This window comes from Bradyrhizobium zhengyangense (genome assembly GCF_022012555.1).
GTDB lineage: Bacteria > Pseudomonadota > Alphaproteobacteria > Rhizobiales > Xanthobacteraceae > Bradyrhizobium > Bradyrhizobium zhengyangense.
Window position 1 is genome coordinate 452305 of record NZ_JAKLTZ010000005.1, and the last position, 115343, is coordinate 567647.

A 115343-nucleotide genomic window follows, 5' to 3' on the forward strand; every position below is an offset into this window, starting at 1 on the left:
TGGGAGCTCTAGAAAAAGGAGCGAGCCATGTCCCTCCAGACCGTACCATCCGACGCTGCCGATCTTCGCCCGAATCGGCCTGAGGACGTCCAGGCTCTGGAGGCGGATGCCCGGCTGCGCGACGACATTCGCTTGCTCGGGCGCATCCTGGGCGACACGGTGCGCGACCAGGAGGGCGCTGATGTGTTCGACCTGGTCGAGCGCATCAGGCAGACCTCGATCCGGTTCCACCGCGACGAGGACCGGATTGCCCGCCGCGAGCTCGAGCAGATCCTCGACAGCATGTCGACCTCGGAGACGGTTCGGATCGTTCGCGCCTTCAGCTATTTCTCCCACCTTGCCAACATCGCCGAGGATCAGAACAACATCCGCCAGATGCGCACCCGCAGCGCCGCCAACGGCTCCGGGGTGCTGGCGCAAACATTGGCCAACGCCAAGGCCGCCGGCATTGGCGCCGACGCGCTGCGCAGCTTCTTCAAGACCGCGCTCGTCAGCCCGGTGCTGACCGCGCATCCGACCGAAGTCCGCCGCAAGAGCACCATGGACCGCGAGATGGAGGTCGCTGCCTTGCTCGACCGCCGCGAGCGGGTTGCGCTGACCGCGGACGAGGCCGCCGCCAGCGACGAGCAGCTTCGCCGCGAGGTGCTGACGTTGTGGCAGACCAATCTGCTGCGCCGGACCAAGCTGACCGTGCTCGACGAGGTCGCCAACGGCCTGTCATTTTACGACTATACCTTCCTTCGCGAGGTGCCGCGGCTGGTGAACGCCCTGGAGGACCGGCTGGAGGAGGGTGGCGAGCAGGCTGCCAGCGAGCTCGCTTCGTTCCTGAGGATGGGAAGCTGGATCGGCGGCGACCGCGACGGCAATCCCTTCGTCACCGCCGACGTGATGCGCGGCACGCTGCGGCTGCAGTCGAGCCGGGTGATGCAGTTCTATTTGAACGAGCTCCACGTGCTCGGCTCGGAATTGTCGATCGCGGCCCATCTCGCCGATGTCTCCGAGGAGCTGCGCACGCTCGCGGAGCGCTCGCCCGATACCTCGCCGCACCGGAGCGGCGAGCCCTATCGCCTCGCGGTATCAGGCATCTATGCGCGCCTGACCGCGACGGCCGAAAAGCTCGAGGTCGAAATCACCCGCCGGCCGGTCGGCAAGGGCGCGCCTTATCAGAGTGTCAAGGAGCTGCAGGTCGATCTCGACGTGCTGCATCGCTCGCTGATCTCCAACAACGCCCGCGTCATCGCGCGGGGCCGGCTGCGGGTGCTGCGGCGCGCGGTGGATTGCTTCGGCTTCCACCTGGCGCGGCTCGACATCCGCCAGAACTCGGCGGTGCACGAACGTACCATCGCCGAGCTGATGGACGCAGCCAACCCCGGCATGTCCTATCTCGCGCTCGGCGAGGAGGCTCGCATCTCGCTCCTCACCAACGAATTGCGCTCGACGCGCGCGCTGGTGTCGCCCTTCGTCAAGTACAGCGACGAGACCATGGGCGAGCTCAACGTCTTCCATGCGGCCGCAGAAGCGCATGCGAAGTTCGGATCGGACGCCATTCCCCAATGCATCATTTCGATGTGCAAGGGCATGTCTGATATGCTCGAGGTCGCGGTGCTGCTCAAGGAGGTCGGCCTCGTCCATCCCTCCGGGCGCAGCGCCATCAACATCGTGCCCTTGTTCGAGACCATCGAGGATTTGCAGGCCTCTTCCGGCATCATGGATCGCATGTTGTCGCTGCACGATTACCGCCGCCTCGTCGACAGCCGCGGCAGCGTGCAGGAGGTCATGCTCGGCTATTCCGACAGCAACAAGGATGGCGGCTTCGTCACCTCGGGCTGGGAGCTCTACAAGGCCGAGATCGGACTCGTCGACGTGTTCGAGCGTCATCATGTGCGGCTGCGCCTTTTCCACGGCCGCGGCGGCTCGGTCGGCCGCGGCGGCGGACCGAGCTATGACGCCATCGTCGCTCAGCCGGGCGGCGCCGTGAACGGCCAGATTCGTATCACCGAACAGGGCGAGATCATCTCGTCGAAATATTCCAACGCCGAAGTCGGCCGCAACAATCTCGAGGTCCTGGCTGCGGCGACGCTGGACGCGAGCTTGTTGCGGCCGCGCGAGAGCGCGCCGCGCCGCGAATATCTGATCGCGATGGACGAGCTTTCAAATCTCGCCTTCAAGGCCTATCGCGGCCTCGTCTACGAGACCGAGGGCTTCGTCGATTACTTCTGGTCCTCTACCGTGATCAACGAGATCGCGACACTGAACATCGGCAGCCGTCCGGCCTCGCGCAAAAAGACCCGCGCGATCGAGGATTTGCGCGCGATCCCCTGGGTGTTCTCGTGGGCGCAGTGCCGCCTGATGCTGCCCGGCTGGTACGGCTTCGGCAGTGCGGTCGAGCAGTGGATTGCCGAGCATCCCGACAAGGGCATGCCGTTCCTGAAAGAGCTCTACAAGGAATGGCCGTTCTTCCGCATGCTGCTGTCGAACATGGACATGGTGCTGGCAAAAAGCTCGATCGCGATCGCCTCGCGCTATGCCGAGCTCGTGCCTGATGAGGCGTTGCGCGAAAAAATCTTCGGCCGTATCCGTCGCGAATGGCATTCCTGCATCGAGACGCTTTTGGACATCATGGGACAGGATCGCCTGCTGCAGGGCAACCCGCTGCTCGAACGCTCGGTGCGCCACCGCTTCCCCTATCTCGATCCCCTCAACCACGTGCAGGTCGAGCTCTTGCGGGAGCACCGTGCCCAGAATCCGGACGAGCAGGTGCTGCGCGGGATTCAGCTGACGATCAACGGCATCTCCGCGGGGTTGCGGAATACGGGCTAAGACGACGTCGCGACTGCACACTCAGTCGTCATGCCCGGGCTTGTCCCGGGCATCCACATTCTTGGTGCAGCATCGAAGATCGTGGACGGCCGGGACAAGCCCGGCCGTGACGCGTGGTGAGGGCGCGGCATATCTCTCAACAGAAATGCGCCCCCTGCGTCTCCACATAGACCGAATACAGCGACTGGCTCGCGGTCATGAACAGGCGATTGCGCTTTTTGCCTCCGAAGCAGAGATTGGCGCAGGTCTCGGGCAGGAGGATCTGACCGATGCGCGCGCCGTCGGTCGGCGCGAACACTTGCACGCCATCATAGCCCGGTCCGACCCAGCCGGCCCCGACCCAGATATTGCCTTCGGTGTCGACGCGCATCCCGTCGGGAAAGCCTGACTTGCCGTCGAGCTTCATGTCGATCAGCCGCTTCGGGTTCGATAGCTTCTGGCCGTCGAGGTCGTAGGACCACACCACGTTTTCCGCCTGCGGATAATGCGTGATGCCGGTGTCGCAGACATAGACTTTCTTGTAGTCGTGCGAGAAGGCGATGCCGTTCGGCTTGAACGGCTCGTCCGCAACCTTCGTCAACTGCCCGGACTGCGCGTCGAGGCGATAGACCGCCTCTTTCTGATAGGGCTGCAGCGAGCCGGTATTGGCGAGCTTGCCCTCGTAGATGCTGATCGCGCCGTAGCCGGGATCGGTGAACCAGATCGACTTGTCGTTGGGATGCACGACCATATCGTTCGGCCCGTTGAGCGGCTTGCCATTGGCCTGCTCGGCCAGCGCCGTCACCGAACCGTCATGCTCGTAGCGGACGAGGCGGGTGCGCTCGGCGCTGATCTGGCGTCCCTCGGTGTCGAACGAATTGCCGTTGGCCTCGTTCGACGGCTTGTGGAACTGCTCGGAGATGTGGCCGTCGTCGTCGAGATAACGGAGCTGCCGGTTGGCCGGGATATCGCTCCAGACGAGATATTGTCCGTGCGCGTTCCACGCCGGTCCTTCCGCCCACAGGCAGCCGGTGTAAAGCCGCTTGATCGAGGTGTTGCCGACCTTGGCCTTGAAACGCTTGGGATCGATGACGATGATGTCTGGGTCGGGGTAGCGCTGCGGCTCGGCATTGGCGCCGTAGTCGCGGGCGTCGGCGTTCGAAGCGAGGAGGGCGGATGCGGCGACGGTCGCGGCGCCCTTGAGAAGCGTGCGGCGGCCGAGGCCGCTGCGCTCGCCTGCAGTGGTGTCGTCGAAGTTGGTCAATATTCTTGTCATGGTTTCCTCCCAAGTTTTTTGTTGGGAGGACATCATTCGCCTTCATTCAGGCTGAAGCCGGGCGATCTCTGGACAAGACAACCAGAGATCGCAGCACCGTGACGCCGGAATTGTGGCTACATGATCCCTAAACCGGATCCCACGGGAAGATGTCAGCCGAGCGATCCAGCTTGTAGAACGAGCCCTTTAGCGCCGGCATGCCGTGTTCCGCGATCGACTGCGGCGTCCAGCCCTCGCTGCGATGGACCGAACGCAACGGGCGGTTCTGGCTGAACAGGAACAGCTCGTTCATGCGTGCGCCGAAAATCTGTCCGGTGACGTCCTTGGCGGCATCGGAGAGCAGATAGGCGCAGATCGGCGCGATCTTCTCGGGGCCCATCTGCTTGATCTTCTCGACGCGCGCCTTCTCGGCTTCGGTCTCGGTCGGGATGGTGCCGATCATGCGGGTCCAGGCGAACGGCGACACGCAGTTGGAGCGCACGTTGAAGCGGCTCATGTCGAGCGCGATCGACTTGGAAAGCCCGATGACGCCGAGCTTGGCGGCAGCATAATTGGCCTGGCCGAAATTGCCGATCAGGCCGGAGGTCGAGGTGAAGTGCACGAAGGAGCCGCTCTCCTGCTCGCGGAAGATGCGCGCGGCGGCGTGGCTGACATAGAACGAGCCCATCAGATGCACCTTGATGACCGCCTCGAACGCTTCCACGCTCATCTTGTGGAAGATCATGTCGCGCAGGATGCCGGCATTGTTGACGACACCATCCAGCCTGCCGAAGGCATCGGTCGCGGTCTTCACGATCTTGCTGGCGGGGATCGCTTCCGCGACCGACTCGAAATTGGCGACCGCCGTGCCGCCACGCTTTTTGATCTCCTCGACCACTTCCTCGGCGGGCGAAGCGCTCGAGCCGGCGCCGTCAGCGGCCCCGCCGGGATCGTTGACGACGACCTTGGCGCCCTCAGCCGCACAGAGCAGCGCGATCTCGCGCCCGATGCCGCGCCCAGCGCCGGTGACGATGATGACCTTGTCCTGCAGTGATTTGCTCATGTGGGTTACCTCTCGTTCGTAAACACGATCGTGCCTGACGCGGCGAACATGCCGCCGACGCCGTGGCACACTGAAATCTTCGCATTCGGTACCTGCGCCGGCGCGATGCCTCGCATCTGGCGCACGCTCTCCTGGAGCGCGTACATGCCGTACATGCCCGAATGCATGTAGGAGAGGCCGCCGCCATTGGTGTTGAGCGGCAGCCTGGCCCCGGGGCGTGTGTTGCCGTCCGCAATGAATTTGCCGGTTTCCTCATGCGGCATGAACCCGAGATCGCCGAGGCCGAACAGCGGCAGATGCGCAAAGGCATCGTAGATCATGAGGTGATCGACGTCCTTGTGGGCGATGCCGGCTTCCTTGAACGCGAGCGGCCCCGCGGTCTTGAACGCGCGCGAGGAGTTGAACGTTTCCATCTGGCTGACCATTGGCGTTTCCACGCTCTCGCCGGTGCCCATAATATAAACCGGCTTGCGCGGAAAATCCCTGGCGCGGTCGGCCGAGGTGAGGATCAGCGCGCCGCCGCCGTCAGTGACGAGGCAGCACTGCAGAAGGCGGAACGGATAGGCGATCATGCGTGAATTGAGCACGTCGGCGACCGTGATCGGATCCTTCATCATCGCACGCGGATTCTTGGCCGCCCATTCGCGCTGCACGACGGCGACCGACGCAAGCTGTTCATGCGTGATGCCGTAGGTCTTCATGAAACGCAGCACGGGAATCGGGAACATGCTGGGCGGGCCGTAGACGCCATAGGGTGCCTCGAACTGGCCCTGCAGACTGTCGGCGGGGATCGAGCGCGGCGCCTTGCCGATCATCGATTTGCCGCTCTCGGCATGCGTGATCAGCACCGTCTTGCAAAGACCAGCCTCGATCGCCGCGGCCGCATGGCGGACGTGCAGCATGAACGAGCAGCCGCCGACGGACGTGCCGTCCACCCAGGTCGGCTTGATGCCGAGATAGTGGCAGACCTGCTGCGGCGTTTCGACTGCGGTGGCAAAGCCGTCGATGTCGGAGAGCTTCAGACCGGCATCGGCGATCGCATTGAGCGCTGCATCCGCGTGGAGCTGGAGCTGCGACATGTTGGGAATAACGCCGAGCTCGGTGGTCTCGGCCGCGCCGACGACGGCAACGTGGTTCTTGCGCATGGCTTACCCCTTCGCCGGGCGGAACACGGGAAGCGTGATCTTGTCGTCCAGTTGCTGGAACGCGACTTGGAGCTTCATGTCGAGTTCGAGCGCTTCCGGCGTCTGCGGGCAGTCGATGATGTTGCTCATCATCCGCGGTCCCTCATCGAGCTCGACCACGGCGATCGCGTAAGGCGGCGTGAAGCCAGGCGCGGCAGGGCGGTGATTGATCACGTAGCTGTAAAGGAAACCCTTGCCGCTCGCCGCGAAGACAGTGACCTTGCGCGAGGCGCAGGACGGGCAGAACGGGCGCGGCGGAAAGTAGACATGCGCACAGGCATCACAGCGTTGCAGGCGCAGCTCGCCCGCTTTGGTGCCATCCCAGAAATGCTGGGTTTCCGGCGTCGGTTTCGGTCGTGCGCGCTGCGGTTCGGCCATGTCGGCAGCTCCTCCCAAAGGCGAGAACTTGATGCTCGTCCGTTTCAATCTTGATGCGCCAATTGACTATCGCGCGTCAACGGTCCAGCACTGAGCTCTGCACGCCATGTATTCCACCATGCGCACAATTGCGGTTGGCGTGCTTGTGTGCAACTAAGTCCGCACGGTACATAAGTGCCGAGACAAGAAGAGATCGGGAGGATTCCATGTTGAGAACCGTAGGCGTTGCGCTGGTTGCAGGTCTGACCTTCGCTGCGCCGGCCCTGGCTGCGGACGCGCCGGCCGAGATCAAGATCGGCACGCTCTATGCGTCCAGCGGGCGCTATGCCTCGATCTCGATGCCGGTTCACTATGGACTGAAGCTGTGGGTCGAACAGAAGAACGCCGAAGGCGGCGTCTATGTGAAGGCGTTCGACAAGAAGATCCCGATCAAGCTCGTTGCCTATGACGACCAGAGCAACACGGCGACCGCGGCGACTTTGTACAATCAGCTCATCACCCAGGATAAGGTCGATCTTCTGGTGGCCGATTCCGGCTCGGTACTGACCGCGCCTGCGGTCGCGATTGCCCGCGACCACAAGATGTTCCTGTTCGACCAGACCGGCACGGGCGCCAGCTTCTTCTCCAAGGACAATCCCTACATCGCCCTGATGGCCGACCCGGTGTCGACCATCTGGCCGAAGCCGGTCGCCGATTTCGTCTCGCATGATGGACCCGGCCTCGGCATCAAGAAGGTCGCGATTCTCTATGCGACCAACGAGTTCACGGGCACGCAGGCCAACGCGTTCCGCAAGTTCGTCAAGGAATCGGGCGCGCCGATCGAGATCGTCTACGATCAGGGCGTTCCCACCGAGACGACCAACTACACCGTCATCATCAACAACATCGCCAACACCAACCCGGATGCGGTGATTCACTTCGGCTATGCGCCGAACGACATCGCCTTCCTCCGCAACGTCCAGGACGTCGGTGCCAATTTCAAGATGCTGTTCTCGATCTATGCGGGTCTGGAGACCGAGCTGCTCGAGAAGAACGTTGGCGAGAAGGGGCTGGAGCACGTCTTCACCTACGTCCCGCCGCAAGAGCTGAAATATCCGGTGAATTTCGGGATGAACATCAACGAGTACAAGGCGGCCTGGGACAAGAAATATCCCGACGGCAAGGTCGAGTTCGGCTTCAACTCGGTCGCCGGCTACACCACGGCTCTGGTGATCGAAAAGACCCTGTCGGTCGCGACCAGCCTCGATCAGCTCGAGCTGCGCAAGGCGACCTTCAGCCTGTCCAATCAGCTGCAAACGCTGGATGGCACCTTCGCGCTCGACGAGATGGGTGGCCAGATCGGTGAGTTGACGCCGCTTGGCCAGCTCGAGCTTGGCGATCACGGGCATCTCAAGTTCATCTCGATCTATCCCCATGAGACGGCGACCGGAAAGCCGGTCTATCCGCGTCCATGACAGCAAACCCTGCTGGGCAAGTTGTGGGTCAAGTCTTGGGACAGGTCCTGGGAGTCGGCTGCTGATGTTGACCTACGCCTTGGTCGCCGGTGTCCTGTTCGGGCTGTATTTCAGCCTGGTCGGTATGGGGCTTAATCTCGTCTTCGGCGTCATGCGCATTGTCAATCTTGCGCATGGCGACGTGTTGATGCTCGGCGCCTTCGTGGCGCTGGGCGTCGTCGCGCTGGCCGGAATCGACCCACTGTTTGCGGTGCCGCTGGCATTCATGGTGTTTCTGCTGGTCGGTATGCTGCTTTATTGGGTGCTGGTGCCGCGTCTGCAGGGATCCGCAAATCCCGAGATGCTGTCGATCATCCTGTTCTTCGGCCTGTCGCAGGTGGTCGAAGCCATCACCACGATCTTCGCCGGCACCAGCGAGCGCTCGATCCAGAGCCGGCTGCTTGGCACGGTTTTCTCGACCATCAAGGTCCAGCTGTTCGGCGGCAAGCCGGAGACCGGTCCGATCCGCATCCTCGGCCAGGGATTTCCCGCGCCCTGGGTGATTGCTGCCGGAACCAGCCTCGTCGCGATCGGTCTCGTGTACGTCTATCTCTATCGCACGCGGCTCGGCACCTTGACGCGGGCCGTGATGTCGCGACGCGACGAGGCGCTGGCGTCGGGTATCGATGTTGATCGCGTCTCGGCCGCGGCCTTCGGAATCGGACTCGGACTTGCTGCGGTTGCGGGCGTGTTTGCGCCGTTCATGTTCGGCTCGATCACGCCGGCCTTCGGCGCGGACGCGACGGTCACGTCGTTTGCGATCGTCGTGCTGGGTTCGCTCGGCAATCCGCTCGGCACGGCGCTCGGCGGTGTCGTCTACGGTGTCTGCTACATGCTGGTGCAGACCTATCTCAGCTCATGGGCGGATCTTCTGCCCTATGTGCTGCTGATCCTGATCCTCTTGCTACGTCCGAGCGGCCTGCTTGGAAGGCGGGTGCGCGTTGCCTAATGCCGTCAAGCATGTGCTGTTCATTCTGGTGCCGCTGATCGCAGTGTTTGCGGTGCTGCCGGGCCTCTACCAGAACCATCTGCTGCTGTTCAATTTCGTCACGTTCCTGATCCTCGCGCAGGGCGTCAACATCATCTACGGCTTCACCGGCTATTTGCCGTTCGGCTATGTCGGCTTCTTCGGGGCCGGTGCCTATGGATTTGCGGTGCTGGTGATGCACTATCAGTCGCCGGCGCTGGTGGCCGTGCTGGCGGCGGGATTGGTCGGCGTGCTGCTCGGCCTCTTGCTGACGCCGTTGTTGCGGCTCTCCGGCGCCTATTTTGCCATTGCCAATCTCGCCGCGTCACTGGCCGTGCTGCACCTGGTCGCCAATCCCGCATTGGAGGGTATCACCAAGGGGCCGTATGGCGTGTCGCTGACGGGTACGTTCAATCCCTCGCACGCCTATTATGCGGCGCTGGTGGTGCTGACGTTGACGGTGGGCGGTGTCGTCTTCCTGAAGAACTCGAGTTTCGGGCTGGCGCTGCAGGCCGTTCGCGAGGATTCCGTGAGCGCGTCGATGGCGGGGGTCAACGTCGTCAAGATGCGCATTGCGGCCTGGCTGGCGTCAGCGCTGGTGGCGGGGCTCGCCGGCGGCATCTATGCCTGGTACGTGTCCGTGTTCTATCCCGACAACGTCTTTAGCGGCGAGTTCAGCATCTTCGCGATCGTCTTCGCGCTGTTTGGAGGTGTTGCAACGATCTCCGGTCCGATCATCGGCGTCCTGATCCTGTACGGCGTCTACAATCTGATCGGGTTCACGACCCCGCAATATTTCCAGCTCATCTACGGTCTCCTCATCATGGGGTTGGTGTTGTTCCTGCCGGCCGGGCTGGTCTCGCTGGCGACGCGGAGGGGCTGGCATGTCCCCTGACACAAAACCCATTCTCAGCGTCCACAAGCTGGTGAAGCGCTTTGGCGGCTTCGTTGCACTCGACGGCCTCAGCTTTCATGCCGCGCCCGGCGAGGTGTTGGGGCTGGTCGGCCCGAACGGCTCGGGCAAGACCACGGCTATCAACGTGATCTCCGGTCTCTACGCGCCCGACGGCGGCGAGGTCGCGTTCGATGGCGCGTCCATCGGCGGCGTTGCGTCCCACAAGCTGGTCCATCGCGGCATCAACAGGACTTTCCAGGTGCCGAAGCCGTTCATGTCGCTGACCGTGCGGGAGAACGTCAGGGTCGCCCTGGCCTACGGCCACATCGGCGGAGCGCCGCCGGCGCTCGACGCGCTGCTCGACGAATATCGTTTGGCCAGTGTGGCCGATCGGCCGGCGGCCGATCTCAACAGTGCGCAGCAGAAGATGCTGGATCTGGTCCGCGCCCTGGCGACGCGACCGCGCCTGCTGCTGCTCGACGAACTCGCCGCCGGGCTCAATCCCGCCGAGCTCGACTGGATTGCCGAGCGGATCAAGCAGCTCGCGGCCGGCGGCATGTCGATCATCGTCGTCGAGCATCTGATGGGTTTCATCGAGCACATCACCGACCGCGTCATCGTTCTCAATGCGGGGCGGGAAATCTTCGAGGGCAAGCTCGCTGCGGCCGTGAAGGAACCGCAGGTGATCGAGGTGTTCTTGGGAGGCGAGCATGCCGCTTGAAGCAACGCCTCTTCTTCAGGCGCAAGGCGTCGATGCGGGCTACGGCACGATGCAGGTGCTGTGGGGCGTCGATCTGGACGTCAAACCAGGCGAGACGGTCCTGCTGCTCGGCGCCAACGGTGCCGGCAAGACCACGTTCCTGAAGTCGCTGGTCGGCCTGGTCGAGGCTCGTCACGGCAGCATCGCGCTCGGCGGGCAGGACATCGCTCATATGCGCTCCAGCGACCGCATGAAGCTCGGCATGACCTACATGTCGGAGCTCGCGGTGTTTCCTGACCTGTCGATCGAGGAGAACATCCTGGTGGGGGCTCAGGCGCTGGGTCATGCCAATCCCCGCCGGCGCCTCGACGAGCTCTATGGTCTCTTTCCCGTCCTGCGCGACAAGCGCCGCGACGCCGCCTCCAGCCTGTCGGGCGGGCAGCGCAAGATGCTCGGGATCGCCAAGGCGCTCGCGGCCGAGCCGAAGCTTCTCGTCATGGACGAGCCTTCGGCCGGCCTGTCGCCGCTCTTCGTCAAGGAGGTCATCCGGATCCTGAACGGCCTGCAGGGGCGCGGCATCGCGCTTTTGATCGCCGAGCAGAATATCGGTTTCCTTGAAGTGGCAACCCGCGTATTTGTTCTGGAAGGCGGGCGCATTCGCTTTTCCGGCACGGTTGCCGAGATGACCGACAACGAGGCGCTGCGGCGCGCCTATTTTGGATTGAAATAGCGCGGCAGTGTTTTGGCCGCGCCCGACGCAGGCGAACCAGACATGCCGAACGCCCCAACCCTCGCCACATTGGCCGACGATCTCGAAAGCGGCCGCACCACCTCCCGAAAACTGGTCGAGGCGTGCATCGCCAGGATCGCCGATCCCGCCGGCGAGGGGCAGCGCACCTTCATCCTTGTCGACAAGGACGCCGCGCTGACCACCGCCGACGCCATGGATTCCCTGCGCAAGGCCAACGCGGCGCCCTCGCGCTATGCCGGTATTCCCATCTCGATCAAGGATCTGTTCGACATCAAGGGACAGACCACGCGCGCCGGCTCCCGTGCGCTCGACGATTCCGATCCAGCCGAGCACGACGCGGCGGCGGTCGCGCGGCTGCGCAAGGCCGGTTTCGTCGTGATCGGGCGCACCAACATGACCGAGTTCGCCTATTCCGGCATCGGCATCAATCCGCACTATGGAACGCCTAAAGGCGCCTGGAACCGGGCCGAGGGACATGTGCCTGGCGGCTCGTCGTCGGGCGCGGCGGTCTCCGTGCTCGACGGCATGGCGCATGGCGCGCTCGGCACCGACACCGGCGGCTCCTGCCGCATTCCTGCGGCCTATAACGGCATCGTCGGCTACAAGCCGACGCAGCGCCGCGTACCGCTCGACGGCTCGGTGCCGCTGTCGTTCTCGCTCGACAGCATCGGCCCCCTGGCGCGCTCGGTCAGCTGCTGTGCCATTCTCGATGCGGTGCTCGCCAACGAGCCGATCACGGCGCTCAAGCCGCGCCCCGTGAAGGGCATGCGGCTCGCCGTGCCGACCACGATCGCGCTCGACGATCTCGATGCGCCCGTGGCCGAAACCTTCGAGCGCGCGCTGAAATCGCTCGCCGATCACGGCGCCATCATCGAGCGCATCGAGATGATCGAATTCCACGACATCGGCCCGATGAACGCCAAGGGCGGCTTTGCGGCGTCCGAGAGCTATGCCTGGCATCGTTATCTCATCACCGCCAAGGGCGATGTCTACGACCCCCGCGTCTCCGTCCGCATCATGCGCGGCGAGGCGCAGAGCGCGGCCGACTACATCGATCTCCTCAACGAGCGCCGGTCGCTGATCGCCCGCGTCAACGCCCGCATCGCGCCCTATGACGCCTTGGTGCTGCCAACCACCGCCAACACGCCGCCGAAGATCGCCGATCTCGCCGACGACAAGGCGTTCACCACGCAAAACCTGCGGGCACTGCGCAATTGCACCCTGATCAACATGATCGACGGCTGCGCCATCTCGCTGCCGGCGCATCGCGAGGGCGAGGTTCCCGTCGGCCTGATGCTTGCAGGGGCGGGCGGCTCGGACCGCCGTATCTTTGAACTTGCTGCCGGCATGGAGGCCGTCATTCGTGTTTGACCTCACTTTCACCGTCGACGCCCAGGGCACCACCACGCCGCTGACCTTGGCGATCGACCAGATGGTCATCGCCGGCTGGACCGGCCGCGATCCGGTCGCGCGCGACAAGCACATCGCCGAGCTGCAGGAGATGGGCATCGCGCCGCCGGCCTCGACGCCGATCTACTATCGCGCCTCGGCGCGACGGCTCACTCAGGAAGACGGCATCGAATGCACCGGCGGCGATTCCTCAGGCGAAGTCGAGTTCGTGCTGATCGGCTGGCAGGGCCGCATCTTCGTCGGTTGCGGCTCCGACCACACCGACCGCAAGGTCGAGGCCTACAACGTCACCGTCTCCAAGCAGATGTGCGACAAACCGGTCGCCTCGACGCTGTGGGAGCTCGAGGACGTCATCGGCCATTGGGACAAGATGATCCTGCGCTCCTACGCCACCATCAATGGCGAGCGCGTGCTCTACCAGGAGGGCACGCTGGATGCGATGCTGCCGGTCGATGACCTCATCGCGCGCGGTTTTGCGGGCGGCAAGTTCCCGGACGGCTGCGCCATGTTCGGCGGCACGTTTGCCGCCAAGGGCGGCATCCGCCCGGCCGAGCGTTTCGACTTCGAGCTGGAGGATCCGGTGCTGAAGCGCACGATCAAGCACGGGTATGACGTAACGACGCTGCCGGTGAGAGGCTGAGGTCGGTCCCCACCGTCATTGCGAGGAGCTCTTGCGACGAAGCAATCCAGACTGGTTCCGCGGAGGTAGTCTGGATTGCTTCGCTGCACTCGCAATGACGGGGAGAGAGTCATCGGAAATCGGGTGGTAGAGGGTGAGCTAGCTTTGCGAAAGTGTTGGCCATGACAGCAACAGCACGCAAATCGCCCCAAAAGCCATCCGCTGACCTCGCCGCTCACGTCGCAACCCTCGACTGGCCCCACATCACCACCGAACTCGACACCCAGGGCTGCGCTGTCCTGAGGAACCTGCTCACGCCCGGCCAATGCCGCAGCATCGCCGCGCTCTATGCCGACGATGCGCACTTCCGCAGTCGCATCGTCATGGGCCGCCACGGTTTTGGCCGCGGCGAGTACAAATATTTCTCCTATCCGCTGCCAGATCTGATCGCGGAGCTGCGCCCGGCGCTCTACGGGCAGCTGCAAGGCGTCGCCAACAGATGGAACGAGGCGATGGGGATCGACATCCGTTATCCCGCAAGCCACGCCGCGTTCCTGAAGCGCTGCCACGAGGCAGGGCAGGCGCGGCCGACGCCGCTGCTGCTGCAATACGAGGCTGGCGATTTCAACTGCCTGCATCAGGACCTCTACGGCGAGCACGTGTTCCCGCTCCAGGTCGCGATCCTGCTGTCCGAACCGGGGCGCGATTTCACCGGCGGCGAATTCGTGCTGACCGAGCAGCGGCCGCGCATGCAGTCGCGGGCCGAGGTGGTTCCACTGATGCAAGGCGACGCCGTTGCCTTTGCTGTGCACCATCGCCCGGTGCAGGGGACACGCGGCACCTACCGCGTTAATCTCCGCCATGGCGTCAGCCGGATCAGGTCCGGCCAGCGCCACACGGTGGGTGTGATCTTTCACGATGCGAAATGAGCGGAGCCGTTGACGGCTGATTTGTTCGACAGCGTTGCCGAGGCGCAGCCGTCGCGCGAGGAGATCGCGGACGGCGCCGTGCTGTTGCGCGGCTTCGTCAGGCCGATCGAAAGCGAGCTGATCGAGGCGGTGCGCGGCATCGTGGCGCAGTCGCCGTTCCGGCGGATGACGACGCCCGGCGGCCATTTGATGTCGGTGGCGATGACCAATTGCGGCGAGCGTGGCTGGATCACCGATCATACCGGCTATCGCTATGATCCCATTGATCCCAAAACCGGCGCGCAATGGCCGGCGATGCCGCAAGTGCTCCGCGATCTCGCCCGTCGCGCCGCGGAGCAGGGCGGCTTCAAAGGCTTCGCGCCCGATGCCTGCCTGGTCAACCGCTACGAGCCCGGCACGCGGCTGTCGCTGCATCAGGACAAGGACGAGCTGGATTTCTCTGCGCCGATCGTTTCGGTTTCGCTCGGCCTGCCCGCGACCTTCCTGTTTGGCGGCCTGGCGCGCGCCGACAAGCCGCGCCGCTTTCGCCTCGTGCATGGCGACGTCGTGGTGTGGGGTGGGCCGTCCAGGCTCGCCTATCACGGCGTCGCACCGCTCGCCGAGGGCGAGCACGCGCTGCTGGGGCGCATCAGGATCAATCTGACGTATCGCCGGACGCGGTGAAGCCGCGGTCCTTCCGGGGCGATGCGGGCATCGAACCCGGAACCTCAAGATTCCGGGGTTCGCGCTTTCGCGCGCCCCGGAATGACAAAACTACGGCTTCGGCGGGTGAATGAACGCCCACGGGCTGACTTCCGAATCCCGCGCTACTTCCACCGAGATCAAATAGGGCCCGCCATGCGCGAGTGCCTTCTCCATCGCCGCCTTGAACTGGTCCGGCGCTGTGACGCGCGCAGAAGCCACCCCGAAGGACTCCGCGAGCTTGACGAAGTCAGGATTGACCAGGTCGGATGCGACCACGCGGCCGTCAAAGCGTTCGCGCTGGTCGCGGCGGACATTGCCATAGGCGTTGTTGTTGAACACCAGCGTCACCACGCCGATGTTGAACTGCACGGCGGTGGCGAGCTCCTGCACGCTGAACATGAAGCCGCCATCACCGGTGATCGCGACCACCGGCTTGTCGGGGTTGGCGACCTTCGCCCCGAGCGCGGTCGGAAAGCCCGAGCCGAGCGTGCCCTGATAGCCTGACGTGATGAAGGTGCGCGGCTGGTAGATCGGAAAGCCGTACCAGGAGGCGAAGCCGAACTGGGACAATTCATCCGTGACGATCGCGTTCGCCGGCAGCACCTCGCGCAAAATGTTGAGATACGCCATCTGCGGCTGGACGCGCTGGATCTCTGCCTGAGCGCTCGCACTCGCCTCGCGGATCGCGCCGCGGCGTCCGGCGGTCTTGCTGTAACCGACCTTGCTGACGGCGGCGACGAGATCTGCGGTCGCAGTCTTGGCATCGGCGACGATTGCCGCGGTGGACGGATAGCGCCGCATCTCAACGGGATCGATGTCGATGCGGATGCTCTTGAGCCCGTCGGGCTGGTACGGCCAGCGCGACATCGTCGGCAATTCCAGCCGTGTGCCGATGCCGATCATCAGGTCGGTCTTGGCCCACAGCTTGTAGGCGGCGGCCATGGTGAGGCCGAGCTCATGCGCGTTCGAGACGATGCCGCGGCCGCTGCGGAAGGCAACCACGGGCGCGTCGATCATCTCCGCGAGCTCGAGGATCTCGTCGCGTGCCTCGATCGCACCGCTGCCGACAAAGATCATCGGCGCCTTGCTGGCCTTGACGAGCGCTGCGGCCTGCTTGATCGCATCGGGATCCGGGAGCGGCGCAGGCAGTGGCTCCAGCACCTGCGCTGCAGCGGTGTCGGCGCGCTGCGTAAAGACGTCCCAGGGCATTTCCACCGAGGCGGGACCGCGCCGTCCCGATGTCATCTCCTGAAAGGCGCGCGCGACTGTCGTCGGCGCATTGCCGGGATGTTCGATGCGGTCGGCCCATTTCACATAGCTGCGCAAGGTCGCGAGCTGGTCCGGCATCTCGTGCAGATGGCCGCGGCCCTTGCCGAGAAACTGCGTCGGTACCTGGCCGGTGACGCACAGCACCGGCTCGTTGCAGCCGTAGGCGGTGAGCAGCGCCGCGCTGGCGTTGAGCACGCCGGGGCCGGGCACCACGCTGAACACGCCCGGCCTGCCGCTGGCGCGGGCATAGCCGAACGCCATATAGCCGCAGGCCTGCTCGTGCCGCGCGCCGATCACCTTGAGCTGGGCCTGATGGAAGGCGTCGAACAGGCCGTAGACCTGCGCGCCGGGCAGGCCGAACACGGTGTCGACGCCATGGGCGACGAGCCCGCTTACGATCGCTTCGCCGCCGGTGAGGGTGGTCATTGCATCATTCCATTCGTGTTGTTGTCTCAGGCTTCGTCGACGACGCCGTTGCGCAAAGTGCCGATGCCCTCGGCCGCGACCTCGATGACATCGCCGGGCTTCAGGTATCGCGGCGGATCGAATCGCGCTCCCGCGCCGGTCGGCGTGCCCGTGACGATGATGTCGCCGGGCACGAGCGTCGCGAAGGTCGAGATATAGCTGATGAGGTAGCGGAACGGGAACATCAGCCGGCTGGTGCGGTCGTCTTGCCGCAGCTCGCCATTGACGTGCGTGGTCAGCCTGATGTCGGCGATCTGCGCTTCTTTCGTGTACGGCACGAGCCACGGTCCGAGGCTGCCGCTGGAATCAAAGTTCTTGCCTTGCGTAACGTTGAATTTGGCGTGGCGCAGCCAATCACGCACCGAGCCTTCATTGCAGAGCGTCAGCGCGGCGACGTGATCGAGCGCAGCGCTCTCCTTGATGTGCCGGCCGGGCTTGCCGATCACCAGCACGATCTCGCCCTCGTAGTCGAGCTGCGCGGAGGCGCGCGGACGCACCAGCGGCGTGTCATGGCCGACGAAGGAGCGGGGCGACCGCATGAACATGCTCGGATATTTCGGCGCCTCCTGGCCGTCCTTGTACTCCGCGTTGCGATCAGGATAGTTGACGCCGATGCAGATGATCTTCTCCGGCGCAGGCACTGGCGGTAGCCATGTGATCTCGCCGAGCGCGTGAACCGGCGTGCGGCCTGCGGCCTCTTCGGCAAGGCTCACGAGCTTTCCGGCCGCGATTACCTCGCGCAGCGTCGGATAATCCTTGGCATAGCGCGCGGAGAGATCGACGATGCCGCCCTCGAGGACGGCGCCGTAGCGGGTCTCACCCTTAAGGGAGTAAGTGGCGAGGCGAGGCAGCTTCATGGGTTGCTCATTGTCTTGCGTCGTCCCGACGAGGAATATTAATCCGCCACCAGCACATCGGCCACGAATTTCGGCTCGCGCACGGTCTGGCCCGTGAAGGGCGAGCCCTGCTCGAACCAGGAGCGCGGGGCGGGTGCGCCCCACAGCGTCTGGCGGCGCGGATCGCGCAACGACCAGCGCAGCGGCTCGTGGTCGTGATCGCCCGTAAAGTAGTCGCTGGTGTAGAGCTCGAGGCGGTGTCCGTCTGGATCCCGGACATAAAGGAAGAATGCGTTCGAGATGCCGTGGCGCCCGGGGCCGCGCTCGATGTTCTTCACAAAGCCCTGGGAAGCCATCACGTCGCAGAGATGGATGATGTTCATCGCCGTCGGCGTCCAGTAGGCGAAGTGATGCAGCCGCGGGCCCTTGCCGTTGGTGATGGCAAAATCGTGGACATTGCCCTTGCGATGCATCCAGGCCGCGGCGATGCGCCCGTTCGGCCCGTCCTCCTCGGCATATTCGGTGAGACGGAAGCCGAGCCGCGCATAGAAGTCGACGGTGTCCTGCACCTCGGCCGCGAAGACGTTGAAATGGTCGAGCCGCTGCGGGTGGCAGCCCCGATAGAGATCATAGCGGCGCAAGAGATGCGGCCGGCGGTCCATCGACGCATAGAGCTCGATCTGGAAGCCGAAAGGATCAGTGAATTGCAGCGTGCGGCCCTGGAACGGCTGGTCGACAAAGGCATGGGCGAGGCCGTTCTCGGAGAGAAATCTTGCGGCCTTGTCGAGATCGCCGTCATTGCCGACCTTGAAGCCCAGCCTGTTGCAGGCGGGCACGGCCGCTTTGCGCAGCACCAGCGAGTGATGCTGATGTTCCTCGGCGGCGCGCAGGTACACCACGTTGTCGTCGGCATCCTCGACATGCAGGCCGACCGTGGTCTCGTAGAACTCGCGGCTCAGCTTCAGATCGGTCACGTCGAGCACGACGTGGCTGGAGCGGATGATGTTGAACGGCGGCTCGAAGATGTGTTGCGGTACGGGCATTGCGTTTCCCCTCGGTCTCCTGTCATTCCGGGGCGGCTCGCAGAGCCGAGCCCGGAATCCATCGTGCAGCAGAGTTGGTCGATGAATGGACTCCGGGCTCGCGCTTCGCGCGCCCCGGAATGACCGTTTCCCTAAATTCCCAGTTTCTGAATCTTGTGCGTGCCCCGCGCCAGCGAGACGTGCTTGGTTTCCATGTAGAAGTCGAACGAGTAATCGCCGCCGTCGCGGCCGATGCCCGAGGCCTTCATGCCGCCGAACGGCGTCGGCAGATGGCGGACGTTCTCCGAGTTCAGCCAGATCATGCCGGCCTCCAGGGCATCGGCGACGCGCAGAGCGCGGCCGACGTCGTTGGTCCAGACATAGCCGGTGAGGCCATAACGGATGTCGTTGGCGACCTCGATCGCGTCCTTCTCGTCCTTGAACGGCAGCACGGTAAGGAAGGGGCCGAACACCTCTTCCTGCGCCACGCGCATCTTGCCGTGCGCGCCTGTGACCAGCGTCGGCTCGACATAATGTCCGCCGCCCGGTCCGTCATAGGCCTTGCCGCCGACCGCGATCGTCGCGCCGTCCTGCCGCGCGACGTCGAAATAGGAACAGACTTTTGCGAGGTGCCGCTCGTGGATCAGCGGCCCGATCTCGGTGGCGGGATCGAGGGGATGGCCGACCTTCAGCGCTTTCACCCGCGCGGTCAGCTTCTCCACGAATTTGTCCGCAATGCTCGCCTGGACAAGCAGGCGGCTCGATGAGGTGCAGCGCTCGCCATTGAGCGAGTAGATCATGAACACGACGGCATCGAGCGCGCGATCGAGATCGGCATCGTCGAACACGATGACAGGGTTCTTGCCGCCGAGCTCGAAATGCACGCGCTTCAGGGTCGGCGCGCCCTGAACCATGATCGCCGATCCCGTCGCACTCTCGCCGACGAAGCCGATCGCCTTGATGGCGGGATGCTCGGTCAGCGCCTTGCCGGCCTCTTCGCCAAAGCCATTGACGGTGTTGAGCACGCCATCGGGCACGCCGGCTTCCTTGACTAGTCGCGCCAGAATGGCTGCTGTCACCGGCGACCACTCCGCCGGCTTGTGCACGACGGTGCAGCCCGCGGCGAGGGCAGGGGCGATCTTCCAGGTCGAGAGCATGAACGGCGTGTTCCACGGCGTGATCACGCCGACCGGGCCGATCGGCACACGGGTCGAGATATTCCAGTGCTCGTCGCTCGGCGTGTTGAGGCCGTCGCGCGCCTCGGCGCATTTGTCGGCGAAGAAGCGGAAATTCTCGGCGGCGCGGATCGCGGCCTTGGCCATGAATCGATAGGCCTGGCCGGTGTCGATGCATTCGAGCACCGCGATATCTTCGGCATTGTCCTCGATCGCATCCGCCACCCGATGCAGCAGCTTGCGCCGCATCGCGGGCCCCATGTCGCGCCAGGACTTGAAGGCGAGGGAAGCGGCGGTCGCCGCGGCATCGATATCCTCGGCATTGCCACGCGCTACGCTGGCGAGCACAGCGCCATCGACCGGCGACTTGGTCTCGAACGTCTCGCCTGAGATGGACGGCACGATCTTGCCGTCGATCATGTGGCCGACGCCGTCGGCGCGCAGCTTTTTCAGCAGCGGTGCGACGCGATCGCGGTTGGCCTGAAACACATCGGCTTTCGGCGTGGGCTTATCCATGGGCGGCCTCCACTTTCAGGGCGTCGTGGATGTTGTTGCGCTTCCAGCTGGTGTCCTTGTCGTTGATCTGCATGTCGAACGACAGAGCGAACTTGCTGGCGGCGAATACGGGATCGAGATGTTTTGAGAGCGCCTGAAACACATGCTCGCCGGCTTTCTTGCGGGTCGGCAGGTCGCGGCCCTCGCCGATGCGCAGCACCATGTCGAGGAAACCGTAATCGTGCCTGCTATCTGCGATCGCATAGTGTTCGCACCTGACAGCGCGAACGCGGATGCCGCCGAGCGGGAAGATCCCGGTCTCGACGGCTGCCTTGCGCACGACTTCGCACACCGCCGCGATGTCGAGGCGGCTGTCGAGATTGGCCGAATATTCGATCGTGAAATGCGGCATGGCAGTTTCACTCCCTGTGTCGTCTCATTGCTTTCTAAGCGAAGTAGCAGCTGACCGAGCCGTAGGCGCCATAATCGGCTTGAATTGTGTCGCCCTTGCGGGTCTCGATCGGACGGATGAAGGAGCCGGCCAGCACGACCTGGCCGGGCTCCAGCGCAAGGCCGAGCAGCGCGATCTTGTTCGCAAGCCACGCAACGGCGGTTGCGGGATGATTGAGCACGCCGGCGGCAAGGCCGGTCTCCTCGAGCTGGCCGTTCCTGAAGCAGAGCGCGCCGATCCAGCGCAGGTCGGCATCGAGCGGGCGGATCGGCCGCCCGCCGAGCACGATGCCGGCATTTGCGGCATTGTCCGCAATTGTATCGTAGATCTTGCGCGTCGCCTTGGTCGTGGGATCGACCCGCTGGATGCGCGTATCCAGGATCTCCAGCGCCGGCACCACGAAGTCGGTGGCGTTGAGCACGTCGAACATCGTGCAGTCGGGCCCCGACAGGCGCTTGCTCATGACGAAGGCAAGCTCGGCCTCGACGCGCGTCGCAATGAAGCGCTCGGTCGGAATGGTCCCGCCATCGGCAAAGAACATGTCGTCCAGCAGCACGCCGGAATCAGGCTCGTCGATGTTGAGCGCGCTCTGCATCGCCTTCGAGGTCAGGCCGATCTTGTGGCCTTTGACGAGGCGTCCCTCGGCGATCTTGATGTCGACCCATGCCTTCTGAATCGCGTAGGCATCGGCGATGGTGATCCCGGGGAAATCCTGCGACAGTTGCCGGATCTGCACGCGGGTCTTCTCCGCCCGGTGCAGACGGTCAGCGCAAGCTTGGATATCGTCGTTGGAAAGCGCCATGGGTGATCTGTGAAATCGTGGTGCCTCGAGATACTTAACATGTTAAGTGACTGCGTCAAACAGAAATTGGGTTTGTTGCACTGCAAACGTTTTGCGGTCTGAAAAGGGCGACTTTGAAAGGGCGATATGGCGAAGAGACCCCCTGATCCCGCGAACGGAAATGCACCCGTCGCCCGCCAGGTGCCGATGCGCGATTTCTCGCGCTCGCTGCCGATGTCGCTGCTGCGGGCACGCGAGGCGGTGATGCGGCAATTTCGCCCCAAGCTGCGCGAGCACGGTCTGACCGAGCAGCAATGGCGAATCCTGCGCGCGCTCGCCGCCATCGAGGCCGCCGAGGTCACGGAACTCGCGCGCACCGCGTTCCTCCTGGGGCCAAGCCTGTCGCGTATCCTGCGCGATCTCGAGGCACGCAATCTGATCGAGCGCAGGACGGCGAAGTCGGACCAGCGCCGCAGCATGGTCTCGATCTCGAAAGACGGTGTGAAGCTGATGGCCTCCGTCGCGCCTTCATCGGAAGCGATCTATGCCGAGATCACGCAGCGCTTCGGCGCGCGAAAGCTTGCCGAGTTGCAGGAGATGCTCGGAGAGTTGGAACAGAGTCTCGCAGGACTCGGCGCCGCCGACGGGGCAAGTGCCGAGGAGTGAACAGCAGATATGCGCGAGAGCGCAGCGTCTGTCGTGGACATCAGCGCTTTTTTTCGCTCAAAGTGCCGCGCGAGCCGGTCACCCCAATCCGGGGCCGTGGCGGATGACGCCAGCCTTGCTGGATGATATCCGGGCGGCGATAATGAACACCGCCCGCAGGGTCGAAGCGTCCCAACAACAAAGAAGGAAGGCAACGTGGCGAACAAGGTCAAGGAAATCTGGAAGTCGGGCAAGGCCGTGGTCAACGCGTGGCTGGCTATTCCTTCCGGCTTCTCGGCTGAGATGATCGCGCAATGCGGCTTCGACAGCGTCACCGTCGACATCCAGCATGGCGTGCAGGACTACCAGTCGATGGTGCAGTGCTTCCAGGCCATGGACAAGCACCCGGTCGTCCCGATGGTCCGCGTGCCCTGGAACGAGCCCGGCATCATCGGCAAGGTGCTCGACGGCGGCGCCTATGGCGTGATCTGCCCGATGGTCAACACGGCGCAGGAAGCCAGGAACCTCGTTTCCTATTCGAAATATCCGCCACAGGGCGTCCGCTCCAACGGCCCGATCCGCGCTGGCATGTACGGCACCGCGGGCTCCTACCAGAAGACCGCAAATGCCGACACCATCCTGCTGCCGATGATGGAGACGAAGACCGCGGTCGAGAACATGGAAGCGATCCTCGACGTCGAAGGCATCGACGGCGTCTATATCGGCCCGTCCGACCTCGGCTTCTCCTACGGCCTCGAGCCGAAGCTCGATCGCTCCGAGCCCGAGATCCTCGCAATCTACGACAAGATCATCAAGGAGTGCGGCAAGCGCGGCCTCAATCCCGGCATCCATTGCAGCGGCGCCGAAGGTGCTGCGCGCGCCATCAACATGGGCTTCAAGCTGGTGACGCTCTCGAACGAGGTCGGCTTGATGACGACCTACGCCAAGATGCAGGTCAACGCTACCCGCAAGGAGTCGGGCGGCAAAGCTTGAGCTCTCTCCTTTCCCTCTCCCCGTTTTTACGGGGCGAGGGTTAGGGGGAGGGGCCTCTCTCAATACGTGACCAAACTAACAAATCGAGCGCGCGGCTTGCCCCTCACCCGGATCGCTGTGCCGATCCGACCTCTCCCCGTAAGAACGGGGAGAGGTGGAGTAAGAGACCTGAGGAGACTTCCATGACCATCAGCCCCGTCATCCGCCTGCATCCCGATGATGGCGTGCTGATCGCGCGCGCCAGCCTGCCGCCGGGAACGGTGGTGGCCGATGGCGTCACCACGGTCGAGCGCATCCCCTCCGGCCACAAGGTTGCGATCAAGCCGATCGCCGTGGGCGAACCTGTCATCCGCTATGGCCAGATCATCGGCTTTGCGACCCAGGCCATCGCGCCGGGCCAGCACGTGCATGTGCAGAACATCGGCATGGGCGACTTCGCCAAGGACTACGCCTATTGCGCCGACGTCAAGCCGACGCCGAATTTCGATCTGCCGGCGACCTTCGAAGGCATCCGCCGTCCGGACGGTCGCGTCGCCACGCGCAATTATATCGGCATCCTCACCTCGGTGAATTGCAGCGCCCATGTCGCGGGCCTTGTCGCCGACGTCTTCAAGAAGAATCCTTTCACCGGCGACAATCCGCTGGCCGAGTTTCCCAATGTCGACGGCGTCGTCGCGCTGACGCACAAGACCGGCTGCGGCATGACGCAGAACGAGCCGCTGGCGCTGCTCCGCCGCACGCTCGGCGGTTATGCGCGGCACGTCAATTTCTCCCACGTCATCGTGCTCGGCCTCGGCTGCGAGGTGAACCAGATCGGCGGCCTGATGGAAGAGCAGAAGCTCGCCGGCCGCCTGCGCGCGATGGACATCCAGGAGGTCGGCGGCACCCGCAAGACGGTCGAGGCGGGCATCGCTTTCGTGCGCGAGGCGCTCGCTGACGCCAACAAGGTCAAGCGCGAGACGGTGCCGGCGAGCGAACTGACCGTGGCGCTGCAATGTGGCGGCTCGGACGGCTATTCCGGCGTCTCGGCCAATCCTGCGCTGGGCGCGGCCAGCGATCTCGTCGTCCGCCATGGTGGCACCGTGATCCTCTCGGAGACGCCGGAGACCTACGGTGCCGAGCATCTGCTGACCCGCCGCGCGGTCAGCCGCGAGGTCGGTGAGAAGCTGGTCGACCTCATGCGCTGGTGGGACGAATACACGACGCGCGAAGGCGCCGAGATGAACGCCAATCCGAGCCCCGGCAACAAGGCCGGCGGTCTCACCACCATCCTGGAGAAGTCGCTCGGCGCGATGGCCAAGGCCGGCACCACCAACCTCGTCGAGGTGCTGCGCTACGCGGAGCCGGTGACCAAGCGCGGCTTCGTGTTCATGGACACGCCCGGCTACGACCCCGTCGCAGCCACCGGGCAGGTGGCCGGCGGCGCCAACCTCGTCTGCTTCACCACCGGCCGCGGCAGCGTGTTCGGCTGCAAGCCGGCACCCTCGATCAAGCTCGCCACCAACACGCCGATGTACAAGCGCATGGAAGAGGACATGGACGTCAATTGCGGCACCATCCTCGAAGGCGAGGAGAGCGTCGAGCAGTGTGGCAAGCGCATCTTCGATCTCATCCTCAAGACCGCGTCGGGTCAGCCGACCAAGAGCGAAAGCTTCGATTTCGGCGGCGCCGAGTTCGCGCCCTGGGTGCTGGGCGCGACGATGTGACGGTGCTGATGCACCTCGCTGCAGAATGCCGACACCTACGTAATCATACGTAGGTGCCATATGACCGCGGGAATTCCTGCGGTCACCCGAGATTAACGTTTCGCACCGTATTCGTTGGGTCATGCGGGCGACTCCTTCGAGGGCGCTGCCCTTCGACAGGATTCGTCAACGATGACGCGTGCGATACGGCCGACTGGTGTGGAGAGCTTCCTCGGCGAGGAAGAGCTGATCGTATCGAAGACCGATCTGAAAGGCCGCATCACTTACGCCAACGACGTCTTCGTTCGCATGGCCAAATATTCCTACGCGGAGCTGATGGGCGCGCCCCACAGCCTGATCCGTCATCCCGACATGCCGCGCGCCGTCTTCAAGCTGCTGTGGGACACGCTGCAATCCAAGCAGGAGATATTCGCCTACGTCGTCAATCTGGCGAAGGATGGCAGCCATTACTGGGTGTTTGCGCACGTCACGCCGACGTTCGACGAGCGCGGCAATATCGTCGGCTATCACTCCAACCGTCGTAAGCCCGATCCCGTCCAGATCGAGCGCATCAAGCCGATCTATAAGACGTTGTGCGCCGAAGAGGCGCGTCACGCCAATGCCAAGGACGGCATGCATGCGAGCTTCGATGCGATGGTCGGACTCCTAAAGCAACAGGGTGTCGGTTACGATGAATTTGTGCTCTCTCTCTAAGGCGCAGGGAGCGACCGCGCTCGCATGCATTCTTGCCGTCGTTGCGTTCGCACTTGCGCTGCTTGGCGTGACCGGACTTTCCGCTGCGGCATTGCTCGGCGCGACCATTGTGCTGCTCGGCTACGCGGTCTGGTGCCAGCGTCGCACGGCGGTGGCCGTCGATGAGGTGGCCGACGTCTGCCGCAAGGCTTCGCAGGGCGATCTCGAAGCGCGTATCCTCAGCGATCGTCAAGCCGGCCGGATCGGATTGATCCAGAAATCGGTCAACGATATGCTCGACATCACCGATGCCTTCGTCCGCGAGGCTTCGGCGTCGATGGACTATGCCAGCCGCGGCAAGTATTTCCGCAAGATCCTCGCGCGAGGTTTGCCCGGCTCCTTTCGCCGCTCGGCCACCGTCATCAATTCGGGCACTGACAGCCTCGGCCGCCGCGTGGTCGAGATCGGCGATCTCGCAAGACAGTTTGGCACCCATCTCGACGGCGTCGCCGGCACGCTGATGGGCGCGGCGACGGATCTCGAATCCGACGCCGGCCAGATGGCGACCGCGGCCGAGAAGACCAGCCGCCAGACCTCCGGCGTGCTCAGCGCCTCCGACCAGGCCTCGCGCAACGTCGCGACCGTCGCCAGCGCCGCCGAGCAGCTCGCATCCTCGATCGCCGAGATCGGCCGCCAGGTCACCGGCTCGACCGCAAGCACCGGCCGTGCCGTGACCGAGGCCAACCGCGCCGGCAGCGAGATCCGAAACCTGGCGGACGCGGCGCTGCGGATCGGCGACGTCGTCAAGCTGATCAGCGAGATCGCCTCGCAGACCAATCTCCTCGCGCTTAACGCCACCATCGAGGCGGCACGCGCCGGCGAGGCCGGCCGCGGCTTTGCGGTCGTCGCGTCCGAGGTCAAGAGCCTGGCCAACCAGACCGCCAAGGCGACCGAGGAGATCAGCGCCAAGGTCGGCGAGATGCAGCAATCCACCACCAATTCGGTCGCCGCCGTCGAGGCGATCGCGCAGACCATCGCCGAGATTAACAACATCACCGCCTCGATCGCGACCTCGATCGAGCAGCAGGGCTTTGCCACCCGCGAGATCGCCCGCAACGTCCAGGAGGCCTCGGCCGGTACCGCGCAGATGTCCTCCAACGTCACAGGCATCAGCGAGGCCGCCGCCGACACCGGCCGCGTCGCTGCCCGCGTCAACAGCGCCTCCGAGCGCGTCCACGGCGAGGTCGGAACGCTCCGGCGCGAGGTGACGCAGTTTCTGCGGCGGCTGACCTCGGCGGCGTAAGGCTTTAGAATCGTCGGGTGGGCACGCTTCGCTTTGCCCACCCTACGGATCCTGCTTGTCCGGGACGACGGCGGATACTTCCTAGGCACGGTCTGCCCGTTGTTAGTGCTTGATCGCATTGACATCAGGTGTTCTGCTCAAAAAAGCTGCTGGAGCACCGTACCCCGTGTCGATCTACGTCGCATTACACCACGTCACGCACTACAAATACGACCGCCCGATCGATCTGGGACCGCAGACCATCCGCCTGCGGCCGGCGCCGCATACGCGGACGCCGATCCTGAGCTATTCGCTCAAGGTCACGCCATCCAATCACTTCGTGAACTGGCAGCAGGACCCGCAGGGCAACTGGCTGGCACGCTACGTCTTTCCGGAGAAGACCACCGAGCTGAAATTCGAGGTCGACTTCACGGCACAGATGACGACGGTCAATCCGTTCGACTTCTTTGTCGAGCCCTATGCCGACAGTTTTCCGTTCGAATATCCCAAGGATCTCAAGACTGAGCTGGCGCCTTATCTCGAGACCATCAAGCCCGATCCGGCCTTCGCAAAATATCTGGCCTCGATCCCACGCGAGGCGCCGAACACGGTCAACTTCCTGGTCGACCTCAATCGAGAGCTGCAGAAGAAGATCAGTTACATCATCCGCATGGAGCCCGGCGTGCAGACGCCGGAGGAAACGCTCACCTCCTGCGCCGGCTCATGCCGCGACTCGGCCTGGCTATTGATCCAGACCTTCCGTCATCTCGGTCTCGCCGCCCGCTTCGTCTCCGGCTACCTGGTCCAGATCCGCCCTGACATCGATCCGATCGAAGGACCGCCTGAGGTCGAGAACGACTTCACCGATCTGCATGCCTGGGCCGAGGTCTATCTGCCGGGCGCGGGCTGGATCGGCTTCGACGCGACGTCGGGCATGCTGGCGGGCGAGGGGCACATCCCCGTTGCCGCCACGCCGCATTATCGCTCGGCCGCGCCGATCTCGGGCGGCGCCGGCTTTGCCGAGGTCGAGTTCGCCTTCGATATGAGCGTGAAGCGCATCCGCGAAGCGCCGCGCATCACAAAGCCGTTCTCGGACGATTCCTGGGCGCGGCTCAACGATCTCGGCGAGCAGGTCGACGGCGACCTCGCCGTACAGGATGTGCGCCTCACCATGGGCGGCGAACCGACCTTCGTGTCCGTGGATGATCTCGAAGCGGCGGAGTGGAATACGGAAGCGGTCGGTCCGACCAAGCGCGCGCTCGGCGACGATTTGATCCGGCGGCTGCGCAATCGCTTCGCGCCGGGCGGCCTGCTGCATTACGGCCAGGGCAAATGGTATCCGGGCGAGAGCCTGCCGCGCTGGGCCTTCGGCCTGTACTGGCGCAAGGACGGCCTGCCGATCTGGAAGAACGCGGATCGCATCGCCAAGATCGAGAATCCCAAGCGCGCCCAGACCGAGGACGCCGAGGATTTCATGGAGGGCACGGCGGTGCGGCTCGGGCTCGATCCCGGCTACATTATTCCGGCCTATGAGGACACCGTCTATTGGCTCCAGAAGGAAGCCGAGCTTCCGATCAACGTCGATCCCTCGAACTCCCAGCTGTCCGATCCCGAAGCGCGTGCGCGCATGGCGCGGGTGTTCAATCAGGGCCTGCGGGCGCCGCGCGGCTTCGTGCTGCCGGTGCAGCGCTGGAACGCTCCGCCGCGCTGGCGCAGCGAGCGTTGGCAACTGCGTCGCGGTCATCTGTTCCTGTCGCCGGGCGATTCACCGCTCGGCCTGCGCCTGCCGCTCGGCTCTCTCGGCTATGTCCCGCCCAATCAATATCCCTACATCGTCGAGCAGGACCCGATGGAGGCGCGCGGCAAGCTGCCGGTGTTCACGCTCCCGGAGCGGCCGAAATCGCCGCAGCGGGTTGCGCCCGAGCAGCTCAACACATCTGTTCCCGTGCGCACCGCGCTGTCGATCGAAGTGCGCGACGGCGTGATCTGCGCCTTCATGCCGCCGGTTGAGCGCATCGAGGATTATCTCGAGCTGGTCGCGGCACTCGAAGCCACGGCCGAGGAGATGCAGCTTCAGGTCCATGTCGAGGGCTATGCGCCGCCGTTCGATCCGCGCATCGAGGTCATCAAGGTGACCCCGGATCCCGGTGTCATCGAGGTCAACATCCAGCCGGCGCAAAGCTGGCGCGATGCGGTCGAGATCACCTCGGGCCTCTATGAGGACGCCGGCAAGGTTCGTCTCGGCGCCAATCGTTTTCTGCTCGATGGCCGCCACACCGGTACCGGCGGCGGCAATCACGTCGTGATCGGCGGCTTGAGCCCGCAGGACTCGCCGTTCCTGCGCCGGCCTGATCTCCTCAAGAGCCTCGTGCTCTATTGGCAGCGGCATCCGTCGCTGTCCTACTTCTTCTCCGGGCTTTTCATCGGCCCGACCAGCCAGGCGCCGCGCATCGACGAAGCCCGCCACGACAGCATCTATGAGCTCGAGATCGCACTCTCGCACGTGCCGCCGCCGGGCTACCAGGTGCCGCTGTGGCTGGTGGACCGGCTGTTTCGGCATTTGCTGGTCGACATCACCGGCAACACCCATCGCTCCGAGATCTGCATCGACAAGCTCTATTCGCCTGATGGTCCGGCGGGACGTCTCGGTCTCGTCGAATTCCGCGCGCTCGAAATGCCGCCGGATCCGCGGATGTCATTGGCGCAGCAGCTCCTGATCCGCGCGCTGATCGCAAAATTCTGGCGTGAGCCGCAACAAGGCAAGTTCGTGCGCTGGGGCACGGCGCTGCATGACCGCTTCATGCTGCCGCATTTCATCTGGGAAGATTTTCAGGACGTGCTCTCCGAGCTGAAAAACTTCGGCTATGCATTCGAGCCGGAATGGTATCTGGCCCAGCTTGAATTCCGTTTCCCCGCCTTCGGCCGCGTCCACCACGGCGGCGTGACGATGGAGCTGCGGCAGGCGCTGGAGCCCTGGCATGTCCTGGGCGAAGAAGGCTCGGCCGGCGGCACCGTGCGCTATGTCGATTCGTCCGTCGAACGGCTCCAGGTCAAGGCCGAGGGCTTCGTCGAAGGCCGCCACATCATCGCCTGCAACGGCCGCCGCCTGCCGATGACCTCGACCGGCCGCTCGGCCGAGGCCGTGGCCGGGGTCCGCTTCAAGGCCTGGCAGCCGGCCTCCGGCCTGCACCCGACCATCCCGGTCCATGCGCCGCTGACGTTTGACCTGATCGACAGCTGGAACGGCCGCTCGCTCGGCGGCTGCGTTTATCACGTCGCCCATCCCGGCGGTCGCAACTACGAGACCAAGCCCGTCAACACCTACGAGGCCGAGGCGCGGCGGCTGGCGCGCTTCCAGGACCACGGCCATACGCCGGGGCCGATGCAGCCGCCGCCCGAGGAACGCACAAATGAATTCCCGCTGACCCTCGACTTGCGGACCCCGCTCCTGCAATGAGTATGATGGTGGGGCAGGGAGAGGCGCATGGGCGAGGGCGCAGCCGAAGGCGACAGAGGGACAGGTAAGGCGCAAAGCCAGCGCCGGCTCGCGCAGTGGGTCCGCGATTACAGCCGCCTGCCGGGCATCCCCGACGAGTTCCTGGGGCCCGACGGTGCCCCCCGCGCGGTCTGGAGCCGGTTCTTCGACGCTTTCGGTGCGTTGGCGCCTGACGAGGTCGAGCGGCGCTTCGGCATGGCCGACCGTCACCTTCGCGAGGCCGGCGTCACCTATCGCGCCCCCGGCGACAGCGCCGACCGGCCCTGGATGCTCAGTCATCTGCCGCTGCTGATCGACGAAGCCGACTGGAAGCAGCTCTGCGCCGGCATCACCCAGCGCGCCGAACTTCTCGAGCTCGTGCTGCGCGACATCTATGGCGAGGGCCGGCTGATCGCGGACGGCGCGCTGCCTGCCGGTGCGATCGCCGGCAGCCCCGAATATCTCCGTCCCGTCTGCGGCGTGCCGCCGCCGGGCGGCCGCTATCTCTCGCTGTATGCCGCCGATGTCGGCCGCGGGCCCGACGGCCGCTGGTGGGTGCTCGGCGACCGCACGCAGGCGCCGTCGGGCGCAGGCTATGCGCTGGAGAATCGCCTCGTGCTCTCGCGCGCCTTCTCCGATCTCTACAAGTCGATGAACGTGCCGCGCGTCGCGCCGTTCTTCGAGGCGTTTCGCGATTCGCTTCGCGCGCGCGCCGACCGCGACGAGCCGCGCATCGGCGTGCTCACGCCCGGCAGTTTCAGCGAGACCTATTTCGAGCATGCGACGCTGGCGCGCTATCTTGGCTTCCTGCTGGTCGAGGGTGACGATCTCGCCGTCAGCGACAACCGCATCCACATCCGCACCGTCGCGGGCCTGAAGCGGCTCGACGTGCTGCTCCGCCGTGTTGATTCCAATTCGCTCGATCCGCTCGAGCTCGATGCCTCCTCGCATCTCGGCGTGCCCGGCCTGATCGACGTGCTGCGCAAGGACGGCGTCGTCGTCGCCAACATGCCCGGCTCGGGCGTGTTGGAGGCGAGGGCGCTGCTCGGCTTCCTGCCGGCGCTCAGCCGTCGACTGCTCGGCGAAGAGCTGAAGATGCCGCATATCGCGACCTGGTGGTGCGGTCAGAAATCGGCGCGTGACGAGGTGCTGTCGCGGCTCAACGAGGTCGCGATCGAAGGCGCCTACCAGCGCGGTGTTCCCGGCTTCGATAGCAACGGTCCGGTGCTCGCAAGCGGGCTCGATGTAGCAGGACGTCAGCGCCTGGTGGATGCCATCGGCGCGCGCGGCATGGATTATGTCGGCCAGGAGGTGGTGCGTCTCTCCACCATGCCGGTGTGGGAGCAGGGCCAGTTGACGCCGCGGCCGTTCGTGCTGCGTGTGTTTGCGGCCGCAACGCCCGATGGCTGGGCCATCATGCCCGGCGGCTTCTGCCGCATCGCCGAGCAGGCGGACGCGCGCGCGGTGTCGATGGGCGATGGTGCGCGTGCCGCTGATGTCTGGGTTGTCTCCGAGAAGAAGGTCTCGACCGCATCTCTGCTGCCGGCAACCGACAAGGTGCGGATCCGCCGTATCGCTGGTGTGCTGCCGAGCCGCGCCGCCGACAATCTGTTCTGGCTTGGCCGCTATCTCGAACGTGCCGAAGCAACGCTGCGGCTGGTACGCGCGCTGGGCTCGCCAAGTGGACCCAACAAGGGCACCGCGGCTTCGCTGCAATCGGCCGAACGGATCCAGCGCCTGCTGGTGACCTGGGGGGCGATCTCACAGACCTCGCGCGCGGCCCCGAGCCGTATCGTCGCTGAAGCGTTGCAGAGCGAGGCGCGTTTCGGCTCGGCGTTGTCGCTGGTGCGCTCGGCGCTGCGCACGGCCACCTCCTTGCGCGAGCGGCTGTCGCCGGATGCCTGGCAGGTCATCACCGAGATGGCCGAGCGTCTCTCCTACGAGGTCGAGGACGACGACAGTGTGCTGAGCGCGGCCGAGCTGACCCTGCAGGAGCTCGCCAGCTTCGCAGGTCTTGCGCAGGAGAACATGAACCGCGCCGCCGGCTGGCGCTTCCTCGATATCGGACGCCGTACCGAGCGCGCCATCAACACCACGCGCTTTGCACGGCAGTTCGCCTATGACGAGGCGGGCGATGAGGATCTCGACATCCTGCTGACGCTGGTGGATTCCCAGATCACCTATCGCTCGCGCTATCTGCTCGCGCCGATCCTGGCGCCGGTGCGCGATCTCGCGGTGCTCGACAGCTACAATCCGCGCTCGGTCGCGTTCCAGGTCGCGACCCTGAACGAGCATATCGCGGCGCTGCCGAGCCTGAAGGAGCACGGCCTGATCGAAAAGCCGCAGCGGCTTGCGGTGGCGGTGCAGGCGATGCTGGCGACCGCGGAGGCGGAGAAGCTCGAGGTCAAGGCGCTGTTTGCGCTGGAGCAGGATCTGCTCGGCCTCGCCGAGGCGATCGGGCTGCATTATTTCCCGCACGGCCCGAATGCGAGCCGGCCGGAAAAATTGACGGGGCTGGCGTGATCTACGACATCCGGCACGTCACCACCTACGAATATGAGAGCCCGGTCAGCTTCGCCCGCTGCACGCTGCGGCTCGAGCCGAACAGCGGTCACGGTCAGGAGTTGATCTCGCACAAGGTCGAAATCCGCCCGCGCCCGTCGGAGCGCAACGTCCGGCGCGACTTCTTTGGCACGCTGACCGAGAGCATCGTGATCGAGGCCGCGCATCGCAATTTGCGCATCGACTCGCGCTCGCGTGTTTCAGTCGATCGCAAGCCGCCGGCGCGCGATGCCGCGAACCCGTCCTGGGAGAGCATCCGCGATATTGCCTTCGAAGCCACGAGTCTCGGGCCATCCTCGCCGGTCGGCTATGTCTTTGCGAGCCCGCTGGTGCCTGTTTTGCGCCCCGTCAGCGCCTATGCCGTGGAGAGCTTCAAGCCCGATACCGGCATCATCGCCGGCGCGGTTGATCTCATGCACCGCATACGCGCCGAGTTTCGCTACGATCCCAAGGCCACCGCCATCTCGACGCCGCTCAACGAGGTCTTCGACAAGCGCCATGGCGTCTGCCAGGATTTTGCGCATGTCATGATCGCGGGGCTTCGCGGGCTCGGCCTGCCTGCGGCCTATGTCAGCGGTTATTTGCGCACCATTCCGCCGCCGGGCCAGACGCGCTTGCAGGGCGCGGACGCAACCCATGCCTGGGTGTCGCTATGGTGTGGGGCGGAGCTCGGTTGGATTGATTTCGATCCGACCAACGATCTCCTGGTCGCCAACGACCACATCGTGCTGGCGATCGGCCGCGACTTCTCCGATGTGTCTCCGGTCGACGGCATCATCGTCGGCTCGCCGAAGCAGAAGCTCGGCGTCGCCGTGGACGTGCTGCTGGTGGAATGACCGTCGTTTCACGGACTCCGGTGTGTGACCGAATGCGTCTGGTTGCGGGAAATTTGTTTCATCGTATTTCCTCGATCTGCCGAACGGCGGTTCATTAACACGCTGTTAACGCTACCCCGCGACATGTTGGCTCAGGTTCAACGCTGCTTCGGGGGCGTCACCGCCGGAGACCACATGACGTCACCATCGATGGCTCTCGCGCAGCCTGCCGCCGGCACGCCAAATATTGCGGACATGCTGCGCACCGGCCGCGAACACTACCGGCGCGGCGAGATCAAGCCCGCAATCGCGGTATTTCAGGCCGGACTCGCGCTTGCGACGACGGCGTCGATCGGTGTCGTCGTCGACCGCGTTGCCGATCTGCACGCGGCGCTCGCCAATGCCTTCATGCTCTGCGACGACATCTGTTCTGCAGCCGAGAACTACAAGGCAGCGTTGCGCATCGCGCCGCATCTCGTCGCCTGCTGGTGCAATCTCGGCATCGTCCACCAGCGCACCGGCATGATTCAGGATGCGATTTCGCTGTATCTGGAGGCGCTCAGGCGCAATCCGGGCCATCGGCCGTCGCGTACCAATTTGGTCGAGGCGCTGGTGGCGACGCGGCAGTTCGCGATCGCCAAGACTTTGCTGCTCGAATTGATCGAGGAGACGCCCGATGACGCGGATCTCCGCAGCCAGCTCGGCAAGGTCTGCTTCGAGCTCGGCGAGACCGGTGAGGCCGTCGCGCAATTCGAGCAGGCCATGGCGCTCGCGCCCGAACAGGCCGAGAATTTTTACTGGGTCGGGGCGATCCGTCAGGTGCGCGGCGAAGAGGAACAGGCGGAGGTCGCTTACGCCCGCGCTGCGCAAGTGCATCCGATCCTGTGCAGACAGGCGACCCAGTCGCCGCCTGCGTTTCGGGCGCTGGCGCTGTTTGCACCTTTTGTCGGCAACACGCCGGTCGAATTCCTGTTCAAGGATTGCGGCTACGAGACCTGCATCCTGTCGCTCTTGCCCGGTTGCCAACCGGATATCGCGCTGCTGGCGCGTGAGGCTGACATCGTCGTCAACCTCGTCTCAGACGCCGATCAGGGCACGGAAGTGCTTCCGCTCGCCGCGGCCATTGCACGCGATCTCGGCAAGCCAGTCGTCAACGATCCCGCAAAAATCCGGAGTACGACGCGCGACGCCACGGCTCTGGCGCTCGCCGACGTCGAGGGCTGCCGCGTGCCACGCACGGTCCGTATCGCAGCCGGCGAGGGGCTCCCTGATGGTCTCAAGCTCGCTTTTCCAGTGCTGGCGCGACAGGCCGGCATGCATGGTGGCGACCTCTTCGAGAAGCTCGACGATCTGGCTGCACTGGTCTCGTTCCTCGCGGCACATGCGGACCATGACCGCTACGTGATCGACTATATCGATTATCGCTCTGCAGACGGCTTTTTCCGCAAGTACAGGTTCTTGTTCGTGGGCGAGGAAATCCTGCCCTATCATCTGGCGATTGGCGACGACTGGAAGCTCCATCGCGATGCGACGGAGATGGGCCGTCATGCCTGGATGCAGGCCGAGGAGGAGCACTTTCTGCGTGCCCCCGAGCAGGTCTTCAGCCCGCGCCACTATGCGGCGTTGCGAGTCATTCGCGATCGTATCGGTCTCGACTATTTCGGCATCGATTGCGGATTGGACCCTGACGGCCGTCTCGTCGTGTTCGAGGTCAACGCCTCCATGCTGGTGCACGACCAGAATCCGGAATTTCCCTACAAGAATCCGTATATTCGCGGGATCAAGGTCGCATTCGACGGCATGCTTGCGCGCCTCGCGCGAGGGAATTGACGCGTCCGTCCGCAACGCGGTGCAGGCGTCCAAGCCGCGCCGCAGCAGCGCTCCCGGCACTCATGGTGTGTCCCTTGCAAGATGAACGGCCGGCGCCTGGCCGCGGGCTGCATCGGACCGTGACCGCAACCGTGATGCTGCGCGGCGGCAGAGTAACATATTTACGTATTTTTGTTCCGGGATTTGGTCAGTCGCCCCAGATTGGGCTATGCTGGAGCCTGCGTCGAGGACGACAATGAGGCGTCGGGAGTTGCCGTGGGACACCACCGACAGACGGGGCTGCACCCATGATCACGTTACCGCGACTGGCGGCTGAATCCCTCGAGGAATTCCTCGGTAGCTTCATGCGTCGCCGGTACGATGAGGCTTCCGCAAGTATCGTCGAAAGCGCGACGCGCACCGCGATGGAATGCATCGGCAACAGCGATGCGCTCTATCACAATATCGAGCATACGATGCTGGTGACGCTGGCAGCCCAGGCCATTCTCCGCGGCCGAAGCCTTCACACCCATCTGTCGGGTGAAGATTACGTTCATGTCCTGATCGCCTGCCTCGCCCACGACATCGGCTATGTGCGCGGGCTGTTCGAGGAGGACGACGCCGACGGCTTCGTCATCGATGCGGCCGACACCAAGATCTCATTGCCGCGCGGTGCATCGGATGCGAGCCTGATGATGTATCATGTCGATCGCTCGAAGCTGTATGTCACGCGGAGGTTGCGGCATATTCCGGGAGTTGATCCGGAGCGCGTCGCCCGCGCCATCGAAGGCACGCGCTTTCCGGCGCGCCAGGGCCAGGAATATGACGACGAGGCCTCGATCCTCCGTGCCGCCGACTTCATCGGCCAGCTCGGCGATCCCAACTATCTGCGCAAGGCCAATGCGCTCTATTACGAGTTCGAGGAGGTCGGCATGAACCGCCAACTCGGCTACGATTCGCCCGCGGACATCGTGAACCGTTATCCGCAATTCTATTGGAACAGCGTCGCACCGCACATCCAGACCGAGATCGGCTATCTCAACAAGACCGAGATCGGCCGGCAGTGGATCGCCAATCTCTACAGCAACGTGTTCCGCGCCGAACGCGATATCTCGTTGTCCGGACCGCAGAAATAGCCGTGGAAGGTTTTGGGCTTCCGGGTGATCCGACTACGCTGCCCGCACGTTGAGAGGACGTTGCGCAGCAGTTTCGGATCACACACATGCAGAAGTTTGGCGGCCTCGCGGCCTTTGTTGTCGCAACTGTCGGAATCGGGATCGCGGTCGGGACGATCAATCTTCCCGGCGAATGGTACGCCGCCCTGCACAAGCCGCCGTTCAATCCGCCGAACTGGATCTTTGCTCCGGTTTGGTCGGTGATTTATGTCTTGATCGCTGTGGCCGGCTGGCGAACCTGGGAAAGGGACAAACGCGGCGTGGGCATGGCGCTGTGGGGCGCGCAGATGCTGCTCAACTTCATCTGGTCGCCGGTGTTTTTCTCGGCGCATCGTATCGATCTCGCCCTTGCGGTGATCGTCGTCCTGCTTGTCACGATTATCGGCTTCATTGTCGTTTGTTGGCGAGCCGACCGAGCTGCGGCGGTGCTGTTCCTGCCCTATGCCGCGTGGGTGGCGTTCGCCACGCTGCTCAATGCGAGCATCTGGCTGCTCAATTGAGCGGCTCAGCCGGTCTGCGCGACTGCACCACTCGTCCCGGCTTTGACGCAATCGCGTCGGACCGAGTCCAGCGTGCGTCGCAGCCAGGTCTTGATCGTACCGACCGGAACTCCGAAGCGCTGCGCCAGCATCAACCGGCTTTCACCGTCAAGATAGGCGCGCGACAGCAACTGCCGGCGCTGATCCGGGAGCCGCTCGATCGCGCGCGCGACGATCGGCTCGGCGAAGTCGTAATCGAATGCGTCTTCGGTCGCGGCGGTGTCGGGCACCGCCAGCGCTTCATCGAGTTCCGCCGTCGGCATCTGCTTGAGCCGCGCTGCGTCGATCGCGGTGTTGCGCATGATCGCGCACATCCAGGTGATCGGTGACGAACGGAGCGGATCGAAGTGAGCTGCATGCTTCCAGATCTTCAGATAAGCATCCTGGAGCAGATCGTCGAGGTCTGCATCGGACGGCGCGATCGGGCGCGCCGTCTTGCGCAGCTTGTTGCGCGTCGCGGCAAAGAGCTCGGCGAAGGCGCGCTGGTCGCCGCGCCCGACGCGGGCGAGAAGATCGCTCAAGCGCTCGATCGTCGGGTCCCGTGCCGTCAGTCTGCCGCAGCTCATTCCCTCGTCCTCCAGCATTACCTGCCAGCAGAACGACGGCGCGACGCGACTGGATCACATGAGGGCGCTCAAAGCCGCACGAAGGGCGAGATCAATCGGCCAAGCCAGCCGTGCATCTGCAAGTCCCCGCTCATGGCCACAAGGCACAGGCACGGCATGTCGCTGCCGACGAGCGGCTGGTGGTCGACCTCGCCGTCGCCGAAGTCGAAATCGCCTGGCCGGTATTCGCCGCCCTGATGGCTGAAGCTGCCTTTGAGCACCAGGGTCAGCTCGGTCCCGGTGTGCGAATGCTCCAGCATGCGCGTTCCGGGCGCGGACCACAGCAGGAACGCGCGCGACTTATCCGCGCCGGGCAGGACGATCGGTTGCATCTTGACGCCCGGCGCCACGCGCCGGCTCTTGGCGAACCGGCATCTGCGCAGCATCTCGGGCAGGTCGTCGTCGAGCAGCGGCACCGGCTGCGAAGAGGTCGGCGCCGGCGTCGATGCCGTCTCCGGCTCGTCGATCGCAGCCATGATGGTCGCGAACGCGTCGTCCGCCATGGCGACCGGAGCGGCCTGTTCGAGCGCGGCACCTGCAAGCTGCTCGATCGCGGCGATGAAGCGCTGGCAATTTGGGCATTGCGCGGCATGGACGCCGATGACGAGACGGTCGGCTTCGTCGAGCCGGCCTGCGGCAAAATCCGCCAGCAGATCGTCGGGGGGATGGTGGTTGATGGTCATGTCAGTCGTCCAAGAGATCTTTGAGCCGCGCCATGGCGAGCCTGATGCGAGACTTCACCGTCCCGAGCGGGATACCGAGCCGCTCGGCGATCTCGCCGTGCGGGTGCTCCTCGATAAACGACATCCGGATCACAGTGGATTGCTCGTCCGACAATTGCTGGATCGCTGCCGATACGCGCGATACGTCGTCGCTCCGGCTCATCATGGTCTCGGGCGAGAGAGCGACCTCAGGCGTTTCATCGCGTTCTGCATTCACCGCAGCCTTGGCCCGCCGCGCCGCAGCCCTGGCAGAATCGATGCGCAGATTGCGCGCGATCGTGAAGATCCACGCAGCCGCGCCCGCGGACGCCGGGTCGAATTGGGCCGCCTTCCGCCACACCGTCAGCAGGGTCATTTGCGCGATCTCCTCCGCGGCATCGGCGCTCATCCCGGTCTTGACCAGGAATCCCTTCACGCGCGGAGCAAAATGCTCGAACAACAGCTTGAACGCGCCCCGATCGCCATGGGCCGCCACGCGTCCGATCAATTCAGCCCATTCCACGGTCGCCTTGGGCCTTTCGTTGGGCCTTTCGCCTGAAAATCCGCGAGGCCGGTCCCGCCGAGCAGCCGCCGCAGGGGTCCTGCGCCACACGGACCTGCTCACAGCGCGAAGACCGGTCGTCATGGAGCCTCGGTTGACATGTCCAGTCCCTAACGACGGGCGCGGTCAGCCGGATCACTCCAGGAGTCCTCTTTTTTAGAGGCCCTGCGCGGCCACGACAAGCGGCGCGACCCGGAACCTCGGGGATCGACGACGAGAAGGCGTCGAGGCCGCCTGAGACGGCCGGTCAAACCTCTCGGCCATGCAGCTTCCAGAGCTCGTAGACGGTGTCCCAATCGGGAAGCTGATCGGGCGCGTAGCCGAAGATTTTGCCGGTCCCGAGGCTGCGGATGTTCTTCATCGCCTTGAGATGCGCTCCGCTCGCAACGAAATGGCGCATGCTGACAAGATCCGACCATGCCGTCAGCGTGTGATAAGTTCCGCCGACGACCTTCGCTTCGACTGCGACAACTCCGGCGGCACGACGCGCCTGCGCCAGCGATTGGACCGTTCGCCACCAGAATCGCGGCAACTGTGCGATACCGCGCGGGCGGAAGCCGGTCATGGAGACATAGACCATGCTGCACCTCGATCGTGATGCGGCAGGAACGGTGCGCAAAAGGAGTTGGATCACCGACGGGCGCGAGTTAGGCTCGAGCGCCAGGTCGAGTGAGCAGCATGCAATACAAATCCGTTACGACTGACGTTCTGGACATTGCCTATCTCGACTACGGCGCGCCCGATGGCTGGCCCTGCATCATGGGCCACGGTTTTCCCTATGACGTGAACGCCTATGCCGAGGCCGCGCCGATCATCGCGCAGGCCGGCGCGCGGGTGCTGGTGCCGTGGCTGCGCGGGTACGGGCCGACGCGGTTCCGTTCGGCTCAGACGTTGCGGTCCGGCGAGCAGGCGGCGCTGGGTGCCGATCTGCTGGCCTTCATGGACGCGCTCGAAATCGAACGCGCCGTCGTCGGTGGCTATGATTGGGGCGGCCGCGCGGCCTGCGTCGTCTCGGTGCTGCACCCTGAGCGCGTCGTCGGGCTCGTCTCCGGCAATTCCTACAACATCCAGAACATCGCGCGCGCGATGGAGCCGGCCTCGCCGCCGGTGGAGGCGGCGCTTTGGTATCAATATCTCTTCCACAACGAGCGCGGCCGCCGCGCGCTGGAGCGCAACAGGCGCGGCTTCGCCCGGCAGCTCTGGATGATGTGGTCGCCCAAATGGCAATTCGACGATGCGACATTCGAAAAGAGCGCGGTGTCGTTCGACAATCCCGACTTCGTCGACGTCGTGATCCATTCCTATCGCCATCGCTTCGCGCTGGTCGAAGGCGATCCCGCCTACGTCGCGATCGAAGCGAAGCTCGCCGCGCAGCCACAGGTCCGCGTCCCCACCATCGCGATCGACGGCGACAGCGACGGCGTCATCCCGGGCACCGCCCACCACGCGGAGAAATTCGAGGGCTTCTTCGAGCGGCGCGTCTTCGCCGGTGCCGGCCACAATCTGCCGCAGGAACGGCCGGCCGAATGGGCGCAGGCTGTGCTGGACGTACGGAAAGCGGCATCCTGATTTTCCCGATCGCAGGAACTTTTCGCGGCCGCCGTCGTCCAATCCTGAACTGCCAGGGAGATGACCATGACCGAGGACAAGAAGCCGAGCGGATCCGACCTGACCAAGGGCGTGTCGCTGAGCGCGTTCAAGGACGGCAAATTGCTTGGCCATGTCGGTGAGGAGGACGTTTTGCTCGTCCATGCCGGCGGTGAGATCTTCGCGATCGAGCCGCTTTGCAGCCACTATCACGGCCCACTTGCCGAGGGGCTGGTGGTTGACGACACCATCCGCTGCCCCTGGCATCATGCCTGCTTCGCCTTGCGCACGGGCGAAGCCACGCGGCCGCCGGCGCTGAGTGCGCTGGCGGTGTGGGACGTTGCGCGCGATCAGGACAGGATCACCGTTGCGCGCAAGCGCGAAGCGCCGAAGCCGCGGACGGCTCATCGCAGCGCGCCGACACCCGAAAAGTTCGTCATCGTCGGCGGCGGCGCGGCTGGCTTTGCGGCGGCCCAGACGCTTCGCCGCGAAGGATTTGCCGGCGCCATCACCATGCTCAGCAATGACGGCGCAATGCCGGTCGACCGGCCCAACCTCTCCAAGGACTATCTCGCCGGCAACGCGCCGGAAGACTGGCTGCCGCTGCGCGGCGAGGACTATTACCGGGACGCCGGCATCGATATCAGGCTGAACACTGATGTCTCGGGGATCGACCCGAAGACGCGGAGCGTCACGCTCGGCAATGGCGACAAGCTGCCATTCGATCGGGTGCTGCTCGCGACCGGTGCGGAGCCGGTCAAGCTCCAGATTGCAGGCGCCGACCAGCCGCGTGTCCACACCTTGCGCTCCGTCGCCGACAGCCGCGCCATCATCAAGGCATCAGGGAGTGCCAAGCGCGCGCTCGTGATCGGCGCCAGCTTCATCGGGCTTGAGGTTGCTGCCTCCTTGCGGGCGCGCAAGATCGAGGTCCACGTGGTCGCGCCCGAGGAGCGGCCGATGCAGAAGGTGCTCGGCCCCGAGATGGGCGACTTCATTCGTGCGCTGCATGAAGAGAACGGCGTGGTCTTCCACCTCGAGGACACCGTGGAAAAGCTCGAAGGCACGCGTGCGACGCTGAAGAGCGGCGCTGTCATCGAGGCCGACCTCGTTGTAGCAGGCATCGGCGTCAAGCCACGCCTGGTGCTGGCCGAGCAGGCGGGGCTTGCCGTCGATCGCGGCGTCAGCGTGAGCGAATATCTGGAGACCAGCGTCGCCGGAATCTTCGCGGCCGGCGATATCGCGCGCTGGCCCGATCCGCATTCGCGGCAGACCATTCGCGTCGAGCATTGGGTGGTGGCGCAGCGGCAGGGCCAGACCGCGGCGCGCAACATGCTCGGCAGGCGCGAGCGTTTCGATGCCGTGCCGTTCTTCTGGAGCCAGCATTATGACGTGCCGATCAACTATGTCGGCCACGCCGAGAGCTTTGACGACATCGCCATCGACGGCAGCATCAAGGACCGGGATTGCCTGCTGAAGTACCGCAAGGATGGCCGGGTGCTCGCGGTTGCCTCAATTTATCGCGATCTCGATAATCTCAAGGCCGAGCTTGAGATGGAGCGGTCGCGCGCTTGATCTGCGTCAACGCTGGCGCCCGCCTGGCTGATCTGCTGGCTGTCGTCCCGGCGCCGTGCTATCCTGAGATGTGCTCTGGGGCATCACATGCAGGAGGCGCGTCATGACGTCTGCTTCGGATACCTCTCCCCATCCTGGCCTCGGCTCCGGCATCGCGGCGTTGCACGGCAAATGGGGCTGGATCGTCGCCCTCGGCGTCGTCTACCTGATCGCCGGCTTCGTCGCGCTCGGCAGTGTGGTGATGGCGACGGTGGCGAGCGTGATCGTGGTCGGCGCAATGATGATCGTTGCCGGAGGCGCCGAGATCATCGGCGCCTTCCAGATGAAGAGCTGGGGCAAGTTCCTGATCTGGGTGCTGCTCGGCGTGCTCTATGTCATCGCCGGCATCCTCACCTTCGATAATCCGCTGTTCGCGGCAGTCCTGCTGACGCTGTTTCTCGGCATATCGTTGATCGCGTCCGGCGCTGTCAGGCTGTTTCTCGCCTTCAGCATGAAGCGCGAGAGTCCGTGGGTGTGGGTCGCGCTGTCAGGCGCCATCACGCTGCTGCTCGGTCTCTTGATTGTGGCGCGCTGGCCGGTCAACAGCGTCTACATCCTCGGCCTGTTCCTCGGCATCGATTTGATCATGGCGGGCGCCGGCTGGGTGAGCCTGGGCTTCAGCCTGAAACGGCGGCACTAGGCGGGACGGGAAGGGGGAACGCGATGCGTTGGCTCTACATTGCCGTCATCGTTCTGTTCGCTGCCGCGACGGTGATCTTTGCCGCGCAGAATTTCGAGACGGTCACGATCTCCTTCTTCAGGATGAATCTCAGCCTGCCGCTCGCGGTCCAGACCCTGGTCGTCTACCTGCTGGGAGCGGCGACCGGCGGCAGCCTGTTCGCGTTGTTGCGGCGTTCCTATACGGGATCGAAGCGCGGCGCCGAGTAACCAGCAACTCGACGCAAGACCATCCTGCGGAACTCCGCTGAGCTGACGCACTGGCAAAAGGCAGCACGCCGCGTGATCGCTTCGCGCGGACGATAAGCTCCGGGGAGAAACCACCCTCAACACCACGCCGCAGGATTTCTGGCCGATCAAGCACGACTATAGGCTCCAGTTCGACGGCAACGACTGGGTGGCTGCGAGCGAACTCTTGCGCGGGACGTGAGCGAGCCGGGTGAGTGGGCGCTCCCCGCTCGCTCGGTACCGTAGGGTGGGCAAAGGCGCACTTGCGCCGTGCCCACCATCTCTCTCGATCGAAAAAAATGCGTGGGCACGCTTCCGCTTTGCCCACCCTACGATACTGGCGCGAAGGTGGACGAACAGGAGACCCTTATGCACTTCCAACACTCCGCCCGGTCGCTCGAGCTTCAGGAGCGCGTCCGCCGGTTCATGCTGGAGCAAGTCGAGCCGGTCGAGGAGCTCTATTACGAGCAGGTGAAGCCGGAAGCGGCGCGCTACAAGACGCCGCAAGTGTTGCAGGACCTGAAGCGGCTGGCGCGCGAGCAGGGGCTTTGGAATCTCTCCGGCGAGCACGGTCCCGGCCTCTCTAATCTCGAATATGCCCCCTTGAAGGAGATCATGGGCCGCATTCTCTGGGCGCCGGAGGTGTTCAACTGCTCGGCGCCCGATGTCGGCAACATGGAGGTGCTCGCGAATTACGGCACGCCCGCGCAACAAGAGCGCTGGCTAAAACCGCTGCTGGAGGGGCGCATCCGCTCCGGCTTCTCGATGACCGAGCCGCAGGTCGCCTCCAGCGATGCCACCAACATCCAGTGTGCGATCACGCGTGACGGCGACGACTATGTCATCAACGGCCGCAAATGGTTCACCTCAGGCGCGATGAACGAGGATTGCGAGATCCTGATCGTGATGGGCAAGACCGCGCCTGACGATCCCGATCGTCACCGTCAGCAATCCATGATCCTGGTGCCCAGGAACACGCCCGGCGTCCGCATCGTCAGGGACATGCTCACCTACGGCTATGATGACGCGCCGGCCGGCCATCCCGAGATCGTCTACGACAATGTCCGCGTGCCCGCCGAGAACATGCTGCTCGGCGAAGGCCGCGGCTTCGAGATCGCGCAGGGGCGGCTCGGTCCCGGCCGCATCCATCATTGCATGCGGCTGATCGGCTGCGCCCAGCGCGCGCTGGAATTGATGTGCCGGCGCTCGGTGTCGCGGGTGGCCTTCGGCAAGCCGCTCGCCGAGCAGGGCTCGGTGCGCGAGGACATCGCGCACTCCTTCTGCGAGATCACGCAGGCGCGGCTGCTCACGCTGCAAGCCGCCGACAAGATGGACCGCGAGGGCAACAAGGCCGCGCGCGACCTGATCGCCGCCGCCAAGATCGTGGTGCCGAGCATGGCTGCCCGCGTCATCGACCGCGCCATCCAGATCCATGGCGCCGCCGGCGTGTCGCAGGACACGTTCCTCGCGCGCGCCTATGTCTATGCCCGCTTCATCCGCATCGGCGACGGCCCCGATCAAGTGCATCTCGCCGCCATCGGCAAGGAACTGATCAAGCACGGTGGTGTCATCGGAGGCTAGAGCTTCTGTTGCAAGACAACGGTATGCAAAGGTTCTGAAGTTCCGCGCCATTGCGGTTTTCACGGACGTTGCGCAGTGGATCCTGCCGCTGAGCACGTAAGACTCCGGGGGGCGACCGCGGAGGTCATGTTGCTGACTCATTCCCTGTTTTAGACAGCGATAACGAAGACACGCGGGGACCGCTCAGGTTCTCGCAACGGTTCCGCGGCCAGGGGTTGGCGCGAATCCGCAAGAGACTGGCGCAAGTTCAAAAACGCTGACGCGTTCGCTTCGCCACGTTCTGCGGCATCGGGAACCGCACGAAAATTCAAAGGAGATGTAATGGTGTTCCGCTCGAGCGCCGCAGTTTGCGGCGCCCTGGTTGCGCTTGTCGTTTCTGTGACCGTTGCCCGCAGCGAAACAAGTGGGGCTCAATCAAGCGCCGTCGTCGAAGCCGCCTGCGAGGGAGCAATCGTTGGCGCAGCATCCACGTATAATCCATTCAAGCCCGGCAAGGAGGAGGGCGGCCCGAAAACAGCCACCGGCGAGCGTTACGATCCCGAGGTGTGGACAGCTGCGATCAAGACGAGCCTGCGCGGGAAGTTCGGCGGGGTCCAATTCGGCGCGCGACCGAAATATGCGCTGGTCGAAGCTGCCGGCAAGAAGGTCATCGTCAAGATCAACGACGTGGGGCCGCTCAGGCCTGGCCGCATCATCGATCTCAACGAGCGGACGATGCGCCATTTCGATCCGAGCATGGAGCTTGGCGTCATTCCCGACGTCACGGTCAGGCCGCTCTCTGGCGACGATTGGATACCGGGGCCGGTCGGTTGAGCGTTCGTTGATCTGGATCAACGAGGAGATGCCGCGGGATGGCGCGATGCGATTGCGCATTCCCGCTCGCATCGTACCGGAGCCCAACCATGTGGGTCCTGATGTATGTGTTTTCCTATTCGGTCAGTCCCGCCGCAACCAATGACAAGGCGGAATGGCGGCTATTGCCGACCGTAGTGTTCCAGGAATTCACCAGCGAGGAACGGTGCAAGGCGGCGAAGTCGACGCTCGAGGGGAGCTTGAGCCAGGCCGGCGCCAGGTTGAGGAGCGGCCTGGAGGATCTGAAGAGCCTGGGCAAGGCCGATCCCAGCCAGATCATCATTGCCTATAACGTGGAATGTCTGCCGAAATAGATTGGCGACCTCGCCCGCGCGGCCTTGGCGGCGAAGGCCCTTGGGCCACGTCACAATCGTCTCAACTGCGGTTTTGGCACAAACTGCACAGACGCGCCGCGTTATCATAGGTTAACGTTGGGCATGGGCAGCGACCTGATCATACGTGTCCTTGTCGTCGCGGCCGGTGCGTTCACCGTGGCTGCCGCCTCCCTGCTCATTTTCGGCTCTTGATCTATCTCAATTTGACGCACCGCGCCTTGGCGTTTCCTGCGTTCTGCAGGACAGGCGGACGAGGTGCAACGATGCGGCCTTGGGCTTTGCATTCGCTGGTGTGGGGGCTGACGGCGATCGGCTTGATAGCCATCATCTCCATGCTGCTCTGAGGGCGTCGGCGCCCGTGCCGTTGCAGATCCAGGCGCGCCGGCGGATGATGAGGCATGATAGGCAAGCCCATCCTCATCGTTTTCGCCGGTCTTCCTGCCACCGGAAAAACCACGCTTTCACGCGAACTGACGCGGCGGTATGCGGCGAGCTATATCCGCGTCGATGCAATCGAGCAGTCCTTGCGCGCGGCGGGCCATGATGTCGGTCCGATGGGCTACGTCATCGCCAACGCGCTGGCGGCGGAAAACTTGAAGCTCGGTCGCGCGGTCGTCGCTGATAGCGTAAATCCGGTTCTGGCAAGCCGCGAGGGCTGGCGGCAGACGGCACTGCAAGCATCAATACCCATCGCCGAGATCGAAGTGATCTGCAGCGATGTGGCTTTGCACCGGCAGCGGGCGGAGACGCGCAAGTCCGATATTCCCGGCCTCAGGCCGCCGACCTGGCAGGACATCGTCACCAGGCACTACGAACCGTGGGATCGAGACCATCTGGTGCTCGATACCGCCCATGATTCGGTCGATCATCTGCTTGCGCTGGTGGAGATCTATCTTCGCGATGTGATGGAGTGATCGGGTTCCCGCCCGGCGCGACATTTTGTTGGCGGCGAGCTTCGTCATCATCTGTTCAAAATTCGCGGCTAGCCTTTGCCTCGACGATTGGTTCGCCGGATGTACGCGAACTGGATCGCAAGCCTCGGCCCCGCGTGCCGGGGCTTTTTGTTGTCGAGGCTGCTTGAGCGAGGCTATCCGCGCTTTTTGCACGCGTCGCGATGCCGCAGTCCGCGGTTAGTCCATTCGCCAATCCAACTATCGGACAGCACCAGCAGAGTATGGCTCCGCCCGCGGTTCCGTCGGGGATGCACGCAATGGAACCAAAGGCGAGTAGGACATTAGTAACACCTTCTGGTTGAGAGTAGGGATGATCGTTATTCTCGGATTCGTAATTCCCTTCGACCGTACGTCTCGCCGCACGGTTTGAACCGCGCAGCAGAGAGAGGTCGGGCTCTTGGGGAACTCAGGAAGTGCTTTCAGCGCCAAGCAGCGGTGGATGATCGTTGCTGCGATGCTGCTGACGGCTGGGCTTGTTCAGATTCCCGTCGTCCTCAACCCGGATTTGGGTTGGCTGCTCACTGTGGACGAAAAGATCCTGGACGGCCAAAAGCTTGGCATCAACCTGTTCGAGTCCAACCCGCCTCTGTCGGTCTACATGTATATGCCGGCCGTGGTGTTCTCACGCCTATCTGGCATTGCGCCGCAGTTCATCGTGATCGCAATGGTGATGGTCGAAATCGCGGGCGCACTTTTGATCATCGATCGCGCCGCTGCGTCCGCGAGATTGGAGGCCGGAGAGAGAGGCATTTCGGCGTGGTTGTTCGCGTTCCTGCTCGCCGTCCTTCCCGGCGCCGTGTTCGGACAACGTGAACACATCGCCGTCATTGCGCTGACCCCTTTTGTCTTCATCACTGCGCTGCGTTGGCGCGGCCTCTCGCTGGGGCCGGCCGCAATCCTCGCAGGGGTGGGGGCGGGATTGGCGATGGGCATCAAACCGTTCTTTGCCCTGGTGGTGGGCCTTCCGGTCATCCTGCGCGTCGTCCGCCAGCGTTCCCTCAGGCCCTTATTCACGTCTGAAGCATGCATTGCCGCGGCGATCGTCGTCGGCTACGGCGCGCTGGTCGTCGTCCTGTTTCCCGCTTACGTCTCCACTTATGCGCCGATGGTCGCCGAGGCCTATCTCCCGATCCGCAAGGACCTCATCAGCCTGGTTCCTCTTCCGATCGTCGTGATCGCCGCTTCTGTTGCGTACCTGCGCTTCTCGGCGCCCAGCGATTTCAAAATGAGCGGCAACTCCTTGCCGTGGCTGGCCGCATCGGTCGGAGGAGCCGCCAGCTTCATCGTCCAGGGCAAGGCCTGGCCATACACGGCCCTGGCGCTTTGTGTGTTCGCGATTGCGGCGCCGTCGCTCCATCTTCGCACAAGGCCATTGAGGACGCCGACCCTGATCGGCGGCCTCGCCGCCGTCTTGCTCATCGGGCTCTATCTGTCGTCGCCGGCTCCGCGTTTTCCGCCGCTGCAAGGGCGCGTGCAGGCTCTCGCGGACCAGCCGCGGCTGCTGACGATTACAGATCACATCGGTCTGGGACATCCGCTCGTCCGTCAAATCCACGGAACCTGGGTCGGCAGCTCGTGCGCGCAGCTGCTGGGGGCAGGCGCGATCCTGCGCCAGCAGAGCGCGCAACCAAATCCCGCCGAGCAAGCGAAACTGGACGGCATCATCGATTTCGAGCGGCGGCATTTGCTCGCGGACATTCGCACCGGCCGGCCCAACGTCATCCTCGTCGATACTTATCTATTAAGTTCATTCCCGTTCGATTGGCTGGCCTGGGCCAATTCGGATCCCGAGCTGAAGGCGGAGCTCAGCCGCTATCGCGAAGTCGAGGATATCGGCCGCGTCAGGATATTTGTCGATCAGTCGGGATAGGCGCGCTGACCGCGGCATTTCGCGCGGTTGCCTGCCGCATGTCATCGCCGGCTCTCTGCCGACTGCCAGAGGCGCTCGATGAATCCGTCATGTTCCAGCGCCTCGATGAACGATCCGTCAGAGATATCGGTCTCCTTGAGTGAAGCCGCGGCCGGATACTTGGCTGTGAGCACGTTTCGTATGTTCTGCAGATTGCCCAGAAGCGGCTTCGGCACCCTCTGAAACACCGGGACGTGGTACCTGTAGAGCTCCTCGGCAGCGCCTCGGTCGGCGATGCCCAGATAGCGCTGGAGCAAGGGCACGACGAGATCAGGCTGGGTTTTGAACACATGGATCGTGTCGACGAAGCCTCGCATGACGTTCATGACCAGCTCGCGATCGGATGTGATCAGCCTGCGCGTGGTGGCGAATATCGAGGGAGCGCCGAACTCGTAAATCGGAAAGGCATTCCAGCCATGGCGGGACGCTCCGACAAAGCGTTGATCGACAGGAAGTACGCCGGCGTCAATCTCACCTGCCGCGAGTGCGCTGAAGATCCGATCGAACGTGACGAGCGGCAGGTAGGCGGCCGTTACACCTGCTTTCTCGATGGTGATGCGCGTCGCGACGCTGGTTTGACCCGTCTCCGAGAGCACGCCGACTTTTCTCCCGCCCAGTTGACTGAGCGCAGTGATCTCTTTCTGCGTCATCACGAACTGGTTTGGAAACTCCGTGGTCGGGGTCGCCAGGATGACGATATCGCTGCCCTTGAGCACTTCCTCGGCGACGGGGAGGACGCCGGTATGGGCGAACTCGACATCGCCGTGGATCAAACGAGCGGCGGCCTGCGGCCCGCCGATAGCCACCGCCGGCACGCTGACGTCGACATCATATTTCTTGAATATCCCGGATTCCACGCCCAGCCAGGCCGTGCTTTGCCACATTGCAAGCAGGCCGGTAGCGACGCGTGCCGGCTTGTTTGCTTCTTCGGTCCTGGCTGAGCGGACAGGGATGGCGGACGCGGCGGTCGCGCCGGCCACGAACTGGAAAAATGTACGCCGGACGATCTCCATGCGACCTCCGCCAGGGTGGCATCATGCCGGTGTTTTGCCCGACGTGTCAAATGGATTTCGTAAAATCAGCAGTCGTGGCGCTTCGCCGGCCAAGCCATTGATCTGGCTCGCCCGTCTACTGTGTATGGGGTTGTTTTCGCGATTCCGTCGGTGCGGGTCAATCGCCGCTGTTGCGAGCGGCGCGCGATTATCCCGCCTTGGCCGTGCGGTTGTCGGCGCGCAGGTTATGGAAGAACTTCTCCACCTCGCGCGACAGCGTGTCCGCGGTCGCGGTCAGGCTGCTCGCCGCTGACAGGACCGAGGAGGCCGCCGTATCCGTCTCGCCGATGGCGTCGCGGAGCGAGGTGATGTTGGCGACCAGCGTCTCGTTGCCCTGGGCGGCGCTCTGCGCGTTGGAGGAGATCTCGCGCGTGGCCTGGTCCTGCTGGCCGACGGCACCGGCAATCGCCGAGGTGACCTCGTTGATCTCGCGCACCGCGCCGCCGATCTCGCGCACGGCATCGACCGCGTTGCGGGTGGAGGTTTGGATCATCGCGACGTTCTCGCTGATGTCGGCGGTCGCCTTCGCAGTCTGTCCTGCCAGCGCCTTCACTTCGTGTGCGACGACGGCAAAGCCGCGGCCGGCATCGCCGGCGCGCGCAGCTTCGATGGTGGCGTTGAGCGCGAGCAGATTGGTCTGCTCCGCGATGGTTTGAATGAGGGTCAGAACGCCGTCGATGCGCTGCGTGGCGGCGGCAAGGCTCTCGATCTCGGTGATAGACTTCTCGGTGCGCTGGCCGGTCTGCTCGACCGCGCTTGCGCTTTGCCGCACCTGGCGGCCGATCTCCTCGACGGAGGCCGACAGCTCCTCGGCGGCACCTGCGACCGCGGTGACGTTGTGCGAGGCCTGCTGGGTGGCGTTTGCGGCGGTGCCGGCGCGGCTGCTCGCATCCGCGGTGACGCGGGTGATGGTCTGCGCGGTCTCGCGCATGACACTGGCATTGTCGCTGAGCCCGCGCATGATCGCGCCGATCGCTTCGCGGAACGCCTCGACCGATTGCTCGATGTGGCGCGCGCGCTCTTCGCGCATGGCGGAATCCTGCGAGACCTGCGAGGCGAGGTTGCGGTTGCGCCCCATCGCGTCCTGGAACACCTCGATGGCGCGGGCAAGGGCGCCAATCTCGTCGGCGCGGCCGGCGTGCGGCACCACGACATTCTCGGCGCCGTCCGCGACCTGCTTGATCGTCGCGGTGATCGCGGCGAGCGGCCGGGCGATCGAGCGGGCGATGATGATGATGCCGATCACGACCAGCGCCAGCGCCACGCCGCCGAGGCAGGTCAGCACGAAGGACAGCATGCGGTTGGTCTCGGTCTGCTGCGCGATCTGCCTGGCGCGCTCGGCATAGACCTTGGAGAGCGCCTCGAGATCCTTGTTCAGCGCCGAGCGCACGGCGCGGTTGGCGTCGTTATCGCCCCATTCGCGCCCCGCCGCCGCGTTGATCTCGACACCGCGGCGGACCAGCTCCTTGCGGAACTCGACGAACTGCTCGATGCGCTTCTTGAAGGTCGCGAACTGCTCGGCGTCGTCGGCCTTGACGATGCTTTCCCAGCCTTTGACCACGCCCAGGATCTGATCGTTGAACTTCAGCAGCCCGTCGCCGAACTTCTTCACGACCTTCGGCTCGGTCGACATGTAGACGCCGCGCGATTCCATCACGACCGCATAGACCAGCGAGTTGACGCGCTCGACGTTCAGCGCAGCCGCATTCGCCGTCTCGATCGCTGAGGTCAGCTCGGCGCCGCGGCGGCTGTTGTAGTCGGACAGCATCGCAATCGCCGCCGTCAGCAGGGCGAACAGCGCGAAGATCGCATAGAGCTTGGTGGCAAGCGAGAAACGGCCTGCCAGGCCGGCAGCATTCCCAGATCTGTCGATTTGCATGGTGTTCGGGCCCAAATGGCCAGGATCGGCCGGTGTGTGCGGTCGTGTAAAATTGATGCAAAACTATGCAGAATGAAGATGGACGCTGCGTTAACGCGCAAGTCCGGGGCGTGCGCCAAAGGTCTTGGGAAATAAGAGCCATCTCAGTAATTTGGTGCCGTCCTATCGTTCTCGGCAGGTCGGCCCCGGGGAGTGCCTGGAATGCCCCGAACATCGGGCGTGCGCACAAGCCGCCGAGCGCGTATTCCCTGATGCCAGCGCCGCCTTCGGGATCGACCGGGGGTCGGTCACTGGCCGACGAACCCGGAGGGGCCTTTGGTCTATCGCCACACCATCGACGCCACGACCTATGCCTTCGCCGACCTGCGCGACCTCCTGGCCAAGGCGACACCGCCGCGCTCAGGCGACCGGCTGGCCGGGATTGCCGCCGGAAGCGCGGAGCAGATGATCGCCGCGCGGATGGCGCTGGCCGACGTCCCCCTCGGCCAGTTCTTGCAGGAGGCCGTCATTCCCTATGAGGCCGACGAGGTCACCCGCTTGATCATCGACAGCCATGACGCCAGGGCCTTCGCGCCGGTGGCCTCGTTGACCGTCGGCGGATTCCGCGACTGGCTGCTGTCGGACGCCGCCACCCCTGAGATGTTGCGCAAGCTCGCGCCCGGTATCACCCCGGAAATGGCCGCCGCAGTGTCAAAGCTGATGCGTAACCAGGACCTGATCCTGGCGGCACGGAAATGCGAGGTCACGACCGCCTTCCGCAACACCATCGGCCTGAAGGGGCGGATGAGCACGCGGCTGCAGCCCAACCACCCCTTCGACGATGCGAAGGGCATCACCGCCTCGATCCTCGACGGCCTTCTGCTCGGGGCCGGTGACGCCTGCATCGGCATCAATCCGGCCAGCGACGATCCGGCTGTGATTGGCCAATTGCTGCGATTGCTGGACGAGATCGTCGCGCGGCTGAAAATCCCGACGCAAGGATGCGTGCTGACCCATGTCACCACGACGCTGTCGCTGATCGGGCAGGGCGTTCCAGTCGACCTCGTCTTCCAGTCGGTCGCCGGCACCGAGGCCGCCAACCGCAGCTTTGGCATCGACCTCGCGCTGCTGAAGGAGGCGCACGCGGCCGGGCTGTCGCAGAAGCGCGGCACGGTCGGCGACAATGTCATGTATTTCGAGACCGGCCAGGGCTCGGCATTGTCGGCGGGCGCCCATCACGGCGTCGACCAGCAGACCTGCGAGGCGCGCGCCTATGCGGTGGCCCGCGCCTATGCGCCATTGCTGGTCAACAGCGTGGTCGGTTTCATCGGCCCGGAATATCTCTACGACGGCAAGGAGATCATCCGGGCAGGCCTGGAGGATCATTTTTGCGGCAAGCTGCTCGGCCTGCCACTCGGCATCGACATCTGCTACACCAACCATGCCGAGGCGGACCAGGACGACATGGACAATCTCCTGACGCTGCTGGCCGCGGCCGGCGTCACCTTCATCATGGGCGTGCCCGGCGCCGATGACGTCATGCTGAACTACCAGTCCACCTCCTTCCACGACGCGCTCTATGTCCGCGACGTCTTCGGTGTGGCCCGCGCGCCCGAGTTCGACGATTGGCTGGTGCTATCAGGTATTGCCGGGGCCGACTTCAGGCTTGCCGGCGACGCGGGCCTTTTGCCCGATTTTGCCGCGCGGCTGATCGCGTGATGCGGAAAAACCTCGCGAAAACCCCGTCTGCCGCCGTGAACCGGGGAAACCCTTGGCGTGTCTCAGGAATTAGTTTGATGCCACAATATTGAGGAATTCCGGTCGCAGCGTTACGCTATGTTTCTGGAGACCTCGTCAGGATCGTTCGTGGAACGTGGTTGGGGGAAGTTCGATGCGCGCTGAAAGCAACGGAACGAGCCGGCATATTCTCTGCGTCTTTCCGCGTTACACCTCATCCTTCGGCACCTTCGAGCACGCTTATCCGCTAACCGATGGCGTCCGTGCCTTCATGCCGCCGCAGGGTCTGCTGCTGCTCGCGGCCTACCTGCCGAAGGAATGGCAGGTCAAATTCGTCGACGAGAACCTCCGCCGCGCGACCAAGGAGGAGTTCGAATGGGCAGAGGCCGTCTTCGTCAGCGGCATGCACATCCAGCGCCAGCAGATGAACGACATCTGCCGCCGTGCGCATGAATTCGACCTGCCGGTCGCGCTCGGCGGCCCTTCGGTCAGCGCGTGCCCGGACTATTATCCGTCGTTCGACTATCTCCATGTCGGCGAGCTTGGCGATGCCACCAATCAACTGATCGATATTCTGTCGCGCGATACGTCGCGTCCCGACGTCCAGGTGGTGCTGACCACCAAGGATCGCGTGCCGATGACGGAGTTTCCGATCCCGGCCTATGAGCTCGCCGATGTGAAACGGTACTTCCTCGGCAGCATTCAGTATTCCAGCGGCTGTCCGTATGAGTGCGAGTTCTGCGACATCCCCGGCCTCTATGGCCGCAACCCGCGCATCAAGTCGCCGGAGCAGATCATTGCCGAGCTCGACCGCCTGCGTGAATGCGGCATGACCGACACGGTCTACTTCGTCGATGACAACTTCATCGGCAACCGCAAGGCCGCAATGGATCTCTTGCCGCACCTCATCGAATGGCAAAAGAAGACCGGCTATGTGGTGCGGCTTGCCTGCGAGGCAACGCTCAACATCGCCAAGCGCCCCGAGATCCTCAAGAAGATGCGCGAGGCTTATTTCATCACCATCTTCTGCGGCATCGAAACGCCGGACCCGGACGCGCTGAAGGCCATGCACAAGGACCACAACATGATGGTCCCGATCCTCGAGGGCGTGCGCACCATCAATTCCTACGGAATGGAGGTGGTGTCAGGCATCATCATGGGGCTCGACACTGACAAGGCCAATACGTCGGAGGCGCTGCTCGCCTTCGTGGAGGAGTCGCGCATTCCGCTGCTCACCATCAACCTGCTTCAGGCCCTGCCGAAGACGCCGTTGTGGGACCGACTGGAGAGGGAAGGGCGTCTGGTCGACGATGAGGGGCGCGATTCCAACGTCGACTTCCTGCTGCCTTATGACGAAGTTGTCGCGTCCTGGAAGCACGCCATGAGTGTCGCCTACCAGCCGGAGAAGGTTTACGAGCGCTTCCAGTATCAATGCGACGAGGTTTATCCTCATCGCCTCAAGATGCCGGTGCCGGACGAGATGAAGACCTGGGCCAACATCCGCCGCGGCCTCGTCATGCTGCGCAACATCTTCTGGAAGGTCGGCGTGCTCGGCGATTACAGGCGCGTGTTCTGGAAGTTTGCGCTCGGACGCATCAAGCGCGGTGACATGGAGGGCCTGATCGGCTGCACCATGATCGCGCATCATCTCATCACCTTTGCGCGGGCGGCCACCAGCGGCGAGCAGAACGCCTCGAACTATTCGATCAGGTTGCGCGAAGCCTCCGTTCCCGCCGAATGACCGACGAGCCCGTTCCGGCCCGCCCGATCATCGACCTCAAGTCGCTCACGCCGGCGCGCGTCGCGCTCGGGCGCAGCGGCGCGAGCCTGCCGACCAAACCGCTGCTCGCTTTCACACTGGCCCACGCCCGCGCCCGCGATGCCGTGCATGCCGCTTTCGACGCGCCGGGTGTGATTGCCGGGGTGAGGGCGCTCGGCCTCGGCGCCACCGTGGTCAGCAGCCGTGCCACCGATCGCGCCGATTATCTGCGCCGGCCCGATCTTGGACGTCAGCTCGACGCCGGCTCCGCCGCGGCACTGGCGGACCTTGGCATCGCGCCATGCCAGCTTGCGATCGTCATCGGCGACGGCTTGTCGGCCGCCGCGGTCCACGCCCATGCGGTGGCACTGCTGCAAAGCCTGTTAACGCTGCTGGCTGGGGACGACGCTGTCGCGGTCGGCCGCGTTGTCGTCGCCTCAGGCGCGCGGGTCGCGCTCGGTGACGAGATCGGCGCGATTCTCGGCGCCCGCATGGTTGTGATGCTGATCGGCGAGCGGCCGGGGCTGTCAGCGCCCGACAGCCTCGGGGCCTATTTGACCTTCGCGCCGAAGCCCGGCCTGACTGATGCCGAGCGCAACTGCGTGTCCAATATCCACAAGGCCGGGTTGAGCTACGACGCGGCGGCCATCAAGATCGCCTGGCTGGTCCGCGAGGGGCTGGCGCGCCAGGTCACGGGCGTGGCGCTCAAGGACGAAAGCGCCGACCGCGCCCCGCGTCGAATCGGCACGGCTGTGCCAGAATGACGGACATTCCGGCAAAATCGCCGCATCTTGATCGATTCGGAGACCGCCGGCGTGCTTGCGAGAAGGGCGCTTGACCTGCTAAACCGCTGCCGGCGATTTTCCGCGCATTTTCAAAGGGCAAGCCTCCCATTGGTATGGCGTTTTCAAGCCGTTCGCGGGGCGCAATAAGCTCACAGCTAGAGCCGATTTAGGAACTGGACAAGGCATGCTCGAAAAGCACCGCGAGAATGAGGTTCATGTCGACAAGGTCGAGCAGGGGCCTGCGTCCTCCATTGCCTTTGGGCTGGAGCGTATCGGGCTGATCGCGGTCCGGGCGCCGATCGTCTCCTGCATCATCCTGGTCGCGCTGATCGTCGCCGCCGTGTTCGGCATCGAGCGGATCAAGATCGACGATTCGCTGTCGCAGCTGTTCCGCTCCAACACCCGCGAATTCCGGCAGTACGAAGAGGTGACCAAGAAGTTCCCGGCCGAGGAATTCGACGTCCTCGTCGTGGTCGAGGGCCAAAAACTACTGGCGCGGAATAACCTCGAGAAGCTCCGTGATTTCGTCACCGACATGCAACTGGTCGAGGGCACCCGCGGCCTGGTCTCGCTGTTCTCGGCGCGCCAGGCGCCGGCGCCGGGCAAGCTGCCGGCGGCGCTGTTCCCGGCCGAGCTGCCCGAGGGCGCGGCCTATGACCAGTTCATCGAGACTGTCAAAAACAACGAGATCATCCGCGGCAAGCTGTTGTCGGAGGACGGCACGCTGGCGCTGATCGTGCTCTCGCTCGATCCGCAGGTGGTCGCCTCCAGCAAGCTGACCAAGACCGTCGGCGACATCCGCGCGCTGATGAAGGAGGATCTCGGCGACACCGGGCTCAGCGTGCAGCTCTCGGGCGTGCCGGTGATGCAGCTCGAGATCCGCAACGCGGTCGAGCGCGACGGCCTCACCTACAACATCCTCGGCATTCTCGCCGGCTGCATCATCGCCATCATCTTCTTCCGCAAGATCTCGTTCATGGTGGTGGCGGCGTTCCCGCCGATGATCGCGATTCTGATCGCGCTTGGCGCGCTCGGCTGGGCCAATTTCAATCTCAACATGTTCCTGAACGTGATGACGCCGCTCATCATGGTGATCTCGTTTTCGGACTCGATGCAGCTGACTTTCGCCGCGCGCGACCGGCTGATCGCGGGCCAGGACAAGTTCACCGCGTTCAGGAACGCGGTGCTGGTGGTGGGGCCCGCCTGCGTGCTGACGCACGGCACCGCTGGCATTTCCTTCATCGCGCTGCAGTTCTCGGACTCCGACCTGATCCGCAAGTTCGGCGAGGCGGGCTTGGCTGCCACCATCATCGCGCTCATCACGGTGCTGTCGCTGGTGCCCGTGTTCGGCGTGCTGTTCGTGCGCAACGAGAAGATCTTTGCGGTCAAGTTCCAGAGCGCGGATGCCGGCGTGCAGGCGCTGCGCAATTTCTGCTACTGGATCGCGGTGCGCATGGTCGGCCGGCCCGGCCTGTTCAGCCTGATCGCGCTGCTGTTCGTCGCCAGCCTCGGCGTCATCTACGCCAATCTGCAGCCGCGCTACCGGCTCGCCGACCAGGTGCCGGACAAGCGCCAGGCGGTCGCCGCAAGCAACCGGCTCGATGCCAAGCTGACGGGCGCCAACCCGGTCAACGTGTTGATCACGTTCCCCAAGGGTGAATCGCTCTACTCGCCGGAGACATTGCAAACCATCGCCGACGTGCATGCGACCGTCGAGAAGGCCGCCGGCGTCGGCAACGTCTGGTCGCTGGAAACGCTGCGCCGGTGGCTCGCCGAAAAGGCCGGGAGCGACGACGTCGCGACCCTCAAGGAATATGTGGGTGTCATCCCCGAACATCTGGTGCGGCGCTTCATCGACGCCGAGCAGGATGCGGTGGTCGTGGCCGGCCGCGTGCCGGACAAGGACTCCAGCCAGCTTCTGCCGATCGTCGACAAGCTCGATACCGAGCTCGACGCCGTCCGCAAGAAGCATCCCGGCTACGAAGTCGCCGTCACCGGTCTTGCCGCCATCGCCGCACGCAACTCGGCCGGCATGATCGAGAAGCTGAATCGCGGTCTCACCGTCGAATTCGCGCTGGTTGCGATCTTCATAGGCCTTGCCTTCCGCTCCTGGGTCGTGATGTTCGCCTGCATCCTGCCGGGCATCTTCCCGGTGGTGATGTCGGGAACGGTGCTGTGGGCGATGGGCGAAGGGCTGCAATTCGCCAGCGTCGTCGCGCTCACCGTCTCGTTCGGCCTCGGCCTGTCCGCAACCATCCACTTCCTCAACCGCCTGAGGCTCGAGAGTAAACCCGGCGTCGGTTCGGCGCTCGCGGTCGAGCGCGCGACCGTGCTGGTCGGCCCGGCGCTGATCCTGACCACGGTGGTGCTGGCCTGCGGCCTCGTCGTCACCGTGTTCTCGGACCTGCCGTCGCTGCGGCTGTTCGGCTGGCTCAGCGCCTTCTCGATGGTGGCGGCGCTGGTCGCCGACCTCTTCATCCTGCGGCCGACGGCGATGTGGCTGATCAACCTCCACGCCAGGCTTCACGGCACGGACAAGCCGGCGATCTGAGCGGGGTCATCACGCGGCCACCGAATCGCAGCACGCTGGCTGCGGTTCGGAGGTTTCATGCGCGATATCAGGCACGACGGCGCGATCACGGCGTTTCAGCAGAAGCGGGGCGGCGATGCGGCCGCCTTCTTCGTGCCGTTCCTTAGCCCCGGTATGAGGCTGCTCGACATCGGCTGCGGCCCGGGAACGATCACGGCCGCGCTTGCGGAGAGCGTGGGCACGGCGATCGGCGTTGATATCAATCCGAACGCGATCGCGTCAGCCCGGCAGCTTGCCGCGCATGCGGGCCTGACCAATCTGTCCTTTGTCGAAGCCGACATGACCGCGCTTCCGTTCGAGGACGGTGCGTTCGACGCGATATTCTGTCATGCGGTGCTCTACCATCAGAGCCAGGCGATGTTGGCGAAAACGCTGGCCGAAGCGCGACGTGTGCTGAGGCCGGGTGGCCTGCTGGGCACGCGTGACGCCGATGTTGGCGGCAACATTCTCCATCCTGAGGTTGACGGCGTGCGCCTCGCGCTCGATCTCTGGCAGCGCTGGTACGAGCACGACGATCCCGAGGCACTTCGCTTCGGCCGCCGACAGAGCGCCGTTCTTCGCGCGCACGGCTTCACGCCGGTCTGGGCCGGCGCGAGCTATGTCAACCACAGCGCCGATGCTGCAAGCCGCACTGAAGCCGTCGCGGATGCGCGGCAGAGCCTGCTCGGTCTCGGGCCGCAGCTTGTAGGCAAGTCGCTCGCGACCGCCGACGAGATTGAGACCGCGCTTGCCGGCTGGGACGCCTGGGGCTGCGATCCCGACGCGGTTTATTTCAGATGCCGGTGCGAATGCATCGCGCGCAAGCCGTGATCCGCGGCCTTACGCCTCGACGTGGACGATCCCGTACGGGTCGAACTTGAAATCGTCCTCGGCGTAGTGCGATCCGCGCGAAAGTGCGAGGTTGCGCGCACGCAGAATTGCATCGACGCCGTCCGCGGCCATGTCATCGGCGATCTCGTCCATGAGCCTGGCCGCATCGCGGTCGCTGCCGCGCGACTTCGCGACGTAGATCTCCGGCAGCCCGACGAAATGGTAGCCGACGCTTTCATAATAGACGTCGCCGCCGAGTGGACGCTTGGCGAAGGCGAGGCGGCAGACCCGGCTCATCGCTGCCGTGACGGCGAGGCCCTGGTTTGTTTTCGCCGCCGCCTTGCACTCGGAGGCCAGCTGCATCCACCGTTTGAGACCATGCGCGACGCCGGCGCTCTCGCCTTTGGCGGCGGTGGCTCCCGCCTCGATCATCGCCTCGACGATGCGCAAGGCTGCGGCGGAATAGGCGACCGTCTTCTCCCGCTCCATCGGCGGGCTCAGCACGTAGAGAACCGATTTGTGGTTGGCGACAGCGGCCTCATCGGCGGCGGACCAGGCATTGGGAAAGGTGCGGTCCCAGCACACACCGAATGATCGCTCCATGTGCGGATCGGGTTTTGCTTGCGAATAGGTGCGGTCGATCTCGAAGCCGAAATCGGCGATCATCGTTGCGACGGCTTTCGGCGGATGAAGCAGACCGTCGTCCTTGCCGAGGAAACAGAGCACGTGGCGCGGCTTCACTGACGACGGCTGCATGTCCTTGCCTTGCTGGATTGACTGATCATCACTGGCCCACGCGGGAACGGCGGCGAGGAGTCCGATGGCCTTGAGCAGGTGTCTGCGAAACGGGTTCATGTCAGCGAAAAGCCCCCGGCTCGCGAAAACCGGGGGCTCGGTCCTTTTCAAGCGGAGACTGGCAATCAGCCCTTCGTCATCGTGATATTGACACCGCGGATCTCGCCCTTGGACGAGATCTGCACCGTCTGCTTGGTGCCGTTGGTGCGCAGCGTCAGGTTGGCGGCAAAACCGTTGGCCTCGACGAACACTTCGATCTGGCCACCGCCGGCGGTGCCCTGCAGATTGCCGAAGATGTTGCGGCTGGCCTCGCTCCAATTGCCGGAGATGCGGTCACCCTGGCTCGTCACGTCGCTGGTGAGGTCGAACTTGTAGCTGTCGGAGGCGCAGTGCAGCGCCTGCTTGAGGCTGAGGCCGGTGCCGGCGACCTTGTAGTCCGCCTTGCAGCGGATGCGCTCGGTCGAGCCGTCGGACAGCGACACCGTGCCGGTGCCGGTCCACGCGCCGTCGAAACCGGCGAACGGGCCGGACGACTGAGCGTGGCTTGCCGCAACCGAGAAGAGCAGCGCCGCACCGATGCCGGCTGCCTTGAGTGCCAGTTCAGATCGCCCAAAGAATTTCATCATCAATATCCCGTTTTGGAACCACGCCTGCTTCATCGCAAGCCGTCTCGCCACATCGAAAGTTTAGTGTTGTGAGCCTGTGTCAGGTTCAAGCTTCTGTGCCGGATAAGCCTAGTCGCCCGCGATGTCAGGCGCGCGAAGCGGCCTTGCCTAAGGTCCGGCCCCGATTTCCCTCTGTTTCCATATGTTTCCGGCCCAAATGGCCGGTCGGACAGATGCAGCGCTGCAACAGGTATGCAGTAAAACACCACGTGCCAGAATTATGACGTAGTATCAAGCCCTTACATCTGCCAATGAAGACCGAGGGAAGACCTGATTTGGTGAACGCGGCGCCAATTTGGCCGCATTTACCAGTGCTTGTGCCTTCTCCGGTGCCGCACTCTCCGTGGCAACTTGCCAACAGAACAATCCGTTCCCGTCGGCCCTGTGCTGCCCGGGATTGGTGCGATTCTGCCGTCAGAATGAAGGAATACAATGCGTAAGCTTCTCGTCGCTCTCACCGTGCTGTCGGCAACCCTGTCCACGGCTGCGTTCGCCCAGCAGGGGCGTGGCACGGATGCCGAGCAGAAGGCCTGCACGCGCGATGTGCAGAAGTTCTGCCGTCCGGTTATCGACCAGGGCGATTTCACCATCCTGGCCTGCCTCAAGGAGAACCGGTCCAAGATCTCGCAGGCCTGCGACCAGGTCCTGAAGGACCACAACCAATAAGCTCGGCCACTGGCCCACAAAGGCGGCCCTGGGCCGCCTTTTTCAGGCCGGATCCGCAGAGGGCTGCCATCGCGCGACAGGATTGGTTTTGCGGCCGTATTCCCCTATATGGGGGCCGCGGCGGCGTCGCCGGCATGAGCCCGCGCGAACGCAAAAGCCCCTTCTGTCCAAACGATTGTTGATCAGCCCTCGATGACCTCTGCGAGCGAATTGCGATCCGGCAAGGGTGACCGCGACGAGAATTTTCCCGTCGCGTCCTGGATCATTCATCCGCGTCATCGCGCCCTGATCCTGGCCTATTACAATTTCGTCCGGACCGCCGACGACATCGCTGATCACGCCACCCTGCAGGCGGACGAGAAGCTGCGTTATCTCGACCTGCTCGAGGCGGAACTGCTCGGCAAGGGCGAGACCCAGGCCGAGGCCGTCACCTTGCGGCGCGCGCTCGCCGAGCGCGGCATGGCGCCGCGCCACGCGCTCGACGTGCTGATCGCGTTCCGCATGGACGTAACCAAGCTGCGCTACGAGACCTGGGACGAGGTCATCCACTATTGCCGTTATTCGGCGATGCCGGTCGGCCGCTTCATGCTCGACGTCCATGGCGAAAGCACCTCGACCTGGGCGGCGTCGGATGCGCTGTGTGCGGGCCTCCAGATCAACAACCACCTCCAGGATTGCGGCAAGGATTATCGCGAGCTCAATCGCGTCTATCTGCCGCGCGATGCGCTCGCCGCAAGCGGCGCCTCGGTCGAGCAGCTCGGCCTGGCGCAGTCGCCGCCGGCGATGCTGGCCTGCCTGCAGTCGCTCGCGGTGCGCAACGAAGCGCTGCTGGGCGAGGGCAGGTCGCTGAGCGCCGAGATCCGGGATGTCCGCCTCGGCGTCGACGTCGCGGTGATCCAGGCTTATGCGGACCGTATCGTGCGCCTCTTGAAAGTGCGCGATCCCCTGCGCGAGCGCGTGCACCTGAACAAGTTCGAACTGCTCACCTTCAGCCTTGCCGGCATCGCCGGTGAACTCGGCCGCCGTGCGATCGGCCGCAAAACCATCACCAATCCGGGGACTGCCCATGACGCTTGAGGCGACCGCGCCCAGCGCCAATTATGGCTCGTCCGCATCGAACAGCTCCTTCTACGCTGCGATGCGGATCCTGCCGCGCGACCAGCGCGAGGCGATGTTCCAGATCTACAGCTTCTGCCGCCAGGTCGACGACATCGCCGATTCCGACGGTTCGCGCGACCAGCGGTTGGCCGCGCTGCAGGAATGGCGCAACGACATCGATGCGCTCTACCAGGGCAATCCGCCGCCGCGGCTGAAGGACTACGTCGCCTCGGTGAAGACTTTTGGGCTCAAGCGGGAAGATTTCCTGGCCATCGTCGACGGCATGGAGATGGACGTGCCGCAGGACATTCGCGCGCCGGACATGGCGACGCTGGATCTCTACTGCGATCGTGTCGCCAGCGCCGTGGGACGGCTGTCGGTGCGGGTGTTCGGCCTGCCGGAAGAGGACGGCATCCTGCTGGCGTATCACCTCGGCCGTGCGCTCCAGCTCACCAACATCCTGCGCGACATCGACGAGGACGCGGGCCTTGGCCGGCTCTATCTGCCGCGCGAAGCGCTGCTGCATGCCGGCATCACCTCCAACGATCCGAACCGCGTGATCGCCGAGCGCGCGCTGCCGAAGGTCTGCCTGCCCCTGACGCAGCGTGCGAAAGCGCATTTCGAGAAGTCGGACGAGATCATGAGCCGCAACAAGCGTCGCGCGGTGCGCGCGCCGCGGATCATGTCGAAGTACTACCATTCCATCCTGGACCTCCTGATCGCGCGCGGCTTCAACGCACCGCGCGAGCCCGTGCGTGTGTCGAAGGTCACACGCATTTTGATCCTGCTCCGCTACGCTTTCATCTGATGCAAAACACAGCTCACATCATCGGCGCTGGAATTTCCGGCCTCTCCGCCGCTGTGCGGCTCGCCAATGCCGGCTACAAGGTCGCCGTGCACGAGGCGACGCACCAGGCCGGCGGCCGCTGCCGCTCCTATTTCGACGGCGCCACCAATCTCACCATCGACAACGGCAATCATCTGCTGCTGTCCGGCAACAGCCACGCGCGCGCCTATGCACGCTCGATCGGCACCGAGGCGGGCCTGGTCGGGCCTGAAAGCGCGCAGTTTCCCTTCGTCGACATCAAGACCGGGCAGCGCTGGCAGATCGATCTCGGCACCGGCCGGTTGCCGACCTGGGTGCTTGATGAGGGCCGCCGGGTCCCAGATACGAGTCTCACCGATTATCTCAAGCTGGCGCCGCTGATCTGGGCATCGGAACAGACGCTGGTCGGAAAATCCATTCCTTGCGAAGGCACGCTCTATCATCGCCTGGTGCAGCCGCTGCTGCTAGCGGCGCTCAATGTCGATCCGCCCGAAGGCTCGGCCGGGCTTGCCGGCGCGATCGTGCGCGAGACGCTGCTGGCGGGCGGGCAGGCCTGTCGTCCGCTGATCGCGCGCGATGGGCTCAGCGCCGTGCTGATCGAGCCCGCCGTGAAATTCCTTCAGGACCGGGGACACACGGTTCAACTCGGCCATGAGCTGCGCTCCTTCGTCAACAGCGACGGCAAGGTCAGCGCGCTGAATTTCGGCGGCGAGGACGTGATCCAGCTCAGCGAAGGCGACGTGATCGTGATGGCGGTGCCGCCGCGTGCCGCGACGAGCCTGCTGCCGGGGCTGACCGCGCCGACTGAATTCCGCGCCATCGTGAATGCGCATTTCCGCTTCGAGCCGCCGCCGGGATCGGCGCCGATCCTCGGCGTGATCGGCGGCGTCGTGGAATGGCTGTTCGCCTTCCCGAACCGGCTCTCCGTCACCATCAGCAATGGCGACCGCCTGGTCGACATGCCGCGCGAGGAACTGGCCCAGACGATCTGGAACGACGTCTGCGCGGCCGGTGGGGTCTCCGGCGAGCTGCCCCCGTGGCAGATCGTGCGCGAGCGCCGTGCCACATTCGCGGCAACGCCGGCCCAGAATGCCCTGCGTCCGGGGCCGGTCACGTCGCTGAAAAACCTGTTTCTCGCCGGTGACTGGACTGCTACGGGATTGCCTGCAACGATCGAGGGATCGGTCCGGTCGGGTGATCGCGCCGCCGATCTGGTGCTGGCCGCAAAGCGGGCCTGACGGGCAATGTCCCGGTCACTTTCAAATCGACGCCAGGAGCAATCGAGCGACATGGATTCCGTGAACGCGACCAGCCGCGAAGCTTTGGAATCGAGCATTGCGTCGGCCACGCAGGGCGTGATCGGCTTCCAGCAAGCCGATGGCCATTGGGTCTTCGAGCTCGAGGCCGACTGCACCATTCCGGCCGAATACATCCTGCTGCGTCATTATCTCGCCGAGCCGGTCGACACCGCGCTCGAGGCCAAGATCGCCAACTATCTGCGCCGCGTCCAGGGCGCCCATGGCGGCTGGCCGCTGGTGCATGATGGCGAGTTCGACATGAGCGCCAGCGTGAAGGCGTACTTCGCGCTGAAGATGATCGGCGATTCCGTGGACAGCCCGCACATGGTGCGCGCGCGGCAGGCGATCCACGCCCGTGGCGGTGCGATCAACAGCAACGTCTTCACCCGCTTCCTGCTCGCGACCTTCGGCGTCGTGACCTGGCGCGCGGTGCCGGTGTTGCCGATCGAGATCATGCTGCTGCCGTTCTGGTCGCCATTCCATCTCAACAAGATCTCCTATTGGGCGCGCACCACCATGGTGCCGCTGATGGTGATCGCGGCGCTGAAGCCGCGGGCGAGGAATCCTAAAGGCGTCGGCATCGACGAGCTGTTCCTGCAGGATCCGCGCTCGATCGGCATGACCGCGAAGGCGCCGCACCAGAGCATGGCCTGGTTCCTGCTATTCCGTTCGCTGGATGCGATCTTGCGCGTGATCGAGCCGCTGTTTCCGAAGAGCCTGCGCAAGCGCGCGATCGATGCGGCGCTTGCCTTCACCGAAGAGCGGCTCAATGGCGAGGACGGCATGGGCGCGATCTATCCGCCCATGGCCAACATCGTCATGATGTACGACGCGCTCGGCAAGGACGAGAACTTCCCGCCGCGCGCGATCACGCGCCGGGGCATCGACAAGCTGCTCGTGTTCAACGGCGACGAGGCCTACTGCCAGCCCTGCGTCTCGCCGGTGTGGGATACGACGCTGACGGCGCATGCGCTGCTGGAAGCCGGCGGCGACAAGGCGGTGCCTGCGGCCAAGCAGGGCCTCGACTGGCTGATCCCCAAACAAGAGCTCGAGGTGAAGGGCGACTGGGCGGCGAAGCGGCCGGATGTGCGTCCAGGCGGCTGGGCCTTCCAGTACAACAATGCCCATTACCCCGATCTCGACGACACCGCCGTGGTGGTGATGTCGATGGACCGGATGCGCCGGGAGCATGGTGCCACCGGCTATGACGCCGCGATCGACCGCGGCCGGGAGTGGATCGAGGGCATGCAGAGCGACGACGGCGGCTGGGCCGCCTTCGACGTCAACAACCTCGAATATTACCTGAACAACATCCCGTTCTCGGACCACGGCGCGCTGCTCGATCCCCCGACCGAGGACGTCACGGCGCGCTGCATTTCGATGCTGGCGCAGCTCGGCGAGACCGAAGCTAAAAGCAAGCACGTCGCCGCCGGCGTCGCCTACTTACGCAAGACCCAGCACCCCGAGGGGTCCTGGTACGGGCGCTGGGGCATGAACTTCATCTACGGAACCTGGTCGGTGCTGTGTGCCCTCAACATGGCCGGTGTCCGCCACGACGACCCCATGATGCGCAAGGCCGCCGCCTGGCTGGCCTCGATCCAGAACAAGGACGGCGGCTGGGGCGAGGACGCCGTCAGCTACCGGCTGGACTACCGGGGCTGGGAACCCGCCCCCTCGACCGCCTCGCAAACGGCATGGGCCTTGCTTGCCCTGATGGCTGCTGGCGAGGTTGATCACCCGGCCGTCGCCCGCGGGGTGGAGTACCTGATTGCAACACAAAACGAAAAAGGACTGTGGGACGAGCAGCGGTACACCGCCACAGGCTTCCCCCGCGTGTTCTATCTGCGATATCATGGTTACCCAAAGTTCTTCCCGCTGTGGGCGCTGGCGCGGTATCGGAACTTGCGGAACACCAACAGCAGGGTGGTAGGGGTCGGGATGTGACTTTGGGGACGGGGGACTATTTTACTGCGGGCAATGCCATTGATCCGCGGCCGATCTTGATCGTGACCGGACTTGTCCAGGAGGCCCGCATTGCCGCCGGCCCCGGCATGGCGGTCATTTGCTCGTCCAGCAGCCCGACACAATTGCGCGCGCTCCTGACGGTGGTGGACCCCGAGACGATTCGCGGCGTGATCTCGTTCGGCGTCGCCGGCGGGCTCGATCCGAGCTTGCGCTCCGGCGACGTCGTGGTGGCGACCGAGGTACTCTCCGGCGATGCCCGCTGGGGGGCCGGGCTGTCGCTCAGCGACGACCTCATCGACAAGCTGACCTCCGGCCGCCGCCGGGTCGTGCGCGGCAGCCTCGCCGGTGCCGAGGAAGTGGTCACGGGTTCATCCTGCAAGGCGGCGCTGCATTCGGAAACCGGCGCCTCCGCCGTCGACATGGAAAGCCACATCGCCGCCGCCTACGCCGCCGAGGCCGGCCTGCCGTTCGCCGCAGTCCGCGTCATCAGCGACCCCGCCCACCGCGCGCTGCCGGCGCTCGCCCGCGCCGCCATCAAGCCCAACGGCCAGATCGACCTCGCCGCCGTCCTGCGCGGCATCGTCCGCAACCCGGCCACGCTCCACGCCCTGGTCTCCACCGGCCTCGACTTCAACCGCGCGCTGCGGTCCTTGCGCGGCTGCCGCGATTTCCTGATCGGCACGGAGCTGGTGGACAGCGAAGCGCTGGTGGCGGAGACGATCTGAGCTTTTCAGCCCGGCAAAACAACAGGCCCGGTCGCGATGCGATCGGGCCTTTTTGTTTTGGTGCAGTCGTCGCAATGGAGCGACTTGTCCGCCACCAGCGGGACTCCCTAGGATGGGCTGAGCCCTTGCGAAGCCCATCTCTTCCCGCTCTCCGTAGTCGCGGCCATCACCTGACTGATCGCGAGCTTAGTCGGCTGGATAGTTGCGAACTTCGAAACAAGCGGATGGATTTCGCGAAGGGATCAATCCACCTACGGGACTGACGTGTTTTGCAATTTCATGAGGTCCCACGAATGGGCGATCATCCCATTTTTGATGCTTTAGCGAGCTGGCCAGGCCGGGTTCCGACCCAGCGTGCCTTCGAGGCACGTGGCTTCCTGATTCCGGCTGCCTGGCAGAACAGGATGATCGAGTTCTGCGGAGCGAGCCAGGCGGAATTGCTCAATCGTTATTGGGATGAGGTAGCGATGGAGACGATGCGATCCGTCGGAAAGGTGCAATCGGACCTCAGGAGATTCCTCATTGAGCCGCGATATCGCTCTGCCTTTCTGGATGATCTGTTTGCCCGAAAGGATTTCGTCGACCCGGCTGTTCCGAATGGACCTCTCATCAAAGGTTTGCTCGATCATTTCAAAAGAGCATGGAGCGATCAGGAGTTTCGAGACAAAGACATCGCCTTTCGAAGAGAGTTACAGAAGCGCGAGTGCGCACGTCTGGGAATCCAGACGACAGGATGGACCGGAAAGAAGCGGGGCATCATTCCTTTTATTGATGAGTTCTGCGTTGCACTCGCATTCAAGCGCCGCCGTAACCGTTGGCATAAGAGGCTGGATTGTGGCCTTGTCTTCGAGGTTGGCCTGGATCTCGGCGGCGACCCCCAGCGGGTGGGAGCCCCTCTGGTTTTTCGGATACTCCATGAAAGTGATTCAGAATGTGTTTTCGAAATGGGAGGGAATGAAGCGTTTGATCGGCTCATTTACGGAAGCCGATTGTATTGGGCATCTGTTGATCCCGACGAATGTATTCTCGGAATCCGGGCTTACATTGAGCTATTCGACGTTATCGCTGCATCGTTTGGTGCTTCTCAGAAGCCTAGTTCGTAGAATGAGCTGAGCCCTTGCGAAATCCATCTCGTCCCCGACTACCGTGACAGTGCTGGACTGCACCCCTGGAGTGAATCACGATAATTACAGTGACGGTGCCGGGGCTGTCGCTCAGATTATCAGCCCGCGGCAATCACGAAGTATCTGGTTCAGCACGAAATGAAGACCGCGGCGTCGAGACTTCGTGCCTCGCGGAAAGCGACCAGCTGGTGCCGCTTTCGAAACTGCCAGCATGGCATAGTGCCACTGTTTTGCCCGACGGGTCAAATGATATTCGTAAAATACGAAATTTGGTCGGTCTTAATCGCGGCCGGCTGACGGCGCCGCTGGTTACGAAAACGGACCCGCGCCGCAGCTGCGGCGATCCTTGCCGGTTTGATGCCGATTTGCTCGACGCTGCAATGACCTAACCAGGTAGAGCCGATGCCAGCGAGCGATCGCGCTTCTACTGTGCATGGGGTTGTTTTTCATTTTGTGGGAGAGTGAGCAAAAGAAAAGGCCCGGTCGCGATGGCGACCGGGCCTTTTTTCGTTCGCGCGTGCTCGCGCGACTTACGCCGCCGTCGAAGCCTTCCGTGCCGCCTTCGCCGTGGCGGCGTCGGCCTCGTCCTTGCGGATCTCGGAGAGCTTCTTCTGGACCTGCTCGGAGAAGATGTACTGCGCCGGGCGCTGCTTCGACATGTCGATCTCCGGCGCCATCGGGCCGGTGGTCCTGATGCCGCGCAGCGACACCCACATCGCCTTGATCGGGTTGTTCAGCGCTGCGGTCGCCGCCGTCGGCTCGTAGCCGCAATGGGCCATACAGTCGGCGCACTTCTCGTACTTGCCGGTGCCGTAGGTCTCCCAGTCGGTGGTGTCCATCAGCTCCTTGAAGGTTTTGGCGTAGCCTTCACCGAGCAGATAGCAGGGCTTCTGCCAACCGAAGATGTTGCGCGCGGGCATGCCCCAGGGCGTGCACTCATATTCCTGGTTGCCGGCGAGGAAGTCGAGGAACAGGCCGGAGTGCATGAAGTTCCACTTCTTGCCCTTGCCCATCGCAAAGACGTCGCGGAACAGCTTCTTGGTCTTGGTGCGGTTGAGGAAGTGCTCCTGGTCCGGCGCGCGCTCATAGGCGTAGCCGGGCGACATCGAGACGCCGACGCCGAGCTCGACGGTGAGGTCGAGGAACTTCGCGATCTCCTCGGCCGGATGGCCGTCGAAGATGGTGGCGTTGACGTTGACGGTGAAGCCGCGCGCCTTGGCCGCCTTGATCGCAGACACCGCGCGGTCGAACACGCCCTGCTGCGACACCGCCTTGTCGTGGTGGTCGCGCAGGCCGTCCAGATGCACGGAGAAGAACAGGTAGGGCGAGGGCTCGAACAGGTCGAGCTTCTTCTCGAGCAGCAGCGCGTTGGTGCAGAGCGAGACGAACTTCTTGCGCGCGACGAGGCCGCGCACGATCTCGCCGATCTCCTTGTGGATCAGCGGCTCGCCGCCGGGAATAGCCACCATCGGCGCGCCGCACTCGTCGGCCGCGTCCCAGCACTCCTGGGCGGTCATGCGGCGGTTGAGGATCGCATCCGGATAGTCGATCTTGCCGCAGCCGACGCAGGCGAGGTTGCAGCGGAACAGCGGCTCGAGCATCAGCACGAGCGGATAGCGTTTGCGGCCAAGCAGTTTCTGCTTGAGCAAATAGCCGCCGATACGCATTTCCTTGAAGAAGGGGATTGCCATTACACGTTTCTTTCTGGGCTTGAAATTCGGGTAGGTCAGCTTGCAGCCAGTTCGGCCGGAAGCCTGAATTCGATGTTTTCCTCGCGGCCCGGGAGCACCGAAACCGTCACCGGTCCGATCCGCCGCAGCGCTTCGATCACGTCATCCACCAGCACCTCGGGCGCCGAGGCGCCGGCCGTAAGGCCGACGGACCTGGCACCTTTCAACCACTCCGGATTGAGCTCGCGGCCATCGGCGATCAGATAACTCGCGACACCGGCCTCAGTGCCGATCTCGCGGAGCCGGTTCGAGTTCGAGCTATTGGCAGCGCCCACCACCAAAATCACGTCGACCAGCTTGCTCAAGTCCCTTACCGCAGATTGGCGGTTCTGTGTCGCATAGCAGATATCCCGGATGTCTGGGCCTTGAATATCTGTAAATTTGGCTTGAAGGGCCTCAATAATGCCCTTGGTGTCGTCGACCGACAGGGTGGTCTGGGTGATGTAGGCCACTGGCGTATCCGCCGGCAGCGTCAGGGCCTTGGCCTCTTCGACGCTCTGGACCAGCAGAACCGGGCCGGGAACCTGGCCCATCGTGCCCTCGACCTCGGGGTGGCCGGCATGGCCGATCAGGATCAGGGTGCGGCCCTTGGTGATGTAGCGCTTCCCCTGATTGTGAACTTTCGTGACCAGGGGGCAGGTGGCGTTCAGCACCGGAAGGTCGCGCGCGGCCGCCTCTACTTCGACGCTGCGGGCGACGCCATGGGCACTGAAAACGGTCACGGCCTTCGGCGGAACCTCGGACAGCTCCTCGACGAAGACAGCGCCTTTGGCCTTCAGGCTCTCGACGACGTATTTGTTATGCACGATCTCGTGGCGCACGTAGACCGGCGGGCCGTATTTCTCCAACGCCCGCTCGACAATCTCGATCGCGCGCACCACGCCTGCGCAAAAGCCGCGCGGCTGCGCTAGATAAACTTCCATTGGACGCCCATCACGCAAGTTGCACCAATCCGCTTATTTGTCCCCGGCGGCACCCCGATATGGGCCAACGCTGCAATATCCGCACCATTGGTGTCGCAACCGCGGTAACCGCCCACCCCATCAGGGTCTCGGCGCATGCAGGCACAGCACTTTGTGTCAAAAAATCGGCAATAAGGAAAGGTGTAAGGAGCCGCGGGTTCCGGGTAGGACCGATATGAGGTATTATAGTGCGCCATTTCGGATGAGCAAGACGGCGACGTTTGTGCTCACCCCTTCGTCACTTTGCCGCCTCAAGTCTCCGGCTATACCGCCGTCCCGCATGATTTTGCCATGGTCTTTCGCCGTTTACTTCGAACCTTGTTCCGGTGAGAACGACCCAAAACGGCAATAGGTTTCGCCCGGGAACTCCGCTAAACAGCGGGCGTTTTCGGCAGGCTGCTAACACTAGAAAGAAAAGATGCTGCAAAGCGTAGTCGTTGCCATCGTCAGGGCCTGTACCCGGTTTGCCTCCCTCGTCGTCGTTCTCGGGCTCCTGCTGGCGGTAGGGGCCGGCTATTACACGTCCCGGCACTTTGCCATCAACACCGACATCAATTCGCTGATTGCCCAGAATCTCGACTGGCGCCAGCGCGACCAGCAGTTCGATCGTGCCTTCGACCGCGATGCCACGATTCTCGCGGTCGTCGAGGCCAAGACACCGGAGATGGCGACCGCGGCGTCAGACGCGCTGTTCGCCAAGCTGAAGGACAACAAGGCCGAATTCCAGTCGATGCAGCAGCTCGGCACCGGCGAGTTCTTCGAGAAGAACGGCCTGTTGTTCCTGCCGACCGAGGAAGTCGGCAAGATCACCAGCCAGTTCGAATCCGCAGCGCCCCTGATCGAGATCATGGCCGGTGATCCCTCGATCCGCGGCCTGACTGGCGCGCTGGAGACCGGGCTTGCCGGCGTCAAGCGCGGCGAGGTCAAGCTCGACAGCACCGAGCGGCCGTTCAACCAGATCGCGGAGACCGTCGAGACCGTGCTCAGCAAGGGCAATGCGATTTTCTCCTGGCGCGAGCTCGTCAGCGACAAGCCGCTACAGGATTCGGACAAGCGGGCCTTCATCGAGTTCAAGCCGATTCTCGACTACAACGCGCTGGAGCCCGGCAAGGGCGCGACCGACGCGATCCGCAAGGCCGCGGTCGATCTCGATTTCGCGACGAAGTACCAGGCGCGGGTGCGGCTGACAGGTCCGGTCCCGATCGCGAACGAGGAATACGCGACCGTCCAGGAAGGCGCCATCGTCAACGGGGTGGGCACGGTGGTCGTGGTGCTGCTGATCCTGTGGCTCGCGCTGCACTCGTCGAAAATCATCTTCGCGGTATTCGTCAATCTCTTCGTCGGCCTCGCGCTGACGACCGCCGCCGGCCTGATGATGGTCGGCTCGTTCAACCTGCTGTCGATCGCGTTCGCCGTGCTGTTCGTCGGTCTGGGCGTCGATTTCGGTATCCAGTACAGCGTCCGCTACCGTTCGGAGCGCTACAAGCACAACGATCTCTCCGGCGCGCTGGTGCTTGCCGCGAAGCGCTCCGCAGTGCCGCTGTCGTTGGCGGCAATGGCGACTGCCGCCGGCTTTCTCTGCTTCCTGCCGACCGACTACAAGGGCATCTCCGAGCTCGGCCAGATCGCCGGCGTCGGCATGCTGGTGGCGTTCGTCTCCAGCATCACCGTACTGCCCGCGATGCTGAAGCTGCTGAATCCGCCCGGCGAGATGGAGCCGGTCGGTTATGCCTTCCTGGCGCCGCTCGATTACTTCCTGGAGAAGCACCGTGTGTTGGTCGTGGGCGGCACGTTGCTGCTGGCGCTCGCCGGCCTGCCGCTGCTCTACTTCCTGAAGTTCGACTTCAACCCGATGAACCTGCGCAACCCGAACGCGGAGTCGATCGCGACCTTCCTCGACCTGCGCAAGGATCCCAACACCGGCGCCAATGCCATCAACGTGATGGTCACGTCGGAAGAGCAAGCCAGGCAGGTTGAGGCGAGGCTCGAAAAGGTCCCCGAAGTACTGCGGGTGATGTCGCTCAACAGTTTCGTGCCTGAGGACCAGCAGCCGAAACTGAAGCTGATCGCGCAGGGCGCCAAGGTGCTGAACCCCGCGCTCAATCCGGATCAGATCGATGCAGCGCCGTCGGACCAGGAGAATGTCGAGTCGCTGAAATCCTCGGTCGACAATCTCCGCCGGACTGCGGGCGACGCCAAGGGCCCTGGCGCGGTTGCCTCGCGTCGACTCGCGGACGCCCTGGAGAAGCTCGCCAACTCGGATGAAGCGACCCGCAACAAGGCGCAGGACGTGTTCGTCGCGCCGATGAAGATCGTGTTCGACCAGCTGAGAAATGCGATGCAGGCCGGGCCGGTCACGCTGAGCTCATTGCCGCCGGATCTCGTGAGCGCCTGGAAGAGCAAGGACGGCATCATCCGTGTCGAGGCTCAGCCCAAGGGCGATCCGAACGATAACGATACGCTGCGCAAGTTTGCGGCCGCCGTGCTCGCTGCCGAGCCGACCGCGATCGGCGGACCCGTCTCGATCCTGAAATCCGGTGACACCGTGGTGAATGCCTTCATCCATGCCGGCATCTATGCGCTGCTGGTGATCGGCCTGTTGCTGTGGATCACGCTCCGTCGCATCGTGGACGTGCTGATGACGCTGGTGCCGCTTCTGGTTGCGGGTGCGGTGACGCTCGAGATCTGCGTGTTGATCGGCCTGCCGCTGAACTTCGCCAATATCGTCGCGTTTCCGCTGCTGCTCGGCGTCGGCGTCGCGTTCAAGATCTATTATGTCGTCGCGTGGCGGTCCGGCAGGACGAACCTGCTTCAGACCAGCCTGACGCGGGCGATCTTCTTCAGCGCGCTGACGACGGCGACGGCGTTCGGCAGCTTGTGGCTGTCGAGCCATCCGGGCACATCCAGCATGGGCAAGCTGCTCGCTTTGTCGCTGGTGACGACGCTTGCCGCAGTGTTGCTGTTTCAGCCGGCCCTAATGGGCAAACCCCGCAATCTCAGGGAGTAGGCAGATATCGCCGACGGGGTCAGTGGAGCTCTTCTGACCCGGCTTGGCCGCGGCGGCACTCTTCGGCGTGGTCGCGGTCGGCACAGGTGCCGCGGCAGCCGGCGCAGACTTGGGCGCCGCACCGGTGGTTTTTGGCGCGCCCTTGGCCATGGCGTTGGCGGTGCTCAGGGGAATCGGCGGACCAACGCGGGTCCAGGTCTCGCCGCCGCACAGGAAGCCCAGCACGCAACCCTTGATCTCGAGCTGGTCGGTGCCATTTGGCGTGATGGTCGCACTATACATCTGACCATCCTTGGCGTTGTAGACCTGACCTTCCCATTGCTCGGCGCCAGCCGTCTTCTTCATGTTGATCAGGGTCGCCATGCCCAGTGTCGGCCTGTTCTTTTTTGAGACATCCGGGTTGTTCTCGTCACGGCCTCCGGGCTGCTTTTCCCAGGAAACCGCGCCCCACATGCTGCCATTGCATTGCGCGACACGGATATTGGCGACGCCATCGGCGACGCGCCAATCGCCGGTGGGATCGGCGGCAAGCGCCGGTGTCAGGCCGGCGTAACCACCTGCCAGTATTATTCCGGTGTAAATGGCCAAACGCATATGTGTTCCTCGGCAGTGCAACATGGTCTAAAGCTGTGCTTGCGAAGATGGTCCGAAAAAGGGCAAAAGGCCGCACAGACCCTTTTCCGTTCGCTGATCGTTTTCAGTTGACGAAGCGGCCCTCAACCGAAGTATGTAGCGGATGATCAGTCCAAATCCAGACATGTCCCAGTTGTTCGCGGACCGTCAGGCCCAGCGCAGCACCCTGCATAATCGGTACCTGAACGAGCAGTTCGTCCGGGTTCTCAAGACCATCGGCTACGACGTCGGCTTCCAGAAGGGGCAGGGGCAGTACCTCTACGATCGCGAGGGGGCACGCTACCTCGATCTCTTGTCCGGCTTTGGCGTGTTCGCAATCGGGCGCAATCATCCTGTCATGCGCGAGGCGTTGAAAAGCGTGCTCGATGCCGATCTGCCCAATCTGGTCCAGTTTGACGTCTCGGTGCTGGCCGGCGTGCTCGCCGAGCGGCTTCTGAAATATGTTCCCTATCTCGACAAGGCGTTCTTCGCCAATTCCGGCGCCGAATGCGTCGAGGCCGCGATCAAGTTCGCGCGCGGCGCGACGGGGCGTCCCGGCATCGTCTATTGCGCCCACGGCTATCACGGCCTGACCTATGGTGCGTTGTCGCTGACCGGCGATTCGAACTTCCGCACCGGCTTCGAGCCGCTGCTGCCGGGCTGCACCTCGGTTCCGTTCAACGATCTGGCCGCGCTCGAGAAGGCGCTGGCCTCGCGCGAGGTCGCTGCCTTCGTCGTCGAGCCGATCCAGGGCAAGGGCGTCAACATGCCCTCCGACGAGTTCCTGCCGGGCGCGGCCGCGCTCTGCAAGAAGTACGGTACGCTGTTCGTCGCCGACGAGATCCAGACCGGCATGGGCCGGACCGGCCGCTTCCTCGCGGTCGAGCACTGGAACGTCGAGCCCGACATGGTGCTGCTGTCGAAGTCACTGTCGGGCGGCCACGTGCCCGTCGGCGCCGTGCTGACGCGCAAGAGCATCTTCGACAAGATTTTTAATCAGATGGATCGCGCCGTGGTGCACGGCTCCACCTTCTCCAAGAACGATCTCGGGATGGCCGCGGGCATCGCCACGCTCGATGTGATGGAATCGGAGAAGCTGATCGAGGCTGCGGCCAAGCGCGGTGCCGAGCTTCGCCTCGCGCTCACGCGTATGGTGCCCGGCTACGAGCTGATGAAGGAAGTGCGCGGCAAGGGTCTGATGATCGGCATCGAGTTCGGGCCGCCGAAATCGCTGCGGCTGCGGGCGTCCTGGAACGTGCTGGAGGCCGCCAACAAGGGCCTGTTCTGCCAGCTCATTACCGTGCCCCTGTTCAAGGACCACAAGATCCTGACCCAGGTCGCCGGTCACGGCAGCCACACCATCAAGCTGCTGCCGCCGCTCACCATCACCGAAGAAGACTGCAACTGGATCGAGCGCGCCTTCGACGACGTCATCGCCGGCAGCCACAAGGTCCCCGGCGCGATCTGGTCGCTCGGCAAGACGCTGGTCGACAACGCGGTGCGACGGTCGGCATAGACACCGAGCGGTCCGCGGCTCAGCGGAGCCAGCGCGGTACGTGAGGCGCAACGGCGAGCGTGTTGTGCTCGACATATTTGCTGCTGCCCCTCAAGATGCCGCTTCATGCGATTTGCAATTGTTCTCGTCTCGCTTCTCCTGTTTCTGACGTTCGTCGTGTCCAGCGCGCGCGCCTGGCTCAGCTACAACGGTTACAGAGAACTAATGCCGAAGCCCCGCGTGGTCGGGGCGCTTGCGGCCATCCGTGTCTCCATGCGTGCGATGCACGATCCCGGCGATCCCGACCTGTCGCGGGAGTGCCTGGCGCAGCTCAAGAGTTTCAGGATTGCAGCTCTGATCGCCGCCACGACATGGATCGCGACGGGATTATTTATCGTCACATTGAGAGCATTTGATCTTCAGCGGCTCTTCGACTGAAATCGACCGCGGAAATAAGTCTATCCCTCCACATTCGCCTTCATCGCCGCCTCGAACTTGTCGACGAACTCGGTGAGCTCGTCGCCGCCGATGTCGCTGACGGCCCAGAAGTTCAGGCCGCGCTCACCCCAGCGGCGGCAGTTGAAGCCCTGCATGGTCTGCGTCTTCGGTGGCCGATGCTCGGTGCTCGCGGTCTGCGACACGAACAGGTTGATGATGTGCTGCCGGCGCTTGTAAACGACCGCGCCGATCGCACGTGCATCAACGTAATCGAGCCGGCCGCCGACCAGCGTAAAGCCTTGCGCGGTAAGGTCGATCACCGGCGGGGCAACGTCGAGCTTGCCGTTGAACCACGGCTTGACGGTGTGCTGGTCGGTCGAGACGACGTCGATGAGATGGCCGGCCTGGAGCGAGCGCAGATGCGCGGAGACGACCTCCGAGAGGATGCGCTGCTGGTCGTCCTGGCGCAACACGACGGCGACGACGCCGGAGGCGGCGAGCGCGGAGACGGCCGAACCCATCGCAAAGCCGCGCAGCACCGAGCGTCGGCTGAGCTGCGGCCGCGCCTGCGGGAGCGAGGCCTCGATACGTGCGCGCAGGCTCGCCGGTGCCGTGTAGCGCAGCTTCGCACCGGCAAGCGCGTGCCGCATTTCGCGTTGCGCGGCAAGTTCGGCCGCGCAGGCCGGGCAGGTGGCGATATGGGCTTCGACCTCGCGCGCGTGGCCGGCATCAAGCTCGTTGTCGAGCAGCGCGTGAAGCAGGATCTTTGCTTCGTCGCAGGTCATCTCAAATGCTCCTCTTCCGCCGTCCAGGCCGCGCGCAGCATGGCGCGGGCGCGGGCGAGGCGGGACATCACGGTGCCGACGGGGGCGCCGACGGCTTCTGCAATTTCACGATAGGACAGGTTGTTGATCTCCCGCAGCACGAAGGTTTCCTTGAACGGCTCGGCCAGCGCGTCGATCATCTTGCGGATGGCGCCGGCGTCGCGATTGCGCAGCACTTCAGCCTCCGGGCTCGCCTCGTTCTCCTGCCACATCGGCGTCTGGTCGGCTGCTCCCGGCGTATCCTCGATCGCGGCATGCGAATGCGCGCGTCTGGCATATTCTGCGTTGCAGACATTGCGCAGGATCGCGAACAGCCACGGCTTCATGGCCGGGCCGCGATAGCTGTCAAAGTGCTTCAGCGCTCGCAGATAGCATTCCTGCACCGCGTCCTCCGCGTCGGAGGCGTCGCGCAGCAGATAGCGTGCGAGCGTGTAGACGTCGTCGAGATGGGGCAGTGCCGCCTCGCGGAAGCGCTGCGCCTTCTGGAAATCGTCGCTGACGGGCATCGCCTCTCGCTCTGCCTCTTGCTGCGTTTGGTACGTCGTATCGCCTTGGGGCCTGACCGAAGGCACGCGAGCCCGGCCGGCGTGTGACCACCGGCCGGGCAAGACAGAGATGCCTTGGTTGGAGACGTTACTCAACCTTGATCATCCCGGTCATGTGCGGGTGCAGCGAACAAAAATACTTGTAGTCGCCCGCATCGGTGAAGGTGAACGAGAACTTGTCGTCAGTGTCCAGGGCCTTGGACCGGAACTTGCCGGCCGACACCACGGTGTGCGGGATGTCGTCCCGGTTGGTCCAGGTCACGGTCGTGCCGACCTTGATCTTGAGTTCCGCCGGCTGGAAGACGAAATTGTCGATATGCACCTCCATGGCGTTGTCGTCGGCACGGGCAGTCGTGATGGGCAGCAGGATGGCCGCGGCCACAGCGACGGAGAAGTCGCGGCGATTGAGCGTCTTCATTGTCAGCTTCTCTTCAACCTTGAATCAACCTTGGAGCGGCGTGTCGATGATGGCGAGCCGCTGCTCGTTTTGCTTGAAGTTGATGCTGGCGACCCCGAGCATCGATCGGAGCTTGGCGTCCTCGACCTTCATCGGCCCGGGAGAGGGGGCGGCACCCGGCGCCGGTTGCGGGAAGGCGGTCGAACGTGCGGTGTGGAAGGTGACGTTGCCCTCGACCTTCTGCATCACCTGGTGGATGTGGCCGTTCAGCACGGTGACCGAGCCGAAGCCCTTGACGTATTCAAGCGCGCGGCCGCCATCCTCGGTGCCCCAGCCCCATTCCGGATAGACGGTCCAGAGCGGAATGTGTGCAAATAAGACGATAGGTGTGGATTTCGACTTGCCGCGAAGGTCGTCCTCGAGCCAGGCGAGCTGCTCGGTGCCGAGATTGCCGAGGCCGCCGGCCTTGAGGTCGACGACGTTGACGAGGCCGACGAAGTGCACACCGCCGGCGTCGAAAGAGTACCAGCCCGCGCCCTTGGTGCCGCGACCGTAGCGGTCGCGATAGAACTTCACCTCCTCGTCGAGGAAGTCATGCTCGCCGGGCACGTAATGCACGTCCAGCTTGGACTGTGAGATGATGCGGTCGGCGTTGTCGAACTCGGACGCCTTGGACAGATGGGTGATGTCGCCGGTGTGGATCATGAACGACGGCTTGGTCGGCATCGCATTGATCTTGTTGACGGCTTCTTCCAGCGTGCCCAGCGCATTGGGGTTCGCCGGCTTGTCGAAGCCGACATGGCTGTCGCTGATCTGGAGGAAGGTCATGCCGGGCGCGGCGGCAGTTGCGGCCTCAGCGGAATCGATGATGCCAAGCGAGCGCGGCACGCCGCCGGTAATGGTCCAGAGCACCCCGGTGCCGGCCCACGTCATGCATTCGAGCACCTTGCGGCGGCTGACGCCGTCGTCCCCGTGATCGTGTCCGCTCATCGCAACGTCTCCTTTGGCCCGGAATTGGGCTTCGGGGAGTTGATCGGGGGAGGGGGAGACTTATTCCCGGACGCGATGACGTTTTCGTGAGGTGGGGTCACATACGCCGGGCGGGGGATAAGAGAGCTGAACGGCGACCTACGCCGAAAATTCCCGGATCGCCCGCGCCACGAGCGCGGGAGCTTCCTGCACCACGCAGTGGCCGGCGCCTTCGAAAACGAGCGTTTGGGCGTGCGGGATGAGGGCCAGGGCGTGCGTCGCCATCTCCTTGTAAATCGGCCACGACATCTCGGCGGTCGTCACCATCACGGGGCACGCGATCTCACTGAACCAGGTAAAGGGATTGCCGCGGGGGTCGCCGACATAAACCTGTTCCATCACCTCGTAGATCGGACGCAGCATGGCTGACTCGATCTCCGGCGTGCAGCAAAGGCGCACCCGCCCATTGTCGAGCGGCGTGAAGCCGTGCCGGACATAGGCCCAGAGCGAAGCCTCGGTCCAATCCACAAAGGCGGGAGCCGCGCGGTAGCGTTCGAAGACAGCGTCGGGACTGTCGAACTCGGCCTGCCAGCGCAACGCGCCTTGCACGCGGGACAGCGATTGCTCGCTCAATCCGACTGATGGATCGCGCGCCGCGAACGGGTTCATCGCGGTCGGCTCCATCACGAACAGGCGCGTGAAGCATCCCGGCACCAGCTTCGCTGCCAGCAACAGGTCGGTTGCGCCTGCGCTGTGGCCGATGCCGTAGACGTTACGCAAGCCGAGCGCGTCGACCACCCGGCAGATGTCGTCGGCATAATCCGCAAAGTGATAGGTGCGGGGCTTGTGGCTGGCGCCGTGGCCGCGACGATCGAGCCCGTAGACGGTGTAGGTCGACGCGAGCTCGCGCGCGACCTCGTCCCAGACGTCGGCGACGAAGCCGGTGCCATGCACGAGCAGGGCAGGCGGCTTGCCGCGCTCGCCCCATTGCAGCATGGCGATCTCTGCGCCGGCGGGGCCGATGGAAAAGCGCTGAGGGATCATGGTGACGGGATGCTACTTCGCATCCTCCAGGATCATCGTGGCCCCCTTCTCGGCGATCATCGCGGTCGGCGTGTTGGTGTTACCCGAGGTGATGGTCGGCATGATCGAGGCGTCGACGACACGCAGGCCGCCGAGTCCATAGAAGCGCAGGCGTTCGTCGACCACGGCCATGGGATCGTTCGCCGATCCCATCTTCGCCGTGCCGACGGGATGGAAGATGGTGGTGCCGATGTCGCCGGCGGCATTCGCCAGCGAGGCATCGTCATCGCCGACCGAGGGGCCGGGCAGATATTCCGTGGGTCGATACTTCGCGAGCGCCTTCTGCTGCATCAGGCGGCGCGTGGTGCGGATCGCGTCGGCGCCGACCTGGCGGTCGTCGTCGGTCGACAGATAGTTCGGCGCGATGATCGGCTTGTCGTCAGGGCCCGCCGAGCGCAGGCGCACGGTGCCGCGCGAGGTCGGCTGGAGATTGCAGGCGCTCACCGTGATGGCGGGGAAGCGGTGCAGCGGATCGCCGAACTTGTCGAGCGACAGCGGTTGCACGTGGAACTGGATGTTGGCGCGCGCACGTGTCGCGTCGGAACGCGTGAAGATGCCGAGCTGCGACGGCGCCATGGTCAGCGGACCACGACGGCGGAAGGCATAGTCGAGACCCATCAGGCCGCGGCGGAACAGGTTGTAGTAGGTCTCGTTCAGCGTCCGCACCCCCTCGACCTTGTAGATCGCACGCTGCTGAAGGTGGTCCTGCAAGTTGCGGCCCACGCCGGGCTTGTCCATCACGATGTCGATGCCGAGCGGCGACAGCCAGTCAGCCGGCCCGATGCCGGAGCGATGCAGTACCTGCACCGAGCCGATCGAGCCGGCCGAGAGGATCACCTCGTGCTTGGCGCGCGCCTCGACGATCTCGCCGTTCTGGATGAAGCGCACGCCGACGGCGCGGCCTTGCTCAATGACGAGACGATCGACCAGCACATGCTTCTCGAGCCGAAGGTTCGGGCGGTTCAGCGCCGGCTTGAGGAAGCCGCGCGCCGACGACCAACGCCGGCCACGCTTCTGGTTGACGTGGAAATAGCTGGTGCCCTCGTTGTCACCGGTGTTGAAGTCGGGAATGCGCTTGATACCCATTTCCTCTGCAGCATCGCCAACGGCATCGAGAACGTCCCAGGACAGTCGGGGCGCCTCGATGCGCCAGCCGCCGCCGGCGCCGTGATGCTCGCTGGCGCCGAGGAAGTGATCCTCCAGCCGCTTGAACAGCGGCAGCACGTCATCGTAGCCCCAGCCGGTCATGCCGAGCTGGCGCCAGTGATCGTAATCGGCGGCCTGGCCGCGCATCGAGATCATGGCATTGATCGCCGAAGAGCCTCCGATCACCTTGCCGCGGGGATAGGCGAGCGAGCGGCCGTTCAGGCCAGGGTCGGCCTCGGTCTTGAACATCCAGTCGGAGCGAGGATTGCCGATGGCAAAGAGGTAGCCGACCGGAATGTGGAACCAGATCCAGTTGTCGTCGCCGCCGGCCTCGAGAATCAGGACGCGGTTTCCGGATACGGCCGACAGCCGGTTGGCGATGATGCAGCCGGCCGTGCCGGCGCCGACGATAATGTAGTCAAAATCACCTTCGAGCCGCCTTGGCATTCTGCTTTCCACCCCCGGATGGTCTCCAAACGCGTTCCGTCCTAATAGGCAGAGGGACTGGGCCGGGACAAGCCCGGCCATGCCGAACGGGCAGGGCCAGCCCCGTTCTCCGGCAGTTAGGTGGACTGGCGCTTGCATGGTAGACGGGCTTGTATTTCCAACAGAGCTCGAGATCCTCCATGCCCATCGTGAACCGCGTCGCCGACCTCCAACCCGATATCCAGACCTGGCGGCGGGACATCCACCAGCACCCCGAGCTGCTGTATGATGTCCACCGCACCGCAGCATTCGTGGCGGATCGCCTGCGCGAGTTTGGCTGCGATGAGGTTGTGACCGGCATTGGCCAGACCGGCGTGGTCGGCGTGATCAAGGGCAAAAAGCCCGGCCGCGAGGGGCTCAAGGCGATCGGCATGCGTGCCGACATGGACGCGCTGCCCGTCGACGAGCAAACCAACCTGCCTTACGCCTCGAAGACCCCCGGCAAGATGCACGCCTGCGGCCACGACGGCCACACCGCGATGCTGCTCGGTGCCGCGCGCTATCTCGCCGAGACCCGCAATTTCGCCGGCGACGCCGTCGTGATCTTCCAGCCGGCCGAGGAGGGCGGCGCCGGCGGCGCGGCGATGGTCAAGGACGGCATGATGGAGCGCTTCGGCATCGAGCAGGTTTACGGCATGCACAATGGTCCCGGCATTCCGATCGGCTCCTTCGCGATCCGGCCCGGCCCGATCATGGCGTCGACCGACGAGGTCGATTTCATAATCGAGGGCCTCGGCGGCCATGCCGCGCGTCCGCACAAATGCGTCGATTCCGTTCTCGTGGGTGCACAGCTGATCACCGCCTTGCAGTCGATCGTCTCGCGCAGCGTCGATCCGCTGGAATCGGCCGTGATCTCGATCTGCGAATTCCACGCCGGCAATGCCCGCAATGTCATTCCGCAAACCGCGACGCTGAGAGGCACGATCCGCACGCTGACAGCTGATGTGCGCAAGCTGGTCGAGAAGCGCGTGCGCGAAGTCGTGGCGGGCGTCGCCCAGATCACCGGCGCAAAGATCGACCTGCAGTACAAGCGCGGTTATCCTGTCGTGAACAATCACGCCGCAGAGACCGAGGTGGCGACGCGCATTGCCAGGCAGGTCGCGGGCGATACCAATGTGCTGGAGATGTCGCCAATGATGGGCGGCGAGGACTTTGCCTACATGCTGGAAGCGCGACCGGGTGCCTTCATCTTCTGTGGCAATGGCGACAGCGCCGGCCTTCATCACCCCGCCTACAATTTCAACGACGAGGCGATCGTGTTCGGCACGTCCTACTGGGTCAAGCTGGTCGAGGAGCAGCTCGCGGCGTCATGACACGCTGAACCGAGGCACGAATGAAAAGAGCCCGTGCAGCGCACGGGCCCTTTTTCTAGGCATGTCGTGTCGCGGCTCAGAACACGTGCGAAAACAGATAGTACAGCACGCCCGAGATGATCATCGCGGCCGGCAGGGTCAGCACCCAGGCCATGGCAATGTTGCGAATCGTCGCCCATTGCAGGCCCGAGCCGTTGGCGGCCATGGTGCCGGCGATGCCCGATGACAGCACGTGAGTAGTCGAAACCGGCAGGCCGTAGACGTCGGCGGCAGCAATGGTGGCGGCCGCAGTAATCTCGGCGCAGGCGCCTTGCGCATAGGTCAGGTGCGTCTTGCCGATTTTCTCGCCGACGGTGACGACGATACGCTTCCAGCCAACCATGGTGCCGAGGCCGAGCGCGATGGCGACCACGATCTTCACCCAGCCGGGGATGAACTTCGTGGCGCTGTCGAGCGAGCCCTTATAGGCGTTGAGCACGGCAACGTCGGCGGCGCTGAGCTCGGCTTCCTTGTCCTTCATCAGGTAGCGCAGTGCTTCCGATGCGAGGTACATGTCGTTGCGGGTGTTGCCGACGAGGTCGGCAGGCACCTTGGCGAGCGAGCCGTAGGTGCTCACCTGCTTGGCGATGTCGCGCACAAGTACGGCGAGCGACGGGAACGTACCGGCGTTGACCTCGTGCTGCGCGACAAAGTTGGTCACGGCCGGCCGCGGATTGCCGATCACGCTGTAGCCGGCGGCCTTACCCTCGATGATCTTGCTGGCGGCTTCCGAGTTCTGAATGAACGCGGCGATCTGGCTCTCCGGCAGGGCGCGGTTGAGCGCGTAGGCGGTCGGCACGGTGCCGATCAGGATCAGCATGATCAAGCCCATGCCCTTCTGACCGTCATTGGAACCGTGGAAGAAGCTCACCAGCGTGCAAGTCAGGATGAGAATGCCGCGGATCCACCAGGGCGGCGGCTGGTCGCCCTTCGGTTCGCCGAACAGAGCGGGTGTGGCGCGCAGCAGCACGGTGCGAAGGATCAGCAGCAGGCCGGCGGCGAGCGCGAATCCGAACAGCGGCGAGAGCAGCAGCGCCTTGCCGATATTGGTGGCTTGGGACCAGTCGACGCCGGTGGTGCCGCTGCGGCCATGCAGGACCGCGTTCATGATGCCGACGCCCATGATCGAGCCGATCAGGGTGTGCGAGCTTGAGGCCGGCAGGCCGAAATACCAGGTGCCGACGTTCCAGATGATGGCGGCGATCAGCAGCGCGAACACCATCGCGAAGCCGGCGCTTGAGCCGACCTGGAGGATCAGCTCGACCGGCAGCAGCGAGACGATGCCGAACGCGACCGCGCCGGAGGACAGCAGCACGCCGAACAGGTTGAACATGCCGGACCACACCACCGCGACATGGGCGGGCAGCGAGCGGGTGTAGATCACGGTTGCGACCGCGTTGGCGGTGTCGTGGAAGCCATTCACGAACTCGAAGCCGAGTGCGATCAGGAGCGCGACGAAGAGCAGGAGGAAGGGGGCGAAGGCCTTGACCTGCACGCCGGACGCATCAACGTCGACCCAGATGCTGTAGGCGACGAACAGCAATGCGGCGGCGATCACCCCCATGTAGATCACGCCGGTGAGGGGATGAAATCCGCGATTGAGGTCTGGCCCCTTACTCAAAGCAGGCTCAATCGAGCCCGGCAAAGCAACGTCACTCATTGGAAATTCTCCTGTCCCAAGGCCTCGATTTTGCGCGCGGCATGTGACAGGCGGTTGAAATGGCGGAAGGGCCGCCGAAATGACGTGAGTTCTCCACGGCTTGTTGCCGTGCATCGGAGCTGCGTCAGGCGGCGCGCGCGGCTTTCTTCTGCAACGCGGCGACGATCTTCAGGTCTTCGACAAAGCGCTGATATTCCATCATCTTCGCCTCGGGATCAGGTAGCCGCAGCAGATAGGACGGATGCACCGTCACCAGAGCCTTGCGTCCGTCGGGGAGGTCTATGAGCCGGCCGCGAGTCTTGCCGATGGGCGTGATCTTGCCGAACACGCTTTGCGCAGCGGTTGCGCCCATCGCCACGATGAGCTCGGGCTGGATTGCCGAAACTTCCCGCTCATACCATTGCCGACAAGCTTTGATCTCCGGCGTTGCCGGCTTCTGGTGCAGGCGGATCTTTCCGCGCGGCACGAATTTGAAGTGCTTCACGGCGTTGGTGACATAGACCTTCTTGCGATCGACGCCGGCCTCCGCAAGCGCGCGGTCGAGCATCTGGCCGGCCGGGCCGACGAAGGGATGACCGGCAAGGTCTTCCTTGTCGCCCGGCTGCTCACCGACCAGCATGATGGTGGCGTGCTTCGGGCCTTCGCCGAACACGGTTTGTGTTGCGTCCTTGTAGAGCGGGCAGGCGCGGCAATGCGCGGCCTCCTCGCGGAGGGCTTCGAGATCATCGGCAGCCGTCTTGCGTGTCATCGGGGCCTCCGGCCGCTTCTGAGGCTTGTGCGGATCGGTCGCGGCATTGGCGATCATAGCACCGGTCATGCGCTCCGCGTCCTCGATCAAGGGCTTAATGATCGAGGCCTCGGGCAGGTTCCTCCAATATTTTTTCGGCATCTCCGTCTGCATCGCTTTCACCTTGAGCCGTGCCGGATTGAAGATGCTGGCGTAATAGCGCCGCCAGGTTTCCTCCAGCCGGTCTTCGCTTGGCGCCTCGCTCTTGCTCACGCCAGGCGTGAATGAGAGCGCGTGGCCATCCCAATGCGCGCAGAGATCGGGCGTCAGGATCGACCAGGGCATGTCGGCAAAGCGTCTTGCGAAGAATGGCGCGGCGAGCTCGACGATGTGATGTTCCGGCTCGAACCACGCGACGTAATGCGCGGCGCGTTCCCGGCCGATCTCGCGAAAGCGCACGAAGGCGTGCATCTTGTGCTCGTCGCGATGGACCGCGCGTGCCATCGCCGTCACCAGCGCGATGTCGGGATCGGTCGCGACCTCGATGAGATCGTGATGGTCCTTCAGCCGCCAGAGCAGGCGATAGAGAATCGCAAAGCGCTCGCGATCGCGATGCAGGATTGCCGATTTCGCGAGATCGACGAATTTGCCTGATACATTGAACGTGCCGTCATTCACTTCGAGGATCGGCGACGGTGCGGGCGGCGCAAACAAATCGGCGTCGTCGCCTTGCACGGCCCAGGTGACATCGGCGGGCTGCACATGATGAAGCACGAGGCTGCGTGCGGCTTTGCGCCAGCCGTCGAAATCGGTTTCGCTGTCGAGGGTGATGTACTGCATCAGAATCCAAACCCCAATTGCGTTGCTTTCGGCTTGAATCGTTCGATCAGCCCGGCAGCATCGAGACGATGCGGCGTAGGGTGATGATCGCTGAGGATGATGAACGGCAGCGCTTTGTGACGGGGCACGTGTAGCCGCGCCAGATCGGAGAGGCGGATCGTGGTGGTGCGCCGCGTCGCGATAATGCGCTCGACCGCCTTGGTACCGAAGCCTGGCACCCGCAGCAGCTCCTCGCGGCTGGCGCGGTTGACGTCGAGCGGGAAGCGGTCGCGATGGCGCAGCGCCCAGGCGAGCTTGGGATCGATGTCGAGCGGCAGCATGGCGCTGTCGTCGACGATCTCCGCAACATCGAAGCCGTAGAAGCGCATCAGCCAATCGGCCTGGTAGAGCCGGTGCTCGCGCAGCAGTGGCGGCTTGACCAGAGGCAAAGCGCGGCTGGCGTCCGGGATCGGGCTGAAGGCGGAATAGTAGACGCGCCTCAGTCGATAGGAGCCGTAGAGATTGGCACTGGTATGGAGAATGGTGTGGTCGTTCGCGCTGTCTGCGCCGACGATCATCTGCGTGCTTTGTCCGGCCGGCGCGAAGCGCTGCGGCTTCGCTCTCGTTTTCGCGGCGCGATCGTCCTCGGCCTCGTCCAGCTTGAGTCGCAGCCGGCCCATGGTGCGGCGGATCGCGCGCACGTCCTTCTCCGGCGCGAATTGCTGCAAGCTCGCCGCTTCGGGCATCTCGATGTTGATGGAAAGACGGTCGGCATATTTGCCGGCTTCCGTGATCAGCGCGTCGTCGGCCTCCGGAATGGTCTTGAGATGGATGTAGCCGCGGAAGTGATGTTCCTCGCGCAGTTTTCGCGCGACGCTCACCACTTGCTCCATCGTGTAGTCGGGGCTGCGAATGATGCCGGAGGAGAGAAACAGTCCCTCGATGTAATTGCGTCGGTAGAAGTCCAGCGTCAGCTTGACCACCTCGTCGACGGTGAAGCGGGCGCGCGGCACGTTGGAGGAAGCGCGGTTGACGCAATAGAGGCAATCGTAATTGCAGGCGTTGGTCAGCAGCACCTTGAGCAGCGAGATGCAGCGTCCGTCCGGCGCGTAGGAATGGCAGATGCCCATGCCCGGCGCGGTCGAACCCATGCCCTTGCCGTCGCTGGAATCCCGCTTCTCGGTGCCGCTGGAGGCGCAGGACGCGTCGTACTTGGCGGCATCCGCGAGAATTTCCAGTTTGCGTTGTACGTCCATGTTTGAATCTCTTTGATTCCGCTCATGAATCTTTGGCGCGCCAATTCGATTGACTCTTCGGCTGCCGTTAGCTTTATATTAGAACATATCATGAACAAATGAGCCAGCCGTTGGTTCTTCTTTTGAAAGCCACGGCATCAATCTCTAGGGAGCGGCGAGCATGAGCGGCGCACGCATGAGCGCGCTTGCGACCTTGCGCAGCCAGATCGAACGGATCGAGACAGCGGAGGTCGTGCATCATCACGACCGCGTCGCGCTCGGTCACGGTGAGGTCGATCGCGCCTTGAAAGGCGGGCTCGCGCGCGCGGCGATCCACGAGGTGTTTTGCGAAGGGCGCCAGGGTGCGGCCGCGACGGGCTTTGTCACGGGGCTTGCGGGCCGCGTCACGACGCAGCGGCCGCTATTGTGGGTTCGGCAGGATTTCTCGCAGATCGAGACCGGCGCGCTGTCGATGAGCGGGCTCGCCGAGCTCGGCCTCGATCCGCGTCGCGTGGTGATGGTGCGTGCGGCTGACGTCGAGAGCGCGCTGCGCACCTCGGCCGATGCGCTCGCCTGCGATGCGCTCGGCGCCGTCGTGCTCGAGCTCTGGGGCGAGACCAGGCAGTTCGACCTGGTGGCGAGCCGCAAGCTGACGCTGGCCGCGCAAGGCTCAGGCGTCACTGGCCTGTTGCTGCGGATGGCGGCGCAGCCGCTGCCTTCGACCGCGGAGACCAGATGGATGCTGCGCGCGGCGCATTCGCCGCCGGGTTCAGCATGGAGTGCCTGGGGCGCGCCGCGCTTCGATGTCGAGCTGTTGCGCAATCGTCATGGCCCGTGCGGCCGGTGGATCATGGAATGGAAGTGTGATGAGTGCCAGTTCAGTGAACCGTCGGCGTATCCTCAGCCTGTGGCTGCCACGCCTGCCCATCGACCGGATCCAGCGGTTCTTCAGCAGCGCCGGGCTGGGTAAGACCAATGCGCCGAGCATCGTTGTCATCAAGGACAACAATGCGCTGGTGATCCATGCGCTGGACGAAGCTGCCGAACGTTTGGGTCTGCATATCGGCCAGCCGCTGGCCAATGCGCGAGCGATGTGTCCGGACCTGAAAGTGTTCGACGCCGATGTCGTCGCCGATGCCAAGACGCTCAGCGACATCGCCGACTGGTGCGACCGCTTCACGCCGCTGGTGGCGCTCGATGCGCCGCACGGCCTGTTCCTCGATATCACCGGCTGCGCGCATCTGTTCGGTGGCGAGGCGGCCTTGTTGCAGACGCTGGTCCGGGCGCTCGGTCGACAAGGCTTTGTCGTCAGCGCAGCCGTTGCCGGCACCTCGGTCTGCGCGCGCACGCTGACGCGGCAGGCCGCGGGCAGCATCGTTGCCGATGGCGGGGAGGCAGCGGCGATCGACCGGTTTCCGGTGTCCGCACTCGGTGCGGATGAGGCGATCACCACCGGCTTGCGCCGTGCCGGTCTGAAGACCATCGGCGATGTCGCCTCGCGCACCCCGAGCGAAATCACGGCGCGGTTCGGTGCGCGGTTCTCCACGCTGCTTGCGCATGCGCTGGGACAGGGCGATGCGCCGATCAGCCCTCGCAAGCCGCTGCCCGATTACATCGTGGAAAAACGCTTTGCCGAGCCGATCGCGACCGACACCATGATCGCGATGACGCTGTCGCGGCTCGCTAACACGTTGATCGTCGCCATGGAGAAGCAGGGCAAGGGCGCGCGGCGGCTGGAAGCCGCGTTCTTCCGCACTGACGGCGTGGTGCGCGCGATCACGGTCGAAACCGGACGTCCGGTAACGCGAAGCGCCGTGATTGACCGCCTGTTCCGCGAACGGCTCGATGCGCTCGCCGATCCGCTCGATCCCGGCTTCGGCTTCGACATGGTGCGCCTGTCGGCAAGCCGCACCGAGATCGTGGTGCAGGAGCAGCGCGATCTCGATGCTCACATCCATGACAATGACGAACTCGCCGCGCTGATCGACCGTATCGCCGCGCGCATCGGCGGAAAGCGTGTCGTCGTGCATCTGCCGCAGGATACCCATATCCCCGAGCAGGCGGTGCTGGCCGCGCCCGCCCAGCATCATCTCGCTGCTGCCGTGCAGGCCGAGTGGCCCGCGCGTGCCGAAAGCGAGCCACCGCTGCGTCCCCTCAGACTGTTCGACCAGCCGGAGCCGGTCTCCGTGCCGTTCGCGACCGTGCCTGACGGCCCGCCGCACCAATTCACCTGGCGGCGCGCGAAACATGCGGTGGTGCGGGTGGAGGGGCCCGAACGCATCGCGATGGAATGGTGGCGGCAGGACGGCAAGCCGCTGACGCGGGATTATTTCCGCATCGAGGATGCAGAGGGCCTGCGCTTCTGGATTTTTCGCGACGGTCTTTATGAAGGGGAGGTGTTCGACGCCGACGGCGAGCCCGCTCCACCCCGCTGGTATGTGCACGGTCTCTTCGCATGAACATTCCTGCCTATGCCGAGATCGGCATCACCACCAATTTCTCCTTCCTGCGCGGCGGGTCGGATCCGCGCGCCTATGTGCATCAGGCCAGCAAGCTCGGCATTCCCGTGATCGGGATTGCCGATCACAACACGCTGGCCGGCGTGGTGCGGGCCTGGAATGAGCTCGACAATGACAAGGTGCTGCACAAGCCAAAGCTGCTGATCGGCGCACGCATCGTCTTCATCGACGGCACGCCCGACATTTTCGTCTATCCACGCGATCGCGCTGCCTATGGCCGGCTCTGCCAGCTTCTGACCCGGGGCAAGCGCGGCGACGACATCACCCGGATCGAGAAAGGCGAGTGCCATCTCAGCTTTGGCGATCTGTTGGAGTTTGCGGAAGGCCAGCTCCTGGTCCTGACGCTGCCGCATCGGTTTGATGATGCGCAAGCGCTGGATGTGCTTTCAAAGCTGAAAGCAAGCCGCGCTGACGGTGTGTGGCTGGCGGCGAGCCTGATCTATCGTGGTGACGATCGCCGTCGCCTGGCGCGGCTCGATGATCTCGCCGCCAAAGCAAAGGTGCCGCTGCTCGCGACCAACGAGGTGCTCTATCACGATCCCGGCCGGCGCCCCCTCCAGGACGTGCTCACCTGCATCCGGGAAAAGACCACGATCGAGGCCGTCGGACGCAAGCTGGAAGCCAATGCCGAGCGCTTTCTGAAGACGCCCCGCGAGATGTCCCGGCTGTTCCGCGATGTCCCCGAGGCGATCGCGGAGACCATGCGTTTTGCCGACAGGATCCAGTTCTCGCTCGACCAGCTCAGATATCAATATCCTGATGAGCCGGTGCCGCCGGGCAAGACCGCGCAGGGACATCTGGAGGATCTGACCTGGGCGGGGGTTGATAAATATTTCGGCGGCAAGATCGACGACAAGCTGCGTGCGACGCTCAACAAGGAACTCGCGCTGATATCAGAGCTGAAATACGCGCATTACTTCCTTACCGTGCACGACATCGTCCATTACGCGCGCAGCCAGAACATTCTGTGCCAGGGGCGGGGATCGGCGGCGAATTCGGCCGTCTGCTACGTGCTCGGGATCACCTCGGTCGATCCGACCAAGGTCGATCTCTTGTTCGAGCGTTTCATCTCTAAGGAGCGGCTCGAGCCACCCGACATCGACGTCGATTTCGAGCATTCGCGGCGCGAGGAGGTGATGCAATATGTCTATCGCCGCTACGGCCGCCACCGCGCCGCGATCATTGCCACCATCATTCATTATCGTCCGCGCAGCGCCATCCGCGACGTCGGCAAGGCACTCGGCCTGACCGAGGACGTCACCGCCGCGCTCGCTGACACTGTCTGGGGCAGCTGGGGCAAGGGCCTCAACGATATGCAGGTCCGGCAGGCCGGGCTCGATCCGCAAAACCCCATGATTGGCCTTGCGGTCGAGCTGGCGACCGAGCTGATCGAATTCCCGCGCCATCTGTCCCAGCATGTCGGCGGCTATGTGCTGACGCAGGACCGGCTCGACACTTATGTGCCGATCGGCAATGCCGCGATGGACGATCGCACCTTCATCGAATGGGACAAGGACGACGTCGACGCGCTCAACATGATGAAGGTCGACGTGCTCGCGCTCGGCATGCTGACCTGCATCAGGAAATGCTTTGATCTGATCGATCAGCACAAGGGCGAGCGTTTCGTGCTGGCAAGCGTTCCACAGGATGACCCCAAGGTTTACGACATGCTGTGTGCTGGCGAGTCGCTCGGCGTGTTCCAGGTCGAGAGCCGCGCCCAGATGAACATGCTGCCGCGGTTGAAACCACGGACCTTCTACGATCTCGTCATCGAGGTCGCGATCGTGCGCCCGGGGCCGATCCAGGGCGACATGGTGCATCCTTACTTGCGGCGCCGGAATAATTTGGAGAAGGTCACCTATCCCTCGCCATCGCCGGAGCATGGTCCCGCTGACGAACTCTACAAGGTGCTGCACAAGACCAAGGGCGTGCCCCTGTTCCAGGAGCAGGCGATGCGCATCGCGATCGAAGCGGCGAAATTCACCCCCGAGGAAGCCAATGGCCTGCGCCGCTCGATGGCGACCTTCCGCAATGTCGGCACCATCGGCCAATACGAGGAGAAGCTGATCGGCAACATGGTGGCGCGCGGCTATGATGCAAACTTCGCCAGAAGCTGCTTTGACCAGATCAAGGGCTTCGGCTCCTACGGTTTTCCCGAGAGCCATGCCGCGAGCTTTGCGCAGCTCGTCTACATCTCGTCATGGCTGAAATATCATCACCCCGACGCCTTCTGCTGTGGCCTCTTGAATTCGCAGCCGATGGGCTTTTACGCACCGGCGCAGATCGTCGGCGATGCCCGCAAGAACAGCGTCGAGGTTCGCGAGATCGATGTGTCCTACAGCTTTGCGCAGAATACGCTGGAGAATACGGAAGGCAGATATTGCGCTGTGCGTCTCGGCTTTCGCCAGATTGATGGCTTCCACTGGCTCGATCCGGATGAGGAGTTCCTCAAAAAGGAGCAGGCGAAGAGGCAAGGCAAGGTCTATGTCACCCAGAAAGATTGGGCCGATCTTATCATTGATGCCCGCAGCCGCCGGCCCTTCACCTCGCTCGAGGACTTCGCCCGCGACACCGGCCTGCCCAAGCGTGCGCTGATCCTGCTGGCCGATGCGGACGCGTTCCGCTCGCTCGGGCTCGACCGCCGCGAGGCGTTGTGGCAGGTGCGGCGGCTGCCTGACGACGTGGCGCTGCCGCTATTCGAAGCGGCCACCGCACGCGAGCAGCCGGACGAGCGCGCAAAACCGCTCCCCGTGATGCCGCGCCCCGAACAGGTCGTCGCGGATTACCAGACCATCCGGCTATCGCTGAAGGGCCATCCGATGGAATTCCTGCGTGAGATGTTTTCGCGCGAGCGCATTGTCGCCTGCAAGGAGATCAGCCACGAGAACGAGCGGCGCCGCGTCCGCTGTGCCGGTGTGGTGCTGGTGCGGCAGCGGCCGGGCAGCGCCAGCGGCGTCGTGTTCATGACGTTGGAGGACGAAACCGGCATCGCCAATGTCGTGGTGTGGCCCAAGGTCATGGAGCAGTACCGCAAGGAGGTAATGGGCGCGCGCCTCATCGAGGTTCAGGGCTACATTCAGAGCAGTCCCGAGAAGGTCACGCATCTGATCGCGCAGCGCATGATCGATCGCTCGCACGATCTGGTCGGCCTCGCCAACGATGCCCTGAGCCGCAAGCACCCGGTGCCATCAGGCGCCACTGTGGTCGAGCCGCTCAACGAAGACCCACGCGCGCTCGCAGATATGCCGGCGCAGAAAATCCGCCACCCCCGCAACGTCCGTATCCTGCCGCCGTCGCGGGATTTCCATTGAGGTGGGGCCTATGCGCGCAAGTCTCTCCCCGTCCACCTGAGGTGGCCGCTTCTTAGCGGCCCTTGAAGGGGGACGGCCCGGCTGGCATCTCGGCCGTTCATCCTTCGAGGCTCGGTTTGCGATGCATGCCCATCGCAAACCTAGCACCCAGGACGACGGAACAAGAACGAGCACGCCCTAAAAATTCACCCGGTTCGAGATCGCGCCATCCACCACGAGATTCGACCCCGTCGTGAATCCCGACACCGGGCTCGCCAGAAACACCGCGGCGTTTGCGATCTCCTGCGGCGTCGCCATGCGTCCGGTCGGATTGCGCTTCATCGCGTCGTTGTAACGCTCCGGCATGTTCTTCTCGATCATCTCCCAGACGCCGCCCTTGAAATAGACGGTGCCGGGCGAGACGACATTCACGCGGATCTTCTTCTTCGCGTATTGCCGCGCCAGGCCCTTGGCCATGTGGATCAGCGCCGCCTTGATCGGGCCGTAGGAGCTGGCGACATCGGCCTGCGCCGCCGAGATCGAGGAGATGATGACGAAGGCGGCATCGCCGCTCGTCTCGCCGCTGGCCTCGAGGAACGGCCGTGCCGCGTCGAATGCATGCACGGCGCCGAGCACGTCGAGCCGGAAATTCTGCTCCCACGATGCAGGATCGTGGCCTTGCGCCATTGCGCCCGCATTGGCGAACAGCAGGTCGATGCCACCGAGCTCCCTGGCTGCGCCCTCGACCCACGCCTTCAGCGCCGCGCCGTTGGTGACGTCAACGCTGCCGCCGGTGGCGTTGATGCCGCCCGCCTTTAATTCAGCAACGGTGGCCGCGACCTGCTCTGCATTGCGCGCGCACACCGCGACATTACTGCCTTCCCCGGCCAGCGTTGCCGCAATCGCCCGCCCGATGCCGCGCGTGCCGCCGAGCACGATAGCGTTTTTTCCCTTGAGACCGAGATCCATTGTTGGTTTTCCTTTTGTTGGTCGTAATCAGCTTAGTTGTTTGAACGAGGATGTCGAATTCGTTCTCGGTGTCATACCCCGCGAAAGCGGGGTATCCAGTACGCTGCGACCTCTCGGTTCAATCACAACCGCCTCTGTAATACGGGATCATCCGCTTTCGCGGATGATGACACCGTGCGAACCGGAGGAGCGGCCCCCTCACTCCGGCGCAGCCCCCACCGGTGGGCCGCCCGGCGGGCGGTGCAGGAAGGTCAGCGAGGCATAGGCACCGACCCAGGAGCCGATCGCAGCGAACGCCACATAGACGGCGTTTTCTGTGTAGCTGATCACCGCATAGGAGGAGAGCAGATACCAGATCGCGCTCCAGCTCGCGGCCGGTACGCGCTTGCGCGCGACCACGGCTGACGTAAACATCACATAGACCGCATCGGTCGCCGCCGTTGCAACGAACACGGCGCCTGCGGTGAGGGGATCGATGGCGGCCATTGCAATCCTTTCCGTGCTCATGGGATGGTCGCAAGAAAACTACAGCATGATCCGGAAAAGTGCGCAGCGGTTTTCCGAAAGATCATGCTCAAATGACAAGGGAGAGGCTACGATGCAAAGCCCCACCGACATCCTCAGCGACATCTGGACCTCCGCCGGCGGCGATAAAGCCGCACTGGCGCGCGTGCATCTGACCGGCGAGGAGCCGCAGGTTCCGTCCTCGTTCCGCGTCGCCGTCGCCGGCCAAGCGACAATCGCCGCCGCAGGCCTTGCCGCCGCCGAGATCTGGCGACTGCGCAGCGGCGAGGCGCAGGACGTGACCGTCGACATGCGCCACGCCGTCGTCGAATGCCGCTCCGAGCGCTATCTGCGCCTCGACGACAAGCCTCCGCCGCCGGCCTGGGACGCCATCGCCGGCGTTTACAGGACCGGCGACAACAGCTTCGTCCGCTGCCATACGAATTTCCCGCATCACCGCGACGCCGTCTGCAAGGTGCTTGGCTGCGCGCCCGAGCGCGAGAAGGTGCAGGCCGCGCTGATGCAATGGAAGGGCGAGGATTTCGAGACCGCGGCCTATGCCGCGGGTGGTGTCGTTGCCTTGATGCGGAGCTACGACCAATGGTCGTCGTTGCCGCAGGCGCGTGCGCTGGCCGAATTGCCGCTGGTCTCGATCGAGAGGATCGGCGAGGCGCCTCCGAAGCCGTGGCCTCGAGGTGATCGTCCGCTCTCGGGTCTGCGCGTGCTCGATCTCTCCCGCGTCATCGCAGGGCCCGTCGCCGGCCGCACGCTCGCGGCACATGAGGCGGATGTGTTGCTGGTCTCGGGGCCGGAGCTGCCGGCCATTCCCTGGCTCACCATCGACACCGGCCGCGGCAAGCTCACCACCTTCATCGAGCTGAAGAGCGAGGCGGGCAGGGCGCAAATGCGCGAATTGCTGAAAGACGCCGACATTTTCTCGCAAGGCTATCGCCCGCGCGCGCTCGCTGGCCTCGGCTTCGCGCCGGAAGAGGCCGCGGAAATCAATCCCGGCATCGTCTACGTCACGTTGTCGGCCTATGGCCATTCCGGCCCCTGGGCCGAGCGACGCGGCTTCGATTCGCTGGTGCAGACCACAACGGGCTTCAACCATGCGGAAGGCAAGGCGGCCGGTATCGATGGTCCGAAGGAATTGCCGGCGCAGATGCTCGACCACGCCACCGGCTATCTGATGGCGTTCGGCGCGATGATGGCGAAGGCGCGCCAGGCGCGCGAAGGCGGCAGCTGGCACGTGCGCGTGTCGCTGGCGCAGACCGGTCGCTGGCTGTGGAATCTGGGCCGGCTCGAAAGCGGTCTCAACACCCCTGATCTTACGGGCGAGGTTGTACATGCAGCGTTCATGGAAACGGTGTCATCTGGCTTCGGCGCATTGCAGGCGGTGCGTCATTCGGCCGTGCTGTCGAGGACACCGGCGCAATGGAGCCGTCCGGCAATGCCGCTCGGCAGCCATTCGCCGCGATGGCCGCGCTGAAGCTGACGTGAAGCTGACGTGTCGCAAAATTTTAACGCAAACCGAAGGACGGCCAGCGTTTTTTAGGTTGTTTGAAATCCCAAATCGGCACTATTAGCGCGACCGATGAGGCAGTCGTCTGCCGAGATCGTCGCAGACACGACCGGGCCCCATGGTATCTGAAAAGACCAAGCGATTGCAGGTGCTTACAAAACAACGGGTGATCGCATCCGTAGTTTTACTGGTGCTTGCCGGAGCTGGCGCCTATGGCTTCCTGTTTGCCGGCGGCAAGGAGAAGAAGCTCTCCGAAGTCTCCAGTCAGTCGCGCAAGAACGCGCAGAATTTCACACCGACACCGTCCGAATGGGCGACGCTGACCATCGAGCCAGTCAACGCCAAAACCTTCCGTGCCGAGTACGTCACCGAGGGCAAAGTCGCGGTCGATGAGGACCGCTCGACGCCGGTCTTCTCGCCCTATGCAGGCCGGGTGACCAAGCTGCTAGCCAAGCCGGGCGAGAGCGTGACGCAGGGTCAACCGCTGTTCACAATCGAGGCCGCCGACACCGTGCAGGCCCAGAACGATTTCATCGCGGCGATGACGTCGCAGAACAAGGCAAAGTCTGCGCTAGAGCTTGCCGACATCCAGTACAAGCGCGCCAAGGATCTCTACGAAGGCCGCGCCATCCCGCTCAAGGATTATCAGCAGGCGGAAGCGACCCAGGTCCAGGCGCAGAACGACATGCGCTCGGCGGTGACGGCGCTGGAGGCCGCAAACAACAAGCTGCGTATCCTCGGTTTTACCGACGAAACGATCAAGACGTTCCAGAACAAGGGCACCATCAATCCTGAAATCACGATCTATGCGCCGCTCTCGGGCACGGTCGTGCAGCGCAAGATCGGCCCCGGGCAATATGTCAGCGCCGGCGCCAGCGATCCAGTCTTTGTGATCGGCGATCTTTCCACGGTCTGGCTCACCGCCTTCGTGCGCGAGAGCGATGCTGCCATGGTCAGCGTCGGACAGGACATCAGCGTCAACGTGATGGCGTTGCCGGGCCGCCCCTTGACCGCCAAGATCAATTACGTCGCCACTGCAATCGATCCCAATACCCGCCGCCTGCTGGTCCGCGCCACCATCGACAACAAGGACGGCCTGCTCAAGCCGGAAATGTTCGCCAACGTCACGATCTATTCGGCCGGCGACCGCGCGGCGCCTGCAGTGCCGAAGCAGGCGCTGATCTACGAAGGCGACCAGGTCCGCATCTGGGTCGCGCGTGAAGACAAGTCGGTCGAGCTCCGCCAGATCAAGATCGGCCTCATCAATGGCAACCTCGTCGAGGTGACCAGCAACCTGAAGCCCGGCGAACAGATCGTCGTCAAAGGCAGCCTGTTCATCGACCGCGCGGCGTCCGGTAGTTGATCGACGAGCCCCACGAAACTGCGAAAAACCTGAATGGACCGTCTCGTCGCCCTTGCCGTCAACCGGCGCTTCCTGATGGTCGGCATGTTCGCCGCCGTGCTCATCGGCGGCCTGATTGCGTTCAACCAGCTCAACATCGAGGCCTATCCGGATCCGACCCCACCGATGGTCGACATCGTCACCCAGAGCCCGGGCCTGTCGGCGGAAGAGATCGAACGCTACATCACGATCCCGATCGAGACCCAGGTCGCGGGCCTGAAGAACCTGACGACGATCCGCACCATCTCGCTCTACGGCCTCTCCGACGTCAAACTGCAGTTCTCCTTCGCCTACACCTATGAAGAGGCGCTGCAGCAGGTCTTGAACCGCCTGGCGCAGCTGGCGCCGCTGCCGGGCAACGTGCAGCCGCAGATATCGCCGCTGAGCCCGATCGGCGAAATCTTCCGCTATCGCCTGGTCGGCCCGCCGAACTACAGCGTGCTCGACCTCAAGACCATCCAGGACTGGATCCTCCAGCGCCGCTTCCGCGCCGTGCCCGGCGTGATCGACGTCACCGGCTGGGGCGGCAAGAGCAAGACCTATGAGCTCGAGGTCGACAACAACAAGCTGGTCGCCAACGGCCTGACACTGCCGCAGCTGCTCCAGGCGGTCAGCAACTCCAACGTCAATGTCGGCGGCAACACCGTCAATATCGGCCAGCAATCGGCGGTGGTCCGCGGCGTCGGCCTGATCAAGTCGATCGACGACCTCGCTAACACCATGGTCGCCCAGACCAACGGCAATCCGGTGCTGGTGAAGGACGTCGCCACCGTCACCGTCGGCCAGAAGCCGCGCCTCGGCATCGCCGGCCTCGACGATTCCGACGACATCGTGCAGGGCATCGTCTTGATGCGTCGCGGCGAGCAGAGCACGCCGACCATCAGTCGCGTCGAGCAGCTCGTCGCCCAGATCAACAATTCCACCATCCTGCCGCCGGGCGTGCGCATCGAGCGCATCTACGACCGCAAGGACCTGATCGATCTCACCACCCACACCGTGCTGCACAACATGGTGGTGGGCATCCTGCTGATCGTGCTGCTGCAGTGGATCTTCCTCGGCGATTTGCGCAGCGCGCTGATCGTCGGCGCCACGATACCATTCGCGCTGTTCTTCGCCGTGATCATCCTGGTGTTGCGCGGGGAATCGGCCAACCTGCTCTCGGTCGGCGCCATCGATTTCGGCCTGATCGTAGATGCCACCGTCATCATGGTGGAGGCGATCTTCCGCCGCCTGACGCAGACCACGCCACCGTCGGAATCCGAGCAGATGTCGCAAGAGACGCTTTTCGGCATGAAGAGCCACGCCATCCTCAGCGCCGCGGCCGACGTCTCGCGCTCGATCTTCTTTGCCGCCGCGATCATCATCGCGGCCTTCCTGCCGCTGTTCACGCTCTCTGGCGTCGAGGGCAACATCTTCGGACCGATGGCGCGCACCTATGCCTACGCGCTCGCCGGCGGCCTGCTGGCGACCTTCACCGTCACGCCCGCGCTGTCCGCGATCATCCTGCCCGCCCATGTCGAGGAGACAGAGACCCGCGTGATGCAGGTCCTGCACCGGCTCTACATGCCGTTGCTGAACTGGGCCGTCGCCAACCGAAGCATCATGCTCGGCGGCGCGATCGGCCTCGTGGTGATGACGATCATGTTCGGCCGGCTGCTCGGCCTCGAATTCCTGCCCAAACTCGAAGAAGGCAATCTCTGGATCCGCGCCACGCTGCCGCCGACCATCTCGCTGCAGGAGGGCAACAGCTACGTCAACGAGATGCGCAAGCTGATCCGCGCCCGGCCCGAGGTCGAATCCGTCGTGTCGCAGCACGGCCGCCCCGACGACGGCACCGACGCCGCCGGCTTCTTCAACGCCGAGTTCTTCGCGCCGCTGAAGCCCGCGAGCGAGTGGCCCGGCACACATGACAAGGACGAGCTGACCGCGCAATTGCTCAAGCAGCTCGACGACCGTTTCCCGGGCGTCGAGTTCAACTTCTCGCAATATCTCCAGGACAACGTCTCCGAAGCCGTCTCGGGCGTGAAGGGCGAGAACTCGATCAAACTGTTCGGCAACGATCTCCAGGCGCTGACTGACACCGCCAACAAGATCAAACAGGTGCTGTCGACGGTGCAGGGCGTCACCGACCTCGCCGTCTTCACCTCGCTGGGGCAGCCGACCGTGCAGATCGACATCGACCGCGCCAAGGCCGCGCGCTACGGCCTCGCGCCCGGCGATATCAATGCCACCATCAAGGTCGCGATCGGCGGCGACACCGCGGGCGATCTCTACGAGCCGGGCAGCGACCGCCACTTCCCGATCATCGTTCGCCTTGCGCCGGAGTACCGTCGCAGCGCCGAGGCGATCCAGAATATCAGGATCGGCGCGCCCGGACCGAACGGCACCATCACGCAAATCCCACTGAGCGAAGTCGCCAATATCAGCCTCGTCTCGGGTGCCGCCTATATCTATCGCGAGCAGCAGGAGCGCTATCTGCCGATCAAGTTCTCGGTGCGCGAGCGCGATCTCGGCAGCGCCATCCGCGAGGCGCAGCAGAAGATCGCCGATCAGGTGCAGTTGCCGCCCGGCTCGCACATGGAATGGGTCGGCGAATTCGGCAATCTCCAGGATGCGATCCGGCGGCTGTCGATCGTGGTGCCGATCTCGCTGGCGCTGATCGCCGTCTTGCTCTGGTTCAATTTCGGCTCGATGACCGACACCTTGCTCGCCATGAGCGTGATCCCGATGGCGATCTTCGGCGGTGTGCTCGGTCTGTTGATCACCGGCACGGCGTTCAGCGTCTCGGCTGCGATCGGCTTCATCGCTCTGTTCGGCATCGCCGTGATGGACGGCATCATCATCCTCTCGCAGTTCAACCAGCTCATCGATGAAGGTATGGACCGCATGAGCGCGGTGATCCGCACCGGCGAGTTGCAGCTCCGCCCGGTGTTGATGACCTGCGTCGTCGCCGGCGTCGGCCTGCTACCCGCCGCGCTGTCGGGAGGCATCGGTTCCCAGGTGCAGAAGCCGCTCGCGGTCGTCGTCGTCACCGGCATGATGCTGGCGCCGGTCGTGATCCTGGTGACGCTGCCGGTGCTGATTTCGTTCTTCTCGCGCCGGGCGCGCTGATCTCAAAAGCCGTAGAGCCGCGCGGGATTGTCGACGAGGATTGTCTTGCGCACCTCCGCATCCGGCGCCCACAGCGGAAGCTGGTTGAGCAGACGGCCGTCGTCGATCTGATGGAACGGGGCGAGGTCTGTGGCCTTGCGGCCCGCGACCTGCGCCGAATCCGGATGCGGCCAGTCGGTGCCCCAGAGGATGCGATCCGGGTTTGCCGTGATCAGCGCGCGCGCATATGGCGCCATGTCCTGATAGTCGGGCGCGAGAGTCGATGAGCGATAGGCGCCCGAAATCTTCACATACGCCTTGCCGGATTTGGCCAGCGCGACGAGGTCGGAAAATCCTGGCTGCTGCAGCCCGAGCGAGGCCTCGAGCCCGCCAAAATGATCGAACACGGCTGGCACCGGTGAGGCCAGCACGAGATCCTTGATCGCCGAGATCATCGACAGCGTGGTGTAGAGCTGCACGTGCCAGCCGCGTGCCGTCATGCGCTCGACGGCGGCTGTGAAGCGCGCGCGGCCGACATCGGGATTGTTGACGCCGTCGGTTGCCAGATTGATGCGGATGCCGCGAAAGCCGTCCGCATGCATCGCGTCAAGCCGGGCTTCGGTGGTCTTGTCGTCGATCACGGCCACTCCGCGCGCGGTGGCGCCGCGTGCCTTGATGCCGAACAGGCTGGTGGAATTGTCGGTGCCGTAGACGCTCGGCGTGACGATCACCACGCGCTCGATATGTAGCGCTTTGTGCAGCGCCGCCATCTCTTCCGGGCTCGCAGGTCCCGGCGTATAGACGCGCCCCGCGAAGAACGGAAATTTTTCGGCGTCGCCATGGATGTGGGTGTGACAGTCGCAAGCATGCGCAGGCACGTCGAAATTGATCGGCGTCGAGGGTTGCGCGGCTCGCGCGTAGATGTTGTCGGTCATGGCTGCTCCGGAGTCGCGACAGGCGGCGAACGATATCACATCAGCCTGGCAGTCCCGCCACGTCGCTGCATAGCTGCTCGACCAACTCCGCAACCGGCTGCGAACCGTCGACGCGGACGACCGGGCAGGGCAGACCCGCGAGCCACGCCTCATGTTTTGCGAGACTGCGGCCCTCGCGATCACCGGCTTCGTAGTGCGAGGCCCATTCGACGAACGACTCGGTCTCCTGATGACGCCAGCCGCCCTCTGCAACGGCATCGGCGCCGAAATGAGCGGCTTCGCGGGCACGCAGCCGCTGCATGCGAAGCTCGCGCGGCGTCGTCACATAGACGACGAGATCGAACAACGGCACGAACTCGTCGCCCCATCCGGTGACGGATCCGCTCAGCACCCAATCGAAACGCGGCAGAAACATCTCTCGCATCAGGCGCAGCCGATCGGCGGCATGACGTGTGGTCTGGTAGGGCGGAACGGTCGGCAGCCAGAAATAGTCGTCGCTGTCGTGATGCGGCAGCGCCAGCCGGCCCGCCAGTGCGCGGCCGAGCGTCGTCACGCCGGAGCCCGAAGCTCCCATCAGATGGATGCGGCGGCTCTTCATCGGTCGACCCGAAGAATTGAGATTACTGCCCCGACGGCGTGCGCAGACCGTGCCAGGCGTCGCGGACCTGCTGGTAATGCACCTCGGGCAGGTAGTCCGGCGTGTTCAGGCTCAGCGTCTTGACGTCGAGATGGCCGACAGCGCTGAGCAGAGTGTAGGAGGCGATTACGCGGTCGCGCAACGCACCGATCAGGCGGGCCCGGGCCTGGATCAAGTCGGCTTGCGAGTTCAGCACGTCGACCGTGGTGCGCTGTCCGCCGGCGGCCTCGCGCTGCACGCCCTGAAGCGCGACGGTCGCCGCCTTCACCTCGGACTCGGATGCCGAGACCGCGATCTTGGCGCCTTCGTTGGCGACCCAAGCGCTGACCGCCGCCGTGCGCGCCTGGTTGCGGACCTGATCGAGCACCAGCCGGCTCTGCGCCGTAACTTCCTTGGCCTGCCGGGTCTGCGACGCCGCCTGGCCGCCGTCATAGATCGGCGCGGTGACGTTGGCGACGATCGAGGCCTGGTCGGTGGCGAAGGTGCCGAGCGTCTGGTCGCTGTCGCGGCTGCGGCTAACGCTGCCCTGCAGGCTCGCGCTCGGCAGCAGCGCGCCTTCTGCGACGCGGATATTGGTTGAGGCAATGTCCACATCGAAGCCCGCTGCCATCACCGCCGGGTGTTCGCGGATCGCCATCGCGATCGAATCCTCGCGGGTCTTCGGCAGATAGCGATCGACCACCTCGGCGGGGCGAAGTGCGGCGGGCGTAGTGCCGATCACCTGGGTGTAGGTCGCCTGGCTCACCGCGAGCGCGACCTCGGCGGCATTGAGATCGGCAAGGCCGCGACTGAGGCGCGCCTCGGCCTGCGCGGTGTCGGTCGGGGTGACGTCGCCGGCGTTGAGGCGGCGCTGGGTGATGGAGAGCGTCTCCCGCAGGAAGGCGACATTGGAGCGCTGCGCCTCGACCAGCGACTGGTTCGCCAGCACGTTGGTGTAGGCGGTGACCGCGTCAAGCAGCACGCCCTGGCCGACATTGCGTAGCGCCTCGCGGCCGGACTGCACCTGGAGCTCGGCAACCCGCACGCTGTTGGCGGTGCGGAAGCCGTTGAACAGGGTCTGCGACACCGTGACCCCGATGGTCCAGGGTTTCAGCGTTGCGGTCTGGATGGTGTTGTCAGGAAGCAGGTTGCGCACGGCTTGCAGGCCGGCGCTGAGGCTGGCCACGATCTGCGGGCGATAGCCGGCGAGCGCCTGCGGCACGTTCTCGTCGGTGGCGCGCTGCCTTGCGCGCTCGGCATTGAGCTGCGGATTGGTCTGGTAGGCCTTGGCCAGCGCCTCCGGCAGCGCCTCTGCATTGGCCGCGGCGGGCAGAGCGCAGCAGAGCCCCAGCGCCGTCCATGCCGCCAGGACACGACCCACGCCCGATCGTCGCCGCGTCATCACGCGACCAGCTCTGGCGGCACGCCCAATCATGTAATCCCGCAAAACCCCGGCTGTCCGCCCCCGCCGACGGCGGCTCTCTTAACTGTTTACCCAGCGCCGGTCCCGCAGGCAAACTGCCGCGGAGGAAACCCCCATGAAATCCGTGCTTGTTGCAGGTGCGTCACAGGGGGCTGCGGGAAAGGGATGTAGTCTTACGCCAACCTTACCGTCGGTCGGCTCTCACCGGTTCTTGTTCGCCGGCTTGCGCTTCTCGATGAACGCAGCCATGCCCTCGGAGCGGTCCTCGAGCGCGAAGGTCGAGTGGAACAGATTGCGCTCGACGCTCATGCCCTCGGCGAGCGTGGTCTCGAAGGCGCGGTTAACCGCTTCCTTGGCCATCGCGACGGCGGGGCGCGACATCGAGGCGATCTTCTCCGCAGCCGCAATCGTCTCGTCCATCAGCTTGTCGGCGGGCACAATGCGGCTGACGAGGCCACTGCGCTCTGCCTCCGCAGCATCCATCATGCGGCCGGTGAGGCAGAGATCCATGGCCTTGGACTTGCCGATCGCACGGGTGAGACGCTGCGTGCCGCCGATGCCGGGGATGGTGCCGAGCGTGATCTCGGGCTGGCCGAACTTGGCAGTGTCGGCGGCGATGATGAAATCGCACATCATCGCGAGCTCGCAGCCGCCGCCAAGCGCATAACCTGCTACCGCGGCAATGGTCGGCTTGCGGCAGCGCGCGATGCGATCGCCGCCGATCGCGGCGAAATCCTCGGAGAACATGTCGATGAAGCCCTTCGGCTGCATCTCCTTGATATCGGCGCCGGCGGCAAAGGCCTTCTCGCTGCCGGTCACGACGATGCAGCCGATGGCGTCATCGGCTTCGAGATCGTCCACGGCTGCGGCGATCTCGCGGAAGACGCCGAAGGAGAGCGCGTTGAGCATCTTCGGCCGGTTCAGCTTGATGATGCCGACTGCACCGATGCTTTCGACGATGATGTGTTCGAACGTGCTCATGCTCCACCCACGCGTTTGATTGGGCGGGCAATGTGCCCGCTCGCGTGGATGCCTTCAAGGGGCCGGAACGCGCCAAGTGAGCGCGTCCCGAGCAATCAGGCCATGAACATGCGCGCGGCCGAGGCCAAGGTCAGCAGCGTGCCGACGCCGATGAAGATCTTGCCGATCAGGGAGCTCTGGTCCCAGGCCGAACTGGGCTGGCTGCTCGCCATGACCGGAGCGGGGCGGGGCTGCGCGTCGGTCGCGGCAATCACCGCTTTCTGCGCGGGCGGGTTGTCCTGTTGCAGGGCGCGGTCGAGGTCGTTGAGCTGGTCGGGCGGCACGACCTGGTTCTCGGGAGCGGGCGCAGCGGTATTATCGGCTGCGGCCTGCACATTGTCGTTGGCGCGGCTGGTCATCGCCGAGGCTGCAGCCGCAGGCGGCGTATCCGTCGCGGCGAGCTGTGCGTTGGCGTTGGCGACTTCCGGCGGCATCTGGCTCGAGGCCGGCGTATCGTTGCCGGCCTTGTTGTCGGTCTTATTATCGGACTTGGCCTCGCCAGCCTGCGGCGTTGCGTCCGCGCTGGTCTTGTCAGTCTTGTCGTCCGATTTTTGCGCTGTCTTGCTGTCGGTATGACGGCGAGCGGCGTGGTGGCGCTGCTTGCCCGCATCGGCCTGCTTGCTCGCGCTGTCCGGCTTGGCGCTCGCGGCGGAGCTCGGCGCGGCCTGAGCCGCGCCTGCGGACAGCAAAAACAGCCCGGCCAGAACAATCCATGCCGCGCGCCCGCTGGCTTTCATCATGTTGACGATCTCCCCAATTCGCCCGTCCCGGATGCGAACAGAGACCCCGGCGCATGACGACAGCGGGGCAAAAAATGGGAATCTTCGGGCCACACCGGGCAAAAAGGCGGCAAACTGGTTGGTGCGGCACGCTCCCGGATGCGAGATGGACCGATCGGTGTTATGAGCCTCCGGTCTTTTCCGGGTGGGGACTGGATTCCCTGGCTGCGCCTTGATCACGACTTCGTGATATCAGGGTTGGCGATGTAACAAATTGAAAGAGCGGCCGAATTGCCGTGTAGGAGCGCGCGTGCGCGGACGTGAGGACGAATGGACCGACCTGATGCGGTCGGCCATGGCGGGGGATGATGCGGCGTATCATCGCCTGCTGAAAGCGGTCACGCCGGTGCTGCGCGCTGCTGCGAGGCGCGGCCTGGCGCGTGCCGGGCAGCCTCCCGATCAGGCCGAGGATATCGTGCAGGAAATCTTGTTGGCGGTGCATCTGAAACGGCACACCTGGGACAGCGAGGCCCCCTTCGCCCCCTGGCTGTTCGCGATTGCGCGCAACAAGCTGATCGATGCGCTCAGGCGCCGCGGCCGGCGCGTTTTCGTCAATATCGACGATTTCGCCGAGACGCTGCCCGGCGAGACGCCACAGGAGACGGCCTCGGCGGGCGAGGTCACCGCGCAGCTCAACACGCTGCCGCAGCGCCAGCGCGACGTGTTGCAATCGATCGCGGTCGACAGCGCCTCGATCAAGGATACGGCGACGAAATTTGCGATGAGCGAAGGTGCGGTGCGCGTCGCGCTGCATCGGGGGCTTGCGGCCCTGACCGCCAAACTACGGGACCACTAGTCATGGATACCGATCAACTCATTCGCACGCTCGCGGCCGACAACGCCCACCGCGCCCCGCGCGTCGGCGCGCTGCTGACCACCGGACTTCTGGTCGCGGCGCCGTTCTCGATCCTGATTTTCGCGACCTTCCTGGGCGTGCGGCCGGACGTGATGACGGCGATGCACAACCCGTTCTTCGATACGAAGTTCGCGGTGACTTTGTCGCTCGCGATTCCCGCGATCATCATCAGCCTGCATCTGTCGCGTCCCGAAGCCTTGATGCGCGGTTGGGGCTGGCTCCTGCTGCTGCCCGTCGGACTGCTTGCTGTCGCGATCGGCAGCGAGGCGATGATGGCGCCGGCGATGCCGATGACGATGCGGCTCGTCGGCAAGAATTCGCGGTGGTGCATGTTGGCGATCCCCGCGATGTCGCTGCCGCTTCTCGCGGGTGCATTGTTCGGCCTGCGCCATGGCGCGCCGTCGCGACCGGCGCAGGCCGGCGCGCTCGCCGGCCTGCTGTCGGCCGGGCTCGCTGCCACGCTCTACGCCTCGCATTGCACCGACGACTCGCCGCTGTTCGTCGCGACCTGGTACACGATCGCGACCGCAATCGTGACCGCGATCGGCGCCGCTGTCGGATCGAGAGTCCTGAAGTATTAGAGCCTGATCCGGAAAAGTGCGTAGCGGTTTTCCGAAAAGATCGTGCTCAAAAAAACCTAAAGCGCGATGACTCTCATCACGGTTCAAGCCGCGGACGTCTGCATGCGGTGGAAGCGCAGCACCTGCTGTGCGGTGGATGAGCGCAGGGCCTCGTAAGCGTCGCGCAGCGACAGCATGTCGGTCTGCGAGCCGCCCGAGAGCTTCTCGCGCATGGCGATGATTGCGCGCACGCTTGACCATTGCATGCCGGCGACCTTGGCGAGGATCATCAGGCCTTCGGTGCGACTCTCGATCATCATGTTTTCGGCGGTCTCGACCGCAACGCCTGCGAGGGCCGCGAGCCCGGCATTGGCCTCGTCGAACTTGCCCTGCTCGGCGAAGGTCGCGACCTGGAATTCGTTGAGGCGGCCGTCGTCGTGCAGCGATTTCACCAGCGCCCGCGCCATTTCAGTCTGCTTCGTCATGGCAGCGGCGCGGACCCGCTGCGCCGCTTCCTGGACCACGCTCGACACTTCGCTGGCGAGTTCGGGATGGGCCGCTTCCAGCTTCCTGCGAACGCTGAGAGAAGCCTTGGCGACCAGCTTCAGGTAATGATGCCGCGGCAGGTCCGGACGCAGGCCGATGCAGGTAGCGAGATCGTCGTCGCGCTCGGCGCGCGTGACGAGATCGGCGAGGCTGCTCTCGGAAAGGCGTGCGCCGTGGTTGTTGACGGTCGACTGTACCACGTCTTCATTGCCGCGCGTGACCAGCACGTCGGTCAGTGCCTCCGACAGCACCCGCCGCAGCGAAATCGCCTTGAGATGTGCCTGGCTCTTGCCGCGCGCGATTTCGATCAGGGTGGTCTCGTCCAGCCGCTCCGATTTTGACAGCACGGGACCTGCGACTTCGATGACGTCCTCGAGCGCAAGCGTACGGATGATCTGCGGCGGCGCGGCTCCGATCGGCGCGAGACGGTCGGCGAGCAATGCTTTTGCCGAAGTTTCGATCTGCTCGATCAGGCACTGGAAGACGTCGTCGAACACGCGGATATGATCGTCGGAATAGTCCACCGCATTGTTGATGAAGAGATCGGTGACGCGCCGCAGCGTCTCGACCCGGCGTGCGACGGTGCCGTGCGCGAGCGCCGACTGCAATTCCTCGAGCAAATTTTCGGATGACTTGACGGTCTTTGATCTCATAGCCCTGTCCTGGAGCGTTCGGTCCGGCGGCGTGTTCTCACGTGCCGGCGACAAATGGATTGGTCAGCTCGTTGCAATGCGGTTGCGCCCTTGCGCCTTGGCGGAATATAGCGCGCTGTCGGCGCGCGCGAGAAACGTGTCGGCAGTATCATTGGTGCGCAGCGTCACGACGCCGGCGGAAATCGTCACGCGCATGCCGGGCGAGAATGCGCTCCAGTCGAGCTCGGCGATGATGCTGCGCAGCCGATCGAGCATGCGCGATGCAGCCTCGCTTGCGGTCCCGGGCAGCAGCAGCAGAAATTCCTCGCCGCCATAGCGGCCGAAACGGTCGTCGGGCCGGATGTTGGCGAAGATGGTGATGGCAAAGGTCCGCAGCACCTCGTCGCCGACGGGATGGCCATGGGCGTCGTTGATGCGCTTGAACCAGTCGAGGTCGATCAGCGCGATGGTGCAGGGGGCGTCCGCCTGCCGCGACTTTTCGATCTCGGCGTCGAGAAGTCGCATGATGCAGCGGCGATTGTAGGAGCCGGTCAGCTCGTCGAGCTCGGCGAGCTCCTCGATGCGCTGATAGGCGGCCTTCAGCTCGATGCTGCGCCGGTACAGGATCTTGCGCAGCGTGGCGCCGAACAGGCCGAGGAAGGCGCACTGGCCGATCACCAGCACGAAGCACAGCATCGAGGCGGTCCGCTGCAGCCGCGTCGCGACCGGCATGCCGATCGGCAGGTCGGAGGCGAGGAAGACGGCCGCGAGTGCGCAGGTCGCGAGTGCCCAGGTCAGCATCGCCTGGACCGAGGTCATGCGCAGCGTACCGAAGGCGAAGATCAGGAACAGCACGCTGATGAAGGCAATCCCGATCGTCGGCACCGATACCAGGAAGACGAATTGCAGCGCCATATGCGCCGAGATCTGGAAGACCGTGAGATAATGGTCGTTGTGCCTGTCGCCGACGCCGGCCTCCGACATCACGACGAAGATGCCGATGATCGTGACGCCGCCGACCCAGAACAGCGATGGTACGTTGCCACGGATGGCGCCGTCATAGGCGTAGAGCAGCAGCACGAAGGCGCCGAGCGAATAGCTCGCGACCTGGCCGACATACATCTGCCGACGCTGCCGGATCCGGCGCGCCAGCACTCCGGGCGCCGCCTCCTCACGCGTAAGGACGAGATCCGCGGCCTCTGCGGCACTCCTCTCAGGAAAGGACGTCGCGGCCGTGTTCATGGTCCCGCCAATGGTGGATGTCAGCCGAAAAAATCTACGTGGCAAGCCTTTAGGTTTGGTATCCTTTTGAACCGAATCCGGGGGACGCTGCGCGGGTGAGGGGCCTCGGGCGGCACGGAATCTGGTGGTCGATTAGCCATCGCCGCCGATATCGCGGACCAAATCCTGCGCCGTGCGACATAATGTGCACGGGGCCGTGATAGAGGCGCTCGACCGAGCCATCCGCGCCCGGCCCACGGCAAGCCCGCAAGAGAGTGTTTCCGTATTATGTTACCGTCTTGGAGCCAAACGGCCGACCGCCACGGGTGGGACAAGGAAATTGCGCGTATGTGTGGTAGATCACACAAGTCCCCGTATGACTGCGGTAGGTTGAAGAATTTCACCCCTCCCGTCGAACCGTCCCCCGCATCGACCCGACCAATCTTGCGAGACGGGCTTTGAGCGTGACACAGGCGGCTACGGACGAGGTCCTGATCGCCAGGATCGCCCAGGGTGACCGGCTCGCCATGCAGGTGCTGTACGGGCGGCACCATGTCAGGGTGTACAGGTTCGGGCTCAGGCTCGTGCGGGACGAGCAGACGGCGGAGGACCTCATCAGCGAGGTGTTTCTCGACGTCTGGCGTCAGGCCGGTAAGTTCGAGGGCCGGTCCGCAGTTTCCACCTGGCTCCTGGCAATCACCCGATTCAAGGCCCTGTCTGCGCTTCGCCGCAGGAAGGATTTTGAGTTGGACGACGAAGCCGCCAACGCGATCGAGGATTCGTCCGACGATCCGGAGACGGTGGTGCAGAAGAAGGATACCAGTGAAGCGTTGCGGGAGTGTCTGACGGGCCTCTCGCCGGACCATCGGGAAATCGTCGACCTCGTCTACTACCACGAGAAGTCCGTGGAGGAAGTGGCCGAAATCGTCGGGATCCCGGAGAACACGGTAAAGACGCGCCTGTTCTATGCGCGCAAGAAATTGGCCGAACTGCTGAAGGCAGCCGGCATTGAGCGAGGCTGGCCATGATGGCTTTGAGCAAGAAGATGCTGCAGCAAGAGCCCAGTGAGATCGAGTTGCTGCTGCCGTGGCATGCCGCCGGCACGCTGAACGCGCGCGATGCGCGCCGCGTCGAGGAAGCGCTCGCCAGCGATCCGCAGCTTGCAAAACAATATGCGGCGATCCGCGGCGAATACGAAGAGACCATCCACCTGAACGAGAGCCTGGGTGCTCCGTCGGCGCGCGCGATGCAGAAGCTGTTCGCCGCGATCGACGCCGAGCCGGCGCGCGCGACCGCTTCGCTACCGTTGTCGGCGCGCATCGCCACGTTTTTTGCGAGCCTGTCGCCGCGCACGATGGCCTGGTCGGCGAGCCTGGGCGCCATCGCGCTGCTGCTGCAGGCCGGCATCATCGGTGCCGTCTTGATGAAGACTCAGACTGCGACCTTCCAGACTGCGTCGCTCTCGACCGGCGCGCCGATCACGCGTGAGCTCGGGGCGGCTGCGCCTTCGCGGGCGCTGGTGCGCTTCACGCCCGAGGCGCGCGTCGCCGACATCACCGCGCTGCTTGACAGCTATCAGGCCTCGATCATCGGCGATGCCAAGGGCGGCATGTTCCGCCTGCAGTTCGACAAGGCGATGAGCCAGGACGAGCTCACTGCGCTGCTCGCCAGAATGCAGCGCGAGAAGTTCATCAACCTCGCCGTGGCGGCGCCTTAAGCGCCTGCACCAATGATGCGCAAGTCCGAGAGTAAGTTGCGAGCCGGTGCCTATGCTTCCTCGGCTGGAGCTGGGCTCTTGCTCGCCGCCTGTCTCGGCATCGGAGTGGCGCACGCCCAGGCGATCATGCGCACGCCGACGATCAGCGTTCCCTCGCGCACGCCGACGATCTCCGTAACTGGCGCGGCGAGAGCCGTGGGCGGCGGCGATCATGGTCCGCACCTGACGCCGACGGTTCATATCACGGGGCGGATGGTGCCGAATCCCGTGCTGCCCTACGCGCGCTACTCGCCAAATCTCTATCCGGCCTGTTCCAACGCCTATCGCGATGCCGATGGCGAGTGCATCAGCCAGCCGAATGGCGGCGGCGACGGCTCCGGCAAGTCGGCCAAGAAGAGCGCCGGCAAGGGGCGTGGCAAGGCGACGCCCGTCGCCATGACGTCGCGCAGTTTCGCCAATGAATTCGTGGCCGAGATCGACAGCGCGCTGTCGCCGACCGAAGCCGATGAGCTCGCCCGGCGCCACGGCTTGACCCGCGTGTCGTCGGAAAACTTTCCGCTGATCGGGGCCACGGTCGGCCTGTTCCGCATCACCGACGGCCGCCCTTATGAGACAGCGCGGCGCGAGTTCGCGGCCGACGCCAGTGTGCGCTCGCTTCAGCCGAACTTCCGCTATGTGCTGCAGGACCAGAAGCCGGGGGTCCCGACCGAAGGCGATCCGGCTCAATACGTGCTATCCAAGCTGCGCCTGCCGCAGGCGCATACGTTGGTGCACGGCGCCAATGTCACGGTTGCCGTGATCGATTCAGGCATCGATGCAAAGCATCCCGAACTCGCCAATTCCATTGCCGACAATTTTGATGCGCTCGGCAGCAGCGAAGGCGCCCACGTCCATGGCACCGGCATTGCGGGCGCCATCGTGGCCCATACGAAGCTGATGGGTAGCGCGCCGGAGGCGCGCATCATCGCCATCAGGGCCTTCGGTGGCACCACCGGCGGAGCGGAGAGCTCGTCGTACATCATCCTGCGCTCGCTCAACTACGCCGCCGAGCACGGCGCCCAGATCGTCAATATGAGTTTCGCCGGCCCGAAGGACGCGGTGATCGAGCGTGCGATCGCGGCAACCGCCGCGCGCGGCTTGGTGCTGATCGCGGCCGCCGGCAATGCGGGCGCCAAATCGCCGCCGCTCTATCCTGCCGCCAATCCCAACGTGATCGCCGTCAGCGCGACCGACCAGCAGGACAAGCTGTTTACTGCATCCAACCGCGGCAATTACATCGCGCTGGCCGCGCCCGGCGTCGACATCTTCCTGCCGGCGCCCGACGGCAAATACCAGATAACGTCGGGCACCTCGTTCTCGGCCGCCTATGTCTCCGGCGTCGCGGCCTTGCTGCTCGAGCGCAATTACACCCTGAAGCCGGAAGCGGTGCGCATGACGCTGGCGAAGACCGCGCGCGACCTCGGTTCACCCGGGCGTGATGATCTCTTCGGCGACGGTGAGCCCGATGCGTTTGCCGCGGTCATGGCCGTTCCGGCCGACAGCACGACGCCGGTCGCGGCCGCCGCCGCTACAACTAAACGTGAAGATTCCGAGAAGCGCCGCGACGACCCCAACATCCGCGCGATCGAGCAGCCCTCGCTGTCGAGCGCGGACGATAAATCCGCGATTTCTCAGGCGGATAGGCCGGCTGCGCGCTAGCGCCCGCGACAACATTGCGCGCCGGCCAAAGGTTAAAAAATCGAGCCGCGGTTTTGAACGTTCAGCCTGCTGCCACGACCAAATAATGTGGGAGCGGTCATCCCTCCCCATCAGTCATATCAGGCGCGAGCGCCCATCCACCCCAAGCGCCCATATGGCTCGACCCGTCCGGTTGTCCCCCCGGACGGGTCTTTTCTTTTGGGGCGTCGGATCTCTTGAAGCGCAATGCGAGATCAGCTTGCGGTTGAGACCGCGAGCGCGTCGCTGCGACGAGGAAGCGACTCCGCGCGGCAGGTCCGCCATGCTTGTGCGAAGCTTGACTCCCAAACTGCTGGAAACTCCGCGTGACTACGGTGTTTTGTGACCTGAGCCGTGTCGTTGCTGGACAAGTCAAAACTTTTCCACAAAATATTCATGTCGCTCCTAAATTGATTCGTGTGCGTTGCGTCGCGTCCGTACCTTTCTCCTGACGGGCTGATTAATGACTCATCGCCATGACGCTGGCCGAGGCACGGCCGGCCGTGAAATTGCGGCACGCTGGTGCGCTCTCGCGGAGCAGCGACTGGAGCATCTCTCTGAAATGTTCGAGACCGGGCGGTGGCGCCGCTACCATTCCGAGCTCGCATTCCTCGAAAACATCCAGGAAGCCAAGCGCGCGGTGCAGACCTGGCGCGCGCTTGCGAATGGCGAGGATGTCGCCGCGGCCGCCGCGAGCGTGACCTCTGCATTCGGCTGGTCGCCGGCGACCATGCCGCGCGTTTTTCCGCGCGAGCAGGCCCAGACGGTGCAGCCAAAGGCCGTGCATATCGCCCCAGAGACCGCCGTTCCGGTCAGGCTCGAGCCCGAGCCGGATATCCTCGCGGAAATCGTCGAGGCGCCCATTGCGCCGGCGGCCCCGATCGCCGCGCCTGCACGGGTTGCTCCGGCAATTCGAATCGCTCCAGCTGAACGGATCGCTCCGACTGCGCCGGCAGCGTCCATCGCATCGTTCCTGCAGACCTTCACGCCGCCCGCCGACGAGATCGTCGCGGCCCCCGAGCGAGTGGTCGAGTTCACCTTCAGCCTCGACGGCATTGAAGCCAAGTACCCGCTGCTGCGGAATACGTTCTAGTCTAGCGCGGGGGCGGCCCTACTGCCGCACTACGTTTCCGCCGACAACCACCTGCACAAAGCGCTGCGCGCCTTCCGCGGACAGATCCGCCGTCACGGCGCGTGCGTGGTCGAGGCCGACCACCGCGCCGCGCGGGGTTTCCGAGATCATGTTGTTGTTGACGAGCGCGGTGCCGGCGCCTTGCACGACGGAGACGCCGATGCCGGCCAGCGCCCTGCGGATCACATTGCCCGTGATCGCGACGTCGCGCAGATATTTGCCCCAGCCGGCGACGATGCCGTAGGATGGCGCATTCTCGATCACATTGCCTGACACCGACGTGTCGGCCTCGATATAGATGCCGACGCCGGCATCGTCGTCAGGCGCGGTGCCGATCGGCCGCTTCGGGATCAAATTGCGGATGATATTGCCTTGCACGACCGCGATACGTCCGCCTTCGTTGAAATTGCAGACGGAGACGCCGACGGCGGCGCCGTCGACCGTGTTGTTGGCAATCACGGCGGCCTCGAACGAAAACTCGGAATAGAGCGCGACCTCGCGCACGTCGCTGACGCTGTTGCCTGTGATGTGGATGTTCGAGGCCGAGTTGCCGCGCACGGCGGAGTAGTCGCAATTTTTGATGCGATTGCCGCGCACGATCACGTTGCCGGCGCGGAAGGCGTTGATGGCATTGCCATACTGGCCGGAGCCGCCCGGGCCCGCCTTGATGCCCTCGATGCGGTTGTCGGCAACAATTGTGCCGTCATCGCCGATGGCGGTGCGCAGGATTTCGATGCCGTTGTCGTTGGTGCCGACAA

General features: G+C 64.2%; 99 protein-coding genes (1 of these 99 running past the window's edge). 59 read left to right on the forward strand and 40 right to left on the reverse strand.

Annotated features, from left to right (window positions below; genetic code table 11):
* The first annotated feature begins 27 nt into the window (after positions 1-27).
* Complete coding sequence (gene ppc / locus L6639_RS22210; protein ID WP_237863754.1) at positions 28-2820, forward strand: phosphoenolpyruvate carboxylase; 2793 nt, start codon at positions 28-30, stop codon at positions 2818-2820.
* A gap of 136 nt (positions 2821-2956) precedes the next feature.
* Here the strand turns inward: ppc and L6639_RS22215 are convergent, their stop codons facing one another.
* From L6639_RS22215 to L6639_RS22230, 4 genes are all read right to left on the reverse strand, one after another.
* Positions 2957-4075 (reverse strand): SMP-30/gluconolactonase/LRE family protein, encoded by a 1119-nt coding sequence (locus L6639_RS22215; protein ID WP_237863755.1) that lies wholly within the window; start codon positions 4073-4075, stop codon positions 2957-2959.
* Positions 4076-4202: 127 nt separating this feature from the next.
* Complete coding sequence (locus L6639_RS22220; protein WP_237863756.1) at positions 4203-5117, reverse strand: SDR family oxidoreductase; 915 nt, start codon at positions 5115-5117, stop codon at positions 4203-4205.
* 5 nt (positions 5118-5122) lie between these two features.
* On the reverse strand, positions 5123-6262 hold the full coding sequence (locus L6639_RS22225; protein ID WP_237863757.1) for a thiolase C-terminal domain-containing protein: 1140 nt from the start codon (positions 6260-6262) through the stop codon (positions 5123-5125).
* A gap of 3 nt (positions 6263-6265) precedes the next feature.
* Positions 6266-6679, reverse strand: a complete 414-nt coding sequence (locus L6639_RS22230; RefSeq protein ID WP_237863758.1) for a Zn-ribbon domain-containing OB-fold protein — start codon at positions 6677-6679, stop codon at positions 6266-6268.
* Positions 6680-6885: 206 nt separating this feature from the next.
* Between L6639_RS22230 and L6639_RS22235 the strand changes: the two genes are divergently transcribed.
* From L6639_RS22235 to alkB, 9 genes are all read left to right on the forward strand, one after another.
* Positions 6886-8133 (forward strand): amino acid ABC transporter substrate-binding protein, encoded by a 1248-nt coding sequence (locus L6639_RS22235; RefSeq protein ID WP_237863759.1) that lies wholly within the window; start codon positions 6886-6888, stop codon positions 8131-8133.
* Between the two features lie 64 nt (positions 8134-8197).
* The gene (locus L6639_RS22240) at positions 8198-9121 is read left to right on the forward strand and encodes a branched-chain amino acid ABC transporter permease (protein ID WP_237863760.1); all 924 of its coding nucleotides are present in this window, start codon (positions 8198-8200) and stop codon (positions 9119-9121) included.
* Positions 9114-10034: a branched-chain amino acid ABC transporter permease gene (locus tag L6639_RS22245; RefSeq protein ID WP_237863761.1), complete on the forward strand. Its 921-nt coding sequence runs from the start codon at positions 9114-9116 to the stop codon at positions 10032-10034. Before L6639_RS22240 ends, L6639_RS22245 begins: the two co-directional genes overlap by 8 nt.
* Positions 10024-10755 carry an ABC transporter ATP-binding protein gene (locus L6639_RS22250; protein WP_237863762.1) on the forward strand — a complete coding sequence of 244 codons (732 nt, stop codon included), beginning with the start codon at positions 10024-10026 and terminating at the stop codon, positions 10753-10755. The genes L6639_RS22245 and L6639_RS22250 overlap by 11 nt, the downstream gene beginning before the upstream one ends.
* Positions 10745-11464, forward strand: a complete 720-nt coding sequence (locus L6639_RS22255; protein WP_237863763.1) for an ABC transporter ATP-binding protein — start codon at positions 10745-10747, stop codon at positions 11462-11464. Before L6639_RS22250 ends, L6639_RS22255 begins: the two co-directional genes overlap by 11 nt.
* 42 nt (positions 11465-11506) lie before the next feature.
* Positions 11507-12856: an amidase gene (locus tag L6639_RS22260; protein WP_237863764.1), complete on the forward strand. Its 1350-nt coding sequence runs from the start codon at positions 11507-11509 to the stop codon at positions 12854-12856.
* The gene (locus tag L6639_RS22265; RefSeq protein ID WP_237863765.1) at positions 12849-13535 is read left to right on the forward strand and encodes a DUF2848 domain-containing protein; all 687 of its coding nucleotides are present in this window, start codon (positions 12849-12851) and stop codon (positions 13533-13535) included. The genes L6639_RS22260 and L6639_RS22265 overlap by 8 nt, the downstream gene beginning before the upstream one ends.
* Before the next feature lie 161 nt (positions 13536-13696).
* Positions 13697-14443, forward strand: coding sequence for a 2OG-Fe(II) oxygenase (locus tag L6639_RS22270; RefSeq protein ID WP_237863766.1), 747 nt, complete (start codon positions 13697-13699; stop codon positions 14441-14443).
* 9 nt (positions 14444-14452) lie between these two features.
* A complete protein-coding gene (gene alkB, locus L6639_RS22275) occupies positions 14453-15106 on the forward strand; it encodes a DNA oxidative demethylase AlkB (protein ID WP_237863767.1) in 654 nt (217 codons plus the stop codon).
* 90 nt (positions 15107-15196) lie between these two features.
* Here alkB and L6639_RS22280 read toward each other — a convergent pair whose 3' ends face one another.
* The 6 genes from L6639_RS22280 to hpaH all read right to left on the reverse strand — a co-directional run bounded on the left by L6639_RS22280 (position 15197) and on the right by hpaH (position 21642).
* Positions 15197-16822: a thiamine pyrophosphate-dependent enzyme gene (locus L6639_RS22280; RefSeq protein ID WP_237863768.1), complete on the reverse strand. Its 1626-nt coding sequence runs from the start codon at positions 16820-16822 to the stop codon at positions 15197-15199.
* Between the two features lie 26 nt (positions 16823-16848).
* Positions 16849-17718: a fumarylacetoacetate hydrolase family protein gene (locus tag L6639_RS22285; RefSeq protein WP_237863769.1), complete on the reverse strand. Its 870-nt coding sequence runs from the start codon at positions 17716-17718 to the stop codon at positions 16849-16851.
* Between the two features lie 38 nt (positions 17719-17756).
* Complete coding sequence (hpaD, locus tag L6639_RS22290) at positions 17757-18740, reverse strand: 3,4-dihydroxyphenylacetate 2,3-dioxygenase (RefSeq protein WP_237863770.1); 984 nt, start codon at positions 18738-18740, stop codon at positions 17757-17759.
* 131 nt (positions 18741-18871) lie between these two features.
* On the reverse strand, positions 18872-20410 hold the full coding sequence (gene hpaE / locus L6639_RS22295; protein WP_237863771.1) for a 5-carboxymethyl-2-hydroxymuconate semialdehyde dehydrogenase: 1539 nt from the start codon (positions 20408-20410) through the stop codon (positions 18872-18874).
* Positions 20403-20801: a 5-carboxymethyl-2-hydroxymuconate Delta-isomerase gene (locus L6639_RS22300; RefSeq protein ID WP_237863772.1), complete on the reverse strand. Its 399-nt coding sequence runs from the start codon at positions 20799-20801 to the stop codon at positions 20403-20405. The genes hpaE and L6639_RS22300 overlap by 8 nt, the downstream gene beginning before the upstream one ends.
* 34 nt (positions 20802-20835) lie before the next feature.
* Complete coding sequence (gene hpaH, locus L6639_RS22305; RefSeq protein ID WP_237863773.1) at positions 20836-21642, reverse strand: 2-oxo-hept-4-ene-1,7-dioate hydratase; 807 nt, start codon at positions 21640-21642, stop codon at positions 20836-20838.
* Positions 21643-21768: 126 nt separating this feature from the next.
* Here hpaH and hpaR point away from each other — a divergent pair, with 126 nt between their 5' ends.
* From hpaR to L6639_RS22360, 11 genes are all read left to right on the forward strand, one after another.
* Entirely contained in the window at positions 21769-22287 is a 519-nt protein-coding gene (gene hpaR, locus L6639_RS22310; protein WP_237863774.1) for a homoprotocatechuate degradation operon regulator HpaR, read from the forward strand.
* A 195-nt stretch (positions 22288-22482) separates the two neighbouring features.
* Positions 22483-23259, forward strand: a complete 777-nt coding sequence (locus L6639_RS22315) for an HpcH/HpaI aldolase family protein (protein ID WP_237863775.1) — start codon at positions 22483-22485, stop codon at positions 23257-23259.
* Between the two features lie 182 nt (positions 23260-23441).
* Entirely contained in the window at positions 23442-24965 is a 1524-nt protein-coding gene (locus L6639_RS22320; protein ID WP_237863776.1) for a UxaA family hydrolase, read from the forward strand.
* Positions 24966-25136: 171 nt separating this feature from the next.
* On the forward strand, positions 25137-25658 hold the full coding sequence (locus L6639_RS22325) for a PAS domain-containing protein (RefSeq protein WP_237863777.1): 522 nt from the start codon (positions 25137-25139) through the stop codon (positions 25656-25658).
* Complete coding sequence (locus L6639_RS22330; protein ID WP_237863778.1) at positions 25636-26940, forward strand: methyl-accepting chemotaxis protein; 1305 nt, start codon at positions 25636-25638, stop codon at positions 26938-26940. The genes L6639_RS22325 and L6639_RS22330 overlap by 23 nt, the downstream gene beginning before the upstream one ends.
* A 166-nt stretch (positions 26941-27106) precedes the next feature.
* Positions 27107-30376 (forward strand): transglutaminase family protein, encoded by a 3270-nt coding sequence (locus L6639_RS22335; RefSeq protein ID WP_237863779.1) that lies wholly within the window; start codon positions 27107-27109, stop codon positions 30374-30376.
* 27 nt (positions 30377-30403) lie between these two features.
* Entirely contained in the window at positions 30404-32917 is a 2514-nt protein-coding gene (locus L6639_RS22340) for a circularly permuted type 2 ATP-grasp protein (protein ID WP_237863780.1), read from the forward strand.
* On the forward strand, positions 32914-33792 hold the full coding sequence (locus L6639_RS22345; protein WP_237863781.1) for a transglutaminase family protein: 879 nt from the start codon (positions 32914-32916) through the stop codon (positions 33790-33792). Before L6639_RS22340 ends, L6639_RS22345 begins: the two co-directional genes overlap by 4 nt.
* A gap of 174 nt (positions 33793-33966) precedes the next feature.
* The gene (locus L6639_RS22350; protein WP_237863782.1) at positions 33967-35601 is read left to right on the forward strand and encodes a tetratricopeptide repeat protein; all 1635 of its coding nucleotides are present in this window, start codon (positions 33967-33969) and stop codon (positions 35599-35601) included.
* Between the two features lie 287 nt (positions 35602-35888).
* Positions 35889-36716, forward strand: coding sequence for an HD domain-containing protein (locus L6639_RS22355; RefSeq protein ID WP_237863783.1), 828 nt, complete (start codon positions 35889-35891; stop codon positions 36714-36716).
* Between the two features lie 86 nt (positions 36717-36802).
* A complete protein-coding gene (locus L6639_RS22360; protein ID WP_237863784.1) occupies positions 36803-37255 on the forward strand; it encodes a TspO/MBR family protein in 453 nt (150 codons plus the stop codon).
* A gap of 5 nt (positions 37256-37260) precedes the next feature.
* Here L6639_RS22360 and L6639_RS22365 read toward each other — a convergent pair whose 3' ends face one another.
* The 4 genes from L6639_RS22365 to L6639_RS22380 form a co-directional block, all read right to left on the reverse strand.
* Positions 37261-37860, reverse strand: coding sequence for a sigma-70 family RNA polymerase sigma factor (locus L6639_RS22365; RefSeq protein WP_237863785.1), 600 nt, complete (start codon positions 37858-37860; stop codon positions 37261-37263).
* A 68-nt stretch (positions 37861-37928) separates the two neighbouring features.
* Positions 37929-38582: a ChrR family anti-sigma-E factor gene (locus L6639_RS22370; protein WP_237863786.1), complete on the reverse strand. Its 654-nt coding sequence runs from the start codon at positions 38580-38582 to the stop codon at positions 37929-37931.
* Between the two features lies 1 nt (position 38583).
* The gene (locus L6639_RS22375) at positions 38584-39123 is read right to left on the reverse strand and encodes a sigma-70 family RNA polymerase sigma factor (protein WP_333909386.1); all 540 of its coding nucleotides are present in this window, start codon (positions 39121-39123) and stop codon (positions 38584-38586) included.
* Positions 39124-39409: 286 nt separating this feature from the next.
* Entirely contained in the window at positions 39410-39742 is a 333-nt protein-coding gene (locus tag L6639_RS22380) for a hypothetical protein (RefSeq protein WP_237863788.1), read from the reverse strand.
* A gap of 98 nt (positions 39743-39840) precedes the next feature.
* Here L6639_RS22380 and L6639_RS22385 point away from each other — a divergent pair, with 98 nt between their 5' ends.
* The 9 genes from L6639_RS22385 (at position 39841) to L6639_RS22425 (ending at position 48857) form a co-directional block, all read left to right on the forward strand.
* On the forward strand, positions 39841-40731 hold the full coding sequence (locus L6639_RS22385) for an alpha/beta fold hydrolase (RefSeq protein ID WP_237863789.1): 891 nt from the start codon (positions 39841-39843) through the stop codon (positions 40729-40731).
* A gap of 66 nt (positions 40732-40797) precedes the next feature.
* Positions 40798-42321: an FAD-dependent oxidoreductase gene (locus L6639_RS22390; RefSeq protein ID WP_237863790.1), complete on the forward strand. Its 1524-nt coding sequence runs from the start codon at positions 40798-40800 to the stop codon at positions 42319-42321.
* 103 nt (positions 42322-42424) lie between these two features.
* Positions 42425-43000, forward strand: coding sequence for an HdeD family acid-resistance protein (locus L6639_RS22395; RefSeq protein WP_237863791.1), 576 nt, complete (start codon positions 42425-42427; stop codon positions 42998-43000).
* Between the two features lie 23 nt (positions 43001-43023).
* A complete protein-coding gene (locus L6639_RS22400; RefSeq protein ID WP_237863792.1) occupies positions 43024-43248 on the forward strand; it encodes a LapA family protein in 225 nt (74 codons plus the stop codon).
* A gap of 387 nt (positions 43249-43635) precedes the next feature.
* Positions 43636-44847 (forward strand): acyl-CoA dehydrogenase family protein, encoded by a 1212-nt coding sequence (locus L6639_RS22405; protein ID WP_237863793.1) that lies wholly within the window; start codon positions 43636-43638, stop codon positions 44845-44847.
* 321 nt (positions 44848-45168) lie between these two features.
* Positions 45169-45660, forward strand: a complete 492-nt coding sequence (locus tag L6639_RS22410) for a septal ring lytic transglycosylase RlpA family protein (RefSeq protein ID WP_237863794.1) — start codon at positions 45169-45171, stop codon at positions 45658-45660.
* 89 nt (positions 45661-45749) lie between these two features.
* A complete protein-coding gene (locus L6639_RS22415; RefSeq protein ID WP_237863795.1) occupies positions 45750-46013 on the forward strand; it encodes a hypothetical protein in 264 nt (87 codons plus the stop codon).
* A gap of 419 nt (positions 46014-46432) precedes the next feature.
* A complete protein-coding gene (locus tag L6639_RS22420) occupies positions 46433-46948 on the forward strand; it encodes a P-loop nucleotide/nucleoside kinase family protein (RefSeq protein WP_237863796.1) in 516 nt (171 codons plus the stop codon).
* Positions 46949-47426: 478 nt separating this feature from the next.
* Positions 47427-48857: a hypothetical protein gene (locus L6639_RS22425; RefSeq protein ID WP_237863797.1), complete on the forward strand. Its 1431-nt coding sequence runs from the start codon at positions 47427-47429 to the stop codon at positions 48855-48857.
* 41 nt (positions 48858-48898) lie between these two features.
* On the opposite strand, the gene L6639_RS22430 is transcribed toward L6639_RS22425, so the two are convergent.
* Together L6639_RS22430 and L6639_RS22435 are read right to left on the reverse strand one after the other, a co-directional pair.
* Positions 48899-49909 (reverse strand): ABC transporter substrate-binding protein, encoded by a 1011-nt coding sequence (locus tag L6639_RS22430; RefSeq protein WP_237863798.1) that lies wholly within the window; start codon positions 49907-49909, stop codon positions 48899-48901.
* Between the two features lie 187 nt (positions 49910-50096).
* On the reverse strand, positions 50097-51827 hold the full coding sequence (locus L6639_RS22435; RefSeq protein ID WP_237863799.1) for a methyl-accepting chemotaxis protein: 1731 nt from the start codon (positions 51825-51827) through the stop codon (positions 50097-50099).
* A gap of 315 nt (positions 51828-52142) precedes the next feature.
* Between L6639_RS22435 and L6639_RS22440 the strand changes: the two genes are divergently transcribed.
* The 5 genes from L6639_RS22440 to L6639_RS22460 all read left to right on the forward strand — a co-directional run bounded on the left by L6639_RS22440 (position 52143) and on the right by L6639_RS22460 (position 59487).
* A complete protein-coding gene (locus L6639_RS22440) occupies positions 52143-53525 on the forward strand; it encodes an ethanolamine ammonia-lyase subunit EutB (protein WP_237863800.1) in 1383 nt (460 codons plus the stop codon).
* Positions 53526-53697: 172 nt separating this feature from the next.
* A complete protein-coding gene (locus tag L6639_RS22445; protein WP_237863801.1) occupies positions 53698-55284 on the forward strand; it encodes a B12-binding domain-containing radical SAM protein in 1587 nt (528 codons plus the stop codon).
* On the forward strand, positions 55281-56066 hold the full coding sequence (gene eutC, locus L6639_RS22450) for an ethanolamine ammonia-lyase subunit EutC (RefSeq protein WP_237863802.1): 786 nt from the start codon (positions 55281-55283) through the stop codon (positions 56064-56066). The genes L6639_RS22445 and eutC overlap by 4 nt, the downstream gene beginning before the upstream one ends.
* 205 nt (positions 56067-56271) lie before the next feature.
* On the forward strand, positions 56272-58638 hold the full coding sequence (locus tag L6639_RS22455; RefSeq protein ID WP_237863803.1) for an efflux RND transporter permease subunit: 2367 nt from the start codon (positions 56272-56274) through the stop codon (positions 58636-58638).
* 57 nt (positions 58639-58695) lie between these two features.
* Entirely contained in the window at positions 58696-59487 is a 792-nt protein-coding gene (locus tag L6639_RS22460) for a class I SAM-dependent methyltransferase (protein ID WP_237863804.1), read from the forward strand.
* A gap of 9 nt (positions 59488-59496) precedes the next feature.
* On the opposite strand, the gene L6639_RS22465 is transcribed toward L6639_RS22460, so the two are convergent.
* Together L6639_RS22465 and L6639_RS22470 are read right to left on the reverse strand one after the other, a co-directional pair.
* The gene (locus L6639_RS22465) at positions 59497-60342 is read right to left on the reverse strand and encodes a hypothetical protein (protein WP_237863805.1); all 846 of its coding nucleotides are present in this window, start codon (positions 60340-60342) and stop codon (positions 59497-59499) included.
* Between the two features lie 65 nt (positions 60343-60407).
* Positions 60408-60905 carry a hypothetical protein gene (locus tag L6639_RS22470; protein WP_237863806.1) on the reverse strand — a complete coding sequence of 166 codons (498 nt, stop codon included), beginning with the start codon at positions 60903-60905 and terminating at the stop codon, positions 60408-60410.
* A gap of 474 nt (positions 60906-61379) precedes the next feature.
* Between L6639_RS22470 and L6639_RS22475 the strand changes: the two genes are divergently transcribed.
* The 8 genes from L6639_RS22475 to L6639_RS22510 all read left to right on the forward strand — a co-directional run bounded on the left by L6639_RS22475 (position 61380) and on the right by L6639_RS22510 (position 69038).
* The gene (locus L6639_RS22475) at positions 61380-61613 is read left to right on the forward strand and encodes a hypothetical protein (RefSeq protein WP_237863807.1); all 234 of its coding nucleotides are present in this window, start codon (positions 61380-61382) and stop codon (positions 61611-61613) included.
* A gap of 192 nt (positions 61614-61805) precedes the next feature.
* A complete protein-coding gene (hpnC, locus tag L6639_RS22480; RefSeq protein WP_237863808.1) occupies positions 61806-62690 on the forward strand; it encodes a squalene synthase HpnC in 885 nt (294 codons plus the stop codon).
* Positions 62680-63519 (forward strand): presqualene diphosphate synthase HpnD, encoded by an 840-nt coding sequence (hpnD, locus tag L6639_RS22485; RefSeq protein ID WP_237863809.1) that lies wholly within the window; start codon positions 62680-62682, stop codon positions 63517-63519. Before hpnC ends, hpnD begins: the two co-directional genes overlap by 11 nt.
* Entirely contained in the window at positions 63519-64775 is a 1257-nt protein-coding gene (gene hpnE, locus L6639_RS22490; protein WP_237863810.1) for a hydroxysqualene dehydroxylase HpnE, read from the forward strand. Before hpnD ends, hpnE begins: the two co-directional genes overlap by 1 nt.
* A gap of 51 nt (positions 64776-64826) precedes the next feature.
* Complete coding sequence (gene shc / locus L6639_RS22495; RefSeq protein ID WP_237863811.1) at positions 64827-66779, forward strand: squalene--hopene cyclase; 1953 nt, start codon at positions 64827-64829, stop codon at positions 66777-66779.
* A complete protein-coding gene (locus L6639_RS22500; RefSeq protein WP_237863812.1) occupies positions 66776-67525 on the forward strand; it encodes a phosphorylase in 750 nt (249 codons plus the stop codon). The genes shc and L6639_RS22500 overlap by 4 nt, the downstream gene beginning before the upstream one ends.
* A gap of 293 nt (positions 67526-67818) precedes the next feature.
* Positions 67819-68628 carry a hypothetical protein gene (locus L6639_RS22505; protein ID WP_237863813.1) on the forward strand — a complete coding sequence of 270 codons (810 nt, stop codon included), beginning with the start codon at positions 67819-67821 and terminating at the stop codon, positions 68626-68628.
* Positions 68629-68717: 89 nt separating this feature from the next.
* The gene (locus L6639_RS22510) at positions 68718-69038 is read left to right on the forward strand and encodes a hypothetical protein (protein ID WP_237863814.1); all 321 of its coding nucleotides are present in this window, start codon (positions 68718-68720) and stop codon (positions 69036-69038) included.
* Between the two features lie 141 nt (positions 69039-69179).
* Here L6639_RS22510 and hpnH read toward each other — a convergent pair whose 3' ends face one another.
* Both hpnH and ispH read right to left on the reverse strand, forming a co-directional pair.
* Positions 69180-70340: an adenosyl-hopene transferase HpnH gene (gene hpnH / locus L6639_RS22515; protein WP_237863815.1), complete on the reverse strand. Its 1161-nt coding sequence runs from the start codon at positions 70338-70340 to the stop codon at positions 69180-69182.
* 35 nt (positions 70341-70375) lie between these two features.
* A complete protein-coding gene (gene ispH, locus L6639_RS22520; RefSeq protein WP_237863891.1) occupies positions 70376-71302 on the reverse strand; it encodes a 4-hydroxy-3-methylbut-2-enyl diphosphate reductase in 927 nt (308 codons plus the stop codon).
* A 457-nt stretch (positions 71303-71759) separates the two neighbouring features.
* Between ispH and hpnN the strand changes: the two genes are divergently transcribed.
* Positions 71760-74348 (forward strand): hopanoid transporter HpnN, encoded by a 2589-nt coding sequence (hpnN, locus tag L6639_RS22525; RefSeq protein WP_237863816.1) that lies wholly within the window; start codon positions 71760-71762, stop codon positions 74346-74348.
* On the opposite strand, the gene L6639_RS22530 is transcribed toward hpnN, so the two are convergent.
* Positions 74316-74942, reverse strand: a complete 627-nt coding sequence (locus L6639_RS22530; RefSeq protein ID WP_237863817.1) for a DUF2147 domain-containing protein — start codon at positions 74940-74942, stop codon at positions 74316-74318. The two genes, hpnN and L6639_RS22530, sit on opposite strands and share 33 nt — an antisense overlap.
* 142 nt (positions 74943-75084) lie before the next feature.
* On the opposite strand from L6639_RS22530, the gene hpnO reads away from it, so the two are divergent.
* Both hpnO and L6639_RS22540 read left to right on the forward strand, forming a co-directional pair.
* A complete protein-coding gene (gene hpnO / locus L6639_RS22535) occupies positions 75085-76476 on the forward strand; it encodes an aminobacteriohopanetriol synthase HpnO (protein WP_237863818.1) in 1392 nt (463 codons plus the stop codon).
* Positions 76477-76581: 105 nt separating this feature from the next.
* Positions 76582-76893, forward strand: coding sequence for a hypothetical protein (locus L6639_RS22540; protein WP_237863819.1), 312 nt, complete (start codon positions 76582-76584; stop codon positions 76891-76893).
* A gap of 20 nt (positions 76894-76913) precedes the next feature.
* Here the strand turns inward: L6639_RS22540 and L6639_RS22545 are convergent, their stop codons facing one another.
* The 6 genes from L6639_RS22545 to L6639_RS22570 all read right to left on the reverse strand — a co-directional run bounded on the left by L6639_RS22545 (position 76914) and on the right by L6639_RS22570 (position 82304).
* The gene (locus L6639_RS22545) at positions 76914-77678 is read right to left on the reverse strand and encodes an anti-sigma factor family protein (protein WP_237863820.1); all 765 of its coding nucleotides are present in this window, start codon (positions 77676-77678) and stop codon (positions 76914-76916) included.
* The gene (locus tag L6639_RS22550; protein ID WP_237863821.1) at positions 77675-78223 is read right to left on the reverse strand and encodes a sigma-70 family RNA polymerase sigma factor; all 549 of its coding nucleotides are present in this window, start codon (positions 78221-78223) and stop codon (positions 77675-77677) included. Before L6639_RS22550 ends, L6639_RS22545 begins: the two co-directional genes overlap by 4 nt.
* 127 nt (positions 78224-78350) lie before the next feature.
* Positions 78351-78680 (reverse strand): cupredoxin domain-containing protein, encoded by a 330-nt coding sequence (locus tag L6639_RS22555; RefSeq protein ID WP_237863822.1) that lies wholly within the window; start codon positions 78678-78680, stop codon positions 78351-78353.
* 24 nt (positions 78681-78704) lie between these two features.
* On the reverse strand, positions 78705-79649 hold the full coding sequence (locus tag L6639_RS22560) for a metallophosphoesterase family protein (protein ID WP_237863823.1): 945 nt from the start codon (positions 79647-79649) through the stop codon (positions 78705-78707).
* A gap of 138 nt (positions 79650-79787) precedes the next feature.
* Positions 79788-80672 (reverse strand): alpha/beta fold hydrolase, encoded by an 885-nt coding sequence (locus tag L6639_RS22565; protein WP_237863824.1) that lies wholly within the window; start codon positions 80670-80672, stop codon positions 79788-79790.
* A 12-nt stretch (positions 80673-80684) separates the two neighbouring features.
* A complete protein-coding gene (locus L6639_RS22570; RefSeq protein WP_237863825.1) occupies positions 80685-82304 on the reverse strand; it encodes a GMC family oxidoreductase in 1620 nt (539 codons plus the stop codon).
* A gap of 179 nt (positions 82305-82483) precedes the next feature.
* Between L6639_RS22570 and L6639_RS22575 the strand changes: the two genes are divergently transcribed.
* Positions 82484-83656, forward strand: a complete 1173-nt coding sequence (locus tag L6639_RS22575; protein WP_237863826.1) for a M20 aminoacylase family protein — start codon at positions 82484-82486, stop codon at positions 83654-83656.
* Positions 83657-83732: 76 nt separating this feature from the next.
* Here the strand turns inward: L6639_RS22575 and L6639_RS22580 are convergent, their stop codons facing one another.
* From L6639_RS22580 to L6639_RS22590, 3 genes are all read right to left on the reverse strand, one after another.
* Positions 83733-85355, reverse strand: coding sequence for an inorganic phosphate transporter (locus L6639_RS22580; protein ID WP_237863827.1), 1623 nt, complete (start codon positions 85353-85355; stop codon positions 83733-83735).
* A 124-nt stretch (positions 85356-85479) separates the two neighbouring features.
* Positions 85480-86922, reverse strand: a complete 1443-nt coding sequence (locus tag L6639_RS22585) for a UdgX family uracil-DNA binding protein (RefSeq protein WP_237863828.1) — start codon at positions 86920-86922, stop codon at positions 85480-85482.
* A complete protein-coding gene (locus L6639_RS22590; protein WP_237863829.1) occupies positions 86922-88157 on the reverse strand; it encodes a putative DNA modification/repair radical SAM protein in 1236 nt (411 codons plus the stop codon). The genes L6639_RS22585 and L6639_RS22590 overlap by 1 nt, the downstream gene beginning before the upstream one ends.
* Positions 88158-88317: 160 nt before the next feature.
* Between L6639_RS22590 and L6639_RS22595 the strand changes: the two genes are divergently transcribed.
* Genes L6639_RS22595 through L6639_RS22605 form a run of 3 tightly spaced genes read left to right on the forward strand, consistent with a single transcriptional unit; the run spans position 88318 to position 93966 of the window.
* Positions 88318-89106, forward strand: coding sequence for an ImuA family protein (locus L6639_RS22595; protein ID WP_237863830.1), 789 nt, complete (start codon positions 88318-88320; stop codon positions 89104-89106).
* A complete protein-coding gene (locus tag L6639_RS22600) occupies positions 89003-90595 on the forward strand; it encodes a Y-family DNA polymerase (RefSeq protein ID WP_237863831.1) in 1593 nt (530 codons plus the stop codon). Before L6639_RS22595 ends, L6639_RS22600 begins: the two co-directional genes overlap by 104 nt.
* Positions 90592-93966, forward strand: a complete 3375-nt coding sequence (locus L6639_RS22605) for an error-prone DNA polymerase (RefSeq protein ID WP_237863832.1) — start codon at positions 90592-90594, stop codon at positions 93964-93966. The genes L6639_RS22600 and L6639_RS22605 overlap by 4 nt, the downstream gene beginning before the upstream one ends.
* 177 nt (positions 93967-94143) lie before the next feature.
* Here the strand turns inward: L6639_RS22605 and L6639_RS22610 are convergent, their stop codons facing one another.
* Together L6639_RS22610 and L6639_RS22615 are read right to left on the reverse strand one after the other, a co-directional pair.
* Positions 94144-94914 (reverse strand): SDR family NAD(P)-dependent oxidoreductase, encoded by a 771-nt coding sequence (locus L6639_RS22610; protein ID WP_237863833.1) that lies wholly within the window; start codon positions 94912-94914, stop codon positions 94144-94146.
* Between the two features lie 198 nt (positions 94915-95112).
* Entirely contained in the window at positions 95113-95400 is a 288-nt protein-coding gene (locus L6639_RS22615) for a hypothetical protein (RefSeq protein ID WP_212241468.1), read from the reverse strand.
* A 112-nt stretch (positions 95401-95512) separates the two neighbouring features.
* Between L6639_RS22615 and L6639_RS22620 the strand changes: the two genes are divergently transcribed.
* The 3 genes from L6639_RS22620 (at position 95513) to L6639_RS22630 (ending at position 101453) form a co-directional block, all read left to right on the forward strand.
* Complete coding sequence (locus tag L6639_RS22620; protein WP_237863834.1) at positions 95513-96907, forward strand: CoA transferase; 1395 nt, start codon at positions 95513-95515, stop codon at positions 96905-96907.
* Positions 96908-97058: 151 nt separating this feature from the next.
* Positions 97059-98303 (forward strand): efflux RND transporter periplasmic adaptor subunit, encoded by a 1245-nt coding sequence (locus L6639_RS22625; protein ID WP_237863835.1) that lies wholly within the window; start codon positions 97059-97061, stop codon positions 98301-98303.
* A gap of 33 nt (positions 98304-98336) precedes the next feature.
* Positions 98337-101453, forward strand: a complete 3117-nt coding sequence (locus L6639_RS22630; protein WP_237863836.1) for an efflux RND transporter permease subunit — start codon at positions 98337-98339, stop codon at positions 101451-101453.
* A 2-nt stretch (positions 101454-101455) separates the two neighbouring features.
* On the opposite strand, the gene L6639_RS22635 is transcribed toward L6639_RS22630, so the two are convergent.
* From L6639_RS22635 to L6639_RS22655, 5 genes are all read right to left on the reverse strand, one after another.
* The gene (locus tag L6639_RS22635) at positions 101456-102367 is read right to left on the reverse strand and encodes an amidohydrolase family protein (protein WP_237863837.1); all 912 of its coding nucleotides are present in this window, start codon (positions 102365-102367) and stop codon (positions 101456-101458) included.
* A 40-nt stretch (positions 102368-102407) separates the two neighbouring features.
* The gene (locus L6639_RS22640; protein ID WP_237863838.1) at positions 102408-102965 is read right to left on the reverse strand and encodes a P-loop NTPase family protein; all 558 of its coding nucleotides are present in this window, start codon (positions 102963-102965) and stop codon (positions 102408-102410) included.
* A gap of 22 nt (positions 102966-102987) precedes the next feature.
* A complete protein-coding gene (locus L6639_RS22645) occupies positions 102988-104418 on the reverse strand; it encodes a TolC family outer membrane protein (RefSeq protein ID WP_377818870.1) in 1431 nt (476 codons plus the stop codon).
* A gap of 189 nt (positions 104419-104607) precedes the next feature.
* Complete coding sequence (locus L6639_RS22650; RefSeq protein WP_237863840.1) at positions 104608-105387, reverse strand: enoyl-CoA hydratase; 780 nt, start codon at positions 105385-105387, stop codon at positions 104608-104610.
* Between the two features lie 95 nt (positions 105388-105482).
* On the reverse strand, positions 105483-106166 hold the full coding sequence (locus L6639_RS22655; protein ID WP_237863841.1) for a hypothetical protein: 684 nt from the start codon (positions 106164-106166) through the stop codon (positions 105483-105485).
* Between the two features lie 289 nt (positions 106167-106455).
* Between L6639_RS22655 and L6639_RS22660 the strand changes: the two genes are divergently transcribed.
* Positions 106456-107001 (forward strand): sigma-70 family RNA polymerase sigma factor, encoded by a 546-nt coding sequence (locus tag L6639_RS22660; protein ID WP_237863842.1) that lies wholly within the window; start codon positions 106456-106458, stop codon positions 106999-107001.
* 2 nt (positions 107002-107003) lie between these two features.
* Positions 107004-107642: an NrsF family protein gene (locus tag L6639_RS22665; protein ID WP_237863843.1), complete on the forward strand. Its 639-nt coding sequence runs from the start codon at positions 107004-107006 to the stop codon at positions 107640-107642.
* A gap of 83 nt (positions 107643-107725) precedes the next feature.
* Here the strand turns inward: L6639_RS22665 and L6639_RS22670 are convergent, their stop codons facing one another.
* Together L6639_RS22670 and L6639_RS22675 are read right to left on the reverse strand one after the other, a co-directional pair.
* Positions 107726-108820, reverse strand: coding sequence for a DUF2336 domain-containing protein (locus tag L6639_RS22670; protein ID WP_237863844.1), 1095 nt, complete (start codon positions 108818-108820; stop codon positions 107726-107728).
* 63 nt (positions 108821-108883) lie between these two features.
* Positions 108884-110041 (reverse strand): GGDEF domain-containing protein, encoded by a 1158-nt coding sequence (locus L6639_RS22675; protein ID WP_237863845.1) that lies wholly within the window; start codon positions 110039-110041, stop codon positions 108884-108886.
* A gap of 437 nt (positions 110042-110478) precedes the next feature.
* Between L6639_RS22675 and L6639_RS22680 the strand changes: the two genes are divergently transcribed.
* The 4 genes from L6639_RS22680 (at position 110479) to L6639_RS22695 (ending at position 114546) form a co-directional block, all read left to right on the forward strand.
* On the forward strand, positions 110479-111048 hold the full coding sequence (locus L6639_RS22680) for a sigma-70 family RNA polymerase sigma factor (protein ID WP_164938793.1): 570 nt from the start codon (positions 110479-110481) through the stop codon (positions 111046-111048).
* Positions 111045-111737, forward strand: a complete 693-nt coding sequence (locus tag L6639_RS22685) for a hypothetical protein (RefSeq protein ID WP_237863846.1) — start codon at positions 111045-111047, stop codon at positions 111735-111737. Before L6639_RS22680 ends, L6639_RS22685 begins: the two co-directional genes overlap by 4 nt.
* Before the next feature lie 12 nt (positions 111738-111749).
* Positions 111750-113435 carry a S8 family serine peptidase gene (locus tag L6639_RS22690; RefSeq protein WP_237863847.1) on the forward strand — a complete coding sequence of 562 codons (1686 nt, stop codon included), beginning with the start codon at positions 111750-111752 and terminating at the stop codon, positions 113433-113435.
* A 481-nt stretch (positions 113436-113916) separates the two neighbouring features.
* Positions 113917-114546 (forward strand): TIGR03809 family protein, encoded by a 630-nt coding sequence (locus L6639_RS22695; RefSeq protein ID WP_237863848.1) that lies wholly within the window; start codon positions 113917-113919, stop codon positions 114544-114546.
* Positions 114547-114564: 18 nt separating this feature from the next.
* Here L6639_RS22695 and L6639_RS22700 read toward each other — a convergent pair whose 3' ends face one another.
* Positions 114565-115343, reverse strand: the 3' portion of a protein-coding gene (locus L6639_RS22700) for a TIGR03808 family TAT-translocated repetitive protein (protein WP_237863849.1). It continues 592 nt past the right edge of the window; 779 of the gene's 1371 nt are visible here — the last part of the coding sequence; its start codon lies beyond the right edge, outside the window — the gene reads right to left on this strand; the stop codon is at positions 114565-114567.

Coding starts and splice junctions, on each gene's coding strand:
- ppc (WP_237863754.1), top strand. CDS start 28: ATGTCCCTCCAGACCGTACCATCCGACGCTGCCGATCTTCGCCCGAAT.
- L6639_RS22215 (WP_237863755.1), bottom strand. CDS start 4,075: ATGACAAGAATATTGACCAACTTCGACGACACCACTGCAGGCGAGCGC.
- L6639_RS22220 (WP_237863756.1), bottom strand. CDS start 5,117: ATGAGCAAATCACTGCAGGACAAGGTCATCATCGTCACCGGCGCTGGG.
- L6639_RS22225 (WP_237863757.1), bottom strand. CDS start 6,262: ATGCGCAAGAACCACGTTGCCGTCGTCGGCGCGGCCGAGACCACCGAG.
- L6639_RS22230 (WP_237863758.1), bottom strand. CDS start 6,679: ATGGCCGAACCGCAGCGCGCACGACCGAAACCGACGCCGGAAACCCAG.
- L6639_RS22235 (WP_237863759.1), top strand. CDS start 6,886: ATGTTGAGAACCGTAGGCGTTGCGCTGGTTGCAGGTCTGACCTTCGCT.
- L6639_RS22240 (WP_237863760.1), top strand. CDS start 8,198: ATGTTGACCTACGCCTTGGTCGCCGGTGTCCTGTTCGGGCTGTATTTC.
- L6639_RS22250 (WP_237863762.1), top strand. CDS start 10,024: ATGTCCCCTGACACAAAACCCATTCTCAGCGTCCACAAGCTGGTGAAG.
- L6639_RS22255 (WP_237863763.1), top strand. CDS start 10,745: ATGCCGCTTGAAGCAACGCCTCTTCTTCAGGCGCAAGGCGTCGATGCG.
- L6639_RS22260 (WP_237863764.1), top strand. CDS start 11,507: ATGCCGAACGCCCCAACCCTCGCCACATTGGCCGACGATCTCGAAAGC.
- L6639_RS22270 (WP_237863766.1), top strand. CDS start 13,697: ATGACAGCAACAGCACGCAAATCGCCCCAAAAGCCATCCGCTGACCTC.
- L6639_RS22280 (WP_237863768.1), bottom strand. CDS start 16,822: ATGACCACCCTCACCGGCGGCGAAGCGATCGTAAGCGGGCTCGTCGCC.
- L6639_RS22285 (WP_237863769.1), bottom strand. CDS start 17,718: ATGAAGCTGCCTCGCCTCGCCACTTACTCCCTTAAGGGTGAGACCCGC.
- hpaD (WP_237863770.1), bottom strand. CDS start 18,740: ATGCCCGTACCGCAACACATCTTCGAGCCGCCGTTCAACATCATCCGC.
- hpaE (WP_237863771.1), bottom strand. CDS start 20,410: ATGGATAAGCCCACGCCGAAAGCCGATGTGTTTCAGGCCAACCGCGAT.
- L6639_RS22300 (WP_237863772.1), bottom strand. CDS start 20,801: ATGCCGCATTTCACGATCGAATATTCGGCCAATCTCGACAGCCGCCTC.
- hpaH (WP_237863773.1), bottom strand. CDS start 21,642: ATGGCGCTTTCCAACGACGATATCCAAGCTTGCGCTGACCGTCTGCAC.
- hpaR (WP_237863774.1), top strand. CDS start 21,769: ATGGCGAAGAGACCCCCTGATCCCGCGAACGGAAATGCACCCGTCGCC.
- L6639_RS22320 (WP_237863776.1), top strand. CDS start 23,442: ATGACCATCAGCCCCGTCATCCGCCTGCATCCCGATGATGGCGTGCTG.
- L6639_RS22325 (WP_237863777.1), top strand. CDS start 25,137: ATGACGCGTGCGATACGGCCGACTGGTGTGGAGAGCTTCCTCGGCGAG.
- L6639_RS22330 (WP_237863778.1), top strand. CDS start 25,636: ATGAATTTGTGCTCTCTCTCTAAGGCGCAGGGAGCGACCGCGCTCGCA.
- L6639_RS22340 (WP_237863780.1), top strand. CDS start 30,404: ATGGGCGAGGGCGCAGCCGAAGGCGACAGAGGGACAGGTAAGGCGCAA.
- L6639_RS22350 (WP_237863782.1), top strand. CDS start 33,967: ATGACGTCACCATCGATGGCTCTCGCGCAGCCTGCCGCCGGCACGCCA.
- L6639_RS22355 (WP_237863783.1), top strand. CDS start 35,889: ATGATCACGTTACCGCGACTGGCGGCTGAATCCCTCGAGGAATTCCTC.
- L6639_RS22360 (WP_237863784.1), top strand. CDS start 36,803: ATGCAGAAGTTTGGCGGCCTCGCGGCCTTTGTTGTCGCAACTGTCGGA.
- L6639_RS22365 (WP_237863785.1), bottom strand. CDS start 37,860: ATGAGCTGCGGCAGACTGACGGCACGGGACCCGACGATCGAGCGCTTG.
- L6639_RS22370 (WP_237863786.1), bottom strand. CDS start 38,582: ATGACCATCAACCACCATCCCCCCGACGATCTGCTGGCGGATTTTGCC.
- L6639_RS22380 (WP_237863788.1), bottom strand. CDS start 39,742: ATGGTCTATGTCTCCATGACCGGCTTCCGCCCGCGCGGTATCGCACAG.
- L6639_RS22385 (WP_237863789.1), top strand. CDS start 39,841: ATGCAATACAAATCCGTTACGACTGACGTTCTGGACATTGCCTATCTC.
- L6639_RS22390 (WP_237863790.1), top strand. CDS start 40,798: ATGACCGAGGACAAGAAGCCGAGCGGATCCGACCTGACCAAGGGCGTG.
- L6639_RS22395 (WP_237863791.1), top strand. CDS start 42,425: ATGACGTCTGCTTCGGATACCTCTCCCCATCCTGGCCTCGGCTCCGGC.
- L6639_RS22400 (WP_237863792.1), top strand. CDS start 43,024: ATGCGTTGGCTCTACATTGCCGTCATCGTTCTGTTCGCTGCCGCGACG.
- L6639_RS22405 (WP_237863793.1), top strand. CDS start 43,636: ATGCACTTCCAACACTCCGCCCGGTCGCTCGAGCTTCAGGAGCGCGTC.
- L6639_RS22410 (WP_237863794.1), top strand. CDS start 45,169: ATGGTGTTCCGCTCGAGCGCCGCAGTTTGCGGCGCCCTGGTTGCGCTT.
- L6639_RS22415 (WP_237863795.1), top strand. CDS start 45,750: ATGTGGGTCCTGATGTATGTGTTTTCCTATTCGGTCAGTCCCGCCGCA.
- L6639_RS22420 (WP_237863796.1), top strand. CDS start 46,433: ATGATAGGCAAGCCCATCCTCATCGTTTTCGCCGGTCTTCCTGCCACC.
- L6639_RS22425 (WP_237863797.1), top strand. CDS start 47,427: ATGATCGTTGCTGCGATGCTGCTGACGGCTGGGCTTGTTCAGATTCCC.
- L6639_RS22430 (WP_237863798.1), bottom strand. CDS start 49,909: ATGGAGATCGTCCGGCGTACATTTTTCCAGTTCGTGGCCGGCGCGACC.
- L6639_RS22435 (WP_237863799.1), bottom strand. CDS start 51,827: ATGCAAATCGACAGATCTGGGAATGCTGCCGGCCTGGCAGGCCGTTTC.
- L6639_RS22445 (WP_237863801.1), top strand. CDS start 53,698: ATGCGCGCTGAAAGCAACGGAACGAGCCGGCATATTCTCTGCGTCTTT.
- eutC (WP_237863802.1), top strand. CDS start 55,281: ATGACCGACGAGCCCGTTCCGGCCCGCCCGATCATCGACCTCAAGTCG.
- L6639_RS22455 (WP_237863803.1), top strand. CDS start 56,272: ATGCTCGAAAAGCACCGCGAGAATGAGGTTCATGTCGACAAGGTCGAG.
- L6639_RS22460 (WP_237863804.1), top strand. CDS start 58,696: ATGCGCGATATCAGGCACGACGGCGCGATCACGGCGTTTCAGCAGAAG.
- L6639_RS22465 (WP_237863805.1), bottom strand. CDS start 60,342: ATGAACCCGTTTCGCAGACACCTGCTCAAGGCCATCGGACTCCTCGCC.
- L6639_RS22470 (WP_237863806.1), bottom strand. CDS start 60,905: ATGAAATTCTTTGGGCGATCTGAACTGGCACTCAAGGCAGCCGGCATC.
- L6639_RS22475 (WP_237863807.1), top strand. CDS start 61,380: ATGCGTAAGCTTCTCGTCGCTCTCACCGTGCTGTCGGCAACCCTGTCC.
- hpnC (WP_237863808.1), top strand. CDS start 61,806: ATGACCTCTGCGAGCGAATTGCGATCCGGCAAGGGTGACCGCGACGAG.
- hpnD (WP_237863809.1), top strand. CDS start 62,680: ATGACGCTTGAGGCGACCGCGCCCAGCGCCAATTATGGCTCGTCCGCA.
- hpnE (WP_237863810.1), top strand. CDS start 63,519: ATGCAAAACACAGCTCACATCATCGGCGCTGGAATTTCCGGCCTCTCC.
- shc (WP_237863811.1), top strand. CDS start 64,827: ATGGATTCCGTGAACGCGACCAGCCGCGAAGCTTTGGAATCGAGCATT.
- L6639_RS22505 (WP_237863813.1), top strand. CDS start 67,819: ATGGGCGATCATCCCATTTTTGATGCTTTAGCGAGCTGGCCAGGCCGG.
- hpnH (WP_237863815.1), bottom strand. CDS start 70,340: ATGGCAATCCCCTTCTTCAAGGAAATGCGTATCGGCGGCTATTTGCTC.
- ispH (WP_237863891.1), bottom strand. CDS start 71,302: ATGGAAGTTTATCTAGCGCAGCCGCGCGGCTTTTGCGCAGGCGTGGTG.
- hpnN (WP_237863816.1), top strand. CDS start 71,760: ATGCTGCAAAGCGTAGTCGTTGCCATCGTCAGGGCCTGTACCCGGTTT.
- L6639_RS22530 (WP_237863817.1), bottom strand. CDS start 74,942: ATGCGTTTGGCCATTTACACCGGAATAATACTGGCAGGTGGTTACGCC.
- hpnO (WP_237863818.1), top strand. CDS start 75,085: ATGATCAGTCCAAATCCAGACATGTCCCAGTTGTTCGCGGACCGTCAG.
- L6639_RS22540 (WP_237863819.1), top strand. CDS start 76,582: ATGCGATTTGCAATTGTTCTCGTCTCGCTTCTCCTGTTTCTGACGTTC.
- L6639_RS22545 (WP_237863820.1), bottom strand. CDS start 77,678: ATGACCTGCGACGAAGCAAAGATCCTGCTTCACGCGCTGCTCGACAAC.
- L6639_RS22550 (WP_237863821.1), bottom strand. CDS start 78,223: ATGCCCGTCAGCGACGATTTCCAGAAGGCGCAGCGCTTCCGCGAGGCG.
- L6639_RS22555 (WP_237863822.1), bottom strand. CDS start 78,680: ATGAAGACGCTCAATCGCCGCGACTTCTCCGTCGCTGTGGCCGCGGCC.
- L6639_RS22560 (WP_237863823.1), bottom strand. CDS start 79,649: ATGAGCGGACACGATCACGGGGACGACGGCGTCAGCCGCCGCAAGGTG.
- L6639_RS22565 (WP_237863824.1), bottom strand. CDS start 80,672: ATGATCCCTCAGCGCTTTTCCATCGGCCCCGCCGGCGCAGAGATCGCC.
- L6639_RS22570 (WP_237863825.1), bottom strand. CDS start 82,304: ATGCCAAGGCGGCTCGAAGGTGATTTTGACTACATTATCGTCGGCGCC.
- L6639_RS22575 (WP_237863826.1), top strand. CDS start 82,484: ATGCCCATCGTGAACCGCGTCGCCGACCTCCAACCCGATATCCAGACC.
- L6639_RS22580 (WP_237863827.1), bottom strand. CDS start 85,355: ATGAGTGACGTTGCTTTGCCGGGCTCGATTGAGCCTGCTTTGAGTAAG.
- L6639_RS22585 (WP_237863828.1), bottom strand. CDS start 86,922: ATGCAGTACATCACCCTCGACAGCGAAACCGATTTCGACGGCTGGCGC.
- L6639_RS22590 (WP_237863829.1), bottom strand. CDS start 88,157: ATGGACGTACAACGCAAACTGGAAATTCTCGCGGATGCCGCCAAGTAC.
- L6639_RS22595 (WP_237863830.1), top strand. CDS start 88,318: ATGAGCGGCGCACGCATGAGCGCGCTTGCGACCTTGCGCAGCCAGATC.
- L6639_RS22600 (WP_237863831.1), top strand. CDS start 89,003: ATGAGTGCCAGTTCAGTGAACCGTCGGCGTATCCTCAGCCTGTGGCTG.
- L6639_RS22605 (WP_237863832.1), top strand. CDS start 90,592: ATGAACATTCCTGCCTATGCCGAGATCGGCATCACCACCAATTTCTCC.
- L6639_RS22610 (WP_237863833.1), bottom strand. CDS start 94,914: ATGGATCTCGGTCTCAAGGGAAAAAACGCTATCGTGCTCGGCGGCACG.
- L6639_RS22615 (WP_212241468.1), bottom strand. CDS start 95,400: ATGGCCGCCATCGATCCCCTCACCGCAGGCGCCGTGTTCGTTGCAACG.
- L6639_RS22620 (WP_237863834.1), top strand. CDS start 95,513: ATGCAAAGCCCCACCGACATCCTCAGCGACATCTGGACCTCCGCCGGC.
- L6639_RS22625 (WP_237863835.1), top strand. CDS start 97,059: ATGGTATCTGAAAAGACCAAGCGATTGCAGGTGCTTACAAAACAACGG.
- L6639_RS22630 (WP_237863836.1), top strand. CDS start 98,337: ATGGACCGTCTCGTCGCCCTTGCCGTCAACCGGCGCTTCCTGATGGTC.
- L6639_RS22635 (WP_237863837.1), bottom strand. CDS start 102,367: ATGACCGACAACATCTACGCGCGAGCCGCGCAACCCTCGACGCCGATC.
- L6639_RS22640 (WP_237863838.1), bottom strand. CDS start 102,965: ATGAAGAGCCGCCGCATCCATCTGATGGGAGCTTCGGGCTCCGGCGTG.
- L6639_RS22645 (WP_377818870.1), bottom strand. CDS start 104,418: ATGATTGGGCGTGCCGCCAGAGCTGGTCGCGTGATGACGCGGCGACGA.
- L6639_RS22650 (WP_237863840.1), bottom strand. CDS start 105,387: ATGAGCACGTTCGAACACATCATCGTCGAAAGCATCGGTGCAGTCGGC.
- L6639_RS22655 (WP_237863841.1), bottom strand. CDS start 106,166: ATGATGAAAGCCAGCGGGCGCGCGGCATGGATTGTTCTGGCCGGGCTG.
- L6639_RS22665 (WP_237863843.1), top strand. CDS start 107,004: ATGGATACCGATCAACTCATTCGCACGCTCGCGGCCGACAACGCCCAC.
- L6639_RS22670 (WP_237863844.1), bottom strand. CDS start 108,820: ATGAGATCAAAGACCGTCAAGTCATCCGAAAATTTGCTCGAGGAATTG.
- L6639_RS22675 (WP_237863845.1), bottom strand. CDS start 110,041: ATGAACACGGCCGCGACGTCCTTTCCTGAGAGGAGTGCCGCAGAGGCC.
- L6639_RS22685 (WP_237863846.1), top strand. CDS start 111,045: ATGATGGCTTTGAGCAAGAAGATGCTGCAGCAAGAGCCCAGTGAGATC.
- L6639_RS22690 (WP_237863847.1), top strand. CDS start 111,750: ATGATGCGCAAGTCCGAGAGTAAGTTGCGAGCCGGTGCCTATGCTTCC.
- L6639_RS22695 (WP_237863848.1), top strand. CDS start 113,917: ATGACTCATCGCCATGACGCTGGCCGAGGCACGGCCGGCCGTGAAATT.